The organism is Micromonospora marincola (genome assembly GCF_056150385.1).
The window spans coordinates 623,381-736,503 of the sequence record NZ_JAXCFT010000002.1; the positions used below are offsets into that span (position 1 = coordinate 623,381).

The 113,123-nt window shown below is 71.7% G+C and carries 107 protein-coding genes, 2 tRNA genes and 5 pseudogenes (2 of these 114 running past the window's edge); 49 read left to right on the plus strand and 65 right to left on the minus strand.

The features are described 5' to 3' along the window. On the plus strand, positions 1-142 hold the end of the coding sequence (locus tag SM450_RS07475; protein WP_474618914.1) for a SigE family RNA polymerase sigma factor. 389 nt of this gene lie to the left of the window's left edge; only the last 142 of its 531 coding nucleotides appear in the window; its start codon lies beyond the left edge, outside the window; it ends in the stop codon at positions 140-142. Then, on the plus strand, positions 139-1,311 hold the full coding sequence (locus SM450_RS07480) for a hypothetical protein (protein WP_474618915.1): 1,173 nt from the start codon (positions 139-141) through the stop codon (positions 1,309-1,311). The genes SM450_RS07475 and SM450_RS07480 overlap by 4 nt, the downstream gene beginning before the upstream one ends. A 42-nt stretch (positions 1,312-1,353) precedes the next feature. Here the strand turns inward: SM450_RS07480 and SM450_RS07485 are convergent, their stop codons facing one another. Together SM450_RS07485 and SM450_RS07490 are read right to left on the minus strand one after the other, a co-directional pair. Beyond that, entirely contained in the window at positions 1,354-2,256 is a 903-nt protein-coding gene (locus SM450_RS07485) for a sulfurtransferase (protein ID WP_474619046.1), read from the minus strand. Between the two features lie 148 nt (positions 2,257-2,404). Continuing rightward, positions 2,405-3,175 (minus strand): SGNH/GDSL hydrolase family protein, encoded by a 771-nt coding sequence (locus SM450_RS07490; protein ID WP_474618916.1) that lies wholly within the window; start codon positions 3,173-3,175, stop codon positions 2,405-2,407. A 253-nt stretch (positions 3,176-3,428) separates the two neighbouring features. Here SM450_RS07490 and SM450_RS07495 point away from each other — a divergent pair, with 253 nt between their 5' ends. Together SM450_RS07495 and SM450_RS07500 are read left to right on the plus strand one after the other, a co-directional pair. Then, on the plus strand, positions 3,429-4,856 hold the full coding sequence (locus tag SM450_RS07495) for a hypothetical protein (RefSeq protein ID WP_474618917.1): 1,428 nt from the start codon (positions 3,429-3,431) through the stop codon (positions 4,854-4,856). Positions 4,857-4,875: 19 nt separating this feature from the next. Next, positions 4,876-6,270, plus strand: a complete 1,395-nt coding sequence (locus SM450_RS07500; RefSeq protein WP_474618918.1) for a PQQ-binding-like beta-propeller repeat protein — start codon at positions 4,876-4,878, stop codon at positions 6,268-6,270. 47 nt (positions 6,271-6,317) lie between these two features. On the opposite strand, the gene SM450_RS07505 is transcribed toward SM450_RS07500, so the two are convergent. The 5 genes from SM450_RS07505 to SM450_RS07525 all read right to left on the minus strand — a co-directional run bounded on the left by SM450_RS07505 (position 6,318) and on the right by SM450_RS07525 (position 9,574). After that, the gene (locus SM450_RS07505; protein WP_474618919.1) at positions 6,318-7,499 is read right to left on the minus strand and encodes a hypothetical protein; all 1,182 of its coding nucleotides are present in this window, start codon (positions 7,497-7,499) and stop codon (positions 6,318-6,320) included. Next, a complete protein-coding gene (locus tag SM450_RS07510; RefSeq protein ID WP_474618920.1) occupies positions 7,496-8,026 on the minus strand; it encodes a SigE family RNA polymerase sigma factor in 531 nt (176 codons plus the stop codon). The genes SM450_RS07505 and SM450_RS07510 overlap by 4 nt, the downstream gene beginning before the upstream one ends. A 94-nt stretch (positions 8,027-8,120) precedes the next feature. Further along, complete coding sequence (locus SM450_RS07515) at positions 8,121-8,636, minus strand: putative immunity protein (RefSeq protein ID WP_474618921.1); 516 nt, start codon at positions 8,634-8,636, stop codon at positions 8,121-8,123. Continuing rightward, positions 8,633-9,208 carry a putative immunity protein gene (locus SM450_RS07520; protein WP_474618922.1) on the minus strand — a complete coding sequence of 192 codons (576 nt, stop codon included), beginning with the start codon at positions 9,206-9,208 and terminating at the stop codon, positions 8,633-8,635. The genes SM450_RS07515 and SM450_RS07520 overlap by 4 nt, the downstream gene beginning before the upstream one ends. Positions 9,209-9,247: 39 nt before the next feature. Further along, a complete protein-coding gene (locus SM450_RS07525; protein WP_474618923.1) occupies positions 9,248-9,574 on the minus strand; it encodes a hypothetical protein in 327 nt (108 codons plus the stop codon). A gap of 95 nt (positions 9,575-9,669) precedes the next feature. Between SM450_RS07525 and SM450_RS07530 the strand changes: the two genes are divergently transcribed. Both SM450_RS07530 and SM450_RS07535 read left to right on the plus strand, forming a co-directional pair. Then, a complete protein-coding gene (locus tag SM450_RS07530) occupies positions 9,670-10,473 on the plus strand; it encodes a helix-turn-helix domain-containing protein (protein ID WP_474618924.1) in 804 nt (267 codons plus the stop codon). Further along, positions 10,464-10,655, plus strand: a complete 192-nt coding sequence (locus SM450_RS07535; RefSeq protein WP_474618925.1) for a DUF397 domain-containing protein — start codon at positions 10,464-10,466, stop codon at positions 10,653-10,655. The genes SM450_RS07530 and SM450_RS07535 overlap by 10 nt, the downstream gene beginning before the upstream one ends. Here SM450_RS07535 and SM450_RS07540 read toward each other — a convergent pair. Further along, the gene (locus SM450_RS07540) at positions 10,630-10,833 is read right to left on the minus strand and encodes a hypothetical protein (protein WP_474618926.1); all 204 of its coding nucleotides are present in this window, start codon (positions 10,831-10,833) and stop codon (positions 10,630-10,632) included. The genes SM450_RS07535 and SM450_RS07540 overlap by 26 nt on opposite strands. A gap of 86 nt (positions 10,834-10,919) precedes the next feature. Between SM450_RS07540 and SM450_RS07545 the strand changes: the two genes are divergently transcribed. Beyond that, positions 10,920-11,174, plus strand: a complete 255-nt coding sequence (locus SM450_RS07545; protein ID WP_474618927.1) for a FitA-like ribbon-helix-helix domain-containing protein — start codon at positions 10,920-10,922, stop codon at positions 11,172-11,174. Next, the gene (locus tag SM450_RS07550; protein WP_474619047.1) at positions 11,156-11,572 is read left to right on the plus strand and encodes a type II toxin-antitoxin system VapC family toxin; all 417 of its coding nucleotides are present in this window, start codon (positions 11,156-11,158) and stop codon (positions 11,570-11,572) included. The genes SM450_RS07545 and SM450_RS07550 overlap by 19 nt, the downstream gene beginning before the upstream one ends. Here the strand turns inward: SM450_RS07550 and SM450_RS07555 are convergent. Further along, entirely contained in the window at positions 11,563-11,937 is a 375-nt protein-coding gene (locus tag SM450_RS07555) for a VOC family protein (protein ID WP_474618928.1), read from the minus strand. The two genes, SM450_RS07550 and SM450_RS07555, sit on opposite strands and share 10 nt — an antisense overlap. Positions 11,938-12,006: 69 nt before the next feature. Here SM450_RS07555 and SM450_RS07560 point away from each other — a divergent pair, with 69 nt between their 5' ends. The 6 genes from SM450_RS07560 (at position 12,007) to SM450_RS07585 (ending at position 17,671) form a co-directional block, all read left to right on the plus strand. Then, entirely contained in the window at positions 12,007-13,776 is a 1,770-nt protein-coding gene (locus SM450_RS07560) for a proline--tRNA ligase (protein ID WP_474618929.1), read from the plus strand. 56 nt (positions 13,777-13,832) lie between these two features. Next, complete coding sequence (locus SM450_RS07565; protein ID WP_474618930.1) at positions 13,833-14,216, plus strand: CBS domain-containing protein; 384 nt, start codon at positions 13,833-13,835, stop codon at positions 14,214-14,216. A gap of 469 nt (positions 14,217-14,685) precedes the next feature. After that, on the plus strand, positions 14,686-15,228 hold the full coding sequence (locus tag SM450_RS07570) for an RNA polymerase sigma factor (protein WP_474618931.1): 543 nt from the start codon (positions 14,686-14,688) through the stop codon (positions 15,226-15,228). Beyond that, positions 15,225-16,382, plus strand: a complete 1,158-nt coding sequence (locus SM450_RS07575; RefSeq protein WP_474618932.1) for a CU044_5270 family protein — start codon at positions 15,225-15,227, stop codon at positions 16,380-16,382. Before SM450_RS07570 ends, SM450_RS07575 begins: the two co-directional genes overlap by 4 nt. A 210-nt stretch (positions 16,383-16,592) precedes the next feature. Next, on the plus strand, positions 16,593-17,018 hold the full coding sequence (locus tag SM450_RS07580) for a SufE family protein (RefSeq protein ID WP_474618933.1): 426 nt from the start codon (positions 16,593-16,595) through the stop codon (positions 17,016-17,018). 20 nt (positions 17,019-17,038) lie between these two features. After that, a complete protein-coding gene (locus tag SM450_RS07585) occupies positions 17,039-17,671 on the plus strand; it encodes a DsbA family oxidoreductase (RefSeq protein WP_474618934.1) in 633 nt (210 codons plus the stop codon). Positions 17,672-17,707: 36 nt separating this feature from the next. Here the strand turns inward: SM450_RS07585 and SM450_RS07590 are convergent, their stop codons facing one another. From SM450_RS07590 to SM450_RS07610, 5 genes are all read right to left on the minus strand, one after another. Beyond that, positions 17,708-18,256: a YbaK/EbsC family protein gene (locus SM450_RS07590; RefSeq protein WP_474619048.1), complete on the minus strand. Its 549-nt coding sequence runs from the start codon at positions 18,254-18,256 to the stop codon at positions 17,708-17,710. A 97-nt stretch (positions 18,257-18,353) separates the two neighbouring features. After that, on the minus strand, positions 18,354-18,503 hold the full coding sequence (locus tag SM450_RS07595; protein WP_282289006.1) for a hypothetical protein: 150 nt from the start codon (positions 18,501-18,503) through the stop codon (positions 18,354-18,356). A 36-nt stretch (positions 18,504-18,539) separates the two neighbouring features. Beyond that, a complete protein-coding gene (locus tag SM450_RS07600; RefSeq protein WP_474618935.1) occupies positions 18,540-19,361 on the minus strand; it encodes an SDR family oxidoreductase in 822 nt (273 codons plus the stop codon). 97 nt (positions 19,362-19,458) lie between these two features. Further along, positions 19,459-20,835, minus strand: coding sequence for an MFS transporter (locus tag SM450_RS07605; RefSeq protein ID WP_474618936.1), 1,377 nt, complete (start codon positions 20,833-20,835; stop codon positions 19,459-19,461). A 55-nt stretch (positions 20,836-20,890) separates the two neighbouring features. Further along, the gene (locus SM450_RS07610; protein ID WP_474618937.1) at positions 20,891-21,151 is read right to left on the minus strand and encodes a hypothetical protein; all 261 of its coding nucleotides are present in this window, start codon (positions 21,149-21,151) and stop codon (positions 20,891-20,893) included. A gap of 157 nt (positions 21,152-21,308) precedes the next feature. Between SM450_RS07610 and SM450_RS07615 the strand changes: the two genes are divergently transcribed. Next, on the plus strand, positions 21,309-25,778 hold the full coding sequence (locus tag SM450_RS07615) for a cation-translocating P-type ATPase (RefSeq protein WP_474618938.1): 4,470 nt from the start codon (positions 21,309-21,311) through the stop codon (positions 25,776-25,778). 7 nt (positions 25,779-25,785) lie between these two features. Here SM450_RS07615 and SM450_RS07620 read toward each other — a convergent pair whose 3' ends face one another. After that, positions 25,786-26,757: an L-threonylcarbamoyladenylate synthase gene (locus SM450_RS07620; RefSeq protein ID WP_474618939.1), complete on the minus strand. Its 972-nt coding sequence runs from the start codon at positions 26,755-26,757 to the stop codon at positions 25,786-25,788. Positions 26,758-26,807: 50 nt separating this feature from the next. Next, a complete protein-coding gene (locus tag SM450_RS07625) occupies positions 26,808-27,389 on the minus strand; it encodes a helix-turn-helix domain-containing protein (RefSeq protein WP_474618940.1) in 582 nt (193 codons plus the stop codon). A 64-nt stretch (positions 27,390-27,453) separates the two neighbouring features. Between SM450_RS07625 and SM450_RS07630 the strand changes: the two genes are divergently transcribed. Continuing rightward, positions 27,454-28,044: a dienelactone hydrolase family protein gene (locus SM450_RS07630; RefSeq protein WP_474618941.1), complete on the plus strand. Its 591-nt coding sequence runs from the start codon at positions 27,454-27,456 to the stop codon at positions 28,042-28,044. 11 nt (positions 28,045-28,055) lie between these two features. On the opposite strand, the gene SM450_RS07635 is transcribed toward SM450_RS07630, so the two are convergent. The 4 genes from SM450_RS07635 to SM450_RS07650 form a co-directional block, all read right to left on the minus strand. Further along, the gene (locus SM450_RS07635) at positions 28,056-28,442 is read right to left on the minus strand and encodes a VOC family protein (RefSeq protein WP_474618942.1); all 387 of its coding nucleotides are present in this window, start codon (positions 28,440-28,442) and stop codon (positions 28,056-28,058) included. Next, positions 28,439-28,741, minus strand: coding sequence for an ArsR/SmtB family transcription factor (locus SM450_RS07640; RefSeq protein ID WP_474619049.1), 303 nt, complete (start codon positions 28,739-28,741; stop codon positions 28,439-28,441). Before SM450_RS07640 ends, SM450_RS07635 begins: the two co-directional genes overlap by 4 nt. A 74-nt stretch (positions 28,742-28,815) precedes the next feature. Continuing rightward, a complete protein-coding gene (locus SM450_RS07645; protein WP_474618943.1) occupies positions 28,816-29,196 on the minus strand; it encodes a VOC family protein in 381 nt (126 codons plus the stop codon). After that, positions 29,193-29,954, minus strand: a complete 762-nt coding sequence (locus SM450_RS07650) for an arsenate reductase/protein-tyrosine-phosphatase family protein (protein ID WP_474618944.1) — start codon at positions 29,952-29,954, stop codon at positions 29,193-29,195. The genes SM450_RS07645 and SM450_RS07650 overlap by 4 nt, the downstream gene beginning before the upstream one ends. Positions 29,955-30,055: 101 nt before the next feature. Here SM450_RS07650 and SM450_RS07655 point away from each other — a divergent pair, with 101 nt between their 5' ends. The 4 genes and pseudogenes from SM450_RS07655 (at position 30,056) to SM450_RS07670 (ending at position 32,097) form a co-directional block, all read left to right on the plus strand. Beyond that, a complete protein-coding gene (locus tag SM450_RS07655) occupies positions 30,056-30,613 on the plus strand; it encodes an SMI1/KNR4 family protein (protein ID WP_474618945.1) in 558 nt (185 codons plus the stop codon). A gap of 139 nt (positions 30,614-30,752) precedes the next feature. After that, positions 30,753-30,827: pseudogene (locus SM450_RS07660) on the plus strand (prevent-host-death protein); the annotation flags it as partial. Then, positions 30,827-31,085: pseudogene (locus tag SM450_RS07665) on the plus strand (type II toxin-antitoxin system VapC family toxin); the annotation flags it as partial. The pseudogenes SM450_RS07660 and SM450_RS07665, both read left to right, overlap by 1 nt. Positions 31,086-31,215: 130 nt before the next feature. Next, positions 31,216-32,097 carry a GNAT family N-acetyltransferase gene (locus tag SM450_RS07670; RefSeq protein ID WP_474618946.1) on the plus strand — a complete coding sequence of 294 codons (882 nt, stop codon included), beginning with the start codon at positions 31,216-31,218 and terminating at the stop codon, positions 32,095-32,097. A 52-nt stretch (positions 32,098-32,149) separates the two neighbouring features. Here the strand turns inward: SM450_RS07670 and SM450_RS07675 are convergent, their stop codons facing one another. The 13 genes and pseudogenes from SM450_RS07675 to gyrB all read right to left on the minus strand — a co-directional run bounded on the left by SM450_RS07675 (position 32,150) and on the right by gyrB (position 40,463). Further along, positions 32,150-32,485 carry a hypothetical protein gene (locus SM450_RS07675; RefSeq protein ID WP_474618947.1) on the minus strand — a complete coding sequence of 112 codons (336 nt, stop codon included), beginning with the start codon at positions 32,483-32,485 and terminating at the stop codon, positions 32,150-32,152. Positions 32,486-32,540: 55 nt separating this feature from the next. Then, positions 32,541-32,828 (minus strand): type II toxin-antitoxin system RelE family toxin, encoded by a 288-nt coding sequence (locus tag SM450_RS07680; protein ID WP_474618948.1) that lies wholly within the window; start codon positions 32,826-32,828, stop codon positions 32,541-32,543. After that, positions 32,825-33,109, minus strand: coding sequence for a type II toxin-antitoxin system Phd/YefM family antitoxin (locus tag SM450_RS07685; protein WP_278121521.1), 285 nt, complete (start codon positions 33,107-33,109; stop codon positions 32,825-32,827). The genes SM450_RS07680 and SM450_RS07685 overlap by 4 nt, the downstream gene beginning before the upstream one ends. 225 nt (positions 33,110-33,334) lie before the next feature. Beyond that, positions 33,335-33,592: a Txe/YoeB family addiction module toxin gene (locus tag SM450_RS07690; RefSeq protein WP_474618949.1), complete on the minus strand. Its 258-nt coding sequence runs from the start codon at positions 33,590-33,592 to the stop codon at positions 33,335-33,337. Continuing rightward, entirely contained in the window at positions 33,589-33,864 is a 276-nt protein-coding gene (locus SM450_RS07695; protein ID WP_199757668.1) for a type II toxin-antitoxin system Phd/YefM family antitoxin, read from the minus strand. The genes SM450_RS07690 and SM450_RS07695 overlap by 4 nt, the downstream gene beginning before the upstream one ends. A gap of 77 nt (positions 33,865-33,941) precedes the next feature. Next, a tRNA-Ala gene (locus SM450_RS07700) sits at positions 33,942-34,014 on the minus strand. 10 nt (positions 34,015-34,024) lie between these two features. Beyond that, entirely contained in the window at positions 34,025-34,153 is a 129-nt protein-coding gene (locus tag SM450_RS07705) for a DLW-39 family protein (RefSeq protein WP_013283222.1), read from the minus strand. A gap of 43 nt (positions 34,154-34,196) precedes the next feature. After that, positions 34,197-34,270: transfer RNA gene (locus tag SM450_RS07710), tRNA-Ile, on the minus strand. Positions 34,271-34,416: 146 nt separating this feature from the next. Further along, the gene (locus tag SM450_RS07715; protein WP_474618950.1) at positions 34,417-35,331 is read right to left on the minus strand and encodes a DUF3566 domain-containing protein; all 915 of its coding nucleotides are present in this window, start codon (positions 35,329-35,331) and stop codon (positions 34,417-34,419) included. 3 nt (positions 35,332-35,334) lie between these two features. Further along, positions 35,335-37,431, minus strand: a pseudogene (gene gyrA / locus SM450_RS07720) (DNA gyrase subunit A); the annotation flags it as partial. 6 nt (positions 37,432-37,437) lie between these two features. Next, positions 37,438-37,971, minus strand: a pseudogene (locus SM450_RS07725) (hypothetical protein); the annotation flags it as partial. Beyond that, positions 37,963-38,385: pseudogene (locus SM450_RS07730) on the minus strand (DNA gyrase subunit A); the annotation flags it as partial. The pseudogenes SM450_RS07730 and SM450_RS07725, both read right to left, overlap by 9 nt. A 131-nt stretch (positions 38,386-38,516) precedes the next feature. Then, entirely contained in the window at positions 38,517-40,463 is a 1,947-nt protein-coding gene (gyrB, locus tag SM450_RS07735) for a DNA topoisomerase (ATP-hydrolyzing) subunit B (RefSeq protein ID WP_474618951.1), read from the minus strand. A 546-nt stretch (positions 40,464-41,009) separates the two neighbouring features. Here gyrB and SM450_RS07740 point away from each other — a divergent pair. Next, on the plus strand, positions 41,010-41,582 hold the full coding sequence (locus SM450_RS07740) for a hypothetical protein (protein ID WP_474618952.1): 573 nt from the start codon (positions 41,010-41,012) through the stop codon (positions 41,580-41,582). Between the two features lie 10 nt (positions 41,583-41,592). Here the strand turns inward: SM450_RS07740 and SM450_RS07745 are convergent, their stop codons facing one another. From SM450_RS07745 to dnaA, 5 genes are all read right to left on the minus strand, one after another. Continuing rightward, positions 41,593-42,198, minus strand: coding sequence for a DciA family protein (locus tag SM450_RS07745; RefSeq protein ID WP_474618953.1), 606 nt, complete (start codon positions 42,196-42,198; stop codon positions 41,593-41,595). Then, complete coding sequence (recF, locus tag SM450_RS07750; protein ID WP_474618954.1) at positions 42,188-43,321, minus strand: DNA replication/repair protein RecF; 1,134 nt, start codon at positions 43,319-43,321, stop codon at positions 42,188-42,190. Before recF ends, SM450_RS07745 begins: the two co-directional genes overlap by 11 nt. 16 nt (positions 43,322-43,337) lie before the next feature. Continuing rightward, the gene (gnd, locus tag SM450_RS07755; RefSeq protein WP_474618955.1) at positions 43,338-44,210 is read right to left on the minus strand and encodes a phosphogluconate dehydrogenase (NAD(+)-dependent, decarboxylating); all 873 of its coding nucleotides are present in this window, start codon (positions 44,208-44,210) and stop codon (positions 43,338-43,340) included. 40 nt (positions 44,211-44,250) lie between these two features. Then, positions 44,251-45,384: a DNA polymerase III subunit beta gene (gene dnaN / locus SM450_RS07760; RefSeq protein ID WP_474618956.1), complete on the minus strand. Its 1,134-nt coding sequence runs from the start codon at positions 45,382-45,384 to the stop codon at positions 44,251-44,253. 804 nt (positions 45,385-46,188) lie between these two features. After that, the gene (dnaA, locus tag SM450_RS07765; protein WP_474618957.1) at positions 46,189-48,003 is read right to left on the minus strand and encodes a chromosomal replication initiator protein DnaA; all 1,815 of its coding nucleotides are present in this window, start codon (positions 48,001-48,003) and stop codon (positions 46,189-46,191) included. A gap of 574 nt (positions 48,004-48,577) precedes the next feature. On the opposite strand from dnaA, the gene rpmH reads away from it, so the two are divergent. From rpmH to SM450_RS07810, 9 genes are all read left to right on the plus strand, one after another. Further along, positions 48,578-48,715: a 50S ribosomal protein L34 gene (gene rpmH / locus SM450_RS07770; RefSeq protein WP_091061882.1), complete on the plus strand. Its 138-nt coding sequence runs from the start codon at positions 48,578-48,580 to the stop codon at positions 48,713-48,715. Between the two features lie 29 nt (positions 48,716-48,744). Continuing rightward, positions 48,745-49,155 (plus strand): ribonuclease P protein component, encoded by a 411-nt coding sequence (gene rnpA, locus SM450_RS07775; RefSeq protein ID WP_474618958.1) that lies wholly within the window; start codon positions 48,745-48,747, stop codon positions 49,153-49,155. A 41-nt stretch (positions 49,156-49,196) separates the two neighbouring features. Then, complete coding sequence (yidD, locus tag SM450_RS07780) at positions 49,197-49,436, plus strand: membrane protein insertion efficiency factor YidD (protein ID WP_474618959.1); 240 nt, start codon at positions 49,197-49,199, stop codon at positions 49,434-49,436. A gap of 3 nt (positions 49,437-49,439) precedes the next feature. Beyond that, on the plus strand, positions 49,440-50,441 hold the full coding sequence (gene yidC, locus SM450_RS07785; RefSeq protein ID WP_474618960.1) for a membrane protein insertase YidC: 1,002 nt from the start codon (positions 49,440-49,442) through the stop codon (positions 50,439-50,441). Positions 50,442-50,658: 217 nt separating this feature from the next. Further along, positions 50,659-51,252 (plus strand): Jag family protein, encoded by a 594-nt coding sequence (locus SM450_RS07790; RefSeq protein ID WP_474618961.1) that lies wholly within the window; start codon positions 50,659-50,661, stop codon positions 51,250-51,252. 374 nt (positions 51,253-51,626) lie between these two features. Then, entirely contained in the window at positions 51,627-52,403 is a 777-nt protein-coding gene (gene rsmG / locus SM450_RS07795) for a 16S rRNA (guanine(527)-N(7))-methyltransferase RsmG (RefSeq protein WP_474619050.1), read from the plus strand. A gap of 244 nt (positions 52,404-52,647) precedes the next feature. Continuing rightward, on the plus strand, positions 52,648-53,994 hold the full coding sequence (locus SM450_RS07800) for a ParA family protein (protein ID WP_474618962.1): 1,347 nt from the start codon (positions 52,648-52,650) through the stop codon (positions 53,992-53,994). 27 nt (positions 53,995-54,021) lie between these two features. Continuing rightward, positions 54,022-55,062, plus strand: a complete 1,041-nt coding sequence (locus tag SM450_RS07805) for a ParB/RepB/Spo0J family partition protein (RefSeq protein WP_474618963.1) — start codon at positions 54,022-54,024, stop codon at positions 55,060-55,062. Between the two features lie 1,768 nt (positions 55,063-56,830). Beyond that, a complete protein-coding gene (locus SM450_RS07810; protein WP_474618964.1) occupies positions 56,831-57,787 on the plus strand; it encodes a hypothetical protein in 957 nt (318 codons plus the stop codon). A 1-nt stretch (position 57,788) separates the two neighbouring features. Here the strand turns inward: SM450_RS07810 and SM450_RS07815 are convergent, their stop codons facing one another. Together SM450_RS07815 and SM450_RS07820 are read right to left on the minus strand one after the other, a co-directional pair. Continuing rightward, complete coding sequence (locus tag SM450_RS07815; RefSeq protein ID WP_474618965.1) at positions 57,789-58,787, minus strand: D-alanine--D-alanine ligase family protein; 999 nt, start codon at positions 58,785-58,787, stop codon at positions 57,789-57,791. A gap of 7 nt (positions 58,788-58,794) precedes the next feature. Next, entirely contained in the window at positions 58,795-60,108 is a 1,314-nt protein-coding gene (locus SM450_RS07820) for an aminotransferase-like domain-containing protein (protein ID WP_474618966.1), read from the minus strand. A 291-nt stretch (positions 60,109-60,399) separates the two neighbouring features. Here SM450_RS07820 and SM450_RS07825 point away from each other — a divergent pair, with 291 nt between their 5' ends. Continuing rightward, positions 60,400-61,065, plus strand: coding sequence for a GNAT family N-acetyltransferase (locus SM450_RS07825; RefSeq protein WP_474618967.1), 666 nt, complete (start codon positions 60,400-60,402; stop codon positions 61,063-61,065). Positions 61,066-61,070: 5 nt separating this feature from the next. Here SM450_RS07825 and SM450_RS07830 read toward each other — a convergent pair whose 3' ends face one another. The 7 genes from SM450_RS07830 to murJ form a co-directional block, all read right to left on the minus strand. Beyond that, complete coding sequence (locus tag SM450_RS07830; RefSeq protein WP_474618968.1) at positions 61,071-62,231, minus strand: N-acetylmuramoyl-L-alanine amidase; 1,161 nt, start codon at positions 62,229-62,231, stop codon at positions 61,071-61,073. 162 nt (positions 62,232-62,393) lie between these two features. Beyond that, positions 62,394-62,717, minus strand: coding sequence for a thioredoxin (gene trxA / locus SM450_RS07835; RefSeq protein ID WP_474618969.1), 324 nt, complete (start codon positions 62,715-62,717; stop codon positions 62,394-62,396). A 29-nt stretch (positions 62,718-62,746) separates the two neighbouring features. Beyond that, positions 62,747-63,700, minus strand: a complete 954-nt coding sequence (trxB, locus tag SM450_RS07840) for a thioredoxin-disulfide reductase (RefSeq protein WP_474618970.1) — start codon at positions 63,698-63,700, stop codon at positions 62,747-62,749. A 144-nt stretch (positions 63,701-63,844) separates the two neighbouring features. Beyond that, positions 63,845-64,801: a hypothetical protein gene (locus SM450_RS07845; protein ID WP_474618971.1), complete on the minus strand. Its 957-nt coding sequence runs from the start codon at positions 64,799-64,801 to the stop codon at positions 63,845-63,847. After that, positions 64,798-65,508, minus strand: a complete 711-nt coding sequence (gene sigM, locus SM450_RS07850; RefSeq protein WP_474618972.1) for an RNA polymerase sigma factor SigM — start codon at positions 65,506-65,508, stop codon at positions 64,798-64,800. The genes SM450_RS07845 and sigM overlap by 4 nt, the downstream gene beginning before the upstream one ends. After that, entirely contained in the window at positions 65,505-67,112 is a 1,608-nt protein-coding gene (locus SM450_RS07855; RefSeq protein ID WP_474618973.1) for a protein kinase family protein, read from the minus strand. The genes sigM and SM450_RS07855 overlap by 4 nt, the downstream gene beginning before the upstream one ends. Before the next feature lie 355 nt (positions 67,113-67,467). Continuing rightward, complete coding sequence (gene murJ / locus SM450_RS07860) at positions 67,468-69,213, minus strand: murein biosynthesis integral membrane protein MurJ (protein ID WP_474618974.1); 1,746 nt, start codon at positions 69,211-69,213, stop codon at positions 67,468-67,470. Between the two features lie 132 nt (positions 69,214-69,345). Between murJ and SM450_RS07865 the strand changes: the two genes are divergently transcribed. After that, entirely contained in the window at positions 69,346-70,815 is a 1,470-nt protein-coding gene (locus SM450_RS07865) for a CCA tRNA nucleotidyltransferase (protein WP_474618975.1), read from the plus strand. Positions 70,816-70,976: 161 nt separating this feature from the next. Further along, positions 70,977-73,019, plus strand: coding sequence for a S8 family serine peptidase (locus tag SM450_RS07870; RefSeq protein WP_474618976.1), 2,043 nt, complete (start codon positions 70,977-70,979; stop codon positions 73,017-73,019). A gap of 66 nt (positions 73,020-73,085) precedes the next feature. Here SM450_RS07870 and SM450_RS07875 read toward each other — a convergent pair whose 3' ends face one another. From SM450_RS07875 to SM450_RS07890, 4 genes are read right to left on the minus strand one after another with little or no spacing between them, the layout of a single operon-like run. Further along, the gene (locus tag SM450_RS07875; protein ID WP_474618977.1) at positions 73,086-74,591 is read right to left on the minus strand and encodes a flotillin family protein; all 1,506 of its coding nucleotides are present in this window, start codon (positions 74,589-74,591) and stop codon (positions 73,086-73,088) included. Positions 74,592-74,618: 27 nt separating this feature from the next. After that, on the minus strand, positions 74,619-75,161 hold the full coding sequence (locus SM450_RS07880) for a hypothetical protein (RefSeq protein WP_474618978.1): 543 nt from the start codon (positions 75,159-75,161) through the stop codon (positions 74,619-74,621). 42 nt (positions 75,162-75,203) lie between these two features. Beyond that, the gene (locus tag SM450_RS07885) at positions 75,204-76,283 is read right to left on the minus strand and encodes a hypothetical protein (protein WP_474618979.1); all 1,080 of its coding nucleotides are present in this window, start codon (positions 76,281-76,283) and stop codon (positions 75,204-75,206) included. Next, positions 76,280-76,789 (minus strand): SigE family RNA polymerase sigma factor, encoded by a 510-nt coding sequence (locus SM450_RS07890; protein ID WP_474618980.1) that lies wholly within the window; start codon positions 76,787-76,789, stop codon positions 76,280-76,282. The genes SM450_RS07885 and SM450_RS07890 overlap by 4 nt, the downstream gene beginning before the upstream one ends. A gap of 67 nt (positions 76,790-76,856) precedes the next feature. On the opposite strand from SM450_RS07890, the gene SM450_RS07895 reads away from it, so the two are divergent. Beyond that, on the plus strand, positions 76,857-77,336 hold the full coding sequence (locus SM450_RS07895; protein ID WP_474618981.1) for a methylated-DNA--[protein]-cysteine S-methyltransferase: 480 nt from the start codon (positions 76,857-76,859) through the stop codon (positions 77,334-77,336). Between the two features lie 267 nt (positions 77,337-77,603). On the opposite strand, the gene SM450_RS07900 is transcribed toward SM450_RS07895, so the two are convergent. Both SM450_RS07900 and SM450_RS07905 read right to left on the minus strand, forming a co-directional pair. Next, entirely contained in the window at positions 77,604-78,683 is a 1,080-nt protein-coding gene (locus SM450_RS07900; protein ID WP_474618982.1) for an inositol-3-phosphate synthase, read from the minus strand. 23 nt (positions 78,684-78,706) lie between these two features. Then, on the minus strand, positions 78,707-79,345 hold the full coding sequence (locus tag SM450_RS07905) for a PadR family transcriptional regulator (RefSeq protein WP_474618983.1): 639 nt from the start codon (positions 79,343-79,345) through the stop codon (positions 78,707-78,709). 177 nt (positions 79,346-79,522) lie between these two features. On the opposite strand from SM450_RS07905, the gene SM450_RS07910 reads away from it, so the two are divergent. The 3 genes from SM450_RS07910 to SM450_RS07920 all read left to right on the plus strand — a co-directional run bounded on the left by SM450_RS07910 (position 79,523) and on the right by SM450_RS07920 (position 84,731). After that, positions 79,523-79,969 (plus strand): DUF5318 domain-containing protein, encoded by a 447-nt coding sequence (locus tag SM450_RS07910; protein WP_474618984.1) that lies wholly within the window; start codon positions 79,523-79,525, stop codon positions 79,967-79,969. 194 nt (positions 79,970-80,163) lie between these two features. After that, on the plus strand, positions 80,164-83,037 hold the full coding sequence (locus SM450_RS07915; RefSeq protein ID WP_474618985.1) for a transglycosylase domain-containing protein: 2,874 nt from the start codon (positions 80,164-80,166) through the stop codon (positions 83,035-83,037). A gap of 122 nt (positions 83,038-83,159) precedes the next feature. Further along, entirely contained in the window at positions 83,160-84,731 is a 1,572-nt protein-coding gene (locus SM450_RS07920) for a glycosyltransferase family 87 protein (RefSeq protein WP_474618986.1), read from the plus strand. Between the two features lie 12 nt (positions 84,732-84,743). Here the strand turns inward: SM450_RS07920 and SM450_RS07925 are convergent, their stop codons facing one another. Together SM450_RS07925 and SM450_RS07930 are read right to left on the minus strand one after the other, a co-directional pair. Then, positions 84,744-87,050: a hypothetical protein gene (locus SM450_RS07925; protein WP_474618987.1), complete on the minus strand. Its 2,307-nt coding sequence runs from the start codon at positions 87,048-87,050 to the stop codon at positions 84,744-84,746. Then, complete coding sequence (locus tag SM450_RS07930) at positions 87,047-87,829, minus strand: deoxyribonuclease IV (RefSeq protein ID WP_474618988.1); 783 nt, start codon at positions 87,827-87,829, stop codon at positions 87,047-87,049. Before SM450_RS07930 ends, SM450_RS07925 begins: the two co-directional genes overlap by 4 nt. Before the next feature lie 636 nt (positions 87,830-88,465). On the opposite strand from SM450_RS07930, the gene rpsF reads away from it, so the two are divergent. The 4 genes from rpsF to rplI all read left to right on the plus strand — a co-directional run bounded on the left by rpsF (position 88,466) and on the right by rplI (position 90,116). Further along, on the plus strand, positions 88,466-88,756 hold the full coding sequence (rpsF, locus tag SM450_RS07935; RefSeq protein WP_067301247.1) for a 30S ribosomal protein S6: 291 nt from the start codon (positions 88,466-88,468) through the stop codon (positions 88,754-88,756). Positions 88,757-88,837: 81 nt separating this feature from the next. After that, the gene (locus tag SM450_RS07940) at positions 88,838-89,374 is read left to right on the plus strand and encodes a single-stranded DNA-binding protein (protein WP_175441301.1); all 537 of its coding nucleotides are present in this window, start codon (positions 88,838-88,840) and stop codon (positions 89,372-89,374) included. 41 nt (positions 89,375-89,415) lie between these two features. Further along, positions 89,416-89,655 carry a 30S ribosomal protein S18 gene (gene rpsR, locus SM450_RS07945; RefSeq protein WP_007073789.1) on the plus strand — a complete coding sequence of 80 codons (240 nt, stop codon included), beginning with the start codon at positions 89,416-89,418 and terminating at the stop codon, positions 89,653-89,655. Between the two features lie 14 nt (positions 89,656-89,669). Beyond that, entirely contained in the window at positions 89,670-90,116 is a 447-nt protein-coding gene (gene rplI, locus SM450_RS07950) for a 50S ribosomal protein L9 (RefSeq protein WP_474618989.1), read from the plus strand. 86 nt (positions 90,117-90,202) lie between these two features. Here the strand turns inward: rplI and SM450_RS07955 are convergent, their stop codons facing one another. Then, complete coding sequence (locus tag SM450_RS07955) at positions 90,203-91,744, minus strand: hypothetical protein (RefSeq protein ID WP_474618990.1); 1,542 nt, start codon at positions 91,742-91,744, stop codon at positions 90,203-90,205. Positions 91,745-92,267: 523 nt separating this feature from the next. Here SM450_RS07955 and SM450_RS07960 point away from each other — a divergent pair. Further along, positions 92,268-96,236 (plus strand): replicative DNA helicase, encoded by a 3,969-nt coding sequence (locus tag SM450_RS07960; RefSeq protein WP_474619051.1) that lies wholly within the window; start codon positions 92,268-92,270, stop codon positions 96,234-96,236. 27 nt (positions 96,237-96,263) lie between these two features. Here the strand turns inward: SM450_RS07960 and SM450_RS07965 are convergent, their stop codons facing one another. Continuing rightward, on the minus strand, positions 96,264-96,455 hold the full coding sequence (locus tag SM450_RS07965) for a hypothetical protein (protein WP_474618991.1): 192 nt from the start codon (positions 96,453-96,455) through the stop codon (positions 96,264-96,266). Between the two features lie 88 nt (positions 96,456-96,543). Here SM450_RS07965 and SM450_RS07970 point away from each other — a divergent pair, with 88 nt between their 5' ends. Continuing rightward, entirely contained in the window at positions 96,544-96,831 is a 288-nt protein-coding gene (locus SM450_RS07970; RefSeq protein ID WP_474618992.1) for a hypothetical protein, read from the plus strand. Between the two features lie 6 nt (positions 96,832-96,837). On the opposite strand, the gene SM450_RS07975 is transcribed toward SM450_RS07970, so the two are convergent. The 5 genes from SM450_RS07975 to SM450_RS07995 all read right to left on the minus strand — a co-directional run bounded on the left by SM450_RS07975 (position 96,838) and on the right by SM450_RS07995 (position 102,591). Then, complete coding sequence (locus tag SM450_RS07975; protein ID WP_474618993.1) at positions 96,838-97,518, minus strand: maleylpyruvate isomerase N-terminal domain-containing protein; 681 nt, start codon at positions 97,516-97,518, stop codon at positions 96,838-96,840. 95 nt (positions 97,519-97,613) lie between these two features. Continuing rightward, on the minus strand, positions 97,614-98,003 hold the full coding sequence (locus tag SM450_RS07980; RefSeq protein ID WP_474618994.1) for a TFIIB-type zinc ribbon-containing protein: 390 nt from the start codon (positions 98,001-98,003) through the stop codon (positions 97,614-97,616). A gap of 23 nt (positions 98,004-98,026) precedes the next feature. Beyond that, positions 98,027-98,659 (minus strand): phosphoribosyltransferase, encoded by a 633-nt coding sequence (locus SM450_RS07985; protein ID WP_474618995.1) that lies wholly within the window; start codon positions 98,657-98,659, stop codon positions 98,027-98,029. Beyond that, positions 98,656-100,011, minus strand: coding sequence for a glycosyltransferase 87 family protein (locus tag SM450_RS07990; protein ID WP_474618996.1), 1,356 nt, complete (start codon positions 100,009-100,011; stop codon positions 98,656-98,658). Before SM450_RS07990 ends, SM450_RS07985 begins: the two co-directional genes overlap by 4 nt. A gap of 87 nt (positions 100,012-100,098) precedes the next feature. Continuing rightward, positions 100,099-102,591 (minus strand): putative bifunctional diguanylate cyclase/phosphodiesterase, encoded by a 2,493-nt coding sequence (locus SM450_RS07995; protein ID WP_474619052.1) that lies wholly within the window; start codon positions 102,589-102,591, stop codon positions 100,099-100,101. Positions 102,592-103,222: 631 nt separating this feature from the next. Between SM450_RS07995 and SM450_RS08000 the strand changes: the two genes are divergently transcribed. From SM450_RS08000 to SM450_RS08020, 5 genes are all read left to right on the plus strand, one after another. Continuing rightward, positions 103,223-106,198 (plus strand): AfsR/SARP family transcriptional regulator, encoded by a 2,976-nt coding sequence (locus SM450_RS08000; protein ID WP_474618997.1) that lies wholly within the window; start codon positions 103,223-103,225, stop codon positions 106,196-106,198. Between the two features lie 236 nt (positions 106,199-106,434). Continuing rightward, positions 106,435-106,926 (plus strand): cyclic pyranopterin monophosphate synthase MoaC, encoded by a 492-nt coding sequence (gene moaC / locus SM450_RS08005; protein ID WP_474618998.1) that lies wholly within the window; start codon positions 106,435-106,437, stop codon positions 106,924-106,926. Continuing rightward, complete coding sequence (locus SM450_RS08010) at positions 106,923-107,393, plus strand: MogA/MoaB family molybdenum cofactor biosynthesis protein (protein WP_474618999.1); 471 nt, start codon at positions 106,923-106,925, stop codon at positions 107,391-107,393. Before moaC ends, SM450_RS08010 begins: the two co-directional genes overlap by 4 nt. Before the next feature lie 37 nt (positions 107,394-107,430). Beyond that, positions 107,431-108,687 carry a molybdopterin molybdotransferase MoeA gene (locus SM450_RS08015; RefSeq protein WP_474619000.1) on the plus strand — a complete coding sequence of 419 codons (1,257 nt, stop codon included), beginning with the start codon at positions 107,431-107,433 and terminating at the stop codon, positions 108,685-108,687. Next, positions 108,684-109,115, plus strand: a complete 432-nt coding sequence (locus tag SM450_RS08020; protein WP_474619001.1) for a molybdenum cofactor biosynthesis protein MoaE — start codon at positions 108,684-108,686, stop codon at positions 109,113-109,115. The genes SM450_RS08015 and SM450_RS08020 overlap by 4 nt, the downstream gene beginning before the upstream one ends. 10 nt (positions 109,116-109,125) lie before the next feature. On the opposite strand, the gene SM450_RS08025 is transcribed toward SM450_RS08020, so the two are convergent. Continuing rightward, positions 109,126-110,562, minus strand: a complete 1,437-nt coding sequence (locus SM450_RS08025; protein ID WP_474619002.1) for a glycosyltransferase 87 family protein — start codon at positions 110,560-110,562, stop codon at positions 109,126-109,128. Between the two features lie 204 nt (positions 110,563-110,766). After that, positions 110,767-111,312, minus strand: a complete 546-nt coding sequence (locus SM450_RS08030) for a DoxX family protein (RefSeq protein ID WP_474619003.1) — start codon at positions 111,310-111,312, stop codon at positions 110,767-110,769. Between the two features lie 125 nt (positions 111,313-111,437). Here SM450_RS08030 and SM450_RS08035 point away from each other — a divergent pair, with 125 nt between their 5' ends. Further along, the gene (locus SM450_RS08035) at positions 111,438-111,983 is read left to right on the plus strand and encodes a GNAT family N-acetyltransferase (RefSeq protein ID WP_474619004.1); all 546 of its coding nucleotides are present in this window, start codon (positions 111,438-111,440) and stop codon (positions 111,981-111,983) included. Between the two features lie 11 nt (positions 111,984-111,994). Here the strand turns inward: SM450_RS08035 and SM450_RS08040 are convergent, their stop codons facing one another. After that, positions 111,995-113,123, minus strand: partial view of an AAA family ATPase gene (locus tag SM450_RS08040; protein ID WP_474619005.1) — the 3' portion only. 107 nt of this gene lie beyond the right edge of the window; 1,129 of the gene's 1,236 nt are visible here — the last part of the coding sequence; the start codon falls outside the window, past its right edge — the gene reads right to left on this strand; its stop codon occupies positions 111,995-111,997.

Below are 113,123 nucleotides of genomic sequence, written 5' to 3' on the forward strand. Positions count from 1 at the left end.
GGCCACCGCCGACGCGCTCGGCGTCACCGTGGGCACCGTGAAGAGCCAGAGCCACGCGGCGCTACGCCGGCTCCGGGAAGTGGCGCCCGAACTCGGCGGCGCCGACGACGGCCTGGTCACCGGGATGGAGGCGAACCCGTGAACGAAACCGAGCTGGCCCGGCTGCTGACCCGGGCGGCCGAGGATGTCCGGCCGACCCTTCCGGCCGAAGCCGGCTGGGAACGGGCCCGCCGGGTCCGCCGCGCCCGCCGGGCCGCCGGTGCCGCCGCCCTGGCCGTCGCCCTGATCGCCGGCGGTACGGCGGCGCTCCCGCACCGCACCGGCCCGCCCGCCCCGGCCCACCCGGTGACACACCCGGACCCGAGCGCGTCGCCGGTGCGGCAGCCCCCGCTGGTGCTCGACCAGATCGACGATCCGCTGGGCCGGCTCGGCGACCGGGTCGCCGCGCCGCTCTCCGCCCGACCGGTCGGCCGGGCCCTGGCGCTTCGCCAACCGGTCGATCCGGAGACCGGCGAGGCCGGCCCGATCCGGGTGCTCGGAGACGACGGGCTGGTCCGGGAACTCGACGTGGTGACGCTCGCCGCCACCCGGGACGCCAGCGGCAACGAGGCCGCGCCGCTCAAGCCGGGCAGCCTGTCGCCGGACGGTCGGACCGCCGCGTTCGCGCAGACCGGCGACGTGGTCGTGGTCGACCTGACCGACGCCTCGGTCCGCCACTATCCGCTCGCCGGCTATCTCGAACACGTCGTCTGGGCCGGCGACCGGCTGCTCGTCGGCGACAACGACAACACGTACGAGCTGGACCGGCGCACCGGGACGGCGCGGAAGCTGCCGGTCGACCCGTGGGGACTCGTCGTGCCCGCGCCGATCCACCCCGGCGACCTGCTCGCCCTCGGCGGCGCGGAGGACGGCCTGTCCGTACGCCGCTTCCCGGCGGCCGGCGGTACGCCGGACCGGCGGACGGTGACAAGCGGTGAGCTGCCCCCCGGTTACCGGCTGGACGAGGTCTACGGGCGGGGCTGGCAGCGCGGCGACCGGATCGCCCAGGCGGGATGGACCACCACCGGCAGCATGGGCGGGGCCGAGGGCGTGGCCGTGGTGGACGCCCGCACCGGAGCGGTGACCCGCCTGCTCGACCTGGGCCGTGAGGACCGGGCGAAGGCCTGCTGCGAGGTGCTCGGGTGGTCGGCCGACGGTGCGGTGCTGTTCCGCTCCGACCCCGCCGGGCTGGCCCGCTGGCGACCGGAGACCGGTGAGGTCGACCTGGTGGCCCGCGACGTGACCGGCCCGGTGTCGCTGCCCGCCCACTGACCGGCCGGCCCCGGACGTGTCGTGAGGGGCCGGCCGGGGCGCTCAGCGGGTCAGGCCGCCGGGCTGGTCGCCCTTGACGACGGGCGCCCGGACCAGGTTGCCCCACTCGGTCCACGAGCCGTCGTAGTTGCGCACCTGCGGGTAGCCGAGCAGGTGGTGCAGCACGAACCAGGTGTGGCTGGACCGCTCACCGATCCGGCAGTAGGCCACCACGTCGTCGGCCGGGCTCAACCCGAGCTGGTCGGCGTAGATGGCGCGCAGCTCGTCGGCCGACTTGAACGTGCCGTCGTCGTTGGCGGCGGACTTCCACGGCTTGCTCACCGCGCCCGGGATGTGCCCGCCGCGCAGCGCGCCCTCCTGCGGGTAGTCCGGCATGTGCAGCATCTCGCCGGTGTACTCGCCGGGCGAGCGCACGTCGACGAGCGGCCGGCCGGCCGCCACGTGCGCCATCACCTGCTCGCGGTAGGCCCGGATCGGCGCATCGTTGCGCTCCGGCACCGGGTAGTCGGCGCGCGGGCGGCTCACCCGGTCCCGGGTCAGCTCCCGCCCCTCGGCGACCCACTTCTGCCGGCCGCCGTCGAGCAACCGCACGTCGGCGTGGCCGAAGAGGGAGAAGACCCAGAGGGCGTACGCGGCCCACCAGTTGAAGTTGTCGCCGTAGAAGACGACCGTGTCGCCACGGCCGATGCCCTTGGCCGCGCACAGCTCGGCGAAACTCGCGGCGTCCAGGTAGTCGCGGGTGACCTGGTCGTTCAGCTCGGTGTGCCAGTCGACCTTGACGGCGCCGGGGAGGTGGCCGGTGTCGTAGAGGAGCACGTCCTCGTCGGACTCGACCACCACGAGGCCCTCGTCGCCCAGGTGCTCGGCCAGCCACTCGGTGGTGACCAGGCGCTGCGGGTCGGCGTACGACTGGAGGTGGGGATGCGGATCGCTCGGCACAGGCATGATCCCCAAGGTACGCCGGAACGCCGGTGCGCGGCGGCGGTCAGGCGCGCCCGACGCGGTCGCCGTCGACCAGGACGCCAGCCCGGGGCGGGACTCGTCGTCGAGGGTGAGCCGCAGCAGGTCCGCGACGTGGACGGTGCGCACCCGCTCAGTCGGCGCTTACCGGGCCGAGCACCGGCCGCTTGGCGGTGACGAAGTCGCCGGAGGAGCGGCCGGTCAGCCGGCGTTTGATCCACGGCGCCAGATGCTGGCCGGCCCACCGCAGGTCGGCGGCGCGGGCGGCCAGCCACGGGGTGGGCGCGGGATGCGGCGGCACCAGCAGCCACTCCTCCTCGCAGCCGACACCGAGCGCGGCGAGGACCTGCGCGGCCACCCGCCGGTGCCCGGCCGCCGACAGGTGCAGCCGGTCGGTGCTCCAGAGCATCGGGTTGAGGTATGCCTCGTCGGAGTAGAGGTCGACCAGGATCGCCCCGTGCCGCTCGGCGACCTCGCCGACCACCCGGTTGAGCAGCGTCACCCGGGGGGCCACCAGCCGCTGGCCGGGCAGCCGGGCCATCACGTCGGCGAACCGGAACAGCACCACGTCGCCGCCACCGGCGCGCAGCCGTTCGACCACCTTGTCGAAGCGCGGGACGAAGACGTCCGGGTCGAAGCTGCGCCGCAGCACGTCGTTGCCGCCGGCCGCGAACGTGACCAGGTCGGGTCGCATGGCGACCGCGGCCGGCACCTGTTCGGCCACGATGTTCGGGAACAGACGGCCCCGGATGGCCAGGTTGGCGTAGCCGAAGTCGGGGCCCGCCTCGGCGGCGAGCCGGGTGGCGACCAGATCGGCCCAGCCCCGGTAGCTGCCGTCCGGATACGCGTCGTCCATACCCTCGGTGAAGCTGTCGCCCACCGCCACGAAGCTGCGCCAACGCACGGCGTCTCCCCCTCCGACGTCCCGGCAGAAGTGCGTCGCTCAGTCTGTCACCGCCCGGGCCGGTCCCGCCGCCCCCGGGGCCGGACGTGGCGGACGTCTCGGCGTCCTGTTCCGGACAGCCCCGTGCGGACGGACAAACCCCCCGGGCCGTGCGAGCGGGGCAGAATCCGTCGGCCGGACCGGGGATGATGTCAGCCGTCATCCGGTCGGGCGCGACCCGGCCGGTCCCGCGTACGCACGAGCGAGGATCCACATGACGCAGGGGCACCCACAGGCGCCAGGTTGGCCGGCGTACCCGCCACCACCAGCGCCACCGCGGTCCCGCCGGAAACTCTGGATCGGGCTCGCGGCCGGCGCGCTCGCGCTTGCGGTCTGCGCCGGCGCGCTCGTCGGCGTCGGTCTGGGCCTGCGCGGCGGCGACGACGAGAGCCCGGCCCGCCGGGCCGCCGCCGCGGCGAACGGCGTCACGGTCACCGACGCCGACCTGGCCGCCCTGCTCGACCGGCACGGCAAGGCGCTGGCGGCCGGCGACCTGAACGGCTACCTGGCCGCGTTCGACCCGGCCCGCGGGGACCTGGTCGCCGGGCAGACGCGCCTGTTCCGCAACCTGGCCAAGCTGCCCCTGTCGGTGGCCCGCTACGAGACCGTCGAGAAGCAGGGCCGCGCCAGCGACGCCTTCGGGCAGGGCGTCACCTTCCAGCTCGATGTCTCCTTCGTGCACCAGTTCGACGGCTTCGACGCGGCCCCGGTCACCGAGTGGTACCGCTGGACGATCGTCCGCGCAGCCCGGGACGCGCCGATCCGGGTCACCGCGGTCACCGGCGCGCCGGCCGCCGCCGACGGCAGCTCGAAGACGGTCTACTACCCCGGCCCGTGGGACAGGTGGCCGGAGATCCACGTCGAACGGACACCGCACGCCCTGCTCATCGCCGACGCCGGCCGCGCCGCGGTGGCGAAGCGGTACGCCCCGACCGCCGAGGCCGCGATCGCCCACGACCTGGCCGTGTGGCGGGCCGGCGGGCTGCCCGGCCCGGTCCCGGACGGCTTCGTCCTCGCGCTCGCCAAGGGCAAGGACGAGATGGGCTCGCTCTACCGGATCGGCACCGGCAGTGCCACCGAGGCGGGCTTCTCGCTGGGCCTGGTGGCGGCCGAACGCAAAGACGGTGCGGTCACCATCGGCGGCACCCGGGTGGTGGTGGACACCGCCGAGAAATACTTCACCCGCTCCGGCGGCGGCAACGACGCCGGCATGGTGTTCCGGCACGAGGTGGCGCACTCGCTGATGACGCCCCGGACGAGGCTGACCGAGGTGGACGCGCTCACCGGCCTCGACGAGTGGGTGGTCGAGGGCTTCGCGGAATACGTCGCCTTCCACGGCCGACCGTTGAGCGCCAGCGAGCGCACCGCGCCGGCCCGGCGGCTCGTCCGGAACGGGTGGGACGGCACGCTGCCGGACAACGGCGAGTGGGACAACCCGGACCTGGTCGGCTTCCACTACTGGCTCGGGCACACCGCGATGAACCACCTGGCCGAGCGGTACGGCGAGCCGAAGCTGTTCCGCTTCGTCGACGCCGTCTACCGGGGCACGCCGACCGACCGCGCCGCCCGGGACGTGCTTGGCGTGTCGCTCGACGAGTTCCAGGCCGGCTGGGCCACAGACGTCCGGGCGCAGGCGCGCTGAGCGGGATCGGAGACGACGGATGACGTACCGACAACAGCAGCCGCCACCCGCGTACCCCCCGGTGGGTTGGCCCGGTCCGGTCGGCGCGCCGCCGACGGCGCCCCGCAGGCGCGGGCGCCTCGCGCTGCTCGCCGCCGGTGGCCTGGTGGCCGTGCTGGCGGTCGCCGCCGGCACCGCCTACGGCGTGTCCCGGCTGGTCGGCGGCGGCGGCGGTGACGGGCCTGCGCTGCGCACCGCCTGGGTGCTCGACTTCCCGGAGCGGCAGCGCAACGGCCTGAAGACGTTCGACGGGCAGGACATGTTCGGGGCCTGGCTGGTCGGCGACACGGTGGTCCGGGCCCAGCCCGACGGCGTCATCGCCTACCGGCTCGGCGACGGCGGGCAGGCGTGGGGGCTGCCCGCGCCCCCGGGCAGCTCGCTCTGCGGCGCCGCCCAGGCGCTGGCCGAGGGGCGTGGCGTGGTCGCGCTCGGCTCCGCCGACGCCTGCGACACGCTCGTCGAGTTCGACGCCGCCACCGGCGTCCAGTCCTGGCGGGCGACGTTCCCCGCCGAACGCCGCGAGGGCCGCGACACGCTCGCCGCGCCGGACCTGTCGGTGGCCGGTGGGCAGGTGGTCGTCCGCGCCGACCAGCGCGTCCTCGGCTACTCGCTTACCGACGGCAGGCGACGGTGGCAGACCGACGCCGACCGGCTGCTGCCCGGCCGGGACTGCCGGCTCTCCGACACGTCTGCCGCCGGCGAGCGGGCCGTGGTCACCGCGCGCTGTGACGGCGACCGGGGCGCGCTGCTCGGCCTGGACCCGGCCACCGGCACGGTGCGCTGGCAGCAGCGGCTGCCCACCGCGAGCGCCGGCGTGCTCAGCGTCGACCCGCTTGTCAGCCTGCCCGGTCTGAACGACGCGACGTTCGCCGCCCGGGACGCCGCCGGCAAGGCGCGGGCCACGTTCGGCAACCCCGTCGACGGTACGCGTTTCAGCGACCTGCCGGTCAACCGCTCCAACTCGGTCGAGGGGCCGGCGGTGCGGCCCTACCTGGCCGACGCCGACACGCTCTACCTGCCCACCGAGGCGGCGAACGTGCCGGGGAAGATGCGCCAGGCCAACCAGGTGGTGGCGATCGACCTGGCGACCGGGAAGCGGCGCTGGGTCTCGGCCGGGCACACCGACAGCGAGGTCGCGCTGATCCGCGTCGACGAGGCGGGACTGCTCGCCTGGGAGGTCGGCGACCGGCGGGATCTCGCGCCGCGACTGGTCCGGATCGACCGGGCCTCCGGGACGGTGTCGGTGCTGGCCGAGGGCCCGCGGTCGGCCGGCACCGAGGGCAGTGGGGCGACGGTGCTGGAACGGGACGGGACGGTGGTGCTGGTGCCGTGGAAGCATGTCAGCGCGGATGCCGCGATCACCGTGCTGCGCTGACCGATCGCGGGCGGGCCACCTCCCGGTGACCCGCCCATGGCCGATCGTCAGTCGACGACCTGAAGGATCTGCTGGTCCCTCAACGTCGCCGGCTCCCGGCTCTCGCTGATCTTGCGGTCGTCCGCGCCGATCAGCACGAGCACGTTGTGGTCGCCGGCACTCACCCGGGCCACCAGCCTGCCGTCGGCCCCGAACCATGCCTGGAGCAGCTTCCGGCCGCCGAGCGGCAGGTCGACCTGCCGGCCGGTGCGGGTGTCGATCACCGCGTTCGCGTCGAGTTCCCGCGCCACGTCACCGCCCGGCTCGTCCGGCTGGCGCAGCAGAAGCGCCAGCCGGGACCCGTCCGGGGAGATGCTCGCGACGTCGAAGGACGAGGGGGCGCCCGGCACACCCACGCCGGGGATCAGTTTCTCCGCCGTGCCGTCCGGCCGGTTCACCGCCACCCGGCCCTCCCCGTCCGCGTAGGCGAGGACCTTGCCGTCGGCCGACCACAGCGGGTGGCAGCCCTCAATCTCGGCGATCGGGGTGTACTTGCCCGTGTTCAGTTCGACGACACCCTTCTCCCGCGTCACATCCGGTTCCGTCGACAGAACGACCGAGACCGTGAGCCGGCGGGAGTCCGGCGACCACACCGGCGTCCAGCAGTCCTGTTCCACCTGACGGTGGCCGCCAGGCGTGATTGTCCGGGGGTTGCCACCGTCGACGTCGGCCACCCGGAGGTTGTCGTCCGGGTCGACCCAGGCGACGCGCCTGCCGTCAGGTGAGACGGCAGCGTTGAGGATCGCGGTGAGACGGGGAAGCTTCGCCAGCCGGGTCGGCGGCGAGCCGGGCTCGAAGGACCAGAGGTAACCGGCGGCCGACGTGTCGTCGTCGGACGACGCCGGGCCGTAGAAGAGCCGCCCGACCATGGCCGCGGCCGGGCCGCCACCGGTGACGGTGCTCGGGCTGGCGCTCGGTGTGCGGGACGGCTCCACGCTCGGCGTGGGGTTGACCTGAGGTGGCGGGCTGGTCACCGACGGGCCGGCGGGCGCGGGCGCCTGACTGTCCGGCCGGATCGCGAGCGCGGTCCCGGTGGCGACGGCGAGCACCGCCAGCGCGGCGGCGGAGGTGACGACGGCCCGCTGAATGCCGAGCCGGCGGGAGGTACGCAGGGCCCGGTCCCGCAGGTCGACCGGGTTCACCTCGTCGGCCAGGTCGGCCAGGTCGAGGCGCAGGCGCTCCTGGTTCATCGGGCGGATCCTTCCGTGACGTACAGGTCGGCGAGTTCCGGGGCGACGGCGCGCAACTTGCTCAGCGCCTTCGAGGTCTGACTCTTGACCGTGCCGACGGTGACGCCGAGCATCTCCGCCGCCTCGGCCTCGCTGCGGTCCTCGAAGAACCGCAGCACCAGGACGGCCCGCTGCTTGGCGGAGAGCCGGGCCAGCGCGGCCCGGAGGGTGAGCCGCAGCGTGATCTGCTGGGCGTGGTCGGTGCCCGAGCCGCCTCCGCGCGACTCGGGCAGGTCGCCCGGCATCGACTCACCCACCCGGCGGCGTCGCCACCAGGAGACCTGCAGGTGATAGATGATCTTGCGGGTGTACGCCTCCGCGTTGCCACTGTCGTGCAGCCGGCTCCAGGACCGGTGCGTCCGGGCCAGGGCGGACTGGACGAGATCCTCGGCCAGGTGCTGGTCACCGGTGAGCAGGTAGGCAGAGCGCAGGAGCGCCGGTGTGCGGGTGCGCACGAACGAGTCGAACTCACTCAGGAGAGGGTCCACACGAGCCGATCCTTCGGGTCAGTGGTGCGACAGTTGATGCCCTCCAGACGCCACCTCGCCGCTCGATGGTTGCCGTCGGCGGGCGTCGACTCTTTCAGCAGTCGAACACCGACCAGCAGATATCGTTGCGCAACCGCTGATCGTCGAGGACCAGCTCGCGGACCGACGCCGGGAGCCGGTCACGCTGCCACCGGCACTCCGCGCGCCCCGCCGTGTCGCCCCGGCCGTCCGGCGCCGCCGCCCGTACCGCCTTGATGGCGTACGCGGCAGCGCCCAGTTCGTGCGCGGCGACGTGGGCGACCGCCCCGGCCTGGCCGGCGGCGTACGCGGCATGGCGCGCCGCCCCACGCAGGTCCCGGGCCGCGCCCATGGCGTGGCCGCCCGCCGCGCGGGACACCATCATCGTGACCTCGCCCCGCACCCAGGCCCGGATATGTTCGATCGCCTCGCGCGGACGCCTGTCGTCGGGCCGGACCGCCTCGAACAGGCCGAGGACGTGCTCCGCGCAGTCGGCGGCCCAGAGCGCGAGCAGGCGGTGGTCGTCGTCGGTCAACGTCCCGCCGCGACGGATCGTCACGAAGCGGGGATCCCGAACCTTCGGCAGGATCACCTGTCTGCCTCCACGCCCGCGGCCGGCGCCCGCCGCAGGGCATCGTCCAGAGCGCTCATCAACCGGGCGACCCGGCTGCTGCCACCGGTCACCGGCGGATAGCGGCGGAGCAAGTCGACGAGCGCCGGGCTGGCACGCCGCCGCGAACGGTCCAGCAGAGCGTCACCGACCGCCGGGTCACCGCCGGCCGTCAACTCCCCGATCCGCGCCGCGCTCGCGGCGGCCCGCAGGATGTGACCGACCTGGCTGGCCTGGGCGAGAGGATGCAGATAGGCCGCGGCGGCGGCGTCACCGGCGGATCGCGCGGCCAGGCGCGCCGCCTCCGAAGGCGCGGACCGGGCCGCCCGGTGCGCGTCGATCGCCGCGACCCGTTGCAGCTTCGTCCGGTCGGCGCCGTCGACGAACGTCCGGGCCGCGTCGATCGCCGCGCGGGGGCGCGGATCGTCGGATACGGCCTGCTCGAAGACCGGCAGGACGTCCTCCGCGTGCTCGACCACGTAACGCGCCACGACGCGCAGCTCGTCCATGGTCAGGTCGAAGTCACCTGATACGAGTTGCCTGCGCGCTGCCACGTCGAGGAATCGTATCTGCGAAACCCCTCTGCCCGGCGGTCAGCCCCGCTCGCCCACACCGCGCCGGTACGGGCCCCAGCCGACGAACCTGTCGAACAGGTCCCGTGGCGTCGGGCCGTCCTGCGGGTTGAGCCGGAACAGGTCGTGCGTGGCCTCGTGATAGAGCCCGGACAGGTAGACGGCCAGGTCGACGGGGCGGTCGGCGTACTCGGCCGTGAGCAGCAGCCGGGCCTGGGCGCAGGGCCACGGCGAGCCGCAGGCACGACACAGCCACAGCGGCCGGATCGGCAGGTGCGCGACATGGTCCGGCGGGTAGGCGCGCGGCCGGTCCGGAAACGGCCCGAGCCGGGGTACGGGGAGACTCATGCGTGACAGTCTGGTGAGAGCACCACTACGCTCGGAAGTCGTCGAGGTCGGCCCGGGAGCGGATCGGGAAACCGGCGGGCGACCGAGGAGGCCAAGTGGAGAACGAGCCGACCGCCGAGCTGATCCGCGCCCAACTGCGGCGGCTGCGACTCAAGGCCGAGCTGAGCCAGGAGGAGTTCGGGAAGCTTGTGCACTTCTCCAACTCGCAGGTGTCGGCGGTCGAGCTGGGCCAGCGACCGCTGGACCGGTTCTTCCTGAAGCGGGCCGACGAGGTGCTGGGCACCGGCGGGCTGTTGACGTCGCTGCTCAAGCTCGCCGAGCGGGACGGCCAGCCGAGTTGGTTCCGCCCGTGGCTGGAAGCCGAACGCCAAGCCCAACAGTTGCGCTGTTACCAGCCGAGCCTCATCCCCGGCCTGTTGCAGACCGAGAACTACGCCCGGGCGATGATTCACACCGATGACATGCTCACCGTCGAAGAAGGTGATCGACGCCTGGCGGTCCGGCTCGACCGGCAGTCAGTGCTCACCCGCCCCGATCCGCCCAAGTTCATCGCGGTGATTGAGGAAGCGGTGCTGCGACGGGCGGATGAATCCTTCCGTGGATTGATGAGCCAACAGGTCGCGCACCTCATCGACGCGAGCGGACTGCCCCACGTCGCCGTCCATGTGATTCCATCCGACGTCAGCCTGCACATCGGACTCACCGGACCATTCACACTCGCTCGTGGTGGCGACGGGGGCTGGATCGGCTACCTGGAGAACCAGCTCGGGGGAACGGTGATCGACAACGATGAACGTGTGGCTATCCTGCTGTCCAGGTGGGAGAGCGTCCGGAGTGAGGCACTGTCCCGCCGCCAGTCGATCGAGCTGATGAAGGAAGTGGTCGGGTCATGGAACTGACCGGCGCTATCTGGCACAAGTCCACCCGTAGCGGCCAAAGTGAGTGCGTCGAGGTGGCGGGCAACCTGGTCGGCGTGGTCGGAGTCCGCGACAGCAAGGACCCGGCCGGACCGGTCCTCACCTTCACCCCCGACTCCTGGCGCGCCTTCATCCGGGTCAGCGGGAGTGGCGCGCCGCGCTGATCAGCACCGTGTGCTTGCGTACCCGGAAGGCGCCCTCCGCCTTGATGCGGGCCTGGACCACGTCACGGGCGGCCGACTCCTGCGCGGCGGTGAGTGGCCCGACCATGCTGGCGACGTAGGCGAGGACCGGCTCGGCGGTGGGCACCGCCAGGTAGTCGGGGTAACGCTCGACCGCCACGTCGGTGAAGTGGGCCGCGACCCCGGGCCGGCGTCGTCTCGGCGGTGACGGCCCCGAATCACCGCGCGTGCATGCATAATGAATGCATGGTTGCCCTGCAGATCCGAGACGTGCCGGAAGACGTTCGGAACATGCTCGCCGCCGAGGCCAAGGCGCGCGGCCAGTCGCTCCAGGCATATCTGCTGGAGTTGGTGGAGACCCAGGCCCGACGGCTGCGCAACGCCGCCATCCTGGACGGCTTCGGCGGGCGGTCGGACGGCACCAGGTCATTGCCCGGGGAGAGCGCGGCCGACGTGGCAGACGAGCGCGGTCAGCGCGGAAGCTGGGGCGACGCTGCATGATCGTGGTGGACGCGTCCGCCCTTGCCGACGCCCTCGTGGACGACGGCCCGATGGGTGACGCCGCCCGGTCCGAGTTGATCGCCGACCCGCACTGGGCATCCCCCGGTCACCTGCTGATCGAGGTCATGTCGGTCATCAGGGGCAAGGCCCTGGGGCGAAAGCTGGGCGCCGCACGCGCGCAGGAGGCGGTCGATGCCCTGCAATGGCTGGTCATCGACGAGATCCCGACCGCCACTCTCATCGAGCGGATGTGGCAGCTCCGCGCAAACGTCTCCGCCTACGACGCGGCGTACGTCGCGGCAGCGGAGATGGCGGCATGCCCCCTGGTGACAGGTGACGCCCGACTCGCCAAGGTGGTCGGTGTCCGATGTGAGATCCGCCTGATCGGTCAGAGATAGAGGCAGAACGGGTGACCGACCGGGTCGAGGTGCACCCGCACGTCGTCCTGGGGCTGGTAGTCGGCCACCGTGGCACCGAGCGACACCGCGAACGCCGAGGCCGCGTCGAGGTCGTCCACCTTGATGTCGAGGTGGAGCATCATCGGCGGGTCCCCCGGCCCGGCCGGCCACACCGGACGCACGTACGCCGGCTCGTCCTGGAACGCCAGCGTGGCACCGCCGTCCGGCGGGGCCAGCACCACCCAGTCGTGCTCGTCCTCGCGTCGCGGCCAGTCGAGCAGCCGCTCGTAGAAGGCTGCCAGATCCTGGGCGGACGGCGCGTCGAGCACGGTGGACGTCAACGAGAGCCGCGGTCGATGTTCCATCCGACCTTCATACCCCGCGACGGCCGAAACGGATCGCCCGCCCGCCGTTGGTCGCCGTACGCTGCGGCCATGCTGCTTCGCATGTCGACCCTGCTGCTCCGGACCCTGCGCGAGGACCCGGCCGACGCGGAGGTGCCGAGCCATCGGCTGCTCCTGCGCGCCGGCTACGTACGCCGGGCCGCGCCGGGCGGCTACACCTGGCTGCCGCTGGGCAAGCTGGTGCTGGACCGGATCACCGCGATCGTCCGGGACGAGATGGCCGCGATCGGCGACCAGGAGGTGCACTTCCCGGCGCTGCTCCCGGCCGAGCCCTACCGGACCAGCGGGCGGTGGACCGAATACGGCGACGACATCTTCACCCTCGCCGACCGCAAGGGCGCCGAGCACCTGCTCGCGCCGACCCACGAGGAGCTGGCCGCGCTGCTGGTGAAGGATCTGTTCACGTCGTACCGGGACTTTCCGGTGACGCTGTTCCAGATCCAGACGAAGTTCCGCGACGAGGCGCGTCCCCGGGCCGGCCTGCTGCGCGGGCGCGAGTTCCTGATGAAGGACGCATACTCCTTCGACCTGGACCCGGCCGGGCTCCAGCAGGCGTACGACCGGCACCGCGCGGCCTACCAGCGCATCTTCCGGAAGCTCGGATTGGACTTCACCGTGGTGCGCGCGACGTCCGGGGCGATGGGCGGCTCCGCGTCCGAGGAGTTCCTGGCCGCCACGCCGGTCGGCGAGGACACCTACGTCGGCTGCACGACCTGCGACTACGCCGCGAACACCGAGGCGGTGGTGACCCGCGCGCCGGCCGCCGGCGACCCGGACGCGCACCCGGCCACGGAGGTGCACGACACCCCGGAGACGCCTACCATCGCGTCCCTCGTCGACGTCGCGAACGCCCGCGCGCTCGCCGGCCGCACCCGCTGGACCGCCGCCGACACGTTGAAGAACGTGGTGCTGGCCGTACGCCGGCCCGGCGCCGCGCAGGCCGAGCTGCTGGTGATCGGCCTGCCGGGCGACCGCGAGGTGGACCTGAAGCGGGTCGAGGCGGTGCTGGCCCCGGCCTCCGTGGCTGTCTTCGACGACTGGGCCGCGCATCCGGAGCTGGTCCGCGGCTACCTCGGGCCGCAGATCCTGGCCAAGCACGGCATCCGCTACCTGGTCGACCCCCGCGTGGTCACCGGCACCACGTGGCTGACCGGGGCCAATGAGCCGGGCCGGCACGCCACCGACGTGGTGTGCGGGCGCGACTTCGTCCCCGACGGCACGATCGAGGCGGCCGGCGTGCGCCCCGGCGACCCCTGTTCGGCCTGCGGTGACGGCGAGCTGACCATGCGGCGGGGCATCGAGGTGGGGCACATCTTCCAGCTCGGCCGCCGCTACACCGACGCGTTCGCGGTCGACGTGCTCGGCCCCGAGGGCAAACCGGTCCGGCCGACCATGGGCTGCTACGGCATCGGCGTGTCCCGGGCGGTCGCCGCCGTCGCCGAACAGCACCACGACGATCGGGGACTGCTCTGGCCGGCCGAGGTCGCGCCGTGCGACGTACACCTGGTGTCCGCCGGGAAGGGGGCGCAGCTCGACGCGGCGCTTGAGCTCGGCGGACGGCTCGCCGCCGCCGGCCTGCGGGTGCTCGTCGACGACCGCACCCACGTCTCCGCCGGGGTGAAGTTCACCGACGCCGAGCTGATCGGCATCCCGCGCGCCGTCGTGGTCGGCCGCCGCCTGGCCGACGGGTACGTGGAACTGCGCGACCGGGCCACCGGCGAGCGGACCGACCTGCCGGTGGAGGGCGTCGTGGAGCGTCTGCTCGACGAGGTGGGCGCGACACGCCGCGACGCGGTGTAACGAACGCGCCACCGGGTACCGCAGAAGGATCGACCGAGGCGTTTTCGGAGGCTCCTATGTACCGCGTCAGTGACGTGATGACCAAGCAGGTGGTCTACCTCCCGGCGGAGACCCCGCTGGACGAGGCGGCCCGGGTGATGAAGGAGTCGGACATCGGCGACGTGGTGGTGACCGACGGCGCCACGCTCGCCGGTGTGCTGACCGACCGTGACATCGTGGTGCGGGCGGTGGCCGAGCGCGCCGACCCGGGCACCACCACGATCGGGTCGATCATCACCCGTGAGGTCGTCATGATCGAGCAGCACTGCACCGCGAGCGAGGCCGCCGCGTTGATGCGCGAGCGCAACATCCGGCGTGTGCTGGTCTGCGACAACGAGCGGAAGTTGGTCGGCATCATCTCCCTCGGCGACCTGGCCACACAGCCCACCCTCAGTTCGTGAAAGGCGGGGGCCCTTCTTAACGCCTGCGGTAGAGGCGGGGCCCCCGCTTAACACCCCGCCCGCCCGCACGGGACACGGCGGATAGCCTCGACGCCAACGCGACTGACCGGTGAAGGGGATTCTCTTACTTCTGCCGCGTGTGCCGGGATGCTGTCCAGCTATCGGTCGCCAAATGAGAGTGTCGATGGCAGCCTATTCGGCGCCAGATTCCACCCGGTTGCGGATCGATGTCCCGACCAACGCCGGCGGCGGTCGGCCGGAGGAAGCCGGCGTCCGCCTCGTCCTGACCGGACACGACGGAATCAGGACGCCCGCCGAACATCATTCTTCCTGTTCAATCCTGTCGTGATCATCCCGCACGCCCTTGTCGCTGCGATCGGCAGCAGTTCGCGGAAGTACCTCGCCTTCGCCTGTAATCGGTGACCGTGTTGCCGACAAGTACCCGTGACAGGCGACCTGTGGAGGTGCGATGCGGGAACGGGAAGAGCGAGTGGCCGCGATGTTCCGTCGACATGCCGACGATATTCACGCCTACGCGGCCTGGCGGGTTGGTCAGCACGACGCCGCGGATGTGGTGGGTGAGGTGTTCCTGGTGGCTTGGCGGTCCCTGGACCGGATCCGGGCTGGTGAGGAGCGGGGCTGGCTGTTCGGTGTGGCTCGTACGGTGATGCTGGCGCGCCGCCGGCAACAAGCCGTTGCGGCTGCTCTCGACGAGCGGATGAGCACGACGGCCGTGGAGGACGGGTCGGATGGGCTCGCTGATGACGTGGCGCTGCGTGATCAGGTGCGTGGGGCGCTGCGCGCGCTCGGTGAGCGGGACCGCGAGGTGCTGGTCACGGCGGCCTGGTTTGACCTGACCGCGGCGGAGGCAGCGCGGGTGCTCGGCGTTTCGCGTCCCACTTATGCGGTGCGGCTGCATCGGGCGCGTAACCGGTTCCGCGCAGCCTACGGACGGTTCGCCGAAGACAACGGTGAGGCCCTATTGATGATCCGCGGCTCGGTGACGGCATGAAGGAGAAGAACGCAGTGGATCTTGATGAATTGTTGCGTCGGGGTCGGCAGGACTCGGCCGGGTGGGCGCGAAGTGACATGGGGCGGCGAGTCTTGGACCAAGTCCTCGCAGCCGATCCGACCGGGAATTCGGCAGGTAATCGTATGATCGGCCGTTCAAGGGCATCGCGGCCGGTGCTGCGCTGGTCCTTCCTTGGCACGGGGTTGGTCGGGACGGTCGCGGCGGGGGTGCTGGCGGTGTCGGTGATCTCCGCGCCGTCGGGCGAACAGACCAGCAACCTGCCGGTGGCCGGTGCGCAGCCGGGGGTCGCGGATGGCGCGATCGGGGACGTGACACGGGTGTCGGCACGTGACGTTCTGCTCGCGGCGGCGGCCCGATCGGAACAGGCGCCCGCCGAGACTGGCAAGTACTGGCACGTCAAGACCCTCGACGTGTACGGAATGCGGCGGATCGACACCGACAACAAACGTTACTGGGTGTTGCAGCGCGTCGTGAATGAGAGCTGGGACGCCAGTGATCCGGCAGAGGCTAGTTATACCGGCAGACGGGAGCTCGGCGAGCATGCCTGGCGCGCTGCCGGTTCTCCGAGCGAGTGGGTTCTCGACAACGACGGATCGAGCAAGCCGGTCCTGTCCACTCGGCCGGGTGAGGGCACCCTGAGGAGGGACACCAATCCACCACGCTATCTGGAGGACCTCGGGTATCTGAGCTTGGAGCAGGTTCGGCAGCTACCCGACGAGCAGGGCGCGCTACGCGCGTGGGTGAGCAGCCGGATCCAGACGGACATGGGATTCGCCCCCGGTAGCAGCGAGGGCAACCAGTTGCTGTTCGGCTTCCTGAGTCGGATGCTGTTGGACACCCCAGCGCCGCCGAAGGTACGCGCCGCGGCGTTCCGGGTTCTCGCCGACATCCCCGGCGTCCGCAGCATCGGCACCGTCAAGGACGAGAGTGGACGCGCAGGGCAGGGTGTGGAGTTGCGCTACAACATCACCACCATGCGGCTGATCGTCGACCCCTCAGACCATCGGCTGCTCGGCAGTAAGTACACCTCGACGCAGAAGGGCGAAAAGGTTCCCATCAAGCAGAGGAGCACGGTGGTGCTGACGGCGGAGTGGTCGGACGCCGCCCCACAGGCGCCAACTCTGCCCCGGTAGAAACGGCGCGCTGCTCGTACCGATGGCCGGTCGCGGTAGACGGGCGGCCATCGTCACCCCTGACGGATGGCGAAGGGTCGTGATGATCGATCATCACGACCCTTCGCCGCTCGCATCGCACTGATCTGTGTGATGCCCGGTGGCGTTTTTCAAGCCACGAGCCGCCCCTCCTGCGATGGGTGGTGACGGCACGGCGGATAGCCTCGACACATGCCCGAGATGCCGACCAAGCTGGCCGAGATCGTCGACGAGTTCGCCTCCGCACCGCGCGACGTCGTGCTGGAGATGCTGTTGGAGTTCGCCGACGTGATCCCACCCCTGCCCGAGGGGGTGGACCGGGAGGAACTGGAGCAGGTCCCCGAGTGTCAGACCGCGTTCTTCCTGCGCGCCGAGGTGAACCCGGACAAGACCGTGAGCACGGTCTTCGACTGCCCGCCGGAGGCGCCGACCACCCGGGCGTTCGCCGGCATCCTCGCCGAGGGGCTGGCCGGCGCGAGCGCCGAGGAGGTGCTGGCCGTACCGGACGACCTGTACCAGCGGATGGGGCTCGCCCAGGTGATCAGCCCGCTGCGGGTACGCGGCGGCACGGCCATCCTGGCCCGCCTGAAGCGCCAGGTGCGGGAACAGATCGCCTGACCTGCGGGTTGTCGCTGGTCATGGAGATCGAGATCTACGCCGACGTCGTCTGCCCCTGGTGCTGGATCGGCAAGCGCCGGTTGGAGCAGGCCCTGGAGTCGTACGACGGCGAGGTGACCGTCAGGTACCGGCCGTTCCAGCTCGACCCGACGCCGGTCACCGAGCCGAGGCCGCTGCTCGACGCGCTCGCCGACAAGTTCGGCGGCCGGGACAAGGCCGAGGGCATGGCCGCCCACGTCTCCGGGGTCGCCGCGGGCGCCGGCCTCGACCTGCGGTTCGACCGGGCGGTGGCGGCGAACACGTTCGACGCGCACCGGCTGGTGCGGTTCGCCACCGAGCGGGGGCAGGCCGCGGAGGCGGTGGAGCGGCTCTACCGGGCGCACTTCCTCGACGGCGTCGACGTCGGCTCGATCGACGCGCTTGTCACGCTCGCCGGTGAGGTGGGGCTGGACGAGACCGAGGCCCGCCGGTATCTGGAGTCGAACCTCGGCCGCCGGGAGGTCGCCGCCGACCTGAGCGCCGCGCACCAGCTCGGCGTCTCAAGCGTCCCGACCTTCGTGCTGGCCGGGAAGTACGCGGTCACCGGCGCCCAGGAGCCGGCAACCCTGCTCGCCGCGCTGCATGAGGTGACGCAGCGTGAGGCCGCCGCGTGATGTTTCACGTGGAACAAGATCGATGCGGGTGAAGGGTCAGGCCGGCCGGGCCAGATCCTCCACCACCCTGGCCCCGGGCAGCGCGCCGAGCGCCGGCCCGGGCAGGGCGATCTTGCTGTGGCGTACGCCCGAGCCGATGATCACGTGTGGGGTGGCGATCACCCGTGCGTCGACCAGGATCGGCCACTCCTCGGGCAACCCGATCGGCGTGATCCCGCCGTATTCCATCCCGGTCAGCTCCACCGCCTCGGCCATCGGCGCGAAGCTCGCCTTGCGCACGTCGAGCAGCTTGCGGACCGCGCCGTTCACGTCCGCCCGGGTGGTGGCGAGCACGATGCAGGCGGCGTAGCGGGTTTCGCCGCCACGCTTACCGGCGACCACCACGCAGTTGGCCGACTCCTCCAGCCCCACCTCGTACGCCGCGCAGAAGGCCGCGGTGTCGGCAAGGTCGGCGTCGATCGGAGCGACAAGCACCTCGTTCACGTCGACCGGTGCCTCGTCCGGCCACCGCTCCACCGCTGCGGCGACCGGCGGCGCCAACAGGTCCAGCCGGCCCCGGGCCGGCTCCGTCTTCAGCGTCCCCATCACGGATGCGATCCTCGCACCCGCGCCGGCAATCCGCTCGCCGCGCTGTTAATAGGGGCCCCTTCCTATGCGGAATCCGTTAACCGGGGCCCCCTCCTTACACCTCGGTGAGATGCCGCCGTTGCAGCGGCTCGGGACGGTTCGCCTCGGCGTCGGCGATCCCGTGCCGGACGCCGACCCGGATCACCCCGTAGAGGAAGACGAAGCCGAACACGTACAGCACCACGGTGACCGCCAAGACCAGCATGGGGTCACGGTAGGCCGCCCCGGACCCGACCGGATCTCACCTTCGGCCGGTTCCCCCGTACGTGTCGGCAAGGTGATCCGCCCAGGTACGCGTACCGGTGGGCGTGGCGGTCGTGGTGAGCCCGCCGGCGCGCAGTTCCCGGCCGAGCCGCCCGGGGATCCGGACCGGCAGCAGCGGCCGGCGCGACCGGCGGACCGCGAGCCAACTCCGGGCCGCCTCGTCGAAGCGGAGCACCTCGGGCCCGCCGAAGTCGTCGACCCGGCGCGACGGCCCGGCGGACAGCATCGCCACGAGCCGGTCCACCACCTCGCCCGCGTCGACCGGCTGGGCGAGCACGGCCCGGTCCCCGATCACCGGACCCAACCGGCTCGCGCCGCCCAGCAGGCCGGCCAGGAACTCGGGGAACTGGGTCGCCCGCAGCACGCTCCAGGGCACCTCTCCGGCTGCCACCACCTGTTCGGCCGCGAGCTTGTGCCGGTAGTAGGCGAGCGGCACCCGGTCGACGCCGACGATCGAGACGTATACCAGGTGTCGCACCCCGGCGTGGCCGGCGGCGACGGTCAGCCGGCGGGTGCCGAGCACGTCGATCCGGTGAGTGTCCCGGTTCGGCGACGAGGCCAGGTGCAGCACCGCCTCCGTCCCGGCGACCGCCTCGGCCAGCCCGGCGCCGGTGGCCAGGTCGACCGGCATCCACTCGACGCCGTCACCGCCACCGCCACCACCGCCAGCGACGCCGCCACCGTCGCTGACGGCGTCGGGTCGACGGCTCACCGCGCGGACGGTGAACCCCGTGTCCCGCAGCCGGGGCACCGCCACCCGTCCGAGCCGTCCGGTCGCCCCGGTCACCAGCACCCGCATCGCCACATCCTCCCGCCCATGCCGTCCGGCCGTCGGTCGGCACCGAAAGCCGCTCCGGACAGGGGACGGAACGCCGGTGCCGATCGTGACGACCCGCTCAGGCGACCGGCCGGGGCACCACGCGACCGGCGAGCAGCAGGCCGAGCAGTCCGCAGCCGGCCGCGACGGCGAGCGTGGCCGCGTAGCTGGCCGGGCCGGGCGCCGAACCGGTGGCAAGCACCGCCCCGGTCAACGCCAGCACGACGGCGGCGGCAAGTGAGTCGCCCAGTTGCAGCGCGGAGGAGTTCCGGCCCTGCTCGGCCGGGGCGGACAACTCCAGGGTGAGCACCGACAGCGAGGGATAGAGCAGGCCCATGCCGAGTCCGGCGACCGCCCAGGCGAGCACGGCCGGCACCACCGGAACGCCCGGCAGCAGCGCCGTCGCGACGCCCGCCGTGCCGACGGCGATGCAGGCCGATCCGGCCCGGGGCAGGCTGGCCGCGGAGCGGGGTGCGGAGATCCGGCCCTGGATCCACGAGCCCACCGACCAGGAGAGCGCCCCGACGGTGAGGACCAGCCCGGCGCCGGTGGGCGTGAAGCCGCGCTCCCGGGAGAGCATCAGCGGGATCACCACCTCGGCGCCGACGAACGCGGCCGAGGCCAGCCCGCGCAGGCCGATCACCGTCGGCAGCCCGCGCGCCGCCCGGAGGAAGCCCGGCGGCAACAACCGCGGTACGCAGCCGAGCAGCCCGGCCAGCGCCACCCCGATCAGCCCGGCGGCGAGCGCGCCGCGCTGCTGCCCCCCGTAGTGCAGCAGCGCGGCGCTCGCCCCCGCCCCGCAGGCCCAGCCCACCCGGGCGAGCGCGCCGGCCGGCGGCCGGGTCGGCACGGTGCCGGCGAGCGTCCGCAGCCCCGGCTGGATCAGCAGCACCGCCGGCACCGCCACCACCGGCACCGCCAGGAACACCCAGCGCCAGCCGAGGTGTTCCACGATCAGGCCGGCCAGCGCCGGCCCGACAAGCGACGGCACCACCCAGGCCGCGGCGAAGGCGGCGAACATCCGCCGCCGCAACCGCTCCGGGTACGCGTGCCCGACGATCACGTAGAGCGCCACCGAGAGCAGGCCGGAGCCGAAGCCCTGCACCACCCGCCCGGCGACCAGCACTCCCATGCGGTCGGCGGTGCCGGCGACCACCAGGCCGGCGACGAACCAGGCCATCCCGTGCCACATGGCCGGTCGTGGTCCGCGCGCGTCACACCAGATGCCGGAGGCCACCATCGCGACCACGCCGGAGGCGAACGGCCCGCCGAAGGCGAGCGCGTACAGGCCGAGCCCGTCCAGGCTGCGGGCGACGGTCGGCATGGCGGTGCCCACCGCGAGCGCCTCGAACGCGAGCAGCGACACCAGGGCGACGCTGCCCACGGTCATCGCCCGCAGGCCCGGCGACCACAGGCCGGTGGCGGAGGTCTCCGGCGGGGCGGTGACGGTCGTCATGGGCTCCAGCCTGAGCCCTCAACCGTGGTTGAGGTCAACTGTGGGCCCGGTCTCGTCAGGCGGTCTCCAACGCCTCGCCGACGCCCTTGGCCAGGCCGGAGGCGTGCTGGTCGGCGAGGACGTGCCCGGCGGTGATGACCAGGGCGAGCGGCCACTCGATGACCTGGAGCGCGGCGAGCACCCCGATGCCGGCGTAGTAGGCCAACTTGTCCGGCGGGGGCACCGCCACCTCGCCCAGCAGCGGGAGGTCCACCCGGCGGCTGTATGCCCGGATCGTCTCCCGTGCTCCGCTCAGGTCTCGCGTCAGCGTGCTCATCCTGCCTCCCCCGGTCACGACGACGGCATCGACCCCAGCGGCATTCCACCGACCCCGGCGTCCATGCGCCGGGCAGTGGGGAAACTTCCCTCACTCCGGGGGCATAACGGACGCCGCGCCGGGAAGTCGGGCCGCCGGGACGAGTCCGGGAGGCGAGATGGCGTACGGCTTCGCCGGTCTCCTGCTGTCGCCGGCCGCCGTGCCGGACGCCGTCGCGCGGGTGGCGCGTACCGTCGGGTCGGCCCTGCCCGGGTCGGCCGTTCCACCGGTCGTCACCGAGGCGGCCGGGAACGTGGGCGCGGTGACCACCCGGCTGGCCCGGCTGGCGAACCTGGCCCGGCGGCGGGTGTGGTCCCGGGACGGTCGGCACCACATCGAGGTGCACGGCGTCTGCCAGGACGGCGGGGACCGGCTGGCCCGGCAGGTCGAGGCGGCGTTGGAGGCGGTGCCGGGGGTGACCTGGGCCCGGGTGAACGCGCCGTCGGGCCGGGTGGTGGTGGCGACCGGGGACCCGGCGCCGCGGCTGCGGGACCTGATAGACACGGTGACGCGTGCCGAGCGGGCCTGCCCGTTCGAGCCGGACCCGGAGATCCCGCCGCCGCATCCGCCGGAGGAGGGTCCGCGCACCCCCCGTACGCTCGGCGCGCTTGCGTCCGACGCGCTCGGCCTGACCATCTCCGCGGCCACCCGGATCCTGCCGTTCACGCCGGTGCCCGGCGAGGTGGCCGGCCTGCTGAACGCGGTCGACCTGCATCCGAGGCTGCACGCGCTCGCCGACCGTGGCCTGCGCGCCGATCCCCGCGCCGAGGTGCTCTTCCCGCTCGCCGAGGCGGTGGTGCAGGGCCTCACCGGCGGCTGGGCCGGCATCGTGCTCGACGGCGCGCAGCGGGTGGTGCAGTGGGGTGAGGCGCGGGCCCAGCTCGTCGCGTGGAGCCGCGCCGAGCCGGGGTTGACCGGCGACCCGGACCGGGCGGTGGCGCGGGTGCCGGACGGCGAGCGGCCCTGCCCGGTCCCGGACGGCCAGGTCGAGCGCTACGTCAAGCGGGTGCTCACCGCCGGTGCGGCGGCGGGCGCGGCGGCGATCCCGGTGGCCGGCGGCAAGCGCGCCGCCGCGCTGGCGCTGTCCGCGCTGCCCAAGGCGCCGGGCAGCGGGCGCGAGGGGTACGCGGCGCAGCTCGGCCGCATGTTGGCCCGGCGCGGCGTGATCGCCATGGACCGCAGTGTGCTGCGGGAGCTGGACCGGATCGACACGGTGGTGCTTGATGCCGCGGTGCTCGGCTCCGACCGGGGCGTGCTGTCCGACCTGGCGCCACTGGCCGGCGCCGACACCCGGCAGGTCGCCGCCCGGGCGTTCGCCCTGTTCGACCCGGCCCGCCCGGACGCGGTACGGACCGACGACGGCTGGCGGCTCGCGCCGCTGGACCGGCTCGACGCCTCCGATCCGGGGGACACCCCGGACAGCGAGCGGCTGCGGGCCCACGGCGGGCGGCTGCTCGGGCTGGCCGAGGGCGGACGGCTCGCCGCGGTGCTGCGGGTCGAGCCGGAACCCGCCCCGGGGGTGGACGCGCTTGTCTCCGCCGCCCGTCAGGCAGACGTCCGGCTCGTGGTCGGCGGCGCCGAGGACGGCCGGTACGACGTGGCCGACCGGCACGTCCCGGGCGGGTCCCACCTTGCCGCCGCCGTCCGTGACCTGCAACGCGAGGGCGCGGTGGTGCTTGTGGTCTCCGGGCAGCGATCCGCCCTCGCCGCCGCCGACTGTGGCGTCGGCGTGTCCGCGCCGGACGACCTGCCCCCGTGGGGCGCGCACCTGCTGGTCGGCGACGACCTGCGGATCCCCGCCCTGCTCATCGACGCCGCCGGGGTGGCCCGCCGGATGACCGGGCAGAACATCAGGATCGCCATGGCCGGCAGCGGGATCGGCGCGCTCGGCGCGTTCACCGCCGACCGGCGGCTGCTTCCCGGCCGGACCATGGCGGCGGTGAACGGCGCCGCCATGGTCGCCTTCGCGCACGGCGTCGTCCGGGCGCACCGGCTGCCGGACCGGGCCGGCACCCCGACGCCGGCGCTCACCGCCTGGCATCTCATGCCGGTGGAGACCGTCCTGGACCAGCTCGACACCCGGCCCGCCGGGCTGACCGACGAGGAGGCGGCCGGCCGCCGGGGCGCCGGGGCCGACGACGGGCAGGGGCCGGCCGCGCTGCTCCGCGCGTTCGTCGACGAGCTGTCCAATCCGCTCACCCCGGTGCTGGCTGCCGGCGCGGTCCTCTCCGCCGCGTTCGGCTCGCTCGTCGACGCGGCGCTCGTCGGCGGTCTGGTCGGCGGCTCCGCGCTTGTCGGCGCGGTACACCAGCGCAACACCGAACGGTCCCTGGCCGAGTTGCTGTCCCGCTCGGCCGTCACCGCCCGGGTGCGGCGCGACGGCACGGAACGGGTGGTGCCCGCCGAGGACCTGGTGCCCGGCGATGTGATCAGCATCGGCTCCGGTGACGCCCTACCTGCGGACTGCCGGGTGCTGACGAGTGACGGGCTGGAGGCCGACGAGTCGTCGCTGACCGGCGAGTCGCTGCCGGTGGCCAAGAACCCCGAACCGGTGGTCGCCGCGGCGATCGCGGAGCGGCACTCGATGCTCTTCGAGGGCACCACGGTGGCCGCCGGGCACGGCACCGCCGTGGTGGTGGCGACCGGCGAGCAGACCGAGTCGGGGCGGAGCCTGGCGCTGGCCCGGCAGGCGCCACCGGCCAGCGGGGTGGAGGCCCGGCTCGGCAAGCTGACGAACGCCGCCGTGCCGCTGGCCGCCGCCTCGGCGATCGCGGTGGCCGGGGCGGGGCTGCTCCGGGGCGTACCCCTGGCCGAGACGGCGGCGACCGCCGCGAACCTGGCCGTGGCGTCGGTGCCGGAGGGGCTGCCGTTCCTGGTCAGTGCCGCGCAGTTGGCGGCGGCCCGGCGGCTGGCCGAGCACGGCGCGCTGGTCCGCAACCCCCGCACCATCGAGGCGCTGGGCCGGGTGGACGTGCTCTGTTTCGACAAGACCGGCACGCTTACCGAGGGGAAGCTGCTGCTTGCCGGCGTGGGGAGCGGCGACGACAGGTACGCCCCGGCGGACCGCCTCGACGACCCGCTCCGGTCGACGCTTGCCGCGGCGCTGCGGGCCACTCCGGCGGCGGCGGACCCGGAGGAACTGCCGCAGCAGACCGACCGGGCGGTACGCCGGGGCGCGAACACGGCCGGGGTGACCGAGCGCATCGGGGCGCCGGACTGGAGCGCGAGGGGCGGGCTGCCGTTCGAACCGTCCCGGGGTTACAGCGCCACGGTCGGCCGCACCGCCGACGGGTTCCTGCTGAGCGTGAAGGGCGCGCCCGAGTCGGTGCTGCCCCGGTGCGCGTCCCGGCGTACCGCCGGGGGCGACCTGCCGTTGGACGCGGCGGGCCGGGACGAGGTGCAGGCCATGCTTGCCGGCCGGGCCGGCGCCGGGCACCGCGTCCTCGCCGTCGCCGAGTGCCCGGTCGCGGTCGACGCGGTCACCGACGAGCAGGTCGACGGGCTGGTCTTCGTGGGTTTCCTGGCTCTCGCGGACGGGGTGCGGGAGAGCGCCCGGCCGGCGGTGGAGCGGATCCGGAAGGCCGGCGTGCACACCGTCATGATCACCGGGGATCATCCGGCCACCGCCGAGGCGATCGCCGCCACCATCAGTCCCGACCACGGGCAGCAGCGGGTGGTGACCGCCTCCGACCTGGACCGGCTCGACGACGCCGCGCTCGCGGAGCGGCTGATGGACACCGACGTGGTGGCCCGCTGCACACCCACCCACAAGGTACGGATCATCCAGGCGTTGCAGCGCCGGGGCCGGACCGTGGCGATGACCGGCGACGGCGCCAACGACGCCCCGGCGATCCGCCTGGCCGACGTCGGCATCGCGCTCGGTCAGCGCGGCACCCCGGCCGCCCGCGCCGCCGCCGACCTGGTGGTCACCGACGACCGGCTGGAGACGATCATCGCCACGCTCGTCGAGGGACGGGCCATGTGGTCCTCGGTGCGGCACGCGCTGAGCATCCTGGTCGGTGGCAACCTCGGCGAGATCGCGTTCAGCGTGCTCTCCGCCGCCTCGACCGGCCGGTCCGCCCTGACCGGTCGGCAACTGCTGCTTGTCAACCTGCTCACCGACCTCGCGCCGGCGCTTGCCATCGCGGTCCGCCCGCCGGCCGACGACCGCGCCGACCACCTGCTGCGGGAGGGGCCGGACTCGTCGCTCGGCGCCACCATGACCCGGGAGATCGGGTTGCGGGCCGCGGCGACCACACTTGGCGCGACCGCCGGTTGGACGCTGGCCCGGTGGACCGGCACGCAACGCCGGGCCGGCACCGTCGCGCTCGCCTCGCTGATCGGCACCCAGCTCGGACAGACCGTGCTGGCCGGCGGCACCAGCCCCACCGTGTTGGCCGCCACCGCCGCGTCCGTCGGCGTGCTGGTCCTGGTGGTGCAGACGCCCGGGGTCAGCCAGTTCTTCGGCTGCACCCCGCTCGGACCGGTGGGCTGGACCATCGCCACCGGCTCGGCGCTCGGCGCGACGTTCGCCAACAGCGCGTTGACGAAGCTGGTGGACCGCCTGCCGCAGCCGGGCTCGTCCTGAGCGGCGCTCAGTGCCAGGTGGCGGCGGCCCGGCGCAGCCGGTCGTTGATCGCCCGGCCGACACCTGCGTCGGGCACCGGCTCGGCGACGATCTCGGTCACCCCGGCCGCGTCGAGCCGGTGCAGCGCGTCGAAGAGGCGCGCGGCTGCCGCCGTCAGGTCACCCGAGGGCGAGAGCACCTCCACCGCCGCCCAGTCAGCGTCCGCCGGCGGCTCCCGGAAGGCCAGGAATCCCCGCCGACCGCCGTCGTGCTCACCCGCCGCACCCAACCGCAACGGGGTACGCGGGGCGTAGTGCGCGGCAAGCGTCCCGGGCGCGACCGGCTGGCCGGAGCTGCCCTGGCGTACCTCGACCGGCCCGATCGCCTCCACCAGCGCCTCGACCGGCAGCGCGCCCAGCCGCAGCACCACCGGCCGCTCACCCCGGGCGTCCACGATCGTCGACTCGATCCCGCACCGGGTGGGCCCGCCGTCGAGCACCACGTCCACCGCACCGCCCAGCCCGGCCACCACGTGCTCGGCCCGGGTCGGGCTGAGTTGGCCGAACCGGTTGGCGCTGGGCGCGGCGACCGGCACACCGGCGGCGGCGATGAGCGCCCGCGCGGCCGGGGAGTCCGGCACCCGGACCGCCATGGTCTCCAGCCCGGACGTGACGATCGGCGGGATCGCCGCGGGCCGGTCCACGATAAGCGTGAGCGGGCCGGGCCAGAACCGTTCCACGAGCGCGGCCACGGCCGGCGGCACCGCGCCGACAAGCGCGGGCAGGTCGGCGGCGTCGGCCAGGTGGCTGATCAGCGGGTCGAAACTGGGCCGGGCCTTCGCCTCGAAGATCCGCGCCGCGGCGTTCGGGTCGAGCGCGTTCGCGCCCAGCCCGTAGACCGTCTCGGTGGGGAAGGCGACAAGCCCGCCGGCGCGCAGGACGGCGGCGGCCTCGTCGATGCCGCGGTCGGCCGGGAGGACGCGCGGGGATCCGGTGCTCACGCTGCGACGCTAGCCTGCGCCGCGCGTCGCCCCGGCGCGACCCCGGTCGTTCAGTCCCGCTCGTCGGCCGCGTCGGGAAGGCTCGGCGCGTCGGTGGGGTAGAGACCGGCGGCGAAGCCGTACACCTGGTCGCCGGCGCGGGGGATCTGCGCGAACCGCCGGGCCAGCGCCTGCACCTCGGCCCAGAACTCGCGGACGTCCTCGATCGGGATCCGCGCGTGCACGAGCGTGCACCGCAGCTCGTCGGCGGCGTGCGCGGCAGCCGCCTCGGCCGCGGCCTCGGCGAGTCCGTTGATCCCGGCGACGACCTGTTTGTCCTCCGGCCGGCTGAGCGCGCCGACGTAGAAGGTGCGGGCCACCCGGCCGTAGAAGCGTTCCTCGATCGCCCGGACCCGGCGGGTGCGGACCACGCGCAGCAGCCCGGCGTCGACGAGCTGGTTCACGTGGTAGGCCACGCTGCTCTTCGGTCGGCCCACGGCACCGGCCAGCTCGTTGACCGTGGCGGCGCGTTCCAGGAGCAGCTCCAGGAGCGTGCCGCGCAGGGGGTCGGCGAGCGCACGCAACTGCTCGGGGGCGGTGACCACGAGCAGGTCGTCGAGGTCGTAATCGGGGACCCGCTGATTGACCGACATTTCCCGACCGTTCTAATATTCTGGTTCGTTCGATGATTCTGGTCTGACAGTCAGGAGTCTAGAGATGGCTGAGATCCTCCTCTTCCACCACCTACAGGGGCTCACCGACGGCGTACGCGCCCTCGCCGACGCCCTACGCGCCGGCGGGCACACCGTGCACGCCCCGGACCTCTTCGACGGCGAGCGGCCGGCGAGCATCGAGGAGGGCTCGGCGCTCACCAAGCGCATCGGCGGCGACGTCCTCGATCAGCACGCCGACCGGATCGCCGCCGATCTGCGCCCGGACCTGGTCTACGCGGGCGTCTCGTGGGGCGCGGCCATCGCCCAGCGGCTCGCCCAGACCCGGTCCGGCGCCCGGGCCGCCCTGCTCTACGAGGCGTGCCTGCCGGTCACCGGCGAGTGGGCGATGGGCCCCTGGCCGGACGGCGTGGCGGTGCAGGTCCACGGCATGGAGCGGGACCCGTTCTTCGGGCTGGAGGGCGACGTCGACGCCGCCCGTGAACTGGTCGCGATCGTCGGACCCGAACGGGGTGAGCTGTTCGTCTACCCCGGCGACCGACACCTGTTCACCGACAGCTCACTCCCGTCGTACGACGCGGAGGCGACCACGCTTGTGGTGAGCCGCAGCCGCGACCTCCTCGACCGCCTGGGCTGACCACCTGACCGCTACTTGTACTGCGCGATCTGGATCAGGTTGCCGCAGGTGTCGTCGAACACAGCGGTGGCCACCGGGCCCATGTCGACAGGCTCCTGGGTGAACAGCACGCCGAGCTGCCGCAACCGGTCGTGCTCGGCGGCGACGTCGTCGACCGCGAACTGGGTGAACGGGATGCCGTCACTCGCCAGCGCCTCCTTGAACGTCTTGGCGGCCGGATGCGCGTCGGGCTCCAGCAGCAACTCGACGCCGTCCGGCCCGTCGGGCGAGGCGACCGTCAGCCAGCGGTGCTCACCGGTGGGCACGTCCGTCTTCGGCACGAAACCCAGCACCTCGGTGTAGAAGCGCAGCGCCTTGTCCTGGTCGTCGACGTACACACTCGTCAGGTTGATCCTCATGGCGTCTCCTGTGTGGGTTCGGACCCGAGCCATCGCTCGGTGATGGACCGCAGCGGCCGGGTGTCGAGGTGGTGGAACTTGTAGCGACCCTGCCGCCGCGTGACGATCAGGCCGGCGGCCTCCAGCACGTCGAGGTGCTGGGAGATCGCCTGCCGGGACGACCCGACCTGGTGTCTGGTGGCCAGCCGGCCGCAGATCTCGAAGAGAGTCTGACCGTCGCGTTCGGTCAACTCGTCGAGGATCAGGCGGCGGGTGGGGTCGGCCAGCGCCTGGTACAGATCGCCCACGTCAGCCACAATAGGCAAGTGATGGCTTGCATATCAAGACCGGGCGCGGTCGGATCCGCGGTCCAACGCAGCCGGCCGGTCGAGGATCAGCCGGCGGGCTCGAACAGTTCGACGAGGTTGCCGGCCGGATCGGCAAGCAGAATCTGACGCCCGCAAGGACCGGCGACCACCTCGCTGCGGAAGGACAGGCCCGCACGTCGCAACCGGTCGATGTCGGCATCCAGGTCGGTGACGACGAGATGGATGCGGTTGCGGCCACTCTCGCGGGCGTCGTCTGGTGTGGCGCGGGCGCCGGAGCTGGCCGGCCCCGACAGCAGCAGCCGCAGCGGACCCGCAGTCACCTCCGCGAAGGCGGGCGCGGCGCTGCGGCCCAGGGCGAACCCGAGATGGGTGGTGTAGAAGTCGATGGCCGCCTGGACGTCGTCGACCAGGTAACGGACGCTGGCGAACCGGTGGGATGTCGTCACGGCTGAACCTCCGTAGGCGTGGGAACGAGGACGGGCAACAGGTGGCGGATGCGGGTGTCGAGGTCGGCGGCGGTGCGGGAAAAGTCGGTGTCGCCCGCCGCGGAGGGATCCGGGATGCTCCAGTGCGCCAACCGTGGCTGGTGATCGAACTCCTGACACACCTCGCGGACCTTGTCGCACAGCGTGACCACCATGTCGAAGCGACGGCCGGCCAGGGCGTCCAGACTCTTCGGCCGCTGACCCGCGATGTCGATGCCGTACCGCTCGCGAAGCACCCGCACCGCGTGGGGATGGATGCTCGGCCGGGGACGGCTACCGGCGCTTGCCACCGCTACCCGACCGGCGGCGTGGTGGCGCAGCAGCGCCTCGGCCATCGGTGAGCGGGCACTGTTGCCGGTGCACACGAACAACACGGTGGCCCGCGGCGGCCCCGGGCGTGGCGCCGACGCGGCCGGGTTCATCCGCAGCGCCGGATGCAGGGCCGCGCCGGCGCCGGCCAGCCCACGAGCACACTCGGCCAGATCCAGGTGGTAGTAGCTGTCGCGGCCGTCGAAGCTGCTGCGGGTGGCGGTGACCAGGCCACCGTCGCGTAGCAGCCGCAGGTGATAGGAAATCAGGTTCTGCGGCTCGCCGATCAGGGCGACGAGCTCCCGCACGCGCAGGTCGCTGCGGGCCAGCTCGGTCACCAGTCGCCAGCGCACCGGGTGCGCCGCCAGCCGGACGAACGGTGGTGGGGCGGCCTGACTGGATAGCGCCATGGCCAGCAGAATACATCAAAGTGATTTGATGTTGTTGGCAGCGTTCGTCGGGATGATCGCTCAGCCGTAGGCTGACGGGCACCGAACCACGACGAGGGATCATGTGGAACGTCGACGACATCGAAGCCCGGCTTGCCGCCATGCGAGCTGAAGACCCCGACCTCGAACGCTTCGGGGCACGGCGTCACCGCTACCGATTCGGACCCACCCTCCGCGAAGCCGACCTGGCCGCGTTCGAGGACCACCACCACATCACGCTGCCGGACGCCTACCGCAGCTTCCTGCGGGAGGTCGGAAACGGCGGCGCGGGCCCGCACTACGGGCTGTTTCCCCTTGACCACGACCTTCTGCGAGAGGAACCCGGTTACCTGGCCACCCCGTTCCCGCACACGGCAGCGTGGAACCCCGCGAACCACGTGCCGGTCCCGGGCGTCCCCGGCCCGGCCGACGCCATGACCGAGGACGAATACTCCGACGAACGATGGACCGCCGGCTCGCTGGTGATCGCCGAATTCGGCTGCGGCGCCTTCCACCGCCTGATCATCACGGGCCCGATGCGAGGCCAGGTGTGGTTCGACGACTTGGCCGCCGACGGAGGCCTCAGCCCTGAGGCCGCCTTTCCCGAGTGGTACCACGACTGGCTGGTCAAACGCGGGTAAGAGAGCGCTGACCCTGCCCTCTCCCGGGGTACGCACTCGGACGGCGGGTGGCGATCCCGGCCCCTGAGCAGCCAAGGCCGCTGACGCATGCGGCCGAGCAGGCTTAACTAACCCCTTAGCTAAGCGAGGAGGTTGCGCCATGTCGGCTGAGGCCGTGCACTACAACATGCACGACGCCAAGACCCATCTGTCGCGCATCATCGAGCGGGTGGACCACTGTGGGAGATCACCATCAAACAGAGTGCCGGGAAACTCGCCGGTCTCCCCTGATCTCGCAGAGCGGGTAAGAGACATGGGCTTCCGGGAACTTCCGGTGACCCACGCCCACGCCATCGTCGCCGGCCGCCTGCCATCGCATCACCGCGATCCCCTCGGCCGCATGCTGGTGGCACAGGCAATCACCGAAGGGCTGACCCTCGCTTCCCGCGACCCGTCGATAGCGCTGTACGACGTGGACGTCCTCAAGGTTTGATCGGACAGCTCGATCCCTGCCTGTTACCCGCGAGCGGCCCAAGCGCCACACGCCAAGGCGCCGCCCATTCCGAGCGGCACCCCGGTTCGCCCGGTGACTTGTCTGACCTCGGTCAGCTAATATCGGTGGGATGGAGACCGACCTCATCGACCGGATACGCGACTTCAACCGCTTCTATACCGAAAGTCTGGGCCTGCTCACCGATCAGTACCTCGGTCTTGATCGCCCCCTGGGGCCGTCTCGGCTGCTCTGGGAGATCGGTGACCGCACCGCCGTTCGTGAGCTACGCGACCGCCTTGGTCTGGATTCCGGGTATCTGAGCCGGCTGCTACGGGCCCTTGAAGAGCGGGGCCTGGTCCGCGTCGTCCCGCATCCCGCCGACGGTCGAGCCAGGATCGCTGAGCTCACCGACGCCGGCCGAAGGGAACGCGGTGTGCTCGACGATCGATCTCGTGCCAATATCGCCGCCCTGATCGGCGAGCTCAGTCCAGGCCAGCAGGATGAGCTGCTAGCCGCCCAGCAACAGGTCCGGCGGCTGCTACGGCTGGCGACGGTCACGATCACCCCGGTCACGGCGGACGACCCACGGGCATGGCGGTGCCTGCGCCGGTACGCAACCGAGCTGGCCGGACGCTTCCCGGAAGGCTACGACGAGGCGACGTTGACCCGGCCCGAGGACTTGGACGGGTCGCTCCTGCTCGCCTGCGAGCGCGACAGACCCGCCGGGTGCGGCGCATGGGTCCGACTCGCCCCCGGAATCGCCGAGATCCGCCATTTGTGGACCGACACCACAACCCGCGGCCTCGGCCTGGGCCGACGCCTCCTGAAACACCTCGAAGCCGACGCCGCCGCGCACGGCGTGGGCACGGTCCGGCTGGGAACCCACAACTCACTCGGCGAAGCCATCGCTTTGTACCGCAGCAGCGGATACCACGAAATCGGCGCCTACAGCGCCTCGCCCTACAACCAGCTCAACTTCGAGAAGCGCATTCAATCGCTCGAGCCCAGCTAACGCTCCGCGACACCGACCGAGGGACCTCGCTCCGGCCTGAAGCTGCATCCGATCATGGTGGGCCGGAGGTACCACCATGCGAACCAACCGGCAACCATTGCCGGTGCCCCGTTACCCCTGCCGCGTTGCGAGCCAAACCATCCAGCACGACATACGCCTCATCGACGTCGCCCTGCTCGAATCGCACCTCAGCTAGCTGCGCCATCGCGTAGCAGCCGTCCACACCGCCGTCAGTGATCAGCCTGGTCAGCAGGTCGGCTGCTCGGTCGAACCTCCCTGCCCGGCGCCATGCGTCGGCAGCCTCGAGCAGGATCTCACCACGCTCGTCCGGATACTGCTCCACCTCAGCCTCAATGGCCGCAGCCTCGTCAGCCACACTCATCGACACGGCACCTACCGTACTGAGTGCCTTGGACGCCATCGGGCACGGAGAGCCAGGGGCGTCAGGAGCGGTACACATCCCTTCGATGATCAATGTCCACAACAGTCACGGTGCGGGTGTCGTCGTCGATGCGGTAGATGATCCGGTAGGTGCCTCGCCGAGCGCTGAACTGATCCGACAACGGCGGCAACAAACGCTTCCCGACCCGATAGGGCTCTCGCACCAACGGCCCGGTCATGAACTTGTACGCGGCGACAGCTACCGCCTCCGGCAACCGTTCGGCGAGCGCTCGACGGACGGTCGGCGTGGTGCGGAGCGTGTACAGATCTTCCGGCAGCCGGGGGCTCACGCGGCCGAGGCGCGACGGGCGCGAATGGTCTCCGCAAGCTGGTCGGTGGAGACCTCTTCACCTCGGGCCAGTTCCGCGTCGGAGTCGGCCAGCCGCCGCAGGGTGCCCGCATCCCCGAGAACCGCGACGGTTTCCTCCAGACGCTCCAGGTCCTCCACCGACACCAGCACGGCGGACGGCCGACCATGCACGGTCACGGTCACCCGTTCGTGGTGGTCGTGCACCCGCCCCACCAGCTCAGAGAGCCGAGTCTTCACTTCCCCCAAGGGCAGCGTCGTCATGGTCACAAGTATGACCAAAATCCGCTGGGACGTCCACCGTTCCTCCCGACACCACGCCGATGGTTCGCATGGTGAACACACGTCGCCACGAAACGGCAGGTCAGGAAGTTGCGTGGGCCGGAGGCACCACCATACGAATCAACCGGCGACCATCGCCGGTGACCCGTTGCCGCTGCGAAGCCTCAGTTCGCGCGGGACCGACGTTCCTGATTCCAGTCCAGTCCGCTACCGGTCGACGTAGTGGTAACGGCAGGCGATGATCTCCACGTCGTCCTTGGTGACCCGATACACCAGACGGTGTTCGCGATCGATCCGGCGGGACCAGTAGCCGGACAACTCCCCCCGAAGGGGCTCCGGCTTGCCGATGCCCTCGTATCCGTTGCGCATCACATCCGCGATGAGGTCATTGATGCGCTTGACCAACTTACGGTCTGTATGGCTGAGATACTGGCTCCACGCCGTCGCGGTGAAGACCAGCCTCATGCGACGTCCCGCACGGTGGCCGGGTCGATCAGATCCCTCTCGGCCGCATCGCCCTTCTCAAGCTCCGCCATCGACCGCCGCAGAGCGGCGGCGTTGCTCGGGCTGCGCAGGAGGTACTCGGTTTCCTTCATCGACTCGTACTCCGCAAGCGGCACGATCACCACGGGATCGTGGCCTGACCGGGTCACCACCACTTCCTCCGCGTCGTTGATGACGCTGTCGAGTTCGGCGGCCAGGTTCTGCCGTAGCTGGGTGAAGTTCACGGTCCGCATGACCACCTCCAGGGAAAGTACAGAAAATTGTACTTCATGTGGGTGGTTCGGCCGGGTTCGCACCGAAGATCAACAAGTGGAGCCCAGGGGACTCGAACCCCTAACCCCTGCCTTGCAAAGGCAGTGCTCTGCCAGTTGAGCTAGGGCCCCGAGACTGAGGTCAGCGCAGGTCGGGCGCCGTGGTGGCCTCGTGCCACAGGGCGCGCTCGTCGTTCGATGCCTTGACCTTCTTGGCCACCACGGCGGCCACGCCGACGATGCCGGCCAGGATCAGTAGCTTCTTGAACATGGGCTTGACCCCTCGCGCTCGACTGTCGTCGGACGATGTGCGGTGGGGCTAGCTGGAATCGAACCAGCGACCTCAGAGTTATCAGCTCTGCGCTCTAACCGACTGAGCTATAGCCCCGCGTAGCGACGAGCAAGGTTAACCCATCGCCGCCAGCGCGCCCAAATCGGGGGGCCCGTGGCGGAAAGCGCCCGCGCTGCCACGAACTTACCCGGACGCACGACGCCGGGGCGACCGCTTTACGCGGTGCCCCGGCGTCGTTCGTGTCAGTCCCGCTCGGCGAGCGTCAGCTCGATCCCACCGACCAGGTCGGCGCAGACGTTGTAGACGAACGCGCTCAACGTGGCAAGCGCCGTGAACAGCACGACATTGACCAGGCCGACAAGCGCGGACGTCATGATCACGCCCTTCGCGGTGACGCGGAAGCCGCCGCCGCCCGAGCCGCCGCCGGCGTTCACCAGGTCGGTCAGGCTGTCGTTGACGCTCTTGAACACGCCCATCGCGTCGAGCGCGAGGTAGAGCACCGACGTGGCCACGACCACCACGATGAAGAGCACCACCGAGACCGCGAATGCGAACTTCATCACGGACCACGGGTCGATGCGCTTCAGGTTCAGCCGGGCCCGGCGCGGTCCGCGCGACGCGGCCGAGCCGACCGAGGTACGCGCGGCGCGTACCGCCTCACCCACGCGCGCGGCGCCGACAGCCGCCGCGCCGCTGATGCCCGGCGGCAGGCCGCCGCCGTTCGTGGGACGACCCTGACTGGCGCCGGCCGGGCCGGCCGCCTCGGGCGGCGCCTTCGGGGCGGTGCCCAGGCCGGCCCCGATGCGGGGCTGCGTGCCTGTCGTGCCGGTGGACGGCCGGGCGGCTGCCATCGCCTTGGTCGGCGGTGTGCTCGTGGCGGGCTTCGCCGCGGCCGGAGCCGCGAAGCCGTCGGCCGACGTCGGCGCGTCGACCTTGGTTTCGGTCGACTCACGGGAACCCGAGTCGTCGCCGGGCTTGTCGGGAGGCGGGGCCATGCCGGGGGCCCGGGTGAACTTCGGGGCAGGCGCGTCGGCGGGAACCGTGGCCCGACCCACGGCGGCGCGCCCGGTCGCTGGTGTGCCGCCCTGCGCGGCCTCCTCCTCGACCGGGGTGGCCGAGGTCCCCTTGTTCCCCGACTTCGCCTGTGTCTCCGTCATCAACTAGTCCTGTTCGTCAGGCTCGTCGGCATTGCGAGCAATCGCCACGATAGTCACGCCGTCCGGGAGGTCCATCAGCTTGACCCCCATTGTGTTCCGGTCACGCGTACGGCGTACAGGCTTCACCGGAGTCCGGATGACGCCGCCGTTGCTCGTGATGGCGAACAGCTCATCCTCCGGATCGATCACGACCGCGCCGACCAGACCACCGCGTCGCTCGGTGATCTTCGCAGTCAGCACGCCCTTACCTCCCCGGCCCTGCACCGGGTATTCCTCGATCGGGGTACGTTTCGCGTAACCCCCGTTCGTCGCCACGAGCACGTCCAGACCCTCCCGGACGACCTCGACGGCGAGCAACTCGTCCTCACCGCTGAAGCGCATGCCGATCACCCCCGAGGTGGCCCGGCCCATCGGACGCAGTGCCTCGTCCGTGGCGTTGAAGCGGATCGCCTGCGCGTTCTTCGACACCAGCAACAGGTCGTTCTCCGGCGCGACCAGGACCGCACCGACCAGCTCGTCCTCATCGCGCAGGTTCACCGCGATGATGCCGCCGGAACGGTTGGAGTCGAACTCCTCGAGCCGCGTCTTCTTCACCAGGCCGTTCTTCGTGGCCAGTACCAGGTAGGGCGCCACCTGGTAGTTCGGGATTTCGATGATCTGCGCGATCTGCTCGTCCGGTTGGAAGGCGAGCAGGTTGGCCACGTGCTGGCCCTTGGCCACCCTACTGGCCTCGGGAAGCTCGTACGCCTTCGCCCGGTAGACCCGACCCTTGTTCGTGAAGAACAGGATCCAGTCGTGGGTAGAGCATACGAAGAAGTGGCTCACGATGTCGTCCTGGCGGAGCGTCGCCCCGCTCACGCCCTTGCCGCCACGGCGCTGCGACCGGTAGAGGTCGACCTTCGTCCGCTTCGCGTACCCGGTGCGGGTGATCGTGACGACCACGTCCTCGCGGGCGATGAGGTCCTCCATCGAGACCTCGCCGTCGAACGGGATGATCTTGGTGCGGCGCTCGTCGCCCCACTTCGCGACGATCTCGCCCAGCTCGTCGGAGACGATCTTCCGCTGCCGCTCCGGCTTGGCCAGGATGTCCTTGAGGTCGGCGATCTCCACCTCGAGCTTCGCCAGGTCGTCCAGGATCCGCTGCCGCTCCAACGCCGCCAGGCGGCGTAGCTGCATGTCCAGGATCGCGGTCGCCTGGACCTCGTCGATCTCCAGCAGCCGGATCAGACCCTGCCGGGCGTCCTCCACCGTCGGCGAGCGCCGGATCAGCGCGATCACCTCGTCCAGCGCGTCGAGGGCCTTGCTCAGGCCGCGCAGGATGTGCGCCCGCTCCTCCGCCTTGCGCAGCCGGAACGCGGTCCGCCGGCGGATCACCTCGATCTGGTGCTCGACGTAGTAACGGAGGAACTGCGCCAGATTGAGGGTGCGCGGCACGCCGTCGACGAGCGCCAGCATGTTGGCGCCGAACGTCTCCTGGAGCTGGGTGTGCTTGTAGAGGTTGTTCAGCACCACCTTGGCGACCGCGTCGCGCTTGAGCACGAGCACGATCCGCATGCCGGTACGCCCGGAGGACTCGTCCCGGATGTCGGCGATGCCGGCGAGCTTGCCCTCCTTGATCAGCTCGGCGATCCGCTCGGCGAGATTGTCCGGGTTGACCTGGTAGGGCAGCTCGCTGACCACGAGCGCCGGCCGGCCCCGCTTGTCCTCCTCCACCTCGACCACCGCGCGCATCCGGATCGAGCCGCGCCCGGTCCGGTACGCGTCCTGGATGGCCGCCTGGCCGACGATGAGGCCGTGAGTCGGGAAGTCCGGACCCTTGACGATCTCCAGCAGGGCTTCCAGCGTGGTCGCCTCGTCGACGTCCGGGTTCTCCAGGCACCACTGCACCGCCGCGCCGATCTCACGCAGGTTGTGCGGCGGGATCTTGGTGGCCATGCCGACCGCGATGCCCTCGGAGCCGTTGATCAGCAGGTTAGGGATCCGCGACGGCAGGATGGTGGGCTCCTTGGCCCGGCCGTCGTAGTTGTCCTGAAGGTCGACGGTGTCCTCGTCGATGTCCCGCAGCATCTCCATGGCCAGCGGGTCGAGCTTGCACTCCGTGTTGTGGCTGACGAAGCCGTCGGAGATGAAGGAGTGGTCGTCGGTGTCGACCCGGATGCTGTAGACCGGCCGAACCCCCGCGTCAGCAACGCTCGCGATCACCGCATACCGGAAGGCGCTCGCGGGAACGGCCCAGGGCAGCTTCCGCGCCGGATCGTCCAGATCTTGTGCACTTGTCGCTGCCGTAACGACAACATCTGCACCCGAACCGACCCGAGCCACGACGTCGCCAGGATTGAGCTCCGACAGCAGGCGCCAGCGGAGATGACTCTTCCCGTTCGGACCGGCCAGAAGGCAGAGCACGGGGTGGTTGTGGGTGCCGGTCAGCTCGTCCCCGTCGTGCGTCGTGATCCGCAGCGTCGGGTGCTCGCCGGAGTGGAAGAACATGGAGGCTCGAGCCGGCTCGCCGACCAAGCCCTCCACCTTCAGGTCGATCGGGGTCTCGCTGCTCGGCTCGGCGTCGGGCACGAGAGACGCGATGGGTACGTCAGCGCCGTCAGCCAGGCGAATCCGCGTGTCTCCGGTGAGGCAGTAGCGCATGGCCGCAGCCGGGTCGTTTCCGGGCGAACCGAAGTTGCCGTTGCCGTCGACGAGCGGGTAGCGCAGCGACCACGGCTGGGCCATCCGGACCAGCGCGTCGTAGATTGCCGAGTCGCCGTGCGGATGGAACTGGCCCATCACGTCGCCGACGACGCGGGAGCACTTCACGTAGCCGCGGTCCGGCCGGTAGCCGGAGTCGAACATGGCGTAGAGGATCTTGCGGTGGACCGGCTTGAGCCCGTCCCGGACGTCCGGCAGGGCACGCCCGACGATGACGCTCATCGCGTAGTCGAGGTACGAGCGCTGCATCTCGACCTCGAGGCCGACCGGCTCGATGCGGTCGTGCTGGACGACCGCGGCGATTGTCTCCGGGGTCTCCGGCTCGTTCGGGGTGGACTCGGGAAGATCGGTCACTGTTAACCCTTATCAGACTCAGAGTCGTGATCTAGCTGTGGATAACGGCTGTGGAAAGCGGCCAGCCTGTGGATAACCCTGTGGACCGCCCGGGTCGGCCGGTGGATCTCCGGCCGACCCGGGCGCGTCCGTCAGATGTCCAGGAACCGCACGTCCTTCGCGTTGCGCTGGATGAACGACCGGCGCGCCTCGACGTCCTCACCCATCAGGACGCTGAACAACTCGTCCGCGGTGGCGGCGTCGTCGAGCGTGACCTGGCGCAGGGTGCGGGTGGCCGGGTTCATCGTGGTCTCCCACAGCTCGGGGTAGTTCATCTCGCCGAGGCCCTTGAACCGCTGGATGTCGTCCGGCCGGGCGTTCGCCTTCTTCTGCTGGCGCAGCGCGATCAGCCCGTCGCGTTCCCGGTCCGAGTACGCGTACTGAGCGTCGTCGCCCTTCTTGTTCCACTTGATCTTGTAGAGCGGCGGGGCGGCCAGGTAGACGTGACCCAGCTCGACAAGTGGCCGCATGAAGCGGAACAGCAGGGTGAGCAGCAGCGTCTGGATGTGCTGGCCGTCGACGTCGGCGTCGGCCATCAGCACGATCTTGTGATAGCGCAGCTTCTCGATGTCGAAGTCGTCGTGGATGCCGGTGCCGAGCGCGGTGATCAGCGCCTGCACCTCGTTGTTCTTCAGCACCCGGTCGATCCGGGCCTTCTCCACGTTGAGGATCTTGCCGCGGATCGGCAGGATCGCCTGGGTACGCGGGTCGCGGCCCTGCTTGGCCGAGCCGCCGGCCGAGTCGCCCTCGACGATGAAGACCTCGGACTCGCGCGGATCGGTGGACTGGCAGTCGGCCAGCTTGCCCGGCATCGAGCCGGACTCCAGCAGTGACTTGCGCCGGGCCAGCTTGCGCGCCTGCTGGGCGGCGATGCGGGCGCGGGCGGCCTGGGACGCCTTGGTGATGATGATCTTCGCCTCGGCCGGGTTGCGGTCGAACCAGTCGACGAGCGACTCGTTGCAGACCCGCTGGACGAAGCCCTTCACCGGGGTGTTGCCCAGCTTGGTCTTGGTCTGCCCCTCGAACTGCGGGTCGGTCAGCTTGACCGAGATGATCGCGGCCAGGCCCTCGCGGATGTCCTCGCCGGAGAGCCGCTCGTCGCCCTTGAGCAGTTTCTTCTCCGCGCCGTAGCGGTTGACCACGCTCGTCAACGCGGCCCGGAAGCCCTCCTCGTGGGTGCCGCCCTCATGCGTGTTGATGTTGTTGGCGAAGGTGTAGACCGACTCGCCGTACGACTCGTTCCACTGCATGGCGATCTCGGCCGACATGCCGGTCTCCTCGGCGCCGAACTCGACCACCGTCTTGTGGATCGGGCTCTTCGAGGCGTTGAGGTGCCGGACGAAGTCGGCGATGCCGCCGTCGTAGTGGAAGGTGACCTCGCGGACCTTGCCGTCCTCGTCCTCCGCCACCCGATCGTCAAGCAGGTGGATGGTGAGGCCGCGGGTGAGGAAGGCCATCTCCTGGAGACGCCGGTAGATCGTGTGGAAGTCGAAGTCGACGGTCTCGAAGACGTCCGGGTCGGGCCAGAAGGAGACCGCGGAACCGGTCCGGTCGGTCGGCTCGCCCTTCTCCAACGGGGTCGGCTTGGAGTGGTCGTAGCGCTGCCGCCATACGAAGCCGTCCTTGTGGATCTCCACGGCCATCCGGGTGGAGAGCGCGTTGACCACGGAGACGCCGACGCCGTGCAGACCGCCGGAGACGGCGTACGCCTTGCCGTCGAACTTGCCGCCCGCGTGCAGCACGGTGAGCGCGACCTCGACACCCGGCTTCTTCAGCTTGGGGTGCAGGTCGACCGGGAAGCCACGGCCGTTGTCGGTGACCCGGACGCCCCCGTCGGCGAGCAGCACCACGTCGATGGTGTCGCAGTAGCCGGCCATCGCCTCGTCCACCGCGTTGTCGACGACCTCCCACACCAGGTGGTGCAGACCGCGTTCGCCGGTGGACCCGATGTACATACCGGGCCGCTTCCGGACCGCTTCCAGGCCCTCGAGCACGGTGATGGACTCGGCACCGTACTTCTTGTTGTCCTCCGCTGCCACGCTCGGCCACTTTCTCGCACCGGCCGCGCGTGGGCGCGGGGCGCGGGTTCGGCGGACAGGACACGACGTCAGCGCACGCGGGCCGCCCCCGGGATCGCCAGGTCACGGATCGTGTACGCCGGGCGCCGCGGTTGCCCGCGGATCGCGATCGGCTCGGACCCGATGCGGGACAATGATCAAGGGCCGTGGGGCCCGTGTCCGTCGCTCCGTGCCGGGTCTTTCGTCTCGCCTCCAATCTTACTGTGCGCAGCCGACCAAACCGCCACTCGGCACCCCCTGAAGGCGGCTGAGAATGCCGTAGCCGGACGAATCTCGCTGCCCGCGACTCCCCCTACACGCCAACGACGCCGTGCCGCGCCACCGGCCCGCGTGAGCGGTGGGCGCTTCCGGGCTCGATGACCGGCGCCCGGCCGCCCGGGGGTCGCGGCGGAACCCGACGTGCCGTACCTTTTGGCGGCGCCGCCGTTGCGGTCTTGATCTTTCGCGCCCACAACGGGGACCATCGCCGGAGAAGTCCGACAATCGCTTGGTGAGAGGTGACACCAGATGGGGCTGGACAACGTCGCGGTGCACTGGCCGCGGACCGGCCGCTTCTACGATCCGGTCGCGCCGGCCGAGTTCGTGGACTTCGGCGAAATCGTGGACGTACCACGCATCTCGGCCCCAACCGCCGCGTTGGCCGAGCTGATCGCGAAGACCGGCACGGTGCGGGCCACCGCGTACACCGAACTGGTCGACCTGATCCTCGGGCTGGAAAATGTGCTCTACGCCACGGAGAACGCGGCCGAGGACGAGGATCCGGTGATCGACCCGGACGGCTGCTCCTGGATCGCCGAGGGAGTGGAGAAGTTCATCGCCCGGCACCGGCCGCACGGCGAGGCCGTGACGTTCGAGTCGGTGAGCGAGGTGCTGCGCGCCCTCCTCGGCGACGGGCGGCTGGCCGAACAGCAGCTCCGGTGGCTGGACAGCCGGCTGGACAAGCTGCGGGACGAGAACGGCGATCCGCCGCAGTGGAACTTCACCTGCGCCGAGCTGAGCGTGCTCGCCGCGTTCTACCGGCGCTGCGCCGAACGCGGCTTCGCCGTCTACGCCGACGTGGAGCCGACCCGCCACGTCTGAGCCGCCACGCTCACCCGTAGGTGTCGCGCGGGCCACGGCCGCGTACCCGGCGCGGACCGCGCGACCACGACGGCGCGGCCGGGCCGTGGATGTGCAGCTTGCGCACGACGTTGTGGCCGACCTCACGGGCGATCTGCTTGAGCAGCGAGCCGGCCAGCAGCCGCAACTGGGTGGCCCACGCGGTCGAGCGGGCCTCGACCGTCAGCTCGCCGTTCTCCAGCTTCACCGGGCGGCTGTGCTGGGCGACGTCCGGCCCGACCACCTTCTCCCAGGCGCCGAAGACTGTCGCCTCGGCCGCCGGCTGCTGCCAGCCCCGCGCCTTGACCAGCTTGTCGAGCACCGCCCCGAGCGGCTGCGGGTCGCGGGGGTCCGGGCCGGCCCCGGAGTACCCGCGCAGCCGCTTCTCGCCGTCCCCACGGACCGCGCTGCGCCGCCGGGTGCCGGATGCGGCCTGCCGCTTGGCCTTCGCCGCGTCCAGCACCGCCCGGGCCAGCTCCGGCCCGGCCTGGCCGTCCGCCGCTCCCGGCTCGCCGTCCGCCGGCTTCGGTGGGGTACGCGCGTCGCGTCCCGGCCCCAGCCGTGCGGGCGGGAGCCGCACCTCCTCGTCATCCGGCACGTCGCACCGTCCCCCCACCGACCGTGTAGCGGGTGCCGCGCAGGGTCGCCGGCACGTCCTCGTCCACCGCACAGGTGACCAGGAGCTGACCTGCGCCGCCGACCAGCTCGGCCAGCCGTTCCCGCCGGCCGGCGTCCAACTCGGCGAAGACGTCGTCGAGCACCAGCACCGGCTCGATCCCGTCGGCGCGCAGCAGGTCGTACCCGGCCAGTCGCAGCGCCAGCGCGTACGACCAGGACTCGCCGTGGCTGGCGTACCCCTTGGCGGGCAGCGGGCCGAGGGTGAGGGCCAGGTCGTCGCGGTGCGGGCCGACGAGCGTGGTGCCGCGCTCGATCTCGGCGGTGCGGTTCGCGACAAGCGCGGCGCTCAGCGCCTCGGCAAGCGTGGCCCGGTCGGCGGCCGGTTCGGGCAGGTCGACCGACGGCCGGTAGGTGATGCCGGCCGCGCCGCGGCCGGCCGCCACCGCGTCGTACGCCTTCGCCACGTGCGGGGTGAGCGCGGCGACCAGCTCCAGCCGGCCGGCGAGCAGGTCGGCCCCGTGCTGCGCCAGGTGGGTGTCCCAGACGGCGAGCGTGGACAGGTCGCCGCCCCGCGAGCCGCCGGTCTTGCGGGCGAGATACGAGGTGCGCAGCAGCGCGTTGCGTTGCTTGACCACGCGCTCGTAGTCGGCGCGGACGCCCGCGTAGCGGGGCTGGCGGTTGACAAGCAGGTCGTCCAGGTAGCGGCGGCGTTCGGCCGGGTCACCGCGGACGAGCTCCAGGTCCTCCGGCGCGAACAGCACCAGCCGCAGCGCGCCGAGCACGTCCCGGGCGCGGCGGGCCGGGGAGCGGCCGAGCCGGGCCCGGTTCGCCTTGCCCGGGACGATCTCCAGCTCGACGAGCAGCTCCCGGCCCTCGTGCACCACGGCGCAGCGGATCACCGCCGAGGTGGCGCCCATCCGGACCAGCGGGGCGTCCGTGGCGACCCGGTGCGAGCCCAGGGTCGCCACGTAGCCGAGCGCCTCGACCAGGTTGGTCTTGCCGACGCCGTTCGCGCCGACAAGCACGTTCGGGCCCGGCTCCAGGTCGACGCCGACCCGCTCGTACGAGCGGAAGTCGACGAGTTCGAGCCGGCGGACGTACACAGCCTGTGGATACCGCTCAGCGCTTGTGGACGGCGTGGCCACCGAACTGCTGGCGCAGCGCGGCGACGGCCTTCAGGGCGGGCGACTCGTCCTGCCGGGAGGCGAACCGGGCGAAGAGCGCGGCGGTGATGACGTTGAGCGGCACGGCGAGCCGGATCGCTTCGTCGACCGTCCAGCGGCCCTCGCCGGTGTCCTCGGTGTAGTCGCTCAGGTCGGCCAGCTCCGGATCCTCGTCGAGCGCCCGGTCGAGCAGGTCGAGCAGCCAGGACTGGACGACGGTGCCCTTGCGCCAGGACTTGACCACCCCCGGCACGTTCGTCACGAGCTCGGAGGCCGAGAGCAGCTCGAAGCCCTCGGCGTAGGCGTGCATCAGGCCGTACTCGATGCCGTTGTGCACCATCTTGGCGTAGTGGCCGGCGCCGACCGGGCCGGCGTGCACGAAGCCGAAGTCGCCCTCCGGCCGGAGCGCGTCGAAGATCGGCATGAGCCGCTCCACGTGCTGTTCAGCGCCACCGACCATCAGCGCGTACCCGTTCTGCCGGCCCCAGACGCCGCCGGAGACGCCGACGTCGACATAGCCGATCCCCTGTTCGTTCAGGCGCTCGGCACGCGGGGCGTCGTCGCTGAACCGGGAGTTGCCGCCGTCGATGATGATGTCACCGGAGCCGAGCACGCCGGCGAGGTCGTCGATGGTGGCGTCGGTGACGCCGGCGGGGACCATGACCCAGACCGCGCGGGGTGCGTCGAGCTTCTCGGCCAGCTCCGTGAGGCTCGCGGCGTCGCTGAGCTCCGGGTTGCGGTCGTAGCCGACCACCTCGTGCCCGGCGGCGCGCAGTCGTTCGCGCATGTTGCCGCCCATCCGGCCGAGTCCTACCAGGCCGAGCTGCATCTGCTCCTACCTCCGTACGTCAGGGTGGTGCTGCCGGCGATCAGCGCGACACGCGGATCGGCATGATGAGGTACCGGTACCCCGGAATGACCTCGCCATCCTCGCCGGCCGGAGAAAGGACCGCGGGCTTGAAGGCGTCGACGAAGCGCAGCAGGGCGTGCTGGGCGCCCAGGTTGGCCAGGCCGTCGATCAGATATTGCGGGTTGAAGCCGATGGTGAGCGGGTCACCGCTGAAGGTGGCCTCCATGGCCTCGCTGGCCCGGGCCTCCTCGGTGCCCCCGGCCTCCACCACGAGGCCGTCGGAGCTGAAGCTGAGCAGCACCGGGGTGGTGCGCTCGGCGACCAGGGCCACCCGCTTGACCACCTCGATGAGGGTGGCGACCGCGACCCGGGCCTCGGCGTTGTGGTCGGCCGGGAACAGCGAGCGCACCGGTGGGTAGTTGGCGCCGTCGAGCAGGCGGCTGGTGGTCCGGCGGGTGCCGCCGGAGAAGCCGATCATGCCTTCGCCGGCACCGCCGGCCGAGAGCGCCATGGTGACGTGCCCACCAAGCGGACCGAGCGCCTTGGCGGTGTCGTTGAGCGTGCGGGCCGGCACCAGCGCGTTGAGGCTGATCTCCGGGTCGTCCGGGTTCCACTCCATCTCCCGCAGCGCGAGGCGGTAGCGGTCGGTGGCGAGCATGGCCATGGTGCCGCCGGAGAGTTCGAGCCGGACGCCGGTCATCATCGGCAGCGTCTCGTCCCGGCCGGCGGCCACGGCGACCTGGGCCACGGCGGCGGCGAAGGAGGCGGCGTCGACGGTGCCGGCGCTCTCCGGCATCTCCGGCAGGGTCGGATAGTCCTCCACCGGCATGGTGGGCAGGGTGAACCGGGCGCTGCCGCAGACCAGCTCCAGGTGGGCGCCGACGGCCGCGATGTCCACCGGCTTGGCCGGCAGCGCCTTGGTGATCTCGGCGAGCAGGCGACCGGAGACCAGTGCGGCGCCGTCGGCGTCACCCTGCACCTCGACGGTCACCTGGCTGGAGACCTCGTAGTCGAAGCCGGAGACCTGAAGGTTGCCGTCGGTCACCCGCAGCATCACCCCGGCCAGCACCGGCACGGAGGGTCGGTTGGGCAGGCTCTTGGCGGTCCACGCCACGGCCTCGGCGAGCGCGTCGCGCTCCACTCGGAACTTCATCAATGCCTCCGCGTCGACGTCAGCGACAACTCTCTCATGCCGACCGCTGCCACCCGTCCCGCCCGACCGTGCGGGTTCCCATCGCACCTTAGGGCGCGTGGGCATCGGCTGTGCGCCCGACCCCATGGATCCAGATGCCCGGGCGACTGCCGACGGCAGCGCTGCGGCCCGATCCACAGAAAGCCCAACGGTGATGATTGGTTTTTGTTGTTTAGAAGAGATAACTCATCGTCTTCATCGCACCTGTGCAAACTGTGGAGAACTTGCGTCTGCGCAGCTCAGACACGTTATCTACAGGTGGTTTCGCTGTGGAGAACCCGGGGTACAACTCGCGTCCCGGTCCACAGCCGTCGCCAGCCGCCGGGTTATCCACCGTCGTCCACCGGTTGTCCACCGGTAATCCACCGGTTTTCTCCCCAGCTCTGTGGACAACGCGGACGACGCCAACCGTCGTCATCCCCAGAACCTTCAACAGGCGGTCCACAGGTAGATCGTCATCGGTGGACAACGCGACGGTTGTCCCCAGGCGTCCACAGGCTCGTCCCCAGGACTTGTCCACAGTCTGTGGGTAACCGGCCATATGCAGAGGGTGTTTATCCACCGCCTGTGACACAGGGGGTGTGGACAACCGGTACGGCCTGTGGATGAGCACGACACCGATCCTGCGGTCTCGACCGGGTCGAGGGTCAAGCGGCGACGTCCACAGGCGGTGGATCGGCACGGATCGGGCGCCCGGCGCCGGCGACGAAGAAGCCCGGCCGGGGAGCCGACCGGGCTGTCATGACGGGGTACGAGACGTGCGTCTCAGGTGTTCTGCTTGATCCGGTTCGTCAGCTCGGCGATCTGGTTGTAGAGCGAGCGCCGCTCCGCCATCTGCTGACGGATCTTGCGATCGGCGTGCATCACGGTGGTGTGGTCGCGGCCACCGAACGCCTGGCCGATCCGGGGCAGCGACAGGTCGGTCAGCTCGCGGCACAGGTACATCGCCACCTGGCGGGCGTTGACAAGCACCCGGGACCGGGAGTGGCCGCGCAGGTCCTCCAGGCTCACTCCGAAGTACTCAGAGGTGGACGCCATGATCTGGTCGGCGTTGATCTCCGGCCCGGCGCCGTCGGGCATGAAGTCCCGCAGCACCTCCTCGGCGAGCGACAACTCGACCGAGGAGCGGGTGAGGCTCGCGAACGCGGTGACCCGGATCAGCGCGCCCTCCAGCTCCCGGATCGAGTTCGACACCCGGGAGGCGATGAACTCCAGCACGTCCGGTGGGGCGTACATCCGCTCCTGCGCCGCCTTCTTCTGCAGGATCGCGATCCGGGTCTCCAGGTCCGGCGGCTGGATGTCGGCCAGCAGCCCCCACTCAAACCGGGTTCGCATCCGGTCCTCAAGCGTGGCGAGCTGGCGCGGCGACCGGTCGGAGGTGATCACGATCTGCTTGTTGGCGTTGTGCAGGGTGTTGAACGTGTGGAAGAACTCCTCCTGGGTCCGCTCCCGGTTCTCCAGGAACTGGATGTCGTCGATCAGGAGGATGTCCACGTCCCGGTAGCGGCGCTGGAACGCGCTTGTCTTGTCGTCCCGCAACGAGTTGATGAAGTCGTTGGTGAACTCCTCGGTCGAGACGTAGCGGACCGAGCGGGCGTTACCGAGTGTGGTGGCGTAGTGCCCGATGGCGTGCAGCAGGTGGGTCTTGCCCAGCCCGGAGTGACCGTAGATGAACAGCGGGTTGTAGGCCTTCGCCGGCGACTCGGCCACCGCCACGCTCGCCGCGTGGGCGAAACGGTTGGACGAGCCGATGACGAACGTCTCGAACATGTACTTCGGGTTGAGGCGGTTGCCCCCGCTCTCCGCCCCGCCGGGCAGCCGGCGGTCGGCCTGGCCACCCGGGCGGTGCAGGTCGGGACCACCCCGGCCGGGCCCGTTGTCGGTGGCGCCGTCGCGTGGCAGGCCCCGCAGCGGCGTGGAGTCGGCCGGGCCCGGTGCCTCCCGGTAGCGCGGCTCGTAGCCGATCGGGTCGGCGGGCGACTCGGCCCCGGGACGTTCGTCGAAGGAACGGCGCTCGGGGGCGCGCAGCGGCTCGGCGAACGCGGCGCCGAAGAGCGTGTCCTGACCGTCCCGACCGGCCGGGATCAACTGCGGCCGGCTGCCGTCCGCGCTCCGCTGCCGCGGCGCGTGTTCCTCCGCCGGAGGGTCCGACCGCGGCTCGGCGTACCCGGGGTTCGGGCGGGGGACGGGGAAGGTCGGCTGCCCCGGCGGGGGGCCGAGCCGGTCGAACCCGGGGAGCGGATCCGCCGGGCCGTCCGGCTCGGGGAGCGGTTCCGGGCCACTGCGGTATACCGTGCCGGCCGGACGCCCGCCCGGGTCCTCCGCGACCCGCACGGTGACGGCCACCTGGATCGGCCGGCCGAGCCGGCGGCTCAACGCCTCGGTGATGGCCGGGCGGAGCCGGGACTCGATCACGTCGCGGGTGAAGGCGTCCGGCACGGAGAGCAGCGCGGTGTCCTCGACTATCGCCCGTAACCGGGTGAGCCGTAGGTAGGCCCGCTGCTGCGCGGAGATGATCTCGTCGGCGAGTTCCTCGGTGGCCGCCGCCCACACCGCGGCAAGGTCTGTCGCTCCGGTCACGTCGTGCCACCCCCTCGCCTGATCCTCACGCCCGCCCGGACGGCTGACCGGTCGTCATCCACAAGTTATCCACAGCCTGTGTGTACGGACCGATTGGGGCCGCCCACCGGACGTGGGTCGGACCTGCCCCTGATTCGCGGAGGCGCTGAAACGGGTTCACCGTGCCGAACGATTCAACAGCTTGTCCGGTCTTGCCGGTCGGCGACAAACCTGGACCACCGACACCGACCGCAATCGGGCACGCTAACAGCGGGGACCCCGCGCCATCAACCGCCGACACCCTACGGGTGTCCGCCACATCAGCGAAAACGCCCTCCGTGCCACCGTTGCGGCGCAGGTCGGGGGTGGGAGTGCGAGGTTTGACGGTCATTGTGCCGCTGCGTAGGCTGGAGCGGATGCTCTCTCGCCCTCTGCTAGGGTGATGGATGCTCGCTGCCTCGTGACCACCTCCCCGCACGCCGGGGGCCGTGCCACGCGGGCGGCGTCGATCAGCGGTCACCGCCGAGGTGATCTGGACCAGCACAGGACCCCGGGCGATCCGCCGCGCGGGGCGTACGACAACGGAGAGCCTGACGTGAGCAAGCGCACCTACCAGCCGAACAACCGCCGGCGCGCGAAGACCCACGGCTTCCGGCTGCGCATGCGCACCCGTGCCGGCCGCGCCATCCTTTCGACCCGTCGCGCCAAGGGCCGCACCCGCCTGGCGGCCTGAGGCCGTCCGGTCCGGGGACGTGGGCTGTCGTGCTGGCCGCCGCACAGCGACTGCGGCGCAGTAGCGACTTCGCCGCAGCGGTTCGCGGTGGCCGACGCGTCGGCCGCGGTGCCGTCGTGGTCCACCTGACACTTCCCGAGCCGGCCACCGCCGGAACAACCTCGCCGGAGCCGGCGCGGAGCAGTGGCGCGGAAACAACCGCGCCGAGCCGCGCCGGCTTCGTCGTGTCCAAGGCCGTCGGCGGCGCGGTGGTCCGCAACAAGGTCCGCCGCCGGCTCCGGCACCTGGTCCGGGAGCGGCTGACCGAGCTGCCCGCCGGCGCCACCCTGGTCGTACGCGCCCTCCCCCCGGCCGCCGACGCGACGTACGCGCGGCTCGGGGCCGACCTGGACGCCGCCCTCGCCGCCGCGCGGGCGGCCCGGGGACGGCGGTCGCGATGAGCGGGGGGACCACGACTCCGTCGCCGACTACGGGTGCCCGCATGCTGCTGGCGCCCATCATCGCGTACCGTCGGTGGATAAGTCCGGCGTTGCCGGCCCGCTGCCGGTTCTACCCGTCGTGCAGTGCCTACGCCGTCGAGGCGGTGTCCCGGCACGGCGCGGTGCGGGGGTCCTGGCTGACGGTCCGGCGGCTGTCGCGCTGCCACCCCTTTCACCCAGGTGGTCACGACCCGGTGCCGGAGCCGGGCGATCACCGCCGTGCCGACGTGACTGGAGCCTGAGAATTGTTCAGTCTGGACTGGATCTACTACGCGATCTCGTGGATCCTGCTGACCTGGCACTCGGCCTGGGACGCCATCGGGGTGCCGGTCGGCGCGGTCATCGGCACGAACTGGGCCTGGATCCTCGCCATCATCTTCCTGGTGGTGACGGTCCGGGTGATCCTGTTCCCGGTCTTCGTCAAGCAGATCAAGTCGCAGCGTGCCATGCAGGCGCTCCAGCCGCGGGTCAAGGAGCTCCAGGAGAAGCACAAGGGTGACCGGGAGACGCTCCAGAAGGAGATGATGGAGCTCTACCGGAAGGAAAAGGCCAACCCCCTGATGGGCTGCCTTCCGATGTTCCTCCAGATCCCCGTCTTCCTGGGCCTGTTCCACACGCTCAAGCGGCTCAACCCGGAGAACCAGGGCAAGACGCTCTACGGCTGGACCGTCGACCAGTTCAACAGCGCCTCAAGCGCGAAGCTCTTCACCGCCCCGATCTCCGGCCGGTTCGGCTCCACCGCCGCCGACCTGGCGCCGCTGGGCGCGAACACCAACACGGTCAAGCTGATCGCCGGCATCCTGGTGCTCATCATGATCGCCACGACGTACCTGACCAGCCGTCAGATGATCCTCAAGACCGGCTGGGCCGAGGACCCGCAGCAGCGCATGGTGCAGCGGTTGATGCTCTACGGCATCCCGGTCTCGCTCCTCGTCTCGGGCTCGATCTTCCCGATCGGTGTGATCATCTACTGGGTCACCAACAACCTCTTCACGCTCGGCCAGCAGCAGTGGGTGCTGCGGAAGTTCCCGCCGCTGGTGCCGCCGAAGAAGAGCACCGCAGGTGGCAAGAGCCCAGTGCAGCCGGCCAAGACCGGCGGCCTGGCCGCCGGCCTGCTCGGCCGCAAGACCGCCCAGCCGGCGGCCAAGGCCCCGGCCGCCGCGCCGAAGGTGGCCGGTCCGAAGCCGGGCGCCAAGCCGGTCAACCCGAAGAAGAGTGGCGGGCGCCCCGCCAAGCGACAGGGCTGAGCACACCCCGGGCCACCGCCGCGAACGGCGGTGGCCCGTCCGGTCCCCGAGCTGCGACCGAGAGTCGGCGCCGGACCGGAACCGCCGCGCACCGCGCGGTCACGGGCGGAACCGCCCGTAGGACGTGCCCGAGGGGCATCCGGCGAACGTCCCCGCCGGCTCCCGGGAGACCAGCGGACCCTCGACGGTCCGGCCGAGCGAGTACGGAGATGAGACCGTGACCGACACCAGCATCCCCAGCGCTGACCAGCCCGTGGACGAGGAGACCGCCGAGGCGACCTCCACCGGGACCGAGGAGGACGCGGCCGAGGAGAACGCGGCCGAGACCCGGCAGAAGAAGGCCCCGGCCGACAGCGACCTGTTCCGGCAGAGCGAGATCGCCGCCGACTACGTCGAGGGCCTGCTGGACATCCTCGACTACGACGGCGACATCGACGAGTTGGTCTCCGCCGGCCGGCCGGTCGTCGAGGTGGTCGGTGGTCGTCTCCAGAGCCTGGTCGGCCAGCGTGGCGCCACCCTGGAGGCGCTCCAGGAGCTGACCCGCCTCGCGGTGTTCCGGCAGACCGGTACGCCGAGCCGCCTGCTGCTCGACGTCGGTGGCTACCGGGCCGCCCGCCGCAAGGAGTTGGCCGCGGTCGCCAAGAACGCGGTCGAGAAGGTCAAGGAACACGGCGAGGCGGTACGCCTGGAGCCGATGTCCGCGTTCGAGCGCAAGTGCGTGCACGACGTGGTCAACGCGATGAGCGGCGTGGAGAGCGAGTCCGAGGGCGTGGAGCCGAACCGTCGTATCGTCGTCCGGCCGGTGGACTGAGGTCAGTGGTCTCCGACGACACGACGGCGGACGCCGTGGCCGGCCCGGGTGGTACGCCGCCCGGGCCGTCGCCTGTACGGCCCGACGTGACTCCCGACCCGGTCTTCTCCGACGAGGACTCCCCGGACGGTACGCCGTATCCGCCCGGGATCCCGGCCGACCCCGACTTCTCCGGCGAGCCGACTGAGGTGCCCGGATCGGAGCCCACCGGGGCTGCCGTGGTGACGCCGGCCTTCTCCGCCGACCCGCCGTCCGAGGCGGAACCCACCGCCCCGGAGACGCCCGCGGGTGCGGTCGACCCGGTGTTCGCCGAGCCGGACGCCGTGACCGAGCCGTCCTTCGCCGGGCCGGAGGCGGTCGCCGAGGTGTCCATGATGGACAGTGCGTCCGCCACCTCCGGTCCGGTCGATCTGGCTACCGCTACCCTCCCGCCCGAACTGGCCGAGGCCGCCCGCACGCTCTTCGGTGACCGGATCGACCTCGCCGCCGCGTACGCTGAACTGCTCGCCACGGAGGGCGTGCTCCGGGGCCTGATCGGGCCGCGCGAGACGCCCCGGCTCTGGGACCGGCACCTGCTCAACTGCGCGGTGATGGCGGAGCGCATCCCGGACGGAGCAAGCGTGATCGACGTCGGCTCCGGGGCCGGGCTGCCCGGTCTGGTGCTGGCGATCGCGCGACCCGATCTCACCGTGACGCTCGTCGAACCGCTCGCCCGGCGGGTCTCCTTTCTGGTCGAAGCGGTGCAGCAGCTCGGGCTGACCCGCTCCGTCCGGGTGTTCCGCGGGCGGGCCGATGAGGCCGCGGCCGGCTCGCGGGACCGCGAGCCGCTGTCCGCCGACATCGTCACCGCGCGCGCCGTGGCCGCGCTGGACCGGCTCGCCGCCTGGTGCCTGCCGCTGGCGGTGCCGGGTGGGCGGTTGCTGGCGCTCAAGGGCACCTCCGCGGCCGAGGAGATCACCGAGCATGCCGAGGCCGTGGTCCGGCTCGGCGGTTCCGAGCCCGAGCTGCACCGCTGCGGCGTCGGGGTGATCGAGCCCGCCGCGACGGTGGTCGAGGTCGTTCGGGAGCGGGTGGTCAACCCGCGCAAGCCGAAGAAGCCGAAGCGTTCGCGCGGTGGGCGCAGTCGTGGTGGCCGCAACCGGGATCGCTGATCGGGCCACGCCGCCCGGAGGCCCATCCGGTCGTTGGACCGGTGGGACGTGACCGGATCGATCACAACCCGACATGGACCCGCCGCGCCCGTCGGCCGTAGGCTGACCGCGCGTCGATAGTGTGGAGCGGCGGTGCCGGGCGGCCCCCGACCCGATCGTTCCCGCCGGGCCGATGACACCGCGCAGAGCGCGGAGGCCGATTGACGGGTGCGGACCGACCATCCGGAGCGGGTAGGGATGACAGGTGCATGACGACGGCAGGTACGACGATCCACGGCTGATCGGAGCCGACGGGCATTCACCCGACGATTCCGTTTCACGTGAAACCAGCTACCAGGAGTGGGCGGTGAATCATCCCCGTGACGAGTCCTCGCACCGCCCCACCGAGCCGGCCCGTAGGCCGGAGGCGCTACCGGCCGGTGCCCTACGGCCGACCTCGTCCGTGCCGGCGAATGTGCCGCCGGCACGCGAACCGCACGACCCGAGCGATGGTCCGGTGAACGCCCCGACCCCCCGTCCGGCGGCGGCCCGCGCGAATGTCGCGGTCCCCGCTCGCTACGAGCCACAGCCGCCGGTTTCCGCCGTGCCGCACCAGGCCGCCCCCGACGCCGTCGAGAAGACCGCGCCGCCGGCCGACACGCCACCGGCCGGCGGGTACGCCGACGAGACGCCGGCCAGCACGTACGTTTCACGTGAAACCCCGACGCGCGAAGAGGATGACCCACCGTTGGCTATGGAGGCGATGCGCGCCGTGCAGATCCTGAATCCCAGTGGCGAGGTTTCCATGCCCCGCCCCGACCGGACCCGGGTGATGTGCGTCGCCAACCAGAAGGGTGGCGTGGGCAAGACCACCACCACCGTGAACCTGGCGGTGGCGCTCGCGCTGCACGGCAACCGCGTGCTCGTGGTCGACCTCGACCCGCAGGGCAACGCGTCCACCGGGCTGAACGTGCCGCACCACACCGGAGTGCCGGACGTCTACGACTGCCTGATCGACAGCGTGCCGCTCGAAGAGGTGGCCCAGACCGTCGAGGGCATCCCCAACCTGTGGTGTGTGCCGGCCACCATAGATCTGGCCGGCGCCGAGATCGAGCTGGTCTCGGTGGTCGCCCGGGAATCGCGCCTGTCGCGCGCCATCGAGGCGTACCCGGGCCACTTCGACTACGTCTTCATCGACTGCCCGCCCTCGCTCGGCCTGCTGACCGTCAACGCGCTTGTGGCCGCGCAGGAGGTGCTCATCCCGATCCAGTGCGAGTACTACGCGCTTGAGGGCCTCAACCAGTTGATAAACAACATCAACCTGGTGCGCCAGCACCTGAACCCGAAGCTCGAAGTCTCCACCATCCTGCTGACCATGTACGACAGGCGTACCCGGCTGGCCGACGCGGTGGAGCAGGACGTCCGGAACCACTTCGGCGACAAGGTGCTCCAGGCCGTCATCCCCCGCAACGTGCGGGTCTCCGAGGCACCCAGCTACGGCCAGTCGGTGATGACCTACGATCCCGGATCGCGGGGTGCCACGAGCTACTTCGAGGCCGCCCAGGAGATCGCTGAGCGAGGGGTCAAGGAGCCGGTGAGCCGGAATGCGTAGCGCGGAGAAATCGCTGGGAGGCGTCGCATGAAGAACCGTCCTCGGGGCGGTCTGGGCCGAGGGCTCGGCGCCCTCATTCCCACCGGGCCGGCACCGGGCACCGACCCGGCGGCCGGCGAGGCGGAAACCGCCCCCACGACCGCCTCGGCTCCTCCTGTCGCCGGCGCGACCGCCGCCGTGACCGGTGCGGTCGGTGGCGGCGGCACGGCCCCGGCCGCCGAGCCCGAGTACGAGCTGAGCCCAGTGCCCGGCGCCCGGTTTGCCGAGATCCCGGTCGACGCCATCGTGCCGAACCCGAAGCAGCCCCGCCACGTCTTCGACGAGGATGCGCTGGAGGAGCTGAAGACCTCGATCCAGGAGGTCGGCTTCCTCCAGCCGATCGTCGTGCGGCAGCTCGACGGCGAGAAGTACGAACTCGTCATGGGCGAGCGGCGCTGGCGTGCCGCCCAGGCGGTCGGCCGGGAGAACATTCCCGCCATCGTCCGGGACACCAAGGACGACGCGATGCTCCGGGACGCGCTGCTGGAGAACATCCACCGCGCCAACCTGAACCCGCTCGAAGAGGCGGCGGCCTACCAGCAGTTGCTTGAGGAGTTCGGGGCCACCCACGAGGAACTGGCGCGGCGGATCGGCCGCAGCCGTCCGCAGATCTCCAACACCATCCGGCTGATGAACCTCCCCGGAGCCGTGCAGCGCCGGGTCGCGGCCGGAGTGCTCTCCGCGGGTCATGCCCGGGCGTTGCTCAGCCTCGACGACTCCGAGTCGCAGGAGAAGCTCGCTACGCGGATTGTCGCCGAGGGTATCTCCGTACGCGGCACCGAGGAATTGGTGGCTCTGGCGCTCGCTGACGGGCCCGCAAAGGCACCTGCCGCGAAGCGGCGGACCAAGGCGCACGCGCCGGCGCTCTCCGATCTCGCCGACCGGCTCTCCGACCGGTTCGACACCCGGGTGAAGGTCGACATCGGCCGGAGCAAGGGAAAGATCACGATCGAGTTCGCGACCGTCGACGACCTGGAGCGGATCGTCGGCATCATCGGAGTCGGCCAGGAGGAGCAGCCCGAGGGATAGTTCCCGCCAACACCGTCCCGGCCGCACCGCCCGCAAGGGGGTGCGGCCGGTGCCGTTCCGGGCGCAACCGGTCCGGTGCTGCGGCTTCGGTCGGCGTGACTCCTAGTCCTCGGCGCCTCGGACGCCTTTCCGGCGCGGAGAGGCCGTTTCACGTGAAACGGGGAGTGAGCCCTTCCGGCGTGGGAGGGTTTTCGCTCCCTGAATCCATGCCCCGCTGTTGTGGCGGCACCGGGGTCGTCTTCTTCGACGCTCGCCGTGCCGTGCCCTCAACTCTCCGGGTGCGGTAGTCCCGGTCGGCCCTCGGCGTCCTCCCCGGAGAGGCCGACCGCGCAACGGGCCGTGCGCGTGCGACCCGATGATCGCAGCCAGCCGCCTCAACACCCGCGGCTGGACCGACAAGCCGGCCGGGCCGAGCCGAGCCGCGTTCCGTCGAAATCGGAGCGCGTCGGGACGGGTGGGGCCTGGTGCCGCGCCGAGGGTCTGACCGGGGTGGCGAATTGTTCGCCGACCGGCCGGCGGGGCCATTCCTGGCGAGCCGCCCTCGACGACCGACCTCACGCATCGGCGGCACCGAGCGACTGATGGCTTGGCCGGGCTGGATCGTCTTCTTCGGCATGACAAGGGGCACCAGCTCCGGGTGCGTCTGTTGTAGCGGGAGCGACATCAGGTGCACCCAAAGGCAGCAGCAGTTCTTCGCGGACAGTTTCCTGAAGGGGCGTGGACCGGCTGCGGCTGTGGAGGAGATGGTCCAGGCATCGCCGGGGCTCGGCCTGCGAGGGAGACGAGGGAGGCGAGGCCATCCACGGCAGGCGGATCCGTGAGTCATCGAGTCGCGGAACTCGCCGTGGCCGGGGACGGTCACCAAGCCGGACTGCTTCCCGCGCTCGACCCGTGTTGTCCGGGCCGCATCAGCCCATAGCTCGCATCAGCCCATAGCTCGCATCGGCCTGCGGTCGATCCGGCCCGCCGGCCCCGCAGTCGATCGACCCGCCCGACCCGAGCTACGCACCCCGCTGCCCCGGGGCTGACCACAGCAATGACTCAGCTCGAAAGGGCATTACCGACGACTGACTCCTGGTGCAGCACACCGACCGGTGGCGGGCGCGCTGACTGCGGCGGTGATCCCGGTGGTCCGGCCACACGGGTCCGCTCAGGTCGTGTGCCCACGACGCCCGACAGCGCGCAAGTGGCCCTGGTCGCCTGCGAGGTGCCAAGCGGCGGCGTGTTGAGAAGGAAGCCCCTCTGCGACCCGCCCGCGCAAGCGAGGACGGACGCGGTAGGCGGAAGTCTGAACGGCACCCCCGCTAGGAGATCCACACCGGTTCGGGGAAGTGGCTGCATCAGACCCCACGGGATACAGCCAGATCGGCGTAGTGGAGTGGATCACGAGGGCTGGGCCGTACCGCACGTGGTCTTCGGCCATTGAGCGACTGGGAGCGCGGTGAACACGCCCCTCGACTGCACCGTTTCACGTGAAACGAGGTCCGGGCCGACCCGGCGCGGATCGACGACTCGGTCGTTGAAGAGAGGGGCGAGCACGAATCCCGTCCTTGCAAAGTTATCCACAGTGGTTGTCCACAGGGTCACGCCGTTTCACGTGAAACAACGCGCGGAAACCCTTGCTGAGCTGTGGATGACGCGCTGTGGTGGTGATCTCGGCACCCTGTGGACAACTCGGTGGACAACCGCTGTGGATTGTCGGCCCCGAGCCGATCCGCAGCGGTCGCGGGTAGGGACAGGCGTCGCCAACTCGGTTAGGGTCAGCGTCGTGCAGGACACCCCTCCCTCAGTCCCGGACTTCACCCAGTGGCCCTCCTTCCCGTTCGAGGGCGATATCCGCGTCAAGCAGCTCGACGATCCCGTACCAGTCGAACCTCCGCGTCGGGGTGAGGCGGACCGGGAGTGCACCGCCTGCAACGCGCCCGACGAGGCGTACATCTGGGTCGGTGAGCGGTGGCGGGTCCGCACCATGGACCGGCCCACCGGCCTGCCGATGGTCCTGATCCTGGAGTCCCGCTCCCACCTCGACCTCGGCGATCTGCCGAATCTGCTGGCCGCCGAGCTGGGCGTGATGACGGTCCGCCTGGAGCGGGCGATCCGCTCGCTTGACGGCGTGGCCCGGGTGCACGTGAATCGGTGGGGCGACGGCTCCGCGCACCTGCACATGTGGTTCCTGGCCCGGCCGTACGGGCGGCTGCAACTGCGGGGCACGTTCCTGTCGCTGTGGGACTCGATCCTGCCGCCGATCTCCGAGGAGCGGTGGCGGGAGAACCTCGCCATGGTGGCCGCGTGGCTCGCCGAGTTCGGTGGTCGCCCGCTCGCGGAACCGCCGCGCATCCAATGGCAGGCGCCGTCGAGCCTCTCCGCTGCGGCACCGGTGAACGCCGCCGAGGAGCCCGAGGAGGAAGCCGCGTCGGTGATCGAGGCAGCGGACGAGATTCCGGAGTCCGATCCGGCCGAGGCGGTGGAGACCGCAGAGGGCCCGGAGAGCGGGTCGACGAGCCGCGCCGCTGCCGATCCGTCCGGTGCCGGCCACGAGCGCCCGGAGGAAGACGCCGAGGGCACCGGCGGAGAGGACACCCCGGACCCGGACGACCGCGGCGGGCACGAGCGGGACGACGAGCCCGCAGCCGAGGACGGGAACACGAGCGCGGAGCGCGCCACCGGCGACGACCACGCGACGACGCGTCGGTCCACTGCGTCCGGGCCGGGCGACGCCGGCTGAGTCAGGCCGAGCCGCGGGCGGCGGCCCGGTTCACAAGCGTGCCGAGGACCCGGCCGAAGTCGAGCCCGGCGGCCTGGATGGCAAGCGGCAGCAGGGAGGTCTCCGTCATCCCGGGAGAGACGTTCACCTCCAGCACGTGCGGCTGGCCCTCCGCGTCGACGATCAGGTCGACGCGGGACACGTCGCGCAGGCCGAGCGCGGTGTGTGCGGCGAGCGCCACCTCGGTCACCCGCGCGGTCGTCGTGTCGTCGAGCCGGGCGGGCGCGTGCCAGGTGGTGCGGCCGGCCGTGTAGCGAGCGGCGTAGTCGTAGACGCCGTTGCGGGGCACGATCTCGACCGGGGGGAGGGCCTGGGGGCCCTCGCCCAGGTCGAGCACGGAGACCGCCACGTCCATCCCGGGCACGTAGCGTTCCACAAGCGCCGTCTGGTCGTACGCGAAACAACCGACCATGGCGGCCGGCAGTGACGCGGCCTCCCGGACCACGGCGGCGCCCAGGCCGGAACCGCCCTGCGCCGGCTTGACCATCAACGGCAGGCCGAGGCGGTCGACGATGCGGTCCAGGACGGCGACCGCGCCCAGCTCGGAGAAGCGGTCGTGCGGCAGCGCCACCCAGTCGGGCGTGGGAATGCCGGCCTCGCGCAGCACGGCCTTGGCCGACGGCTTGTCCCAGGCCAGCCGGGAGGAGCGGGCGTCGCAGCCGACGTAGGGCACGTCGCAGAGGTCGAGTACGCCCCGCAGCGAGCCGTCCTCGCCGGTGGCGCCGTGCAGGGCGATCACCACCGCGTCCGGTGGGTCGGCGGTCAGCGCGGGTAGCAGCGCGATGTCGGCGTCGCGCAGTTCCGCCTCCACACCGACCGCGCGCAGCGCGTCGAGCACGCGGCGGCCGGAGCGGAGCGACACGTCCCGCTCGTAGGAGAGGCCGCCGGCGAGCACCAGCACGTGCAACTCGTCGGCGGGGGGGTCGGTCACGGGTGTCGGTGCGGCAGGGCGGACGGCCATGCGGGCATCATGCCAAGTCGGGGCCGGGCGCGTCGGAGCCGCCCTGACGCCGGCGCGGTCCGGCGCCGCCGACCGCCCCGAAGACCTTCCGCATGGCGATCTCCTGCTCCATCACCCCGGACAGCCGGCGGACGCCCTCCCGGATCCGCTCGGGCGGCGGGAAGGAGAAGTTGAGCCGCATGTTGCCGGTGCCCGTGCCGTCGGCGTAGAAGCCGGTGCCGGGCACGTACGCGACCCGGGCGGCGACGGCCCGAGGCATCATCGCCTTGGAGTCGAGGCCGTCGGGCAGGGTCGCCCAGACGAAGAGGCCGCCGCCGGGCGTGGTCCAGGTGGTGCCGTCCGGCATCAGGTCGGCCATCGCGTCGAGCAGCGCGTCCCGGCGCTCGCGGTAGACCTCCCGGTAGATCTTGAGCTGCTCCCGCCAGGGCATGGTGCCCAGATAGGTCGAGACGGCGGCCTGCGCGAAACCGCTCGGGCAGAGGATCTGCGCCTCGCTGGCGATCACCAGCTTGTCGCGGACCGCGTGCGGGGCGAGGATCCAGCCCACCCGCAGGCCCGGGGCGAAGGTCTTGGAGAACGTGCTCAGGTAGAAGACGCCGTCGCGCCGCCGGGCCCGCAGCGGCGCGGGCGCTTCGCCGTCGAAACCGAGCTGACCGTACGGGTCGTCCTCCACCACGAGCAGGCCGGCGCGCTCGCAGATGTCGAGCACCCGTTCGCGCCGCTCCTCGCTCAACGTCACGCCTGTGGGGTTCTGATAGGTCGGGATCGTGTAGAGGAACTTCACCCGCCGGCCGGCGCGGGCCAGGTCGGCGATGGCCACCTCCAGCGCCTCCGGGATGAGGCCCTCGTCGTCCATCGGCACGTGTGCCACCTGGGCCTGGGCGGCCTGGAACACCCCGAGCGCGCCGACGTACGTCGGGCCCTCGGCGAGCACCACGTCACCCGGGTCGAGGAAGAGCCGGGCCACCAGGTCGAGCGCCTGCTGGCCGCCGACGGTCACCACCACGTCCTCCGGGGAGGCGCCGCAGGAGGCGTCGATCCCGGAGAGGGACATCACCTCGCAGATCCGCTCGCGCAGCTCCGGGGTGCCCTGGCCGATGCCGTACTGGAGGGTGGTGGTGCCGTGTTCGGCGCCGAGCCGACCGAGCATCTCGCCCACCGCGTCGAGCGGCAGCGCGGCGATGTAGGGGGCTCCGCCGGCGAGCGAGACGACTTCCGGCCGGCTGGCGACGGCGAAGAGGGCCCGGATCTCGGAGGCGGTCATCCCCCGGACACGCCGTGCGTACCTGTCGGTGTAGTCGTCGAGCGTCGTGCCGGTCATGACATCACCTCGGTCGGGTGTCGGCGGGGCTGCCGCCCGGTGTGGTACCCGCGATGCCGGCGTCCAATGGCGGCGCGCGGCCGATTGGTCGATCGTAGTCGCACCTGACCAGCACGGAACCCCACCATCCGGGCACGTCCACATCCCGGACCGCCGTCCACCTGTGGCGTGGGCGTCCGCGCGTTCCACTCCCATGGCGCCGGGTGGGGGCGTACGATCGCTCGTCGGGAGCACGAGGGCGGCGGGCCACCGCGATGGCCGGCGCTCCGAGACTGTTGGTGGGGTGCGCTCATGTCGCGACGTCTGGTCAGCCTGACCCTGGACACCCTGGAGGACCTTCCCCGATCCTGCCGGCGGTGCGTCTACTGGGAGCTGGATCCGGTTTCCGCCGAGCGGGCCTGCGCGGCCGGCGACCCCGGGCTGGAGAAGGAGGCCTGGGTCTCCCAGACGCTGCTGGAATGGGGTTCCTGCGGCAAGCTGGTCTACGTCGACGGCATGCCTGCCGGTTTCGTCATGTACGCCCCGCCGGCGTACGTTCCGCGCTCGATGGCCTTTCCCACGTCGCCGGTCTCGGCGGACGCGGCGCTGTTGATGACGGCGCACGTGGTGCCCGCCTTCGCCGACGGCGGCCTGGGCCGGATGCTGGTGCAGGGCGTGGCCCGGGATCTCACCAAGCGTGGCATCAAGGCGATCGAGGCGTTCGGCGACGCCAAGTTCGGCGACGACGGGGACGGGCCGACCCGGGCCTGCGTCGCGCCGGCCGACTTCTTCCTGTCGGTGGGCTTCAAGACGGTCCGCCCGCATCCGCGCTACCCGCGCCTGCGGCTGGAGCTGCGTACCGCGTTGAGCTGGAAGTCCGACGTGGAATACGCGCTGGAGAAGCTCCTCGGGTCGATGAGCCCGGAAACGCTGCTGCGGCCGGTCCGGCCGGCGCCCGCCACCCGCTCGATGAGCTGACCGGCTCAGTCGACCACGGTGCCGGCGGCCACTGTCGCCCGCAGCTCGCTCACGTCGATCGAGCCGGTCGGCACGTCCCGCTCGATCGGCAGGTACATCCGCTGCACCCCGGCCACGATGGCTTCGACGACCCGGTCCCGGAACCGGGGGTCGACAAGCCTGCTTCGGTCGTCCGGGGAGGTCAGGTAACCCACCTCGACGCGGACCGCAGGCATCCGGGTGAGCCGGAGCAGATCCCACGCCTTGGCGTGGGTGCGGCAGTCGCGCAGCCCGGTGCGGGCCACGATCTCCCGCTGCACCAGCCCGGCGAGGCGTTCCCCGGTGGCCGAGGTGACGCCGTTGTCGGTGCCGTAGTGGTAGGTGGCGACCCCGTCGGCCGCCGGGTTGGCGTGCCCGTCGGTGTGCAGCGAGATGAACACGTCGGCGCCGAGCGAGTTGGCGAGCTGGGCCCGGTCCGCGTCCGGCAGACAGGTCCGGGTCGACGGACCCCGGGTCAACTGCACCCGTACGCCGGCCGCCGCGAGTCGGCCCTCCAGGCGGCTGGCCAGGTCGTGCACGAGGTCGGCCTCGCTCCAGCGCAGCGCGCCGTCGGGCACCACCACGCCGGGGTCGGTGCCGCCGTGGCCCGGGTCGATCACCACGGTCCGGCCGACGAGCGTCGGCCCGGCCTGGCGGATGGCGTCGGACTCGCGGAGCCACTGCGGCCGGCCGCCGACCACCTTGCGGCCGAGGCGGCGCAGCGCGTTGACGGTGTGCGGGCCACACGCGCCGTCCGGTTTCAGGCCCATCTCGCGCTGGAACTGGGCCACCGCGCGGGAGGTGCGCAGGCCGTAGATGGCGTCGGCGCGGCCCACGTCGTACCCCATCTCCAGCAGGCGTTCCTGGAGGGACCGGACGTCTTCGCCGGTAAGCGGCTCGGGCACGGCGTGGTAGAGGGCGCGGGCGCCGAACCGCCAGCGGGCCGCGTCGAGCGCTCGCCAGGTTTCCGCGCCGACACGCCCGTCGACGCTGAGGCCGCGGGACTGCTGGAACGCCCGGACCGCACGTTCCGTCTCGGCGTCGTAGGCGTCGGCCCGGCCATCCGCGGGGAGGAGTTCCAGGCCGGCGAGGACGGTGCGGACCTCGGCCACCGCGGGGCCTCGGTCACCGGGTCGGATCGGACGCACGACGACCCCCTCTGTACGGGCGCCGGCGGAGGCGAACTCCGGCGGACGCTTACGGAGCGTACCGTGGCCGGTTACCCAAAGGGTTCGTGTTCGCGCAGGTCAGGAACGGCGGAGCCCCGTCACCCGGGCGGGGTGACGGGGCTCCGGCGGTGTCGGTGTGGCTCAGAGCGCCGATTCGATGAGCTTGACCAGCTCACCCTTGGGCTTGGCGCCGGCGATCGACTGCACCGGCTCACCGTTCTTGAAGATGGTGAGCGTCGGCACGGACATCACCCGGTAGGTGCGGGCCGTCTCGGGGTTCTCGTCGATGTTGAGCTTGACGATGGTGACCTGGTCACTCATCTCGCCCGCGATCTCCTCCAGTAGCGGCGAGACCTTGCGGCACGGACCGCACCATTCCGCCCAGAAGTCGACCAGAACCGGCTTGTCGGACTTCAGCACGTCGGTCGCGAAACTCGCGTCCGTGACCGCCTTGGTTGCTCCCACTATGAACCCTCCTCCGAACCGGAAAAACTTCAGCCTTGCAGGGTGGCGATGAAACGCTCGGCGTCAAGCGCGGCGGCGCAGCCGGTGCCGGCCGCCGTGATGGCCTGCCGGTAGGTGTGGTCGACCACGTCACCGGCGGCGAAGACCCCGGGCACGCTTGTGCGGGTGCTCGGCGCCTGCACCTTCACGTACCCCTCGTCGTCGAGCTCCACCTGACCGCGGAACAGCTCGCTGCGCGGGTCGTGACCGATCGCCACGAAGACGCCAGTGACGTCGAGCACCTTGGTCTCGCCGCTGTGCACGTCGCGCACCCGTACGCCGCTGACCTTGCCGTCGTCGCCGAGGACCTCCTCGACAGTGGTGTTCCACTCGACCTTGATCTTCTCGTTGCCCAGCGCCCGCTCGGCCATGATCTTGCTGGCCCGGAACGAGTCGCGCCGGTGGATGATCGTCACCGACTCGGCGAAGCGGGTGAGGAAGCTCGCCTCCTCCATGGCCGAGTCACCGCCGCCGACCACCACGATGTGCTGGTTGCGGAAGAAGAAGCCGTCACAGGTGGCACAGGACGACACGCCGTGGCCGAGGTATTCCTGCTCGCCCGGCACGCCGAGCGGCCGCCAGGCCGAGCCGGTGGAGAGGATGACCGCCCGGGCCCGGTAGGCGGTCTCGCCCACCCAGACGATGCTCACCGCGTCGGAACCGATCTCGCCGGTGTCCTTCAGCTCGACCCGGGTCACGTCGTCGGTGAGGAACTCGGCGCCGAACCGCTCGGCCTGCTTACGCATGTTGTCCATCAGCTCGGGGCCGAGGATGCCGTCCGCGAAGCCGGGGAAGTTCTCCACCTCGGTGGTGGTCATCAGAGCGCCACCGGACTGCGCGCCCTCGATCACCAGCGGCTTGAGGTTGGCGCGTGCGGCGTAGACCGCCGCGGTGTAGCCGGCCGGGCCGGAGCCGATGATGATCAGGTTGCGGACCTCGTCCACTGCCGTCTCCCGAGGTGTGTGTTCGCCGGCGACTCAGCGACGCCGACAACTGACTTGCAGAACGTCATCGTACGAAGCGGGGATTCCCGAGCCGGTCACCCGGTGGGTCACGTCACGTGGCGGGACAAGCCGGTGACCGCGGTTTCACCCTACCCGCGTGCGGAAGCGGGTGTCCGCGCCGGACCCGGGTACGCCGCATTCCGGGCCGCTCACCCAGCCCCAGCGGGCGCCCCCGGCGTCGGCGAACGTGACCACAAGCGCCGGGCGGCCCTGGAACCGGGCGTAGTCGACCAGGTCGACGGTGAGCGGAGCGCCGCCGTGCTCGACGCCGATCGCGGTCAGGCAGGCGCTCAGCGCCTCGGGCCGGCCGAGCCGGTCCAGCCCGCCGACCTCGCCGACGCGGTATTTCTGGTTGGTTCGGGACGCGTCCGCGCCGCCGGCCGCCGACGCCTCCGACGGGCCGGCCACCTCCGGCCGGTTCGTCTTCGGCGAGTTGCCACCGGCGAGGCGTTCCGGGGTCCAGTCGGCGCCACTGCGTACGGCCGGTCCGGTGGTCCGGTACGGCGCGGCGGCCATCGGCGCCGCCTCACCGGCCGCCCGGTCGGCTGTGCTGCTGTCGCCGCCCGTGTCGGCCAGCCGGCCGACGCCGAGGCCCACGGCGGCGACCGAGGCCGCGGCCAGCGCCACCGGCCCGGCGAGCCGGGCCCAGCGCCGGGAGCGTCGCCCCGGCCCGGTGTGCCGCTCGGCGTGGGTCGCCGGGCGGGCGGCCCGGCCGGGTTGCGCTGGCACGGTGACCGGCGTCCCGTCCCGACCCGCCGGGCCGGGACGGTGGTCGGCGGCCGGACCGGCCCCGGCGAGCGCGGCCGTTATCCGGTCGGCCACCGCCGCCGGCAGCGCCGGCGCGGGCGCCGCGGCGAGGCCGGCCAGGTCGACGTGCACCAGGTCGAGCGCGCGGGTCAGGTCCGCGTACGCCGCTCCCCAGGCCGGTTCCCGCTCGACCAGCCGGGCCACCGTGGCCTGCTCTGGGGTGCCGTCCAGCGCCCCGCCGAGGTAGTCGGCGAGCAGGTCGTGGTCGACCTCGCTGAACTCCCGGGAACTCACGGCTCCTCCTGGCTGGCGTCCGGCCGGGCACGTCCCGACGAGGATCCGACGCCCTGGGGCGGCCGGTGGTTCCCCGCGGTGACGCGGGGCACGTCCGTGACGTCGTCGGAACCGGTGCGCAGGTGCCCCAGGATCACGGCGAGCCGGGCCCGCCCGCGGGCGCACCGGCTCTTCACCGTCCCCTCGGCGACACCGAGGATCCGGGCCACCTCGGCCACCGGATAGCCCTGCACGTCGACCAGGACCAGCGCGGCCCGCTGCTCCGCCGGCAGGGCCGCGAGCGCCTGCCGGACCACGAGCGCGGTGTCGTGGTCCTGGACCGGCGCGGCCGGTTCCACGCCACCTGTGTGTCGTCCCGGTTCCCCGTCGCCGTGCACCCCGTCCGGCAGCGGGACGGTGGCGTGGGTCTGCCGCCGCCGCATCCGGTCCAGGCAGGCGTTCACCACGATCCGGTGCAGCCAGGTGGTGACCGCCGAGTCGCCCCGGAACCGGGCGGCGGCGCGGTGCGCCGACAGCATCGCGTCCTGGAGCGCGTCGGCGGCGTCCTCGCGGTCACCGATCGTCCGCAGGGCCACCGCCCAGAGCCGGTCGCGGTGCCTGTGGAACAGCTCGGTGAAGGCGTCCCGGTCGCCCGCGACGTGGGCCCGGAGCAGTTCCAGGTCGGAACCGGCCGGCGGGCCGTCGTGGGTCGCCGGCGTACGGCTCACGAGCCCTGGACCGTGATCTCCTGGACCCCTACCTTCCAGCCGCTGCCGTCGTCCTTCTTCGGCAGCTCGGTGATCCAGAGGAGGAGGAACTGGTATTTCTGGGCCGGGTCGAACCCGTTGAAGATCATGGTGGTGCCGGAGTCCTCGAACGGCTGCCCGATGACTGTGGAGTAGGCGGCGACGAGGTCCTTGTCACCACCGGACGTGGACGGGAAGTCCTTGGTGCCGGCGCGCAGCTCGGCCGAGGCGCCGGAGGACGACAGCGTGGCCTGGAGCGACTTCACCGTGCGGGGCGCGCCCAGGTCGATCCAGACGCCCATGCCCTTCTTGAAGTTGCCGAACTTGGCCGTCGTGTAGGTGTCGGTCTCCCAACCCTTGTCGGAGTCACCGTCGATCACCTTCTCGACGTCGTTCAGCTCGTCCCGTTTGCTGCTGTCCGGGTCGATGATCCGGACGTCCTGGATGACGAGCTTGCGGGCGACCGGCGCCGCGGGCTCGGTGTTGCCGCCGCCGGCGGGGGCGCTGCTGGACGGCTGGCCCACCGGCTCCTTGTCGCCGTCGTCGCCGCCGAGCACGCTGATGCCGACCAGCAGCCCGACCAGGGCCACCGCCAGCAGGCCGGCGATGCCCAGCGCGACCTTGCGGCCACCGGCCGCGGCCAGCGGCGACGGCTCCTCGCCGGGCTCGGCGGTGAAACGCAGCGGACCGGCCTGCTCCAGGAACTGCTCGTCGGCCGGGATGTCCAGCCGGCTCAGCTCCGCCGACAGCACGTCCGACGAGGGCGGGGCGATCTCCGGGTCGAGCAGGTCCATGGTGAGGTCGTCGAGATACGCCGGTACGCCGGCACGCACCTGCCGGGGCGCGGCGATGCCACCGCTGGCGTCCCGTACCGCGTCGGGGAGAGCAGCCCGGCCGTGCCCGGCGGTGGCGCCGTGCAGCGGCGCCTCGCCGTGCGGCCAGTGGCCGGTCAGGGCGAAGTAGAGCACCCCGCCCACGGCGCGCAGGTCGTTCTCCTGGCTGTCCGCCCCGTCGGTGCGCGCGTCGGCGAGCACCACCCGGCCGTCGTCGCTGATCATGACGGTGCCGGGGTGGAGGTTGCCGTGCACCATGCCGGTGGCGTGCACCGCGGCGAGAGCGCTGGCTACGGCGTTGCCGATCGCGGTCGCGCGGGCCGGGTCCAGCGGACCGTCGGCGGCCACCATCTCGCGCAGCGACTGGCCGTCCACCCACTCGCGGACCACGTAGGCCCGGTCGTCCTCGTCGATCGCGTCGTAGACGCCGACCAGGTTGGGGTGGATGACCCGGCTCGCCGCGACGGCGGCCTGGAGCATCTCGGTGGCGGAGTCGCCACCCGGGTAGCGGAGGACCACCGCGACGGGACGGCGCAGCACCACGTCGACCCCGCGCCACACCAGTCGGCCGGCGCTGTCGTTGTTGATGTGCTCGACCAGCTCGTAGCGCTCGGCGAGCAGCTCACCGACGGTGGGAGCACCGAGGGTCACGACCGCGGGAGAGGTTTCCTCCGCTTCCTGACCCTCGCCGACCTGGGTCACCCGTCCTCCCTCGGTGATCGTGTCGATCGATGGACCCGTGCTGCTGGGCATGTGTTTCCCGCTCTGGCTTCGGTGGAACCGGCACGGTCGGCGACGCCGGACGTACCCGTCGAGAGCGACCTTACCCGGGATGCCCGGTTCTCCGACATGTCATCTTCCCGCTGCGGGCGGCGACAAGCCAGTCACGCGGACACGCACCGCCAAATCTAGAGGTTGACGGCAAGTGATCGGCGCAGGGGCGTACCGGTGTGGCGTGCCTGTGGTTTCCCCGTCCCGGCCTGGGCACCCTCGTCCGTACGGTTGGTTGTCCACAGGCCGAGAGGCCCACTGGACGGCGGAATCCCGAGTTATCCACAGCCGTATCCCCAACCTGGTGATCCTCGTTCACCGTCGGTCACCGGTGGATTCAACGCCCGAGTCGCCGCCGCACCATGCCCACCACCTCGGTGATCTCACCGATCCGCAGCAGCATGGCCAGCCCGAGGTAGGTACCGCCGATCACCGCGCCACCGATCACGAGCTGGATCGCGGCGGCGAACCAGCTCAACTGCTCCGGGTCGCCGGGGAGCACCGCGACCACGAGCACACCTGCCAACGCGGCGCCGAGCGCGGCCACCACCACCCGACCGACGGTCCCCATGATCCGGCCCAGCCCGATCCGGCCCACCCGGGGCCGCAGCAGCATGGCCGAGATGATCGCCGCGGCCAGGTACGACACGGCGTTGCCGAGCATCATCCCGGACGCCGCGAACGTGTTTGAGAAGATCAGGAAGAGGCCCACCTGGAGCAGCACGCGCAGGATCACCACCGGGATGTTGATCAGCGCGGGGGTGCGGGTGTCCGGCAGCGCGTAGAAGGCGAACGTGAAGAGCTGGCTGACCGCGAACGGCACCAGCGCGAGCGCCGCGACCAGCAGCACCGTCGAGGTGGCCACCGCGTTCGCGCCGGTGAAGGCGCCGTAGCGGAACACCACGACGGAGATCGGGGCGGCCAGCACGGCGTAGCAGACCGCGATCGGGGCCAGCACCGCGGTGACCATCCGGGTACCCCGGGAGAGGTCGGCGGTGAGGTCACCGAACCGGCCCTCGGCGGCGGCGGCGCTCATCCGGGGCATCAGCGCGGTGATGATCGACACCGCGATGATGCCGTTCGCCATCATCAGCAGCAGGAAGACGTTGTTGTAGATCAACAGGCCGGCGTTGTCGCCGCCGGCGGCCCGGGTGAGCAGGTTGACCACCACGAAGAGGCCGAGCTGGTTGACCCCGACATAGCAGAACATCCAGCCGCCGAGCCGGGCCAGCTCACGCAGGCCGAGCGTGCGGAAGTCGAACCGCCACCGCCAGCGGAAACCGACCTTGCGCAGCGCGGGCAGCAGGCCGGCGGTCTGGACCGCGACGCCGAGCAGCATGCCGCCACCGATCAGCAGGATCCGGCTCCAGCCCATCTCGTCGGGCTGGATCAGCTTGGCGCCGAAGACCGCGAGGTAGAGCGCGCAGACGCCGATGACCACCAGGTTGTTCAGGATCGGCGCCCACATCGGGGCGGCGAAGTGCCCACGGGTGTTCAACACCGCGGCGATCAGCGCGCTCACGCCGGTGAAGAACAGCATCGGCAGCATCAGGTACGACAGGCCGGTGACCAGGCCGCGGTAGTCCTCGTCCTTGCCGCCGGCGTAGATGGCGGTCAGCGCCGGCGCCGCGACCAGGGCGATCAGCACGGTGGCGGCCAGCGCCAGCACGGCAAGCGTGAGCAGCCGTTGGGAGTATGCCTCGCCCCGGTCCGGGTCGGTCTTGCGCCGCCGGACCAGCACCGGGATCAGCACGCTTGTGAGCACCCCGCCGAGCAGGAACTCGTAGACCTGGTTCGGCAGGAACTGGGCCGTGGTGAACGCGTCACCGACGAGCGCGCCGCCGAGCGCGGCCCCGATCATCAGGTTGCGGATGAACCCCGTACCCCGGCTGACCAGGCTGCCGACCGCCATCACCGCGCTGTTCGCCGCGGCGCTGGTCTCGGCCACCACCTCCTGGGGAGGCGCGACCGCCTCGACGCCCGGCTGGTTCAGCGGCTCCGCCGAGATGAAGGTGGCGCCGTCGTCCGGCGGCAGGCCGCCGTCGTGCGCGTTCGCGCTGCGGTAGAGCCCGCCGCCGCTCATCTCCCAGCCTCCAAGGGGTACGTCGGGGCCCGGCCCCGCCGGCTCCGCACAACCGGAACCTTAGTCAACCTCGGCCCGCTACCCGCGCCCGGCGCGGTCAGTCCACCCCCGGCCCGATAGGCTGGCGATCCCATGTCCGAAGCCTCCGCCGCCGCTTCCGCCGCCGCTCGCCCCGAGTTGACCGCCGCGCAGCGCAACGCCGTCGCCGAACTGCTCCGCGTCTCCCCGGTCGCCGACGAGCTGGGCCGACGTTTTGCCCGAGCCGGTCACGAACTGCACCTGGTAGGCGGTTCTGTCCGGGACGCGCTGCTCGGCCGGCTCGGCAACGACCTCGACTTCTGCACCGACGCCCACCCGGACGAGACCGTGAAGGTCATCCGGGGGTGGGCCGAGTCGATCTGGGAGACCGGCCGCGAGTTCGGCACCATCGCCTGCCAGCGCGACGGCCTCAACCTGGAGATCACCACCTTCCGGGCGGAGGTCTACGACCAGGTGAGCCGCAACCCCGTGGTGCGCTACGGGACCAGCCTGGTGGAGGATCTGAAGCGCCGCGACTTCACCGTCAACGCGATGGCGGTGAGCCTCCCGGAGCACCGGTTCACCGACCCGTACGGTGGCCTGGCCGACCTCGCCGCGAAGATCATTCGCACTCCCGGCACGCCTGAGGCGTCGTTCCGCGACGACCCGCTGCGGATGCTGCGCGCGGCCCGGTTCGCCGCCCAGCTCCGCTTCGCCGTCCACCCCGACGTCCGCGCCGCGATGACCCGGATGGCCGGCGACCTCGACCGGATCACCGCCGAGCGGATCCGGGACGAGTTCACCAAGCTGCTGTGCGGTGCCGACCCGGTGACCGGGCTGCGCCTGCTTGTCGACACCGGACTGGCCGAGCGCTTCCTGCCGGAGCTGACCGGTCTCAAGCTCACCATCGACGAGCACGCCCAGCACAAGGACGTCTACGAGCACACGCTGACCGTGGTCACCAACGCCATGTCGATGGAGTCCGAGGGCTGCGACTTCGTGCTGCGGATGGCCGCGCTGATGCACGACGTCGGCAAGCCCGGCACCAAGGCGGTGGGCGGGGACGGCCGGGTCAGCTTCCACCACCACGAGGTGGTCGGCGCCCGGCTCACCAAGGCCCGGATGAAGGCGCTGCGCTATCCCAAGGATGTCACCTCCCAGGTGGTCAAGCTGGTCGGGCTGCACCTGCGCTTCTACGGGTACGGCCGGGGCGAGTGGACCGACTCGGCGGTGCGGCGGTACGTCACCGACGCCGGTGACCTGCTGTCCCGGCTGCACAAGCTGACCCGCTCCGACTGCACAACCCGCAACCGTCGCAAGGCGGCCCAGCTCGCCGCCGACTACGACGCGCTGGAGGAGCGGATCGCCCGGATCGCCGCCGAGGAGGACCTGGCCCGGGTCCGCCCCGACCTGGACGGCAACGCGATCATGGAGCTGCTCGGCGTACCGCCGGGGCCGGTGGTCGGCCGCGCCTGGCAGCACCTCAAGGAGCTTCGCCTGGAGCGCGGGCCGCTGGACCGCGACGAGGCCGAGGCGGAGCTGCTGCGCTGGGCGCGCGCCGAGGGCATCCTCGACCGAGAGTGACGACGATACGCCGGCGTGTCGACCGAAAGGTTGACGCGTGTCGGTCGATGTCTCCCGCATGATGAAGGTCATCACCAGCCCCCCGGATCGACGGGTGCGGCTGTCCTGATCGCATCCGCCCGTCCGCATCGGACGGTCGCTGGACACGGGGAGATTATTCAGTGTCACGTCACGGCGCGCTGCGCCGCTCCGCGCTGGTGGGGCTCGCCCTCACCTCCGCCACCTCCATCATCTGCGCCGCCACCGGCGGCGCCGCCTCGGCCGACCCGGCCGGCCCGAAGCGGGCCCCGGTCCGGGGCGCCGACGCGGCCGAGGCGGTGCCCGGCCGCTACATCGTCGTCCTCAAGGACGGCAAGGCCAGCCCGGCCAAGGTGAAGTCCGCCGCGTCGGCCCTGGCCGGTGAGCACGGCGGCACCGTTCGCCGGGTCTTCGGCAAGGCGCTGCACGGCTACTCCGCCAGCATGAACAGCCGGCAGGCCGAGCGCCTGGCCGCGGACCCGGACGTCGATTTCGTCCAGCAGGTCCAGCGCTGGCAGGCCACCGGCACCCAGAACGACGCGCCCTGGGGCCTGGACCGGATCGACCAGCTCGGCGCGAAGACCGACGGCGCGTACACCTATTCGGCGACCGGCGCCGGGGTGACCGCCTACGTCATCGACACCGGCATCGATATCGACCACCAGGACTTCGGCGGGCGGGCCAGCTACGGCTACGACGCCGTCGACAACGACGACGTCGCGCAGGACTGCGACGGGCACGGCACGCACGTGGCCGGCACCATCGGCGGCACGAAGTACGGCGTCGCCAAGGACGTCAAGCTCGTCGCGGTCCGGGTGCTCAACTGCGAGGGTCGCGGTACCACCGAGCAGGTGGTCGCCGGCATCGAGTGGGTCACCGAGCACGCCACCGGCCCGTCCGTGGCCAACATGAGCCTCGGATTCAACGGCGTGGACGAGGCGGTCGACGTCGCCCTGACCCGGTCCATCGCCCTCGGCACCACCTACACGGTCGCGGCCGGTAACGGCATGCAGGACGCCTGCGGGGTCTCGCCGGCGCGGGTGGCGCCCGCCATCACGGTCGGCGCGACCGACCAGATCGACTTCCGGGCCTGGTTCTCCAACTACGGCAGTTGCCTGGACACGTTCGCGCCCGGCACCGCCATCGTGTCGGCGAAGGCCGGCACCACCAACGGGTCGGTCTCGTCCAGCGGCACGTCGATGGCCTCCCCGCACGTCGCGGGCGCCGCCGCGCTGGCCCTGGAGGCACACCCGACCTGGACCCCGCAGCAGGTGCGCAACTCGCTCGTCACCACCGGCGTCAGCGGCGCCGTGCACGACCCCGAAGGCTCGCTCGACCGGCTCCTGCACGTCGGCGGGGTTGCCACGGTCCGGTCCGCGTACGGCCTCAAGGCCCGGATCAACGGCCTGCACGTCACCGCGGACAGCGCGGGCAACAAGGCGCTCGTCGCGCGCGGCACCTCGGTCGGCGCGTGGGAGAAGTACGACGTGGTCGACGCCGGCGACGGCCTGTACGGGCTGCGCGCCACCGTCAACAACAAGTTCGTGACCGCGGACAGCGCCGGTAACAAGCCGCTGATCGCGCGGGCCGACACCATCGGCGCCTGGGAGAAGTTCCAGATCACCGACAACAACGACGGCAGCGTCAGCCTGAGGGCGGCAGTCAACAGCAAGTACGTCACCGCGCCGAGCGCCACCTCGCCGCTGATCGCCAGCAAGACCGCCATCGGCACCGCCGAGAAGTTCGACTTCGACGCGCCCGCCCCGGTCGTCGGTATCAAGGCGGTGGCCAACGGCAACTACGTGACGGCGGAGAGCGCCGGCAGCAAGCCGCTTGTCGCCCGCGGCGCGACGACGGTCGGCGCCTGGGAGAAGTTCGAGGTGGTGAGCGTCGGTGACAGCTTCTTCAGCCTCAAGGCGCTCGCCAACAACAAGTTCGTGACCGCGGACAGCGCCGGCAACAAGCCGCTTATCGCCCGCGGCACGGAGATCGGCAACTGGGAGGTCTACGACTTCCTCGACTACAACGCCGACGGCTCGGTCTACCTGCGGGCGAACGCCAACGGCAAGGCGGTCACCGCAGGAAGCACCGGCGGCAGCGAGCTCATCGCCAGCCGCACCATCGACTGGGACAGCGAGACCCTCGGCCTGGGTACCGGCGAGAAGTTCATCTTCGCCGCGCTCTGACCTCTGCCCCACCACGCGACGGCGCCCGCCGGTTCCCCGAGGGGAACCGGCGGGCGCCGTCGTTCGTCACGGGTTGACCGTGCTGCCGTCCACCGTGGCCTTGCCGTTGGTGTGCGCGCTGCCCAGCCGGGCGAGCAGCCCGGCCAGGTCGATGCCGGTCAGGTCGCTCCCGAGCTGGAGGCCCTGGGCGACGTTGCCGGCCACCGACTTGGTGAGCGACGAGGCGCCGTCGGTGGAGATGACTGTCATCTTGTCGATCGCGCCGATCGGGGCACTGGCCGCGCCGACCACCTCGGGCAGCACCTTGACCAGCAGGTCCAGCACCGCGGCCTCGCCGTACGCGGCGAACGCCTCGGCCTTGCGGGCCATCGCGTCGGCCTCCGCCTGGCCCTTCGCCAGGATGGCCGCGGCCTCGGCCTGGCCCTCCCGCTCGACCGCCTCGGCGATCGCGGAACGCCGGCGCTGCTCCGCCTCACCCTCCTTGGCGCCCTCGATCGCGTTCGCCTCGGCCAGCGCGGCACGGCGGGCCCGCTCACCCTCACCGGTGAGCCGGGACTGCTCGGCGACGGCCTGGGCGGCGGCGATGGTGGCCTGCCGCTCCGCGTCGGCGCGCAGCACCGCCGCGTTGCGGTTGGCCTCGGCCTCCTGCTCCACCTTGTACCGCTGCGCGTCGGCGGGCTTGCGCACCTCGGTGTCGAGCTGACGCTGCTTCAGCTCGGCGTTGCGCTCGGCCACCTTCTGCTGCTCGGAGAGGATCGCCTGGTCCCGCTCGGCCTGGGCGAGCGGACCGGCTGCCGCCGACCTCGCCTTCGCCGCGTCGATCTCGGCCTGGATGCCGGCCTGCTTGAGCGACAGGTTCCGGTTCGACTCGGCGATCGCCTCCTCGGCGAGCAGCCGTTCCTGCTCGGCGGCCTGCCGGGCACGGGCCTCGGCGATGGCCGCGTCCTTGAGCACCCGGGCCGCCTCGGGCCGGCCCAGGTCGGCCAGGTACGAGCCCTCGGCCAGGATGTCCTGGAGCTGGAACGTGTCAAGCACCAGGCCCTGGTTGGTCATCGAGTGCTCGGCCTCCTCGGCCACCGCGCTCGCGAACGCGGCCCGGTCCCGGATGACCTCCTCGACGGTGAGCCGGCCGACGATCGAGCGCAGCGCGCCGGCCAGCACCTCCCGGGTGAAGTTGTCGATCTCGTCCTGCTGGTGCAGGAAGCGCTGGGCGGCGGCCCGGATCGCGTCCTCGGTGCCGCCGACCTTGACGATCGCGACGCCGTGCAGGTCGGCGCGGATGCCCTGCTTGCTCACCGCGCCCCGGATGCCGACGTCGATGCGCCGGCTGGACAGGTCGAGGGACTGGAGCTTCTGCACCACCGGAAGCACGAAGACCGAGGCGCCGAGCACGACCTTCTGGCCGGACATGTCGGTGGATCGGATGCCCTCGGCGGTCTGGGTGGTCCGGCCCTTGCGGCCGGTGACGATGAAGGCCTCGTTCGGCCCGGCCACCTTGATCCGGGACAGCACGAAGAGGATGAGCAGGACGGCGAGGAGGACCGCGCCGCCGATGGCGACGAGTAGGGGCATGGGGGATTCCCGTCTGTGCTGAGGGGTTCAGTAGGTCTCGACGTGCACGCTTGTCTCGCTGAGCGCTTCGACCACGAAGATCCGGGCGCCGACCGCGAGCGGCCGGTCGGCACGGGCGTTGAGTTTGACCGGCTGGCCGGCGAGGCGGACCCGGACCTCGCCGTAGCCGTTGGTGGGGATCGGGGTCACCACCAGGCCGACCGCGCCGGCCAGGTGGTCCCGGGTGGGGGTGGGGTCGGTGCGCATGGTGCGGGCCGCGCGGCTCAACCGGGCCGCCAGCCAGGCGGTGGGCACGGCGGCGAGCGCGCCGCCGGCCACCGCCGCCGCGATCATTCCGGGGGTACGCGCCCCGAGCAGCTCGTTGACGATCGCGGCGCCGAACCCGAACGCTCCGGTGAACCCGGCGACCGCCTCCAGCGACACCGGCCCGTCGACGTCCGGGTGGCCGAAATGAAGCACTCCCGAGCCGAGTAGGGCGAGCGTCAGCACGCCGACCCCGGCTCCGCCGATGATCAGGAAGATGAGCGTCCCTGTGGCCACGACCTGCACGGTAGCGGGGTTGTGCAACATCCACTGCGTCCAGCGACCGTTCAGCTTTCGCTGAGTGTCCGATCAGCGCGGCGCGATCGTCACCTCCAGGCCGACGAGTTGCTTCGGCAGCGGCTGGCGGACCAGTATCCGGCCGGTGGTGTCGGCGAGCACGAAGTCACCCGACCCGTACGGCAGGCGGTAGAGCAGCCGGTCGCCGGTGACCCAGACGACGTCTGCGCTTGGAAGCGGGTTCACCACCCGGCCGGTCGCCGTCTCCACGAGCAGCGGCTCTCGCTGGCCCTGCACGACGACGAGCGTCCCGTCCGGCGACCAGGCATTCGGGCCGACCGGCCCGCCCGGCATGCTGACCAGGCGGGTGGGCCGCCCGTTGTCGGCCGAGAGAAGCTGCACGCCCTTGGCGAGGTCCCGGGGCCACGCCTCCGACTTCTGCCTGCTCAGCGTCAGTGCGACCGCCCGACCGTCAGGCATCCAGGTGAACTCGCACATGTCGGCGCACGGCCAGCCGAGCTCACCCACCGGGTGGGTCTTCTTCCTGCCGTCCAGATCGAGCACGATGAAACCGAAGTGGTCGACCTGCCCGGTGGTGAACAGCAGCCGCCGGCCGTCCGGCGACCAGCGTGGCGCCGTCAGCGCGCGGCCCACCTCGTACCACCGGGTCTTTCCGGTGGTGAGGTCGAACAGGCCGATCTCCCGGGGGCGGCCGTCGTCCCGGACCGCGACGAGGGAACCGGTCGGTGCCGGGTAGATGCCGTCGTAGCGGTCGGTGGCGAAGTATCGCCCGCGTGCGCGGTCGAGCACGAAGCCGCTGCCGGAACCGCCGGTCACCTGCGCCCGGGTGACCACCCACTCGCCGGGTAGCACCAGCGGCTCGTCCGCCCAGTTCGGGCCGGGTTCGGTGCGGAGCACCGGCGACGGGGTCGCGGTGACCGGCGGCGGGGTGGGGGAGGGCCGGAGCAGCACGTACGGCAGGGTCACCGCGACCACCGCGACAAGCGCGGCGGCGGCCGTGGCGACCCGCCGCCGGCGACGCAGCCGGCGACCCCGGCCGATCGCCCGCCACGCCAGATCCGGCGCGGGCACCGCGTCGGCGGCCAGGTCGCGTACGGCCGTCCGGAGCGTCTGGTCCAGGGACGTGCTCATCGGGTCACCTCCGCCGGGGTGGTCAGCTCGTCGAGCGCCGGCACGAGTTGCCGGAGCCGGGTCAGCGCCTTGGCGCTCTGGCTGGCCACGGTGCCGGGACGGCAGCCGAGCAGCGCGGCGGTCTGTTCGACGCTGAGATCCTCCAGGTAGCGCAGCGTCAGCACCGCCCGCTGGCGCGGCGGCAGCGCGCGCAGCGCGTCCCGCAGCAGCAGCCGCAGGTCACTGTCGTCACCGGCGGCCGGCCGCTCCGGCAGGTCAGCCACCGGCACCTCCGCGCGCCGCGCCCGCCGCCGCCAGCCGGAAACCTGGTCGTGGTAGAGGATCCGTTTCACGTACGGCTCCGCGTCGCCGTGGATCCGGGACCACCGGGCGTACGTCTTGGCCAGCGCGTTCTGCAGCAGGTCCTCCGCCGCGTGCTGGTTGCCGGCCAGCGCGTACGCGACCCGCAGCAGGGCCGGCCCCCGCTCGTTGACGAATGCGGTGAACTCCCCGTCGACGTCGGCCACCCTTCACCTCCGTCTCTCAGACGCCCGGTGCGGGAGAAACGTTGCCCGCCGCGCGACAATGGTCGGCATGCGCTGGACCGTGCTCGACTCGCCGATCGGGGAGTTCTCCGTCGGCACCGACGCCGACGCGGTACGCGGCGCGCACTTCGGCCGGGTGCCCTCGGCCGCCGACGAGCCCGGCGACGACCTGGCCCGGCTGGCCGTGACCGAGCTGCGGGCCTACTTCGCCGGTGAGCTGACCGCGTTCACCGTGCCGGTGTCGGCGCCGCGCGGCTCCGACTTCGAGCGGGCGGTGTGGCGGGAGATGACGCGCATCCCGTACGGGGAGACGATCACCTACGGCGAGGTGGCGCGGGCGCTCGGTGACCCGGGCGCGGCCCGCGCGGTGGGGGTGGCGTGCAATCGCAACCCGGTGCCGGTGATCGTGCCCTGCCACCGGATCGTCGGCGCGGGCGGCAAGCTGGTCGGCTTCGGTGGCGGGCTGCCCCGCAAGGTAACCCTGCTGGAGTTGGAGGCCGGAGTCGCGTTGCGGCACGCCTGGTCCTGACCGCAGTTCCCACTATCCCCACCCCACCCCCACCCACCCACCTCCAGCGCGGTGATCATGAAGTTGGCGGCGCTTAGCCGTCCGATTTGTCGCCGCCAACCTCATGATCACCCCTTCTGCGCGCTGGTTCGACGTCTACCAGCTCGACGCGAAGGGCGACGCGGTCGACCTCCGGACGATCTTCGTACGCCCGGAAGGGCTCACCACGACCACGGGAGGGCCGGGTCCCGACGGACCCGGCCCTCGCGATGTGCTGGCGTCAGCGCGTCAGCGCTCGACTTCGCCCTTGATGAAGGACTCGACGGCGGCGTGCGCGTCGTGATCGGCGTACTGCTCCGGCGGGGACTTCATGAAGTAGGACGAGGCGGAGAGGATCGGGCCACCGATCTTCCGGTCCAGTGCGATCTTCGCGGCCCGGACGGCGTCGATGATGACGCCCGCCGAGTTCGGCGAGTCCCACACCTCGAGCTTCAGCTCCGCGTTGAGCGGGGTGTCACCGAAGGAGCGGCCCTCCAGACGGATGTACGCCCACTTGCGGTCGTCCAGCCACGGCACGTGGTCGGACGGGCCGATGTGCACGTCGCTCTTCTGCATCTCATGCGGGATCTGGGACGTCACCGACTGGGTCTTCGAGATCTTCTTCGAGACCAGGCGGTTGCGCTCCAGCATGTTCATGAAGTCCATGTTGCCGCCGAAGTTGAGCTGGTACGTGCGCAGCAGCTCGACCCCGCGGTCCTCGAAGAGCTTCGCCAGCGCGCGGTGCACGATGGTGGCGCCGACCTGGCTCTTGATGTCGTCACCGACGATCGGCAGGCCGGCGTCGGTGAACTTCTGCGCCCACTCCGGGTCGGAGGCGATGAACACCGGCAGGGCGTTCACGAACGCGCAACCGGCGTCGATCGCGGCCTGGGCGTAGAACTTGTCGGCCTGCTCGGAGCCGACCGGCAGGTAGGAGACGACCACGTCGACCTGCGCGTCGCGCAGCGCCTGCGCCACGTCGACCGGCTCGGCGTCCGACTCCTCGACGATCTCGCGGTAGTACTGGCCCAGTCCGTCGAAGGTCGGACCGCGCTGGACGCTGACGCCGGTGGGCGGCACGTCACAGAGCTTGATGGTGTTGTTCTCGCTGGCGACGATCGCCTCCGCGAGGTCCATGCCCACCTTCTTGGCGTCCACGTCGAACGCCGCGACAAACTCCACGTCCGATACGTGGTAGTCGCCGAAGGTGACGTGCATGAGACCCGGGACGCGGTCGTTCGGGTCGGCGTTCCGGTAGTACTCCACGCCCTGTACGAGGGACGAGGCGCAGTTACCCACACCGACGATGGCGACGCGGACGGAGCCCATAGCGTCTGCCTCCTTCTTCTTCATCACGGCCGCTCTGTCCTGGACGTTCCAGGCGTGGGCGGGCTGTCGTTGTCTCCTTGGCCGCCGGCCGTCCGGGGTTCCGGGGTGGTCGGGGCCCGGCCGGAGCGCTCGTTCGCGATGAGCTCCTCCAGCCAGCGGACCTCGCGCTCGCAGGCGTCGAGCCCGTGGCGCTGCAGTTCCAGGGTGTACGCGTCGAGGCGCTCGGCTGCCCGGCCGAGCACGTCACGAAGACCTTCGCGACGCTCCTCGATCTTGCGACGGCGACCTTCCAGGATCCGGAGCCGGGTGGCCTGGTCGGTCCGGGCGAAGAACGCGAAGTGCACGCCGAAGCCCGTGTCGTCGTAGGTCTCGGGTCCAGCCTGCGCTATGAGCTGGGCGAAGCGTTCCTTGCCCTCCGCGGTGATGGTGTAGACCACCCGACCACGTCGGCTGGTCAGCGCGGGAACCTCCTCGGCGGTCGCGGGTGTCTCGGCGGCTTCGGTGATCCATCCCGCCGCCTGCAACCGTCGCAGGGTCGGGTAGAGCGAGCCGTAGCTGATCGCCGCCCGGATGGCGCCGAGCTTGGCGGTCAACTCCTTGCGCAGCTCGTAGCCGTGCATCGGAGCTTCCTGCAGGAGGCCCAGGATGGCGAACTCGAGCACGGGCGCCATCCCTTCTTTTCCCCCCTGCGCGGAGGCTAACCGCCGCGATGTATCGGGCCGATACATCGCACCGTAGCGGAGACGGGTGGCCAGGGCAAACCCCCGGTTACGCGACGCGATCATCACTGATCGTGACCGTGGTCGCCCCGGTTCGTCGGAGCGCGTACCCTTCTCGGCATGCGTACGCAGCGCCAGGTGGTCGACTACTCGCTCCAGAAGCGAGCGGTGCTGCGTGAACTCGTCGCCGGGCGGATCGGCACCTACGACGTTTGCGACGCCTCGCCGTACCTGAAGAATGCCGCCCGTTTCCACGGCGAGCCGACCGACCGCCGCTGCCCCATCTGCCGCAGCGAGAACCTGATCCACGTCCACTACATTTACGGTGACGAACTCAAGCAGTCGGCGGGTCAGGCGCGTACCCGGGCGGAGTTGCCCGTGCTGGCCATGACGCTGCGTGAGTTCCAGGTGTTCGTGGTGGAGGTCTGCCCCGGCTGCGACTGGAACCATCTCGTTGAGCAGTTCCTGCTCGGACGGGACGGCCTCGCGGGCGAGGCGTCGGACGCGACCGGGTCGGCCGTCGCCGACGGCTCCACCCCTCGGCGAAGGCGAGAGGCGCAACGGTGAACGCGGCTGTTCCGACCGTCGCCGGCCCGATTCCCGGGCGGCGCGACCGACAGTCATTAAGCGTAATTGATCCGAATAGGTCGGATTTGACGGGAGCGCGCCGGCACGACCGGCAGGTAGCGTCCCGTGTTCCAGCTCACGGCAACCCGGTGGCGGCGCCCCCGCGTCCCACCGCGACCGGCAGGGTGTGAGGAATGAACTACGGCGATTCCAGTTCTTCGCGTGGGCGGGCCCAGATCCCGGGCCCGAACGGCGACCCGGGCTCCGAGCGGAGCCCGCGAGGGAACGGCTGGTCCGGCGCGCCGGAGGGCGGCGCCGCGGCGCGCGCCTCGGTCACACCGCGCGGCGCCGGCGGTCGGGCCTCGGTCGGCGGTGCCGCCCCGACACCCCGCGGCGCCTCGGGCGCGGCCTCGGTGGGCCGTGCCGGCCCCGGCCGCGCCTCGGTGCCGGTCTCGCCGGCGCCCGGCGCCGCCGGGCGTGCGGGCGCCGGCCGGGCGTCGGTCCCGGTCTCGCCCGCCGGCCCGGCCGGACGCGCCTCGGTGGGCGCGGCGAGCGTGGGCGCGGCCCGGGTCGGCGCGCCGAGCGTGGGTGGCGCCGGGCGGGCGAGCGTCGGTGCCGCGCCTGTGGGCGGTCGTGCCGCGGTGGCGCGGGCCGGCGTGCCCGGCTACTCCGGCGGCGGCCCGGCTGGACCCGGCGGCCCCGGTGACCCGACCGGCCCCGGCCGTGGTGGTCGCGGCGGTCGCGGTGGTGACCCGGCGCGGGCGAAGAAGCGGCGGCGGCTCAACATCCTGATCGCCGGCTTCGCCGTGTTCATCATGCTCGCCGGCATCGGCGTGGTCAGCTTCACCTGGTATTCCACAAAGGTGGTGCTTCCCGAGGACACCATCCCGCCGCTGTCCACCACCGTCTACGACTCCACCGGCAAGACCGCCATCGCCCGGATCGGCGACCAGAACCGGCAGTTGGTCACCATCGACCAGATTCCGGAGCACGTCCAGCACGCGGTCGCGGCGGCGGAGGACCGAAACTTCTACCGCCACTCCGGTGTGGACTACAAGGGCATCGCGCGGGCCGCCTGGAACAACCTCAGCGGCGGCGACAAGCAGGGCGCCTCGACGATCACCCAGCAGTACGCCCGCAACGCGTTCGACAACCTGAACGAGGACTCGTACGGCCGCAAGGTGAAGGAGGCGATCCTCGCCTCGAAGCTGAACGACCGCTACGACAAGCGGACGATCATGCAGCACTACCTGAACGTCATCTACTTCGGGCGCGGCGCGTACGGCATCCAGGCGGCGGCACAGACCTACTTCAAGAAGAACGCCGACAAGCTGACCGTGGCCGAGGCCGCCGTGCTGGCCGCGCTGATCAAGCAACCCGAGCCGAGCGCCACGCACCAGGGCTACGACCCGGCGGTCAACCCGACGGCCGCGCTCGATCGGTGGAACTACGTCATCAACGGCATGATCACCGAGAAGTGGCTGGACGCGCCGAACATGCCGAAGCACCCCACCGAATATCCGAAGAACATCGCGAAGCCGTCGAAGAACAGCGCCGGCGGCTTCGGCATCGACACCCCGTACGGCAACGTCGTCAACTACGTCTCGCAGGAACTGCGCGAGATGAACCTCTGCACCGACGACGAGGCCAAGGTGACGAACGACACCCCGCTCTGCGCGAAGGCGCTGAGCCGCGGCGGCTACAAGATCACCACGACGATCGACACGAAGATGCAGAACGCGGTGCTCGACGCGGCCCAGAAGACCAGGAAGGGCTCCGCGCTCGACGGTCAGCCGAAACACCTGATGGCCGCCGTGGTGTCCATCGACCCGAAGACCGGCGGGGTGCGCGCCTACTATGGCGGCGACAACGGCACCGGCACCGACTACGCCGGCAAGAACGTCGACAACGGCGTGCTCAGCGGCGGTCACTCGCCGGGTTCGAGCTTCAAGATCTACACGCTGGCGGCGGCGCTCAAGGCCGGCATCTCGATCAAGTCGCGCTGGAAGGGCACGGCGTTCACGCCGAAGGACACGAAGTTCAAGGTGAGCAACGCCGGCGCCGACACGGTCACCTGCGGCGACTCCTGCACGCTCGAAGCGTCGACGCTCAAGTCGCTCAACGTGCCGTTCTACTACATCACCGAGGAGATCGGCGCGGACAAGGTGCTCGACATGGCCAAGCAGGCCGGCGTCAGCACCATGTGGCGCACCGACACCAACCCGGCCAAGGCGTACGACCTGACCAAGGCCGACCCGAAGGACCTGGCCCCGGAGCCGTTCTTCAACGTGATCGGCTACGGCCAGTACCCGATCACCGTGCTCGACCATGCCAACGGTGTCGCCACGTTCGCCAACCAGGGCGTCTACAACAAGGCGCACTTCATCAAGAAGGTCCAGAAGCAGAACCCGCAGACCGGCAAGTGGGACACCGTCGGCGGCGAGAAGCTCAAGGGACAGCAGCGGATCGACAAGGACATCGTCGCCGACGTCACCTCCGTGCTGGAGCAGTACCCGGCCCACGTGGGCCGCAAGCTCGACAACGGTCGCAAGGCCGCCGAGAAGACCGGCACCTGGGAACTCGGCGACGGCAGCACCCGTAACGGCGACGCCTGGATGATCGGCTACACGCCGCAGCTCGCCACCGCGGTCTGGGTCGGCAACCTGGGTGACCGCAAGGCGATCAAGACGACGGGCGGCGCGGACATCAGTGGCGCGAAGATGCCGGGTGAGATCTTCCAGCGCTTCATGAACGACGCGCTCAAGGGCAAGGACAAGGAAGACTTCCCGCCCGCCGCGCACGTCGGCGAGGACGACACCGGCAACGGCGAGATGCCGGCGCCTCCGGCCCCGACCACCAACCCCGAGGGACCCAACTGCGACGTGCTGGGCCTGTTCTGCCCCGACGGCAACCAGGGCGGCGGCAACCAGGGCGGCGGCAACCAGGGCGGCGGCAATCAGGGCGGCGGCGACCAGGGTGGTAATGGCCCGGGTGGCGGTGGCCCGGGTGGCGGTGGCCGAGGCGGCGGAATCCTGCCGAGCACACCACCGGAACGACAGACGAACTGACGCGTACGACCTGACGGCGGCGGCCGGACCCGAGTGGTCCGGCCGCCGCCGCGTTTCGCGTACCGGAATTTTCCCGCGCGCGGCGGGACGGCGAGCCCTCGGGTACGGCAGGATGCGTCTCCATGAGCACCCAGTCGACCGCAGGCATCGATGAGCCCGGCGCGTCCGGGGAGGCGCCCCGGCCCGGAGCGACCGCCGACCACCCGTCCCGTTCGGACTGGTTCGTGCAAGGCACGTCCGGCCTGATCGGCGGGCCGCTCGGTGACCACGCCGTCGCCCGGGACCGGCCGGCCGACCGCGAGGGCCGGTTCTGGACCGCCGCGCGGATCGTGCTGGCCCTGGTCTGCCTCACGCTCGCCCTGCACTGGGTGCAGAAGTCGCCCTGCCAGGACGGCGCCTGGCAGAACAACGTCCAGTACACCCGGATGTGCTACACCGACGTGCTGGCGCTCTACTACGCCGAAGGGCTCAACGAGGGCAAGGTGCCCTACGCCGACCACCCGGTGGAATACCCGGTGCTGACCGGATACTTCATGGGGGCGCTCGGCCTGCCGGTGCACTCCCTCGGCGTGGACAAGCCGACCATCAACCAGGGGCAGTGGTTCTACAACCTCAACGCGCTGGTCCTGGGCGCGCTCGCGGTCGCCACCGTCGCGGTCATCCTCAACCTGCGCCGCCGACGACCCTGGGACGCGGCGCTGTTCGCCCTCGCCCCGGCCCTGGTGCTCACCGCCACCGTCAACTGGGACCTGCTCGCCGTCGGCCTCACCGCGTTCGGGCTGCTGGCCTGGGCGCGCACCCGACCCAACCGGCGTGAGCTGCTCATGGCCGGCGCGGCGGGCGCGCTGCTCGGGCTCGGCGGCGCGGCGAAGATGTGGCCGCTGTTCCTGCTCGGCCCGATCCTGGTCCTCACGCTGCGCGCCGGTCGGCTGCGGGCCGGCCTCACCGCCACCGCCACCGCCCTGGTGGCGCTGGTCGCGGTCAACCTGCCGGTGGCGCTCCCCTACCGGGAGAGCTGGGGCCGGTTCTTCGACCTGAACACCACCCGCCCCATCGACTGGGGCACGCTCTGGTACATCGGCCGCTACCTGGACGGCCGGATCAGCCCGTCCGCACCCGGCGAACTCGGCCCGTTCGAGTGGCTCAACGCGAACATCGCCACCCTGAACTGGGTGTCGTACCTGCTCTTCGGGCTGGCCTGCCTCGGCGTGGCCGCGCTCGCGCTGCTCGCCCCGCGCCGGCCCCGGCTGGCCCCGCTCGCCTTCCTGGTGGTCGCCGCCTTCCTGATCTTCAGCAAGGTCTGGTCGCAGCAGTTCGTGCTCTGGCTGCTGCCGCTCGCGGTGCTGGCCCGACCCCGCTGGGGCGCGTTCCTGGCCTGGCAGTTCGCCGAGGTCTGCTACTTCGCCGCCTTCTACGGCGAACTGCTCGGCACCGCCACCTCCCGGCCGGTCTTCCCCGAGGGCGTCTTCGTGCTCGCCTCCAGCCTGCGCCTGATCACCGTGGCGGTGCTCTGCGGATTCATCATCCGGGACATCCTGCGCCCGGAGGAGGACGCGGTCCGGCAGACCTACGCCGACGACCCCGACGGCGGGGTGCTCGACGGCGCGCCCGACGCGCCCTGGCACCAGCGGTGGCGGTCGCGCTCCTCCACCATCGCCGACCGCCCCGCCGAACCCGAAGCCGTGCCCGCCTGACCGGGGCCGCTGCTACAGCCGGTAGACCACCGAGCCGTCGACCTGCTCCCGGGTCACGCCCAGCCCGTCCACCGGCCGGTCGAGCATTCCCTCCCACGGGGTGCCGCCGAGCTGTTCGGGGAGGACCACCACGGTCTTGACCCCGATCCGCCGCAGATAGTCGACGCTTGCGTAGTCGGGGAAGCTGACCGTCGCCTCACGGGTCCGGGTCTGGGAGTCCGGGATGAAGCCACTGCCGCCGTTGACCATCGGCTGGAACCGGTCGGTGGACCAGAGCATCACCGGCTGGTCCAGATTCGGGCTGCTGGGCAGCACGAGCATCGGGCCGTCGACGGTACGCATCACCGCCGGTTGCTGCGGCACCACCGGGTGCGGGGTGACGTTCAACCCCTCCACAAGCACCAGCAGCAGCGGCAGCAACGTGGCCAGCCGCAGCCACGGGCCGGGCCACGGCGGGACCCGCTCCGCGGCGAGCTCGCGCACCCGGGCGCAGAACGCGGTGACCGCGCCGGCCGCCAGCAGCCCGAGCAGCAGCGTGGTCCAGAGCATCATCCGACCCGGCGTACGCAAGCCGTTCCAGCCCGGCAGGTAATCGAAGAGCGGCACGTAGGTGAACCGGCCCGCAAGAAACCGGGTGCCCATGGCCAGCGCCATCGTCACCAGCACCCCGGCGAGCAGGAAGAGCCGGTGACGGACCCGCCATACGGAGAAGAACAACCCGCCGGCGGCAAGCGCGTACAGCGCGAAGCCCGGCAGCAACGTCATCTCCGGCGACCAGGGCAGCACGGCCCGAGCACCCTCGTGCAACTCGCCCCAGACCCGGGACTCGGCCGGCGCGGTGAAGAAGCCACTGGCCGGCGGCGAGTAGAGCTGGACCTCGGCGAGCGAGCGCGCCGCGTTCGGATGCGCCTCGGCGACCGTGAAGAACGGAATCGCCAGGAGGGCGCCCACCGCGGCGAAGACGAGCCCACCGGCCAGGTCGGCCAGGAGCAGCCGCCGGCCGAACGGGCGCTTCACCGAGCGCCGCCGCGCGAACCACAGCACCACCGCGACCAGCCCGATGCCGGCCAGCAGGTAGACGAACGGCAGCCCGATGCCGAAGCCGAGACTGAGCTGCCACGAGGCCACCAGCCACCCGGCGAGCGCCCAGCCCGCATGCCGCCGACGCGGGCGGTAGCCGTACCGCAGCGACCAGCCGTGACCGCGGGCCAGCATGGCCAGCGCCAGCGGGATGCCGCCGTTGGAGATGATGTGCAGGTGCCCGGCCTGGGCCAGCAGCCACGGCGCGTACGCGAAGCTCGCACCGGCCACCGCGCCGCCGATCCGGCCCGCGCCGAGCTGCCGGGCCAGCGCGTACGCCCCGAACGCGGCGAGCGCGTGGGCCAGCACGAACATGATGTTGTAGCGCAGCACGGCGTGCTCCGGGCCGACCCCGAGCAGGCCGGCCGGGGCGTAACCGAGCAGCGTGTCGGAGAAGGCGAAGCTCCAGTTCTCCGGGAAGAACGTGTTGGAGTGCCACAGCATCGCCGGGTCGGTCCGCAGGATGTGCCCGGACCACGCCATCTGCCACGCCTGAAGGCTCGGGTCCCAGTAGTCCTGCGGCAACGTGTAGCGCGGGTAGCGCAGCGTGGGCCAGGTCATCGCCGCGGCCACCGCCAGCGCGGCGACGGCGGCGAGCGTCCACTCGTGCGCCAGGAACCGGCCCACCGCGCGTACCGCCCGGCGGGCCCGGCCCAGCACCGGCTCGGGCGCCGGACCGAACGCGGTCCAGGGATCCGCCGGCCGCTCGCCGTCCGTACCGTCGGCTTTGCTCTTGTCGCGGTCGCCGTCCTTCTTGCCGGCGGGCTTGCTCTTGCCGCTCTCGCCGTCCTTCTTGCCGGCGGGCTTGATCGCGCCGTCGGGCCTGCTCTCGTCGCGGTCGGTCTTGCTCCTGCCGTCCGCGGCGGCCGAGTGGTCGGCCCCGTCCCTACCGTCGTCGGCGGTGCCGCCGGTCGCCGCGACGGCCCGGTCACCGGCTCCGGCATCGCCGCTCTTCCCGGCGTGACCGTTCTTGCCGGCGTCGCCGCTCTTCCCGGTGTGACCGCGCTTCCCGCGGCCGTTGCCCTTCCCGGCGCGGCCGTTCTTGCCGGGGCCGGTCCGCGCGGGGACGGCCGGCGTGGTCTTCCCGGCGTCGGCATGTGGCCCGCCCGTGCCGGTCTCCTGCGGCTTGTCGTCCGCCCCGCCCGGCGTCGGCTTCTGCTCGTCCGCCGCGGGGCCCTCGGTCGTCGGTCGCGGCGCGGCGCCGGACCGGTCGCTCGCGCCGGACTGCTCCGTGGTCACGCCGTGGCACCCAACTGACCGCGCAGGAACGCGATGTCGGCGCCCTGGCCCTCCACACCGCCGGGGGTCTCGACGATCACCGGCGCGCCGGCCGCCCGGATCACGGCCACCAGCAGCTCCGGGTCGATCGTGCCGCCGGTGAGGTTGTCGTGCCGGTCCTGGCCCGAGTTGAAGGCGCCCTTGGAGTTGTTCGCGTGGATCAGGTCGATCCGGCCGGTGATCGCCTTCACCCGGTCGACCAGGCCCAGCAGCTCCTCACCGCCGGCGTGCGCGTGGCAGGTGTCGAGGCAGAACCCGACCTCGTGACCGTCGAGCGCGTCCCAGAGCCGGGCCAGCGCGTCCAGGTGCCGGGCGCAGGCGTTGTCCCCACCGGCGGTGTTCTCGATCAGGACCGGCAGCGGGAAGCCGCCGGAGTCCGCCGCGTACGCGAACGTCTTGCGCCAGTTGTCGAAGCCGACGGCGCGGTCGTCCCCGGTGTTGACATGGCCGCCGTGCACGATCAGCCCCTTGGCCCCGACGGCCGCCGCGGCGGTGGCGTGGCCGAGGAGCAGCTTGCGGCTGGGAATGCGGATCCGGTTGTTGAGCGTGGCCACGTTGATCACGTAGGGCGCGTGGACGTAGAGGTCGACGTCGGCGGCGCGCAGGCGTTCGGCGTCCGCCCGCGGCTTCGGGGCCTTCCAGCCCTGCGGGTCGGCGAGAAAGAACTGCGCCGCCTCCGCGCCCCGGGCGTTCGCCTCGGCCAGCGGGTCGGTCGGATCGACGTGGGCTCCGATTCGCATGCAGGGCAGCCTACGTCGCGGCGGTGACACCCGGCGCGTCGCGCGCGGGGTGGCGCGGGGACGGCCGCGTCACCACCCGGCCCGGCGGTCGTTGTCCGAGGTGGGATCGATGGTCGACGCTCCGCCCGGACGTGGTCCACAGCACGGGACGGGTAAGGCGAGGCCCCCCCGGCGACGGGACGCCCCGCCGTGCGGCCCGGCACGGCGGGGCGGGATCCGCTCGTCATCCACACGCGGTGGGCCAGTTGGACGAATTCCTGCATTTACCCCAAGTGGTGACGAGAGCCGTTGTATGGTCAGACCAGGCAACAACATGATAAAGCTCCGCGGGGCGTCCTCGATCCAACCTCATCGGTGTGGTCGTTCCTCCCCAGGTCCCACCCAAGGAATGCGGACGGGACGCCCCGCGGCCCCGTGGACAGGGGTCCACCTGTCCGGCGCGACGCCGGCGGTGGGCCCCTGTCGCCACGTTCCGGGCCAACCGGACCACCGGCCCGGGCATGATCGTCCGGACCGGCTATCCTGGTGCGGTTGTCCGCGTCCGGCCGGGTTCCCCCGGCATCGGGCGGGCCACGACGCACGACCTCCTGCCACGGAAGGACCGTGGCCGCCTAGCCCACAGGAGGTGAGCACGTCTTGCGTCACTATGAAGTCATGGTGATCCTCGATTCCAGCCTCGAGGAACGCACCGTCGCCCCGTCTCTCGACACGTACCTGAACGTGATCCGGACCGCGGGTGGCTCGGTGGAGAAGACCGACGTGTGGGGCCGCCGGCGCCTCGCGTACGAGATCAACAAGAAGGCCGAGGGCATCTACGCCGTCATCGACCTCCAGGCGACGCCGGAGGCCGTGGCCGAGCTGGATCGTCAGCTCCGACTCAACGAGTCGGTGCTGCGCACCAAGGTCATTCGCCCGGAGATGCGCTGAGCATCTAGGACCCGACACGTCCGGATCAAGCCTCATCCGCGATGTCGGAGGGCTCTGAGAGCCTGTACGGCACAACGATGAGTGCGCGAGGAGATGGTCATGGCAGGAGACACCACCATCACGGTCATCGGCAACCTGACCGATGACCCCGAGTTGCGGTTCACCCCTTCCGGCGCGGCGGTCGCCAAGTTCCGGGTCGCTTCCACGCCCCGGTTCATGGACAAGGCGTCCGGCGAGTGGAAGGACGGCGAGCCGCTGTTCCTCTCGTGCACGGTTTGGCGCCAGGCCGCTGAGAACGTCGCCGAGTCGCTGCAACGCGGCGCCCGGGTGATCGTGTCCGGCCGGCTGCGTCAGCGGTCGTACGAGACCCGCGAGGGCGAGAAGCGCACCGTCATCGAGCTGGAGGTCGACGAGATCGGCCCGTCCCTGCGCTACGCCACGGCGAAGGTGCAGAAGATGTCCCGCTCCGGTGGCGGAGGCGGCGGTTTCGGCGGTGGTGGCGGTGGTGGCCAGGGCGGCGGCGGAGGCAACTTCGACGACCCCTGGGCCTCGGCTGCACCGGCCCCCTCCCGCGCCGGTTCGGGCGGCGGAAACTTCGACGAGGAGCCCCCGTTCTGATGGCGCCGAGCGCCCGCGATCGCAAACCAGGAGCAAGAGCAATGGCGAAGGCTGCGGCACTGCGCAAGCCGAAGAAGAAGGTGAACCCGCTCGACAAGGACGGGATCACCTATATCGATTACAAGGACACCGCGCTGCTGCGCAAGTTCATCTCCGACCGCGGCAAGATCCGCGCTCGACGGGTGACCGGCGTTACCTCGCAGCAGCAGCGGCAGATCGCCCGTGCGGTCAAGAACGCCCGCGAGATGGCGCTCCTGCCGTACACGGCCACGGCCCGCTGAGAGGGGGGACGGACATGAAGATCATCCTCACTCAGGAGGTGTCCGGCCTCGGCTCTCCGGGCGACATCGTCGAGGTCAAGGACGGCTTCGGCCGTAACTACCTGCTGCCGCAGGGCTTCGCGATCGGCTGGACCAAGGGCGCCGAGAAGCAGGTCACGGTCATCAAGCGGGCCCGCTCGGCCCGGGATGTCCGCGACCTCGACCACGCCAACGAGATCAAGGGCCAGCTCGAGGGCCTGAAGGTCAACCTGAAGGCCCGCGCCGGCGACGGCGGTCGGCTCTTCGGCTCGGTCACGCCGGCCGAGATCGTCGACGCGGTCAAGGCCGCAGGCGGTCCGACCCTGGACCGCCGCCGGCTGGAGACGCCCGGCCACATCAAGGCGCTCGGCGCCTACCCGGTCAGCATCCGGCTGCACCCCGAGGTGACCGCCAAGTTCGACCTGAACGTGGTCAAGGACTGACGCGACACACCGCACCACGGAAGGGCCCGCACCGGTTGTCCGGTGCGGGCCCTTCCCGCTCTCGACGACAGATCGCCGCGTCCGCGTCAGCCGATCGCCTGACCGGTCACCGCGCTGATCACCACCGTGGACAGCCCACCACCCACCACGGCCGCCGCCAACGCCACCGTCGCCGACCGCCACGTCGTCCCGACCTGACGCAGCAACACCGCCACCACGAGGCTGCTCACCAACGCCAGCCCGAACCGCGGCGCCGCCGCCGACAACGACGCGAACGCGTGCGCCCGAGGCGAGTCGCAGCCACCACCGCTGATGTCGGTCACGCACCCCGGAGGGGCAGCCCCGTCCAGGAACACCAGACCGAAGAAGAGCAGCACCGCCGGCACCAGATAGCAGGCGGCCGTGTAGACCAACGGCCGCAGCGGCCCACCCGGATCCGGATCCAGCAGGTCGTCCTCGATCCGCCGGCCCCACGAACCCCCGCCGGCCGGGCCCGTCCCCCACCTGCCGGCGGACCCACCGCCCACCGGCTCCGCCGGCCGGCGCCGAGGCGGGCTCTGTGGACGCGGAGCGGAGTACGCGACCATCGGCGACCGCGGCGCCGACGTCGGCGTCTCCATCCACCGAGGATCGTCCCCCGCCAACCGGGTACCCGACCAGAACTCCTCGACCTGCTCCGGCGACGCCCAGCCCTCCCGCACCGGCGGCGCCGTACGCTCCCACGGGTCGACCGCCGGATACCTGTCGCCGGTGTCCCGTACCCGGTCCAGGGGCCCGGTGTCGGTGAACCGGTCCCACTCGCCGGTGTGCTCCGTCCGGTCCCACCCGCGCTCCGCCTGCTCCCACCGGTTGCCGGTGGACGCCCGGCCCCACGCGTGCACGCCCGACGCGTCCCACGGATCGACCGCCGGCTGCTCCACCGGCGCCGGCTCGACGGCCCGACTCCGATCCCACGGATCCGGCTCGGCCGAACGGCCCCGATCCCACGGGTCCACCGCGGGCGGCGGCCAGGACGAACCCGTCGTCGACCGCCGGCTCCGCCGGGTCGGCTGCTCGGCCGCCCACCCACCGGCGTCCGCATCCGCCGCCGCCTCCTCCGGCAGCCCCGACCAGGTCACCTGAGGTCGGCGGGTCGCCGCCCGACGGGGACGGCTCCGCGGCGCCATCCCCGACACCGGCCCGTCCTCCGCCTCGGCCCGCCGGCTCCCGACGTACCCCCGCTCGTGCGGGGCGTCGATGGTCCACTCAGCGGTGTGGTCCGACACCGGCCCGGCGCCGATGGCCCGCAGCTCACGCCGGTCGTCGTCCCGACGCCACCCGACGTCGCCCCGCCAACCGCCACCCGAGGACGGCGACTCCGCCTCCGCGTCGGTCTCGTCGTCGTCCGGCGCGGCGTGGCGCCCGCCGCCGTCCGCCTGGCTGATCCCCGACTCCACCGCCCAACGCGGAAGATAGGCGTCCACCGGCTCGTCCTGGCCACGCTCGATCGCCCGCCGTCGGCTCGGGGTGCGCTGGCGCTCCGGCACGTACGAGTCGACCCGGCGCGGACCGGCGGAATCGTCCCAGGAACCGCTCGGCCGGCGCTCGCGCGGGCTGTCCTCCCCGCTTCCCCAGTCCCGGTGTCTCACGGCCGGAGCGTGACCTCTCTCAACCCGAAAGTGCAATCCGCTGTCAAGGTGCAGCCGTTCGCAGCGATAGTACGGGACGAACGGCGCAAAGGCTCGACCTGAAATCTTCCGTCCACAGGGTGGGGACGGGAAAAGCCCAGGTCAGAAGCGATTGGCCCGGAATTCCCCGTCACTTTTCCACACCCTGTGCACACCCTGCGCACATGCCGACCCCCCTGCGTCCACAGGTTGTCCCGAGGCTCGTCCACCGACCCTGTTGGTGGCTGACCTCGGGTTCCGTATCGTGGCCAGCGACCGCCGGGCGATGACCCCCGATCGACCCGAGGGTCGGCGGAAGTTGTCCTACCTCGGCGATAGAGCTGGACTCGATCCGACGCAGCAAGGGGGGGAACCCGTGTCGGGCACCGACGAGACGGGCGCGGACCGGACCGGGGGGCAACCGTCCGAGCCGCCCCGGCGGGATGCGTCCTTCGAGAAGACACCACCCCAGGACGTGGCCGCCGAGCAGTGTGTCCTCGGCGGCATGCTGCTCTCCAAGGACGCCATCGCGGACGTCGTGGAGATCCTCAAGACCAACGACTTCTACCGCCCGGTGCACGCCACCATCTTCGACGCGATCCTCGACATCTACGGTCGCGGCGAGCCCGCCGACCCGATCACGGTCGCGGCGGCGCTCGCCGACGCCGGTGACCTCGCCCGGATCGGCGGCGCGCCCTACCTGCACACCCTGATCGCCAGCGTGCCCACCGCCGCCAACGCGGCCTACTACGCCCGCATCGTCGGCGAGCGGGCCGTGCTCCGCCGGCTGGTCGAGGCCGGCACGCGGATCGTGCAGCTCGGCTACGGCACCGGTCAGGGTGGCAGCCGCGACGTTGACGACATCGTCGACCTCGCCCAGCAGGCCGTCTACGAGATCACCGAGAAGCGGGTGAGCGAGGACTTCGCCGTCCTGGCCGACATGCTCCAGCCGACGCTCGACGAGATCGAGGCGGTCGGTGCCCAGGGCGGCGTGATGACAGGCGTGCCGACCGGCTTCACCGACCTCGACCGCCTGCTCAACGGCCTGCACGCGGGGCAGTTGATCATCGTGGCCGGCCGGCCTGGTCTGGGTAAGGCGCTGGCGCTCGACACCCCACTGCCCACCCCGAAGGGTTGGACCACCATGGGGGCGGTGCGCGTCGGCGACCAGCTGCTCGCGGCCGACGGCAACCCGACCACGATCACCAACGTCTTCGACGTGATGCACGACCGCCCCTGCTACGAGGTCGAGTTCTCCGACGGTTCGGTCATCGTGGCGGACGCTGAACATCTCTGGAAGACCACCACCCGGGCCAGTCGCCGGCAGCCCGAGTCGCGTCCGCGGCGACACTGGTCCGATGCGGCGTTGTCGAGGGTGCGTGCGGTCGAAGCGAGGGCGTCCGCCGAGCCGCACCGCCTGGTCACCCTGGCGGAGACGCTTGAGCATGTCGGTCCCGAGTTCCGCAACGTGCTGCATGCGGTGGCCCGCCAGGTCGGTGCGAACGGCCGGGTCGCCCGGCCGGTGACCCGCGCCGGCAAGGCGCGCAACTGGACTGCGCCCGGCTATCCGGCGGGTGCGCTCGTGTCCGGCCTTCGCGAACGGGCCGAGCGGCAGATCAACGACGGTGCCCGGATGGTGCACGACGGAGTGGTGACCACCGCGCAGATCGCTGCCACGCTGCGTACCGACACGGCGGACCGCCGCCTCAACCACGCCGTGGAAAACTGCTCGCCGCTCCAACTCCCGCGACGGGAACTGACGGTCCCGCCGTACGCCCTCGGCGTGTGGCTCGGCGACGGGCATACCGGGGCCAGCCGCTTCACCACGGCGGACGCCGAAATGGTCGACCTGGTGGCCAGAGAGGGCTTCCAGGTGCGACGCAGCGGACCGATGGTCTACACCGTCCTGCTGCCCGTCGTGGCCGGGGCGGTGGACCGCACCTGCGTCGACTGCGGTGGCTCCACCCGGGCGCTACGGGAGAACCCGGCGGTCCGACGCTGCGCCGGGTGTCACGAGCGAGGCGGTTCGTTCCTGGCGCTGCTCCGTCAGCTTGGGGTGGCCTACGACAAGCACATTCCGCAGGATTACCTCCGTGCCTCGGAAGCCCAGCGTCGGGCGCTCCTCGCCGGGCTGATGGACACCGACGGTACGGTGGCGCCGACTGGGAACCTCCAGTACACCTCCACCTCGAAGCGCCTGATCGAGGGCGTCCGGGAACTCGTGATCAGCCTGGGCTATCGATGCACGATCGCCGAACGGAGGGTGCGCGGGCGCACCGAGGACTCGTCGATCGCCTACACGGTGAACTTCTCCACCCCGGACCCGGTCTTCCGCTTGGAACGGAAGCGGGCTGCGCACCTGGCCCGGCGACGGACATCCTCGGACGTGCGTTCCCACTCGCGCTTCATCGTGGACGTACGGCCGGTGGCAAGCGTTCCGGTGCGGTGCGTGACCGTCGACAACGACGACCACTTGTATCTTGCTGGCCGGTCGATGATCCCGACCCACAACAGCACAGCCAGTATGGACTTTGCACGGAACGCCGCCATTCGCGCCAACCAGGCCGCGGCCATCTTCTCGCTGGAGATGAGCAAGGTCGAGATCGTCATGCGACTGCTCTCGGCCGAGGCGCGGGTGCCGCTGCACGTGCTGCGCAGTGGGCAGCTCTCCGACGACGACTGGACCAAGCTCGCCCGCTGCATGGGCGAGATCAGCGAGGCGCCGCTCTTCGTCGACGACACGCCGAGCATGAACCTGATGGAGATCCGGGCAAAGGCACGCCGGCTCAAGCAGAAGCACGACCTGAAGCTGATCGTCGTCGACTACCTCCAGCTCATGACCTCACCGAAGCGCACCGAGAGCCGGCAGCAGGAGGTCGCCGACCTGTCCCGTGGCCTGAAACTGCTGGCCAAGGAGGTCGAGTGCCCGGTGATCGCGGTGAGTCAGCTGAACCGTGGCCCGGAGCAGCGCACCGACAAGCGACCGCAGTTGTCCGATTTGCGCGAATCGGGCTGCCTTACGGCGGAGACGAGACTCATCAGGGCTGACAACAACTCGGAGATAACGCTCGGCGAGCTTCTCGCCAACCAGGCGAAGGACATCCCGGTATGGGCCTTGAACGAGAGTCTCCGCTACACGGCCCGGACGCTCACTCACGCGTTCCCCAGTGGAACGCGTGAAGTATTCCGGATGACCCTCGCTTCCGGGAAGCAGATCGACGCCACGGCGAATCATCCTTTCCTCACGTTCGGTGGTTGGATGCCGTTGGCTGAGCTCGCGACGGGAGTGAGGATCGCTGCTCCCCGGCACATCCCGCCGCCGCTAGCAGTCCAGCCCTGGGACGAATCGGAGGTGATCTTGATGGCCCACCTGCTTGGCGACGGCTCGTTCGTCCGACGCCAGCCGATTCGCTACGCCAGCTGCGACGAGGCGAACCTCACAGCCGTGTCGGAGGCCGCCCGATATTACGGAATCACGGCAGTACGCGACGACTACGCGGCTGCTCGAGTGACCACTCTCCGCCTACCAGCGCCCTTCCGACTCGCCCGTGGGCGGCGGAACCCGATCGCTGAGTGGCTGGACGGGTTCGGGTTGTTCGGGCTCCGCTCCCACGAGAAGTTCGTGCCCGCAGCGGTCTTCGGCCTGCCAAAGGAACAGATCACCCTGTTCCTGCGGCATCTATGGGCCACTGACGGGTCCGTGACCGTGAACAAGTCCGGCCGAGGGGGACGTGTCTACTTCTCCTCCACCTCGCGGCGGATGCTCGAGGACATCTCGCGCCTGTTGCTCCGCTACGGGATCTCATCGCGACTCAGGCAGGTCCCGGTGGCCCGGCACCGGCCGCAGTACACGCTCGATGTCTCCGGTCGAGACGACCAGCTCCGTTTCCTGCGTGAAATCGGTGTGCACGGTGAGCGCGCCGGTGGTTGCGCGGCGCTGCTGGTGAGTCTTGAGGCTATGGTGAGCAACCCGAACGTGGACACCGTGCCCCGGGAGGTGTGGACGCGGGTGCGTGAGGTTCTGGCTGAGCGAAAGATGAGCCATCGAGAGTTCGCGGCGGCGGTCGGCACCAAGTTCTGCGGCAGCACGATGTGGAAGCACGCACCCAGCCGGTCACGTCTCGCCAAGATCGCCTCGGTCCTGGACGCTGCCGACCTGGATCTGCACGCGACGAATGACGTCTTCTGGGACGAAGTCGTGGCAATCGAGTCCGTTGGTGAGAAGGACGTCTACGACGCGACGGTGCTCGGCACGCACAACTTCATCGCCAATGGAATTGCCGCCCACAACTCGATCGAGCAGGATGCCGACGTTGTGATCCTGCTGCACCGGGACGACTACTATGATAAGGAATCGCCCAGAGCGGGCGAAGCGGACTTTATTGTTGCCAAGCATAGAAATGGTCCGACCGACACGGTGACGGTCGCAGCTCAGCTGCACCTGTCACGCTTCGTGGACATGGCCATCGTCTGAGCGCCGCCTCGCTCCAAGGTCTCGAGCTCAGTTGGACGAGAGGTCCGGGCGGTGCTCCCGGACCCACTTCTCGACGTCCGACTTCCGCCAAATCTGGCCCATCTTGAGCACCTGATACGGGGCGGGGAAGTCGCGCCGGGAGGCGACCACCGACGCGCGGGCGCGCGAGACGCCGCCGAGCATGTCTCGGATCTCGGCGATTCCCACGAACTCGACCACGCCTTGACGGTAGGCACCGCCGACTGTCGGACGGTCGATAACAGCGATAGGGGTTGACGATCGCTAACAACGCGAGCACGATCGGGGGATGAGTGCGTTGCATGCCTCCCCCGTACCCGATCGTGGTCGCCGGGCCATGCGACCGCACACTCCGATGCGACCACGCTGGCTCTGCCGCGTCTGCGCCGGACCTTGGCCGTGCCAGCCGGCCCGCCTGTTGCTGCTGATGGACTACCGGCGCGACCGCGTCGCCCTGTCGGTCTACATGGCGACCTGCCTGTTCGACGCCACCGCCGACCTGCTGAAGCAGAACCCGAACCCGCAGGAGCTGTTCGACCGCTTCGTCGGCTGGACCGCCCGCCCCCCGCTGCGGTGAGGGGCGTCAGCCGAGCAGGGGGAACCAGCCCGCGGCCTCGCCCAGCTCGAACCGGTCCCGGTCGGTGAGCGGCACCCGACCGGTGGCCTTCAGGAGATATCCGTGGTCGGTCCAGTCGGCCGGTCGCACCGCGTCGTCGCTGAGCAGGCCGTCCATCGTGGTCACCGCCACCCGGGTCGGGCCGGCCGCCGGCCGCGGCGCGTCCGGCAGGTCCAGCACCAGGTCGAGGTGGTGCACGACCGCCTCGGTGGTCAGGGTGGCGAGCAGATCGGGTACGCGCAGCACGTGCCCCTGGGTGGTCACGTACCCGTCCGGGTCTGCGACGGCGGCGGCGCGGACGGCGGCCGGGGCGGTGTCGGACCAGATCCGGACCACGCCGCTGGGCCGGTCGAAGGCGGCGGCCGACCGGCGGACCCACCAGGCGTGCTTCGCGCCGGCGTCGTCGTCGCCGGGGGTGAACGCGCGCCAGTAGCTGACGTCGTCCACGTCGGCCGGGCCGGGAACCGGGCTGGCCAGCGCGACGAGCGCCCGTCGGGCGTCGCCGAGCACGTGGAAGAGCAGATCGGCGACGAGCCAGCCCCGGCAGCGGGTCGGTCGTTGCAGGCCGGCGTCGTCGAGCGGGGTGACGGCGGCGGTGATGCCGGCGTACGCCTGGGCCAGCGCCTCGTGCGGCCGGATCGGGCTCATGTGGAGCAGCCTGCCACGGCGCGCGGCGGTCGGCACGGCGGTTAGGCGGGGCCCCTTCCTATCGCCCAGGCGTTAATAGGGGCCCCCTCCTAACCTCAGTCGAAGAGTTCGCCGAGGAAGCCGTGCTTCTTCTTCTTGCGGTAGTGGCCGTGGTAGCCGTAGTGCTGCTGCCCGTGGCCGTACGCGGGCTGCGCGTACCCGTGACCGGGCGGCGGTGGCGGCGGGGGCGGGGGAACGGCGCCGTACCCGGGCTGTTGCGGGGCGGCGGCGGGCGGGGGCGGCGGCGGGTAGCCGGCCGCCGCGGTGGGCGCGGCCTGGGAGGCGCCGCCGTGCTTCTGGTTCCAGTTCGCCTCGGCGTCGAACAGCTTCTCGAGCTCGCCGCGATCGAGGAAGATGCCACGGCATTCGCCGCACTGGTCGATGATCACTCCGCTGCGCTCGTACTGGCGCATGTCTCCACGGCATTTGGGACAGGTGAGCTGCATGACACCGACGGTACCGGGTGATTTCACGCGGTGGCGGTCAGCGCGTGCGTCACCTCGTCGTCGGAGACCTCGTGGAAGTCGTCGTAGTAGGCGCCGACAGCGGCGAAGTCGGGCGGAAGTTGGCTGCTCACGACCGTGTCGGCGGTGGCGGTGAGCATCCCGTACGCCTGCTCGGAGCCGACCGGGACGGCGACGAGCACGCGGGCGGCGCCGAGGTGGCGGGCGACCTGCACGGCGGCGCGGGCGGTGGCGCCGGTGGCGAGCCCGTCGTCGACGATGACGGCGGTGCGGCCGGTCAGGTCCAGTGGCGGGCGCCCCTCCCGGTAGCGCTGTTCGCGGCGGTCCAGTTCGGCCTGTTCGCGGCGGCGGACCTGGGCGCGGTCGTTCTCGCTGATCCGGCCGGCGACCATGTCGTTGAGGACCTGCACGCCGCCGGGGCCGAGAGCGCCGTACGCCACCTCGGGCGCCCAGGGCACGCCGAGCTTGCGGACGACGAGCACGTCGAGGGGGGCCTGGAGTCGGTCGGCGATCACCCGGGCGACGGGCACGCCGCCGCGGACCAGGCCGAGGATGATGACGTCGGACCGGCCGGCGAGGTCGGTGAGGCGTTCGGCGAGGTCTCGCCCCGCCTCGGCCCGGTCGCGGTAGGTGGTCATCCCTCAGGTGTACGCCCTCCGACCGGTTCACGCCTGGCGGTTGCCGGGAATACCGGCCGGTCGGCGTGCCCGGTCCGGGTCTCGGCGAGCGCCAGCGCCGGGGCTCCGACGAGCAGGGCGACCGGGTAGAGCAGATAGCCGAAGCGGGTGGAGGGCATCAGCAGGATCGCGGCGAGCAGCCCGTACCCGCAGATGAGCGCGGTGGCGGCGGCGGTTCGTGGCGGGCGGCGAAGCAGCCGGACGGCGATCGTCAGGCCGACCGCGACGAGCAGGGCGGCGGCGACGGCGCGGCCGGCGGGAAACGTCTCGGCGATCAGGTGGCCGGGGAACGGGGACTGGGCGGGGCTGGTGACCAGGCCGTGGCCGAGCGGGAAGCGCAGGACGTTCTCGACCAGGGCGTCGGAGTCGACGAGCAGCACCGGGAGTAGCGCGAGGACGGGCAGGCCGAGGGCGCCGAGCGCGGTCCGGGACCCGGACCGCCGGGTGGCGGCCCAGCAGATCAGCACGATCGCGACCGGCCAGGCGAAGAGTTTCAGGGCGCCGGCGGCGCCGACCGCGAGGCCGGCGCGGCCTGGCCGGCCGGCGGCGGCGAGGGCGAGGGCGAGCAGGCAGAGCGCGAGTACGGGGAGGTCGTCGCCGCCGGTGGCGAGCGTGAGCGCGCCGACGGGTAGGACGGTGGCGGCCTGGACGGCGCGCAGCAGCGCGGCGGAGCGGCGGGGCGAGGCCGGGGCGGCGGTGGTGCGCAGCGTGGTGACCAGGGCGGCGAGGGCGAGTGCGGTGGCCACGGCGAACCAGACGCGGGCGTCGGTCCACCAGGCGTCGACGGCGGCCCGGGGCAGCCCGAACAGGGCCATGCCCGGCTGGTAAGGGGTGTAGCCGAGGAGTTGTTCGCCGGGTGGCAGGGCGGCGATCGCGTCGGGGCCGAGGTAGGGGGTGCCGTGTTCGGCGAGGCGGGCGCCGGCGTGTTCGACGACGATCACCTCCTCCTGGGCCCGGTCGGTGCGTCCGCCGGCTCGTTCGATGCTCTGCGTGACGACCGGCAGCAGGGCGGTGGTGGCCCAGGTGAACGCGGTGACCGTCAAGCGGGCGGGCAGCTCGGCGAGGGGAGTCCCGGGGGCGCGGTGACGGGCGAGGAGTTGGGTGGTCGCGGCGAGCGTGGCGAGGGCGTACCCGATGGTGGCGACCGTGCCCCACGCGCGGTGCGGCGGCAGCGTGGAGGTGACCGCGGTGATCGCGGCGAAGGCGGTGGCGGCGGCGTAGAGACCCAGGTCGAGGGCGAGGCCACCGGCGGCCGTGTCGAGCGCTGCCCAGCGACGGGCGGCGGGGGTGGCCGGGTCGGCGTGGGCGGTCACGCGGGCCAGTCTCGCAGACCGGCGTCGCGTCGCGGCCCGGTCGGGGCGGGTGGTCAGAGCTTGCGGGTGGTCAGAGCTGGCGGGTGGTCAGGGCTGGCGGGCGTCGGTGGCGGTCGGTGGGGTCGGGCGGGAGCGGGCGCCGCCGGCGCGGCGGCCGGGTAGCCGGATGACGGCACCGGCGTCGTGCAGCGGCGTGGCGAGCGCGCCGGGCCGGCCGCCGGCGCCGCGGTGGAGGGCGGCGAGCAGGGCGCCGGCGGGCAGCGGGCGGGCGAACAGGTGGCCCTGCCCGGCCGCGCAGCCCAGTTCCCAGAGCGCGCGGCGTTGCGGTTCGCTCTCCACGCCCTCGGCGACCACTGTGAGGTCGAGACTGCGGCCGAGGTCGAGGGTGGAGCGGATCACGGCGGCGGCCTCGGGCGCGGTCTCCATGGCGGTGACGAAGCTACGGTCGATCTTGAGTTCGTGGACCGGGATGCGGGAGAGCAGCGAGAGCGACGAATAGCCGGTGCCGAAGTCGTCGAGGGCAAGCCGGACACCTGAGTCGCGGAGCCGGCTGAGGACCCGGTCGACCACGTCGAGTTGGCTGAGGGTGAGCGTCTCGGTGAGTTCCAGCACGAGCCGGTCCGGCGGGAGGTCGTGGGCGCGTAGCCGGGCCAGCACGGCGCCGGGGAAGCGGGCGTCGAGGAGGCTGCGGGGTGACACGTTCACCGAGACGGGCAGGTCGAATCCGGCGTCGTGCCAGGAGCCGGCCGCGATCAGCGCCTGGTCGAGGATGGCCTCGGCGAACGCGGGGAGCAGCCCGGAGCGTTCCACCGCTTCGAGGAAGCGCAGCGGGTCGATCAGCCCGTGGGTGGGGTGGTGCCAGCGGGCCAGCGCCTCGGCGCCGATGACCTTGCCGCTGCCCAGGTCGACGATGGGTTGGAAATTGACTGTGAACTCGTGGTCGGCGACCGCCCGGGGCAGTTCCCCGCCGAGGGTGAGCCGGTGCAGGTCGGCGGTGTCGCGGGTCGCCGCGTACGTGGCGACGCGTTGGCCGGCGCGTTTGGCCTGGTACATCGCCACGTCGGCGCGACGGAGCAGTTCGGGCATCCCACCGGTGGCGGGGGCGGCGGCGATGCCTCCGCTGGCCTCCACACTGATCCGCATGCCGTCCAGGTCGAGCGGGTCGTGCAGCACGGCGAGCAGCGCCTCGGCGCGGTGCGCGGCGACCGCCGGGGCGGGCAGGCCGCGCAGGAGCACGGCGAACTCGTCGCCGCCGAGCCGGGCGACCAGGTCGTCGGGGCGGGCCGCGCCGCGCAGCCGCTCGGCGACCTGGATCAGCACCCGGTCGCCGGCACCGTGCCCGAGGGTGTCGTTGACCTCCTTGAAGTGGTTGAGGTCGATCAGCACGAGGGCGGTGACGCCGTCGGCGTGGCGGGTGGTGAGCTGGGCGGTGCCCTCGTCCAGCAGGTGCCGGCGGTTGGACAGGCCGGTGAGGGCGTCGTGGGTGGCGGCGTAGGCGTTCTCGGCGGCGATGCGGGCGAGTTCGGCGTACGCCTGGGCGTTGCGGACCGCGGTGCAGAGCGCGGAAGCGAACGTACGCAGGGTGTACTGCTCCCGTTCGGAGAGGTCGATCGGCCCGGCGAAGCGAAGTCGCAGCATGCCGATGTTCTCCGCGCGGTCGTGTCCTTCAAGCGACACCGGCACGATCCGGCCGTCGGTGTCGCTGGGCGGCGGCGTCGTCCCGTCGTACCCGACTCCGGCGGCGCCGCCGCGGACGGTGCGCCCGCCCTCGCGCAGCTCGATCTCGACCTCGTCGGCGGAGAAGAGTTCGGCGGCTTCGGTGACGGCGGTGGTCAGCACCTGGTCGAGGTCGACCACGTTGAGCGCGTCGGTGGCGCGGGCGAGTCGTTGCCAGGCCTGCTGTTCGGTGCGGGTGCGGATCCGGGTGGAGTAGGCCAGGTGCAGGCTGAGCACGAGCGGCGGCACGGCGAGCAGTAGTCGCGGGTCGACCCGCAGGATGAGCACCGTGCATGCGGCGACCAGGAAGCGGATCCCGAAGCCGGCCACCCGCAGATCCAGGTCGGTGCGGAACTGCCGGAGGACCGGCGTGCCGGACGCGAGCGCGATGACCGGAATGGCGAGTATGTCGTCGAGTACCGCCGCCACCAGGTAGACGGCTCCCAGCAGCAGCACGATGGTCAGGGGTTGACGGGGCGGCCAGGTCTGGCCGAGCAGCGCGATGGCGACCGTGCTGCCGCCGGCCACCAGGGTGTGTTTCGCGATTGCGAAAGCCGTCTTGATCGGTGCCAGACGGGTGATCGATCCGCAGGTCACGCCGATGCCGGTGGCCAGGATCACCCAGGACGGCGGTGCGACGGCGAGGCCGATGACGATCGCGGTCTCGACCCAGGCGAAGGCCAGGGTGGTGGACCGGATCCGCAACGAGGTCTTGATGATCGTGGCCAGGGCGACGGTGACCACCAACGTCGTGACGGTCACCAGGTCGCGGACCGAGTCGGGCGGTTGCTCGCGGGCGGCGAGCAGGGCGGCGAACGTGACGAGGGCCGCGCACACGACCAGGGTGTACACGAGGATGCGCAGAGGCGGTTCGACGGGCCGTCGGCCGTCGGCCGTTCGAGTCAACCGGCATCACCCGCCGCTCACCGTCGGTATGCGATGAGCGGCAGCCTACCTCGTCGCCGGGTACCGGAGAACTCTCAGAGCCATTCGGTGCTGCGCATTTGTTCAGCCCTCCTCGGATATCGCACGGGTCGTGGGTGCCGGTGACCAAAAGTCCGTCAGGTCCATTCGGTGCTGCGCATTGTCACGACCCTCCTCGGATAGCTCTTGTGCGGATGTCCGCGCCTTGTCGGCTGAAGAGCAGGTTAGAGGAGGAGTTGCGCTATAAGGAAGAATTAATGTCGGTATGCGCAATATAAGTAACTATCGCCCGTTAAATGACGGTCTGTCCACAAGTTGTATGCGGAGCGGAGCCGACACTCTCCTTGTGGTACCCACGTCGTCGCTCTCGGCCATCCGAAATGATGCGAGGTGACATGCCGTTTGTAGCGTCGTCCGGGCCAGGAAACATTACAACCCTGCTTCGGGGGACTTCGGCCGTCGGGTCGGACGAGCCCGCTTACCACTGCCCGGTGGGGCGACGACTTGCGGATAGGTGGATTAGGCTGTCGTTTCGGCTTGGACAAGTGCCAACAAAGGCTGGAACAGCAGCGTGGAAATCCGAGTTGTCGGGGGCCTGTCGGTACGGCTCGAGAAGGGTGACCTCCCGCTCGGAACGCCCAAGCAGCAGTTGGTGTTGGCGTTACTCGCGGTGCGGGCCAACCAACTGGTCACGCTGGACGACCTGGTGGACGAGTTGTGGCCCGACGACCCGCCGCGGTCCGCGGTACCCAATGTCCGGACCTACGCGGCCAACCTGCGACGGGGCCTCGAATCCGGTGGTGACGGCCGGTTGCGCATCGTCCGCGAACCCGGTGGTTACCGCCTCCGCGCCGACGAAAGTCTGATCGACATGCATCGATCGATGTCGCGCTGGAGTCGCGCCCGTGACCTGATGCGTGCGGGAGAGCCGGCGCAGGTCGTCCCGTTGCTCGCCGACGTGGCCCGCGCGGGACCGACCCCGCTGCTCGCGGGCCTGGCGCTGGGCCCAGCGCTGACGGCGCATCGCGAGGCGACCGACCGGGAACGCCGGTCGGCGCTGGAGTTGCTGGCCGAGGCGTACCTCGTCCTGGGTCGCGCGGAGACGGCGGTGCCAGTCCTGCGTGACCACGTCTCGCGCGAGCCGCTACGCGAGCGGGGACACTGCCTCCTGATGCGCGCGCTCCTCGATCTCGGCGACGCGAGCGGCGCGCTCACCGTCTTCCACGCGGCCCGGGCCGTGCTGGTCGAGCAACTCGGTGTGCCACCCGGTGCCGAGCTGGAGCGACTTCGAGCGGCCGCCGTCAGCGCCCGGCGCGTCGCTCCGCCGGCGACCCACGCTCCGGCACGAAACTGGCTCCCCCGGACGGTCGCGGACTTCGTCGGCCGAGAGGAGATCGTCGATCGGCTGCTGCGCGACATCCGCGAGGACGAGAGGGGCGGGCCGACGGTACGGGTGATCGACGGTATGGCGGGCTGCGGCAAGACGACCCTCGCCCTGCACGTCGCCGCGCGACTGGCCGACCGGTTCCCCGACGGGCAACTCTTCCTCGACCTGCGAGGAAACGACGAGCGGGCGCCGATCGAAGCGGCCGACGCGCTGACCGTGCTGCTCCGACAACTGGGCGTGCCCGCGGGTCGGATCCCGAGCGATCGTGACGAGCGCGCCGAGCTGTGGCGGCACGAGCTGCGGCGGAGCCGCGTGGTCGTGGTGTTGGACAACGCGGCGAGCGGGCCGCAGATCCGTCCACTCCTGCCCACCGGCGCGGGAACGGTGCTCCTGGTGACCAGCCGGCGCCGGTTGTCCGTCAGCGACATCGGACCGGCCGTGTCGCTTCCCGTGCTGACCTCCGGTGAGGCGGTGGAACTGCTGGCGCACACCGCCGGCGAGGATCGGATTCGCGCGGAACCGGAGGCGGCGGTGGAGGTGGTGAGCCGCTGCGGCCAGCTACCACTGGCCGTCCGGCTGGCCGGCGGGTGGCTGGCCCATCGACCGGCGTGGCGGGTCGCCGACCTCGCCCGACGCCTGGGCACCGGGGGCACCGTGCTCCGCCGACTGGCGGTGGACCAGCAGACCGTCGCCAGCGCCTTCTCCGCCTCGTACGAGCAACTCGCCGATCCGGTCCGGAGACTGTTCCGGCTCGTCAGCATCCATCCGGGAGACTCTCTCGACGCGCGGATGGTCGCCGCTCTGGCCGACCTGCCCCTGGACCGTGCGGAACGGATGTTGGACGACCTCCTCGACCAGCATCTGATCGAGGAGATGGCCCCCGGGCGCTACCGGCTGCATGACCTCATGCGTCAGTACGCGGCCGAACTCTTCCATGAGTCGGCGGATCCAGGGGAGCGCCGGGAGGCAGGTGTCCGTCTGCTCGATCATGTACTCCATCAGGTGGTGGTCCGGGCAAGCGCGCTGGATCGGCAGGTACTCCGCTCACATCTCCGCCTCGACCCGCCACGCCGACCTGACCTGACGGCCGAGACCGACGCGCTGGACGTCGAGTGGCTTGAGCGGGAGCGGTCCAACCTCATCGCCCTGGTCGGATTCGCCGAGCAGGAAGGACATGCCGATCATGCCTGGCGGCTCGCGCGGGCCATATGGCGGTTCTGCTACGTGCGGGGATACTTCGACGACATCATCGTCATCCACCTCGCCGGTCTGAGCGCCGCAGAGCACGGCGGTGATCGGGCCGCCCAGGCGGTCATGCACAACTACCTCGCCTCCGCCTACACTCGTACGGGGAGCTACTTGGACTCGTTGCGACACCTCGAGACGGCCGTTTCCATCTCCCGGGAGCTCGACGACCGGGGCAACGAACACCGCTACCGGGCCAATCTCGTGGTCGTTTACTGGCTGACTGGTGATCCGGAGCGGTCGGTCGTCCTCGGCCAGCAGTTGCTCCGCGACGATTCGCGGTGCGACGTGGACCCCATTCTGTCCCTGCCGAACCTCGGCTACGCGTTAACTGCGGTCGGGTGTTACTCAGAGGCCCTCGAAACTCACCGGAAGCATCTGTTCCTGGCAAGATGCCAGGGCAGCGCGTACCACATGTCGAGCGCCCTCGGTCACATCGCCTCTGTGGAGAACCACCTCGGCCATCACCTGAAGGCGATTCGCCTGATCTTCGCCGCGATCCGGCTACGGGACCGGACAGGGCATCGGTTCGGCGAGGCGGAGGTGCGCAACGACCTCGGCATCGCGTACCGGCATCTGAGTCGGTTTGGCGAAGCACGTACGCAGCACGAACTGGCACTCGACCTGTCGCGGGACTCGGGCGAGCGGCACGTCCAGGCGGCGGCGCTCAACGACCTCGGGCTGACCTTGACGGCCGCCGGTCAGGTCGAGGAGGCGATGGGGGCGCACCAACGGGCCCTGGCCCTCGCCACCCGTATCGCTCACCCCTACGAGCAGGCCCGGGCGTTGACCGCGATGGCCGAACATCTCGCCGGAACCAGCGTCGAGCAGGCGGAGCGGTTTCGGCGGCGAGCCCTGGCGATCTTCGAGCGAATGGGTGCCCCCGAACGTCACCAACTTCGCCATCGCCCCTGAAACCGGTTTATCGATTTCTTATCGCGTCAGCGGTTAGCGTCTCGTCGTCGGCCAACGGGGGAGGATCCGCCGCGCGGGCGGATCGGGCCGCAGAGCCCCCACTGTCGAGCCTCCCCAGCGACTCGACGGTGGGCAGGTGCGGGAGGGACGTCGTGCAGATCGGCACCCGGCACGATGTCCCTCCCCACCGACGGCACGGGCCGCGCGCCGTCGTACCCGGCGGATAGGGTCGGGCGGTGACCGAACCCGCGCAGCTCACCCACGTCGATCAGGCCGGCGCCGCCCGGATGGTCGACGTCTCCGCCAAGCCGGTCTCCGGCCGGCTCGCGGTCGCCGCCGGCCGGCTCCGCACCACCGCCGAGGTGATGGAGTTGCTGCGCCGCGACGGCCTGCCCAAGGGCGACGCGCTCGCGGTCGGGCGGCTCGCCGGCATCATGGGTGCCAAGCGCACCCCAGACCTGATCCCGCTCTGCCACCCGATCGCCCTGCACGGCGTGGCCGTCGACCTGCACCTCACCGCCGACACCGTGGAGATCACCGCCACCGCGCGGACGGCCGACCGCACCGGGGTGGAGATGGAGGCGCTGACCGCGGTGGCCGTCGCCGGGCTCGCCCTGGTCGACATGGTGAAGGCCGTCGACCCGGCCGCCTCGGTGGACGCCGTCCGGGTGCTGCGCAAGTCCGGCGGCAAGACCGGCGAGTGGGTCCGGCCGGAGGACCGGCCGTGATCCGGGCCCGGGTGATCGTGGCCTCCAACCGGGCCGCCGCCGGGGTCTACGAGGACACAAGCGGTCCGCTGCTCGTCGCCGGCCTGCGGGAGTTGGGCTGCACGGTCGACCCGCCGGTGGTGGTGCCCGACGGCGACCCGGTCGGCGAGGCCCTGCGCGCCGCCCGCGACGAGGGCGTCGACGTGGTGCTGACAAGCGGTGGCACCGGCATCACGCCGACCGACCGCACCCCCGAGGTGACGGGCGCGCTGCTCGACTACGAGATCCCCGGCATCGCCGAGGCGATCCGCGCGCACAGCCGCGAGGCGGTGCCCACCGCCGCGCTGTCCCGGGGCCTGGCCGGGGTCGCCGGTCGGACGCTCGTGGTCAACCTGCCCGGTTCGCGCGGCGGCGCGCGGGACGGGCTGGCCGTGCTCGGGCCGATCCTGCGGCACACGGTCGACCAGCTCCACGGCGGCGACCACTGAGCCCGCGGGCCGGGTGCGCCGGCGTTAGGCTCGCCGGATGAGCACGGAAACCGAAGCCGCCGCGGCCGACGTGGGGACACCCCCGCCGGCCGGGTGGGAGGAGGCCCGCTCCCGGGTGTACGCGGTGGGTCTCTCCGCCGCGCTCCCCGCGGTCGCCCGGCCGCTTGCCGACACCGACGGGCACACCCTGGCCGAGCCGCTTACCACGCGGACCGACCTGCCGGCGTTCCCCACCTCAAGCGTGGACGGCTGGGCGGTGCGCGGGGCGGGGCCGTGGCAGGTGGTCGGCCGGGTGCTCGCCGGGCACACCACGCCCCCGTTGGCGGCGGACGGCACCACCGTGGAGATCGCCACCGGCGCGATGGTTCCCGCCGGCACGACCGCGATCCTGCGGATCGAGGAGTCGACCCGGGCGGCGGACGGCCGGGTGGCCGGCATGCCCCGGCCGCAGCCGGAGTGGCGCGAGCCGGGCGAGGAGGCACGCCTCGGCGAGGAGCTGCTGCCCGCCGGCACGCCCGTGGACCCGGCGGTGATTGGCCTGGCCGCCTCCTGCGGGCACGACACGCTGCGGGTGCGCCGCGCGCCGCGGGCCGCGCTGCTGGTCTTCGGCGACGAGCTGCTCACGTCGGGTCCGCCGGGGGCCGGCCGGGTGCGCGACGCGCTCGGCCCCTCGGTGCCTGCCTGGCTGCGCCGCTACGGCTGCCAGGTGCGGGGCGGCGACGTGGTCGGGCCGGTCGCCGACACCCTGCCCGCGCACGTCGCGGCGCTGCGTGGCGCGCTCGCCAACGCCGACCTGGTCTGCACCACCGGCGGCACCATGCACGGGCCGGTCGATCACCTGCATCCGGCGCTGGAGGCGCTGGGCGCCGACTACGTGGTCAACACCGTGGCGGTGCGCCCCGGCTTCCCGATGCTGCTCGCCCGGCTGGCCGACAACGACGGCCGGGTGCGCTTCGTGGCCGGCCTGCCGGGTAACCCACAGTCCGCGGTGGTGGCCCTGGTCTCGCTCGTCGCTCCCCTGCTCGCCGGTCTCACCGGGCGTGCGATGCCGGTGTTGCCGCAGGTCACCCTGGCCGAGCCGGTCGCCGGGCGGGGGGATCAGGCCCACCTCGCCCTGGTTCGCTGGGACCGGATCGCCGACACCGCGCACCCGGTGCGGCACGTCGGTTCGGCGATGCTGCGTGGGCTGGCCGGCGCGGACGGCTTCGCGGTGATCCGGCCCGGCACCAGCGGTGCGGCAGGTGACCGGGTGCCGCTCGTACCCCTGCCGCTGACCTCGGGAGAGCGCCCATGACGACCGAGACGCGCGTGGTGCTGGGTGCGGTCACCGACCGGCCGCTCGACCTGGCCGCGCACGAGGCGGCGGTCGCCGACCGCCGGGCCGGTGCGGTGGTCTCCTTCCAGGGCGTGGTCCGCGACCACGACCACGGGCGGGGAGTCGTCCGGCTGGAATACGAGGGCCACCCCACCGCCGAGGCGGTGCTGCGCGAGGTGGCGGCCGAGATCGCCACCGACCCGGCGGTCCACGCGGTGGCGGTGTCGCACCGGATCGGCCCGCTGGAGATCGGCGACGTGGCGCTTGTCGCGGCGGTCAGCACCGCGCACCGGGCGGCGGCGTTCGCGGCGTGCGCCCGGCTGGTCGACGAGGTCAAGGCGCGACTGCCGATCTGGAAGCGGCAGGTTTTCGACGACGGCACCGAGGAGTGGGTGAACTGCCCCTGAGCCGGGCGGGTCAGCGCCGGGCGGTGAGCTGGGCGGCGCGGCCCAGCCGGTCGGGGTAGAACGCCGGTTCCGCGCCGGGCCGCCAGGGCAGCGCCGCGACCAGCACGATCAGCGCGATCGCCAGGGAGTTCTCCATCAGCGCGCCGAACAGGCCGTCCTGGTAGTGGGACACCTCGGGGAGTTGGTGCTCGTACGGCCAGATCGGCGAGATCAGGAAGAGCAGATAGAGCCCGAGCGCGCCGGCCGCGTGCCGGAGACCGGTGAGCGTCGGATACCAGATCGGCGGGCGCAACGTGGGTACGCCGTTGGTCGAGGGCAGCCCGCTGCCGCGCAGGGGCAGGCCGCGGCTGGCTTCGCGTCGGCGTACCGCGGCGTCGGCCAGCACGATGATCGCCGGGATGACCCAGACCAGGTGGTGCGACCAGGAGATCGGGCTGATCACATTGGCGGTGAGCCCGACAAGCGTGAACGCGGTCAGCTCGTCACCGTCGGTGCGGGCGCTTATCGCCCGGGACAGGCCCAGCGCCAGCACCAGCACCGAGAAGGCGAGCCAGAGCAGCCCGGGCGTCTCGATCGAGTCGTAGAGCCGCGCCAGCAGGCCGGCGAGGGACTGGTTGGCGGTCATGTCGGCGGCCCCGACCCGCTCGGTCTGCCACAGCACGCTCGTGAAGTAGGTGCGGGACTCCTCGCCGATCGCACCGAACGTCGCGAGGGTCACCCCGATCGTGGTGGCGACCGCGATCCACGCGGCCCGCCACTGCCGGGTGAGCAGCAGGTAGCCCACGAACAACGCCGGGGTGAGCTTGATGGCGGTGGCGAGCCCGATGCCGACCCCGGCCCAGGCGCCGCTGTAGACGAAGCGGGCCAGCGGCGTCTCGGCGCTCTCGTGATGGGTGCCCCGCCTGGCCCGCCAGCGCAGACCCACCAGGTCCGCCATGATCAGCGCGAAGAGCAGCAGGTTGACCTGACCGTAGCCGAGCGTCTCCCGGGACGGCTCGATGGCCACGGCGAGCGGGGTGGCGATGCCGACGGTGAACCAGAGCGACCAGCCGAGCCGGTCCACGATCGGGCGCAGCAACGCCGCCAGCACGACCGCGAGCGCGCCGATGCTTGCAAGCGCGTTGACGGAACCGGCGAGGTCCACCGGTAGCCAGGACATCGGCAGCATGACCAGGGCGGCGAAGGGTGGATAGGTGAAACCGAGCGTCGTCGAGGGTGCGACGAAGTCGTACAGCTCGTTGCCGCCCGCCCACCACAGCACCGCGCCGTGATAGATCTTCATGTCGAAGAAGTTGTACGGCCGGCCGAAGGCGCCGATGGCGAGCCACGCCGCGTACGACACCGCGGCCACGACGCCGATACGAACGGCGATCCGCTGGTCGACCCCGAGGACGACGCGGGGGGTCGGGGTGAGGCGGTTGGTCCGTCTACCGACTGTCGTCGGCATGGCGTGGCCACCCCCGTACCAAGGTCGTCGTGCCCGTCCAGGTCCAGAACGGAGCCTAGAACGGTGCCTCACGATGCTGCCTCCCGCGTTACACGACCGTGTCCGATCCCACACGTGTTTGCGACATTTCAACCGTGTTAACGGGTGTCGGACGGTTCAGGTGATTGGTGGCCTTGCGGGGGGTGGGTGTCGTGCTGGTGGACGTCAGCCGGGCATCCGGCGGGCGGTCGCCGCGGAGCGTACGGCGATTCTCGCCTCCCGGCGGGCGGTGCGGACCGCACGCTTGACCGACCGGCGCGAGTGGTGGATCCGGTGGCCGGCGCGCCAGCGCAGCCCCGGCTTGCCCTCGGTGTCCGCGGCGGCGAGGAGGAGACCACCGAGCAGGCCGAGGTTCTTGAGGAAGTGGATCTGGTTGTTGTTGCGGGCGGCCGGGTCGTCGTTGTTCCAGAAGGGATGACCGGCGGCCGTCGTCGGCAGCAGCGTGCCGGCGAGGACGAGCGCGGCCGGGCGGCTGAACCGGCCGGTGGCAAGCATCAGCCCGCCGACCAGTTGGGTGGCGGCGTTGGCCCGGATCAGCGTCTCGGTGTCGGTGGGGATGCGCGGATGCAGGCTCTGGATCAGCGGGGTGACCCGGTCGGTGACCGGCTTCGCGGCGGGCACCAGCCGTTCCGGGTTGCGCAGGTTGCGGGCGCCGCTGACCACGAAGATGCCGCTCAACATGACTCGGGCGAGGGAGCGCACGGGCTTCATGCCTCAGTCTTACCCCTTCGCGGGCCCGGTCACCCCTGCAACACACGAAAGGTATCGACGTCTGTCCGGTATCGATTTCAGCGACCGTCGCGGATGGACCGGCCGCGTTCGGTAAGGTCGCGCGGGTGACGACGCTGCGACTGCGCCCCGAGGAGCCGGCGGACGAAGCGCCGGTGGCCCGGGTGCTCGCCGCCGCGTTCGCCCGCCCCGACGTGCCCACCCCGCCGGAGGTCGGCCTGGTCGAGGAGTTGCGGCACAGCGCCGCGTGGATCCCGGAGCTGGCCATGGTCGCCGAGTACGGCGGCGAGGTGGTGGGCTTCGCGCTGCTCACCCGCGTCCGGGTACGCACCGACGGCGGCACCTGGCCGGCGTTGGCACTCGGGCCGGTGGCGGTGGCCCGGCACCGGCAGCGCGTCGGGCACGGCACGGCGGTGGTGCAGGCGGCGCTTGATGCCGCCACCGAGCTGGGCGAGCGGCTGGTGGTGGTGCTTGGCGACCCGGCGTACTACCGGCGGTTCGGCTTCGGCCCGGCGGACCGGTTGGGGCTGAGCAGCCCCTGGTCCGGGCTGGGGGAGCCGTGGCAGGCGCTGGTGCTGCCGCCGTCCACCGCCGAGGAGCCGCCACCCCCGGCCGGCGAGGTGGTCTTCCCACCTCCCTGGTCGCGGGTCTGATCCTCGGCCCGTCAGGCTGGCTGGGTGCGCAGGTAGCGGCCGAAGTGCGGGACGGTGAACGCGACGGTCCCCCGCTCGCCGGAATAGATCAGGCCCTTCTTGATAAGCGCGTCCCGGGCCGGGGAGAGACTGGCCGGCTTGCGGCCGAGCGCGCGGGCGATCTCCGCGGTGGGCACCGCGGCGTCCATGTCGTCCCGCGCGCCCTCCTCGCCGTCCACAAGCGCCAACGTGGCCATGGCCCGCATGTATTCGCGTTCGGCCGGGGTGGCCCGCTCGAACCGGGAGCCGAAGAAACCCACCGCCAGCTCCGCCTCCGCCTCCGGCGCGGCGACCCGGACGTCCGCCGCGGTGATCGGCGAGCGGGGGGCGTGGTCCCAGGTCGCCTTCCCGTACGCCTGGACGAAGTAGGGATAACCGCCGGACTTCTCATAGAGCAGGTCGAGGGCCTTCTGCTCGTACTCGACCTCCTCCCGCTCGGCCGGCGCGCAGAGCGCCTGGTCGGCGGCGATCCGGTCCAGCCGGTCGATTCGCTGGTAGCGGTAGAGTCGTTCGGAGTACGACTTGGCGGCGCTGAGCACGGCCGGCAGGTGCGGCAGGCCGGCGCCCACCACGATGAGCGGCGCGCCGAGTTGGGACAGCTCGTGGCAGGCGGCGCAGAGCGCGGAGACGTCCTCGGCGCCGACGTCCTGCATCTCGTCGATGAAGATCGCGATGCCGGTGCCCACGTCGGTGGCGACCGCCGCCGCGTCGCTGAGCAGCTCCACCAGGTCGATCTCGATGTCGCCGGAGTCGGCCCGGCCGCTGGTGGCCGGCACGTCGATGCCGGGCTGCCACCTGTCGCGCAGCTTCGGCGCCGCGCCGCCCCGGCCGGTCGGCGCGGAGCGCTGCGCGAACGCCTTGAGCACGCCCAGGAAGGCGTCGATCCGATCCGGCGCGCGGTGGCGCGGGGCCAGCTCCCGGACTGCCATGTGCAGCGCGGCGGCGATCGGCCGGCGCAGGGACTGGTCCGGCCGGGCCTCGATCTTGCCGGTGCCCCAGAGGTGGTTGATCGCCTCCGAGCGCAGCGTGTTGAGCAGCACCGTCTTACCCACGCCGCGCAGACCGGTGAGCATCAGGCTGCGTTCCGGGCGGCCCCGGGCG

Excerpts from the sequence above, each read along its gene's own strand:
- SM450_RS07485 (WP_474619046.1), bottom strand. The coding sequence starts at position 2,256 with ATGCCTGTGCCGAGCGATCCGCATCCCCACCTCCAGTCGTACGCCGAC.
- SM450_RS07495 (WP_474618917.1), top strand. The coding sequence starts at position 3,429 with ATGACGCAGGGGCACCCACAGGCGCCAGGTTGGCCGGCGTACCCGCCA.
- SM450_RS07500 (WP_474618918.1), top strand. The coding sequence starts at position 4,876 with ATGACGTACCGACAACAGCAGCCGCCACCCGCGTACCCCCCGGTGGGT.
- SM450_RS07505 (WP_474618919.1), bottom strand. The coding sequence starts at position 7,499 with ATGAACCAGGAGCGCCTGCGCCTCGACCTGGCCGACCTGGCCGACGAG.
- SM450_RS07525 (WP_474618923.1), bottom strand. The coding sequence starts at position 9,574 with ATGAGTCTCCCCGTACCCCGGCTCGGGCCGTTTCCGGACCGGCCGCGC.
- SM450_RS07535 (WP_474618925.1), top strand. The coding sequence starts at position 10,464 with ATGGAACTGACCGGCGCTATCTGGCACAAGTCCACCCGTAGCGGCCAA.
- SM450_RS07545 (WP_474618927.1), top strand. The coding sequence starts at position 10,920 with ATGGTTGCCCTGCAGATCCGAGACGTGCCGGAAGACGTTCGGAACATG.
- SM450_RS07555 (WP_474618928.1), bottom strand. The coding sequence starts at position 11,937 with ATGGAACATCGACCGCGGCTCTCGTTGACGTCCACCGTGCTCGACGCG.
- SM450_RS07560 (WP_474618929.1), top strand. The coding sequence starts at position 12,007 with ATGCTGCTTCGCATGTCGACCCTGCTGCTCCGGACCCTGCGCGAGGAC.
- SM450_RS07565 (WP_474618930.1), top strand. The coding sequence starts at position 13,833 with ATGTACCGCGTCAGTGACGTGATGACCAAGCAGGTGGTCTACCTCCCG.
- SM450_RS07570 (WP_474618931.1), top strand. The coding sequence starts at position 14,686 with ATGCGGGAACGGGAAGAGCGAGTGGCCGCGATGTTCCGTCGACATGCC.
- SM450_RS07575 (WP_474618932.1), top strand. The coding sequence starts at position 15,225 with ATGAAGGAGAAGAACGCAGTGGATCTTGATGAATTGTTGCGTCGGGGT.
- SM450_RS07580 (WP_474618933.1), top strand. The coding sequence starts at position 16,593 with ATGCCCGAGATGCCGACCAAGCTGGCCGAGATCGTCGACGAGTTCGCC.
- SM450_RS07585 (WP_474618934.1), top strand. The coding sequence starts at position 17,039 with ATGGAGATCGAGATCTACGCCGACGTCGTCTGCCCCTGGTGCTGGATC.
- SM450_RS07590 (WP_474619048.1), bottom strand. The coding sequence starts at position 18,256 with ATGGGGACGCTGAAGACGGAGCCGGCCCGGGGCCGGCTGGACCTGTTG.
- SM450_RS07595 (WP_282289006.1), bottom strand. The coding sequence starts at position 18,503 with ATGCTGGTCTTGGCGGTCACCGTGGTGCTGTACGTGTTCGGCTTCGTC.
- SM450_RS07600 (WP_474618935.1), bottom strand. The coding sequence starts at position 19,361 with ATGCGGGTGCTGGTGACCGGGGCGACCGGACGGCTCGGACGGGTGGCG.
- SM450_RS07605 (WP_474618936.1), bottom strand. The coding sequence starts at position 20,835 with ATGACGACCGTCACCGCCCCGCCGGAGACCTCCGCCACCGGCCTGTGG.
- SM450_RS07610 (WP_474618937.1), bottom strand. The coding sequence starts at position 21,151 with ATGAGCACGCTGACGCGAGACCTGAGCGGAGCACGGGAGACGATCCGG.
- SM450_RS07615 (WP_474618938.1), top strand. The coding sequence starts at position 21,309 with ATGGCGTACGGCTTCGCCGGTCTCCTGCTGTCGCCGGCCGCCGTGCCG.
- SM450_RS07625 (WP_474618940.1), bottom strand. The coding sequence starts at position 27,389 with ATGTCGGTCAATCAGCGGGTCCCCGATTACGACCTCGACGACCTGCTC.
- SM450_RS07630 (WP_474618941.1), top strand. The coding sequence starts at position 27,454 with ATGGCTGAGATCCTCCTCTTCCACCACCTACAGGGGCTCACCGACGGC.
- SM450_RS07635 (WP_474618942.1), bottom strand. The coding sequence starts at position 28,442 with ATGAGGATCAACCTGACGAGTGTGTACGTCGACGACCAGGACAAGGCG.
- SM450_RS07650 (WP_474618944.1), bottom strand. The coding sequence starts at position 29,954 with ATGGCGCTATCCAGTCAGGCCGCCCCACCACCGTTCGTCCGGCTGGCG.
- SM450_RS07655 (WP_474618945.1), top strand. The coding sequence starts at position 30,056 with ATGTGGAACGTCGACGACATCGAAGCCCGGCTTGCCGCCATGCGAGCT.
- SM450_RS07670 (WP_474618946.1), top strand. The coding sequence starts at position 31,216 with ATGGAGACCGACCTCATCGACCGGATACGCGACTTCAACCGCTTCTAT.
- SM450_RS07685 (WP_278121521.1), bottom strand. The coding sequence starts at position 33,109 with ATGACGACGCTGCCCTTGGGGGAAGTGAAGACTCGGCTCTCTGAGCTG.
- SM450_RS07690 (WP_474618949.1), bottom strand. The coding sequence starts at position 33,592 with ATGAGGCTGGTCTTCACCGCGACGGCGTGGAGCCAGTATCTCAGCCAT.
- SM450_RS07695 (WP_199757668.1), bottom strand. The coding sequence starts at position 33,864 with ATGCGGACCGTGAACTTCACCCAGCTACGGCAGAACCTGGCCGCCGAA.
- SM450_RS07705 (WP_013283222.1), bottom strand. The coding sequence starts at position 34,153 with ATGTTCAAGAAGCTACTGATCCTGGCCGGCATCGTCGGCGTGGCCGCC.
- SM450_RS07715 (WP_474618950.1), bottom strand. The coding sequence starts at position 35,331 with ATGACGGAGACACAGGCGAAGTCGGGGAACAAGGGGACCTCGGCCACC.
- SM450_RS07740 (WP_474618952.1), top strand. The coding sequence starts at position 41,010 with ATGGGGCTGGACAACGTCGCGGTGCACTGGCCGCGGACCGGCCGCTTC.
- gnd (WP_474618955.1), bottom strand. The coding sequence starts at position 44,210 with ATGCAGCTCGGCCTGGTAGGACTCGGCCGGATGGGCGGCAACATGCGC.
- dnaN (WP_474618956.1), bottom strand. The coding sequence starts at position 45,384 with ATGAAGTTCCGAGTGGAGCGCGACGCGCTCGCCGAGGCCGTGGCGTGG.
- yidD (WP_474618959.1), top strand. The coding sequence starts at position 49,197 with ATGCTGCTGGCGCCCATCATCGCGTACCGTCGGTGGATAAGTCCGGCG.
- rsmG (WP_474619050.1), top strand. The coding sequence starts at position 51,627 with ATGGACAGTGCGTCCGCCACCTCCGGTCCGGTCGATCTGGCTACCGCT.
- SM450_RS07805 (WP_474618963.1), top strand. The coding sequence starts at position 54,022 with ATGAAGAACCGTCCTCGGGGCGGTCTGGGCCGAGGGCTCGGCGCCCTC.
- SM450_RS07815 (WP_474618965.1), bottom strand. The coding sequence starts at position 58,787 with ATGGCCGTCCGCCCTGCCGCACCGACACCCGTGACCGACCCCCCCGCC.
- SM450_RS07820 (WP_474618966.1), bottom strand. The coding sequence starts at position 60,108 with ATGACCGGCACGACGCTCGACGACTACACCGACAGGTACGCACGGCGT.
- SM450_RS07825 (WP_474618967.1), top strand. The coding sequence starts at position 60,400 with ATGTCGCGACGTCTGGTCAGCCTGACCCTGGACACCCTGGAGGACCTT.
- SM450_RS07855 (WP_474618973.1), bottom strand. The coding sequence starts at position 67,112 with ATGCCCAGCAGCACGGGTCCATCGATCGACACGATCACCGAGGGAGGA.
- murJ (WP_474618974.1), bottom strand. The coding sequence starts at position 69,213 with ATGAGCGGCGGCGGGCTCTACCGCAGCGCGAACGCGCACGACGGCGGC.
- SM450_RS07865 (WP_474618975.1), top strand. The coding sequence starts at position 69,346 with ATGTCCGAAGCCTCCGCCGCCGCTTCCGCCGCCGCTCGCCCCGAGTTG.
- SM450_RS07875 (WP_474618977.1), bottom strand. The coding sequence starts at position 74,591 with ATGCCCCTACTCGTCGCCATCGGCGGCGCGGTCCTCCTCGCCGTCCTG.
- SM450_RS07880 (WP_474618978.1), bottom strand. The coding sequence starts at position 75,161 with ATGTTGCACAACCCCGCTACCGTGCAGGTCGTGGCCACAGGGACGCTC.
- SM450_RS07885 (WP_474618979.1), bottom strand. The coding sequence starts at position 76,283 with ATGAGCACGTCCCTGGACCAGACGCTCCGGACGGCCGTACGCGACCTG.
- SM450_RS07895 (WP_474618981.1), top strand. The coding sequence starts at position 76,857 with ATGCGCTGGACCGTGCTCGACTCGCCGATCGGGGAGTTCTCCGTCGGC.
- SM450_RS07900 (WP_474618982.1), bottom strand. The coding sequence starts at position 78,683 with ATGGGCTCCGTCCGCGTCGCCATCGTCGGTGTGGGTAACTGCGCCTCG.
- SM450_RS07910 (WP_474618984.1), top strand. The coding sequence starts at position 79,523 with ATGCGTACGCAGCGCCAGGTGGTCGACTACTCGCTCCAGAAGCGAGCG.
- SM450_RS07915 (WP_474618985.1), top strand. The coding sequence starts at position 80,164 with ATGAACTACGGCGATTCCAGTTCTTCGCGTGGGCGGGCCCAGATCCCG.
- SM450_RS07920 (WP_474618986.1), top strand. The coding sequence starts at position 83,160 with ATGAGCACCCAGTCGACCGCAGGCATCGATGAGCCCGGCGCGTCCGGG.
- SM450_RS07930 (WP_474618988.1), bottom strand. The coding sequence starts at position 87,829 with ATGCGAATCGGAGCCCACGTCGATCCGACCGACCCGCTGGCCGAGGCG.
- rpsR (WP_007073789.1), top strand. The coding sequence starts at position 89,416 with ATGGCGAAGGCTGCGGCACTGCGCAAGCCGAAGAAGAAGGTGAACCCG.
- rplI (WP_474618989.1), top strand. The coding sequence starts at position 89,670 with ATGAAGATCATCCTCACTCAGGAGGTGTCCGGCCTCGGCTCTCCGGGC.
- SM450_RS07960 (WP_474619051.1), top strand. The coding sequence starts at position 92,268 with ATGCTGCTCTCCAAGGACGCCATCGCGGACGTCGTGGAGATCCTCAAG.
- SM450_RS07970 (WP_474618992.1), top strand. The coding sequence starts at position 96,544 with ATGAGTGCGTTGCATGCCTCCCCCGTACCCGATCGTGGTCGCCGGGCC.
- SM450_RS07975 (WP_474618993.1), bottom strand. The coding sequence starts at position 97,518 with ATGAGCCCGATCCGGCCGCACGAGGCGCTGGCCCAGGCGTACGCCGGC.
- SM450_RS07980 (WP_474618994.1), bottom strand. The coding sequence starts at position 98,003 with ATGCAGCTCACCTGTCCCAAATGCCGTGGAGACATGCGCCAGTACGAG.
- SM450_RS07985 (WP_474618995.1), bottom strand. The coding sequence starts at position 98,659 with ATGACCACCTACCGCGACCGGGCCGAGGCGGGGCGAGACCTCGCCGAA.
- SM450_RS08015 (WP_474619000.1), top strand. The coding sequence starts at position 107,431 with ATGAGCACGGAAACCGAAGCCGCCGCGGCCGACGTGGGGACACCCCCG.
- SM450_RS08020 (WP_474619001.1), top strand. The coding sequence starts at position 108,684 with ATGACGACCGAGACGCGCGTGGTGCTGGGTGCGGTCACCGACCGGCCG.
- SM450_RS08025 (WP_474619002.1), bottom strand. The coding sequence starts at position 110,562 with ATGCCGACGACAGTCGGTAGACGGACCAACCGCCTCACCCCGACCCCC.
- SM450_RS08030 (WP_474619003.1), bottom strand. The coding sequence starts at position 111,312 with ATGAAGCCCGTGCGCTCCCTCGCCCGAGTCATGTTGAGCGGCATCTTC.